Source organism: Nostoc sp., from assembly GCF_036917455.1.
Lineage (GTDB): Bacteria > Cyanobacteriota > Cyanobacteriia > Cyanobacteriales > Nostocaceae > Nostoc.
In genome coordinates this window covers 1-88,191 of record NZ_JBALDK010000170.1, presented here as the reverse complement: position 1 = coordinate 88,191, position 88,191 = coordinate 1, and the positions used below count along the sequence as shown (strand labels likewise).

The window sequence follows — 88,191 nt, the reverse complement described above, 5'->3', positions numbered from 1 at the left end:
CAAACTCTATGGCGCGGATGGTGTCGATTAATGGATATGTGCTGGGCTATTGATTTTTCAACCCAATCTTTGAAAAAATGTTGGTAATGACAAGGGTTAGAGGATGGGGAGTAGGGGGAGCAGGGGAAGCAGGGGGAGCAGAAAATTCTCTAGAGGAGAACATCTAATGGCGATTATTAGCATTACGAGTACATCAGTTGCAGTTAATCCCCTCAAGCAAAGTCAGACTGTGGGTGCAGTTTTAGCCTTTTTGGGGTTGAAGGGAATCATGCCTTTATTACACGGTTCTCAAGGCTGTACTGCTTTGACTAAGGCAGTATTAGTACAACATTTCCATCAGACGATTCCTCTTTCCAGTACAGCGATGACAGAAGTTGCAACCATTTTGGGTGGCGAGGAAAGAGTTGAACAACCAATCTTGACTTTGGTGCAGAGATCCAAACCAGAAATTATCGGTCTTTGTAGCACTGGATTGGTGGAAACTAGAGGCGATGATATGGGGCGCTTTGTTAAGGAAATTCGCCACCGTCACCCAGAACTCGATTATTTACCAATTGTGCTTGTCTCTACACCTGATTTCAAAGGTACATTACAGGATGGCTTTGCTGGTGCAGTTGAGAGTATGGTTAAGGAAATCCCTCAAAAAAGTGATAAGCAAGACGCTTGTCCCACACAAATCACTATTTTGGCGAGTTCTGCTTTCACACCGGGGGATGTACAGGAAATCAAAGAGATTGTTACCTCTTTTGGATTTGTACCTATTGTTGTACCTGACCTTTCTGGCGTACTAGATAGTCATATAGAAGATTCCTCTAGTGCTATTACAGCTAATGGCACAAATGCAGCCCAATTACGCTCAATTGGCAGTTCTGTATTCACTTTGGCATTAGGCGAAAGTATGCGAGGTGCAGCGCAAATTTTGGGGCAGAGATTCAATATACCCTATGAGGTATTTGGTGAACTGACAGGCTTAGTAGCAGTAGATAAATTCTTGCAAGCTTTGTCATATATTCAGTGGTGTAAGTGTACCACAGAAATACCGCCGTCAACGCCGTCAGTTACAACATGTGATGTTGGAAAATCACTTTTACTTTGGTTGTAAGCGAGTTTCTTTGGCGCTGGAACCAGATTTACTTTGGTCAACAGTTTCTTTTTTGCGATCGCTAGGAGTTGAAATTCACTCAGCAGTGACGACAACACGCTTTCCTCTGCTAGAAAAACTTCCGATTAAGAGCATCACTATCGGCGATTTGGAAGACTTTGAGCAACTGGCGGTTGGATCTGATTTGCTAATTACCAACTCTCATGGAGCTGCGATCGCTCAACGCTTAAAAATTCCTCTCTACCGTCAAGGGATTCCCATTTTTGACCGTTTAGATTGCAGTCAGTTTAGCAAAGTTGGCTACCGAGGTACTACACAGCTTTTATTTGATATTGGCAACCTGTTTTTAGAGCAAGAAACAAAGGTTAAACATTAGACCTCTTGCAAAATTATTTTCTGGTAAGATAGAGGGTTTTGTCGCTTGAGTCAATGGTGCAATGCAGTACGAGCAAACAAAAAAGTTATCTAACCGCGAATTCAAACGTCTAGTTGGAGTCCAAAGACGCACGTTTGATGAGATGGTGAAAATTATGCAAGATACTGTCATATCATGTCCGCATAATCGCTTATGATAAGAGTAGGGAGTAAAAATATGATTTATGCCGAAACGGATCATTCTAGTTGAGCATTCAAATATTTCTGAATTAGAGCAGCTCTACAAACAAGCTAAAGACGGAATAGAAAGTCGTCAGTATCAGATTATATGGTTCCTAGCACAAGGAAAGAAAACAGAGGAAGTAGAGGAAATAACGGGCTACAGCAGAACATGGATTTATGCATTAGTAAAAAAGTATAACGAGTTGGGCATCTGTGGGATTGGCGATCGCCGCAGCGAAAATCAAGGGGCAAAGGTGTTGGTAGACGATATTCACCAAGCATTGTTATGGCAGGCTTTGCAGTCAAACGCTCCCGATGGTGGATTGTGGAATGGGCGAAAAGTTGCAGATTGGTTGAGTGAAGTCACAGGGATAACGATTAGCCGACAGAGAGGATGGGAGATATTACGGCAGATGACTTTTAGGCTGCGAGTACCTCGCCCATCTCATACGGAAAGCGACCCAGTAGAGCAAGAGTCCTGGAAAAAAAACTAGCCACAGAAGTTGAAGAGCTTCAAACCGTCTACCCGGAAGCGGAAATTCAATTGTGGTGCGAAGATGAACATCGCTTAGGGCTTAAGCCAATTCTAAGACGAGTTTATGTACCTGAGGGAGAAACACCAATTGCCAATGTCAATTGGAGATTTAAGTGGTTATGGTTGTATGCATTTGTACATCCTAAAACAGGAGAAACAAAAGGCGTGGATTTTGCCATACGTCAATACCGAACTTTTTAATCAGGTTTTAGCAGACTTTGCGCGTGAATTTGAATTAGGTGCTAAAAAACACATTCTTCTAGCTGTTGACCGAGCTGGGTGGCATATCAGTCATGATTTAAAAATTCCATTCGGGTTACATTTAACACTTTTGCCCTCTCATTCACCCGAATTACAACTCTTCAGTTAGATTATGGACTTTGGTTGATGAGCCGATCGCCAATCAATCGTTTAAAACCCTAGATGATTTGGAGGTAGCTTTATTTCATCAATGCCAATCTCTGCTTCAACAGCAAGATTTGATTCAAGGGTTAACTGGTTTTCATTAGTGGAATAAAATCGGAGTTTAATCGTAAGTTATTTACCGGACATGATATTATTCCTCCGCGATCAGAAAAAAGTCTCACCATCATCCAGAAAGACATTCCCAGGATGCCAAACGAATAATTGTCAAATGTGAGCGAAATTTGTGTATTCATTGTGTTTCCTCAAGAGTAACTACTCTCCTTTGCATATTTGTTCACATATATTTCAAATTTTTCTAAGGCTTCAGGAAAATTTTTTCTTCCAAACCCAATCCGAAATGTATTGCCTTCTATATTAAAAATAGAACCTGGAATAATAAGAACACCTGTGTTATCTAGCAAGTCTTGAGCAAATATGTCTATTGGTGTTGCTATATTAAAAGTAACTAATCCTACACATCCACCAGAAGGACATACCCAAGAAAAGCGAGTATAATTGTCACTGAAAAAATTATCGAGAATAGATAGATTATTGTCAATAATTTCACAATTCCTTTTAAGGACTATATCTTTTGCACGAAGCGCTATTAGAGAAACCACTTCTGAAAGCCCACTATTACAAATGCTTGTATAGTGTTTTGTAAACTCAATTGACTTGAGTAGTTCGTTGTTCTGTGTTGCTATCCAGCCTATGCGAAGTCCAGCCATACCAAAGGCTTTACTCATAACACTTAAACTAATTGCTTTTGGATATAAAGAAGCAACAGGAGCACCCCAGGTCAAAGAAGACCTTCCCAACAATCGATATGCCTCATCAGAAAAAATATATATATCATGACTTGATGCAATATCGATCAAATTTTTGACTTCATCTTCATTAAGTATTGCTCCAGTAGGATTGTTTGGAAAGTTGAAAATTATTAGTGTTGTGTTTGGTCTAATTGCATCTTTGACTTTATCAAGGTCAAGCTTCCAGCCTTGAGCTTCGTCAAGTGCAATTGTCGTAACGCTTCCTGCAAATGATAGAGCTAATGTATGGAGGGATTGATAGCAAGGAGTAACAACTATAGCATGGCTTTCTTTGTTAAGTAGTGACAAAAAGGTACAAAATATCGCTTCTTCTCCACCTGCAAAGCACAATATATTATCTGCCTGTAACCCAGGGTAGAGGTGTGCAATCTCATTTCTTAGAAGAGGACTACCTTGAACTTCAGTATACCCTAATCGCAATGTTTCCCATATACTTCTTGTTTCATCATCAGCCAATGCTAAAATCTCTTGTAAAGAGAAACTTTCAGCATCGCTAGAACCCATAAGATAAGAAGCTTTAAACTCTGAGTGAGAAAAATATTCTTCAAGTTTAAATGTAGGAAATTTCATAATACTAAATAACGTAATTTTTGATAAATGTATAGAAAAAGCTTATTCAAGGAACACAATACATCGGTGGGGAAACAAGCATTTGCTCTGAGCGCAAACTCACTATAAGATAAGTATTAAAAATGATTTTCCACCACCGCTTAATGTGCTTTAACCCTACATTATCAAGACAAAATAGGTAAGTAAGTGGGTCAAATTAAATATAAAATCTCACCCTGCCTCCGGCTTCCCTCTCCTTAATAAGCAGAGGGATTGAGGGTAAGGTTTTATCTTATATTTAATTATGCCTACCTACTTACAGCGCTTCCGGCTATTATGCAATACAGTTTTCCTCTTGCCCCTCTCCTATCATAGCTTTCAGGTTTGAGGATGTACCTCATAGCCGCCGGAAGTGCTGTATTATCTGTCTTCCAATGCCTTTACTAATGAACAATCGCCTATTATTTTCTTTATTAGCGCTTATTTCTGCTCCCACCCTAACAATCCCAATCCAAATTTATAGGCACATTCTTCTAAAGCATTTAACAGATAGCCTCCCTCTTGCACTAAACAAAGTGGCATAGATGCCTGGGCAAGAATCTGACCAATTTCCTCAAAAATAGAAGGTGGCAGATGCCAACCTCCATGAGGATCGTTGATAATAATGTCATAGCCAACAGAAACAACCAGAGCCGCGCAACCAAAATTTATTGACTTTTTAACTAGCCGCTCAACTTCAGTTAAAAATTCTTCTGAACTAGGTGGATGGGAAAAAGAAGTGAAAGTTTGTCTATCGCTAGCAGGTTGAACTTCTTTGTAAGGATAACTAACGATTGTGGAACTATGAATAGAACCAAACCAAACATCTGGTCGTGATGCTAGTAAAGCAGCAGAACCATTGCCAAAATGAAAGTCAATATCGATCAGTCCCACGGGTCTGATCCCAGATTCCAGAAGAGTAACTACAGCTGCAACTGCATTGTTCAAAAAACAATATCCTCCTAACCAAGCAGAACCAGCATGGTGTCCGGGAGGTCTGCACAAAGCATAGGACAAGGAAGCGCCATTGACAACTTGCTGTGCTGCTGAAGTTGCAGTTCTAGCCCCTTCACGAGACAAGTCGTAGACTCCCTCAAATAGAGGAGTATCTGGCTGAATTCCCTGGTCAACATAAGGATACTCAAACAGTAGTTCCTCTCCTACTAACGCTCGATTCCAATGAGCTAAAAATGCAAGATAATCCTGATGATGAATTTGTTGGAGAATGCTATCAAGGTAGCGATCGCTAACCTCTGCTGTTGAAAAATGAGATTGAGGAAGTCGCTTTAGACCTTTCATAATACACTGGCTGCGTTCTTCAATTTCTCTGCCAGCTGTATTGCCCTCAGAAGTAACAATGATTGGAGATGCTCCTTGCATTTCTCTTTGCAAGCTCACCTCTAGGGACAAATGACTCATGCAATCACCTTTTACAGACGTATATTTGTAGTTGTCATGTCGTTACCTACTACTTTAATTAACCTTCACGGGTTAAATTATGATCGCAGATAGCCTATTCCAGCATCTTCCGCATCCGCGGGCCAAAATCATGAAAGTTGCTCTTTTGATAAAAATGGTAAGTGTTAGAAAAGCTAGGGAATTCATGGGTTGGTAAACAAACTTCTATCCGAGAAATTCCTTGTTGACGACTGTAGGTTTCAACAGCTTGAATGAGATTGTCACCGATATCTTGACTTCGATGGTCTGGATGAACCCATAATTCCTGAATTAGGACATAACTACTCGCCACATGAATCGTTTCTTGCACACTTAAAGTAATCAAACCGAGAATAGAATGATTATCCCCTTGGGGATTTGCCACAAAAATAGCACCAGGATATTTTCCTTCAATCAGACGCTGACAAACATCTGCTGCTTCGACAGCGTAAAAGCCACTAATTTTAGCCCTAGACAGGGTAGAACCGGCTGAGGGACGACGGATATGACTAATCCCTAAAGTCACTGGGGGTAAGAATCCTGAACTGTCAGAGCGCCAAGCCATAACCAGTGCTGCCGTTGGGAATGGAGAAGGATCTAAAGCTAAACAATTTCCGTTTGGATACACTAGCAAACGCACATATCCCTGTTGTAAATTGTTCTGATTTATGGTTCGCCACAATGCTTTAGTAACTTCTTCGGGTTCTATGGGGGATAGTCCCAAAGATAACATTGACAATCTTAATCGGTTGAGATGTAAATCCAATCCCAATATCTTTGAGCCATTGATCGAGGGTTCCATGCGTTGTGAGCATCATGGCATGAATTAATGCCTTTGCTTTCAACATTGTTTCTTCAAACTCCATCTCAGGATCAGAAAGCGCTACAATGCCGCCGCCAACGCCAATCGAGGTTTGCTCTGGAGTCAACACAGCAGTGCGAATGACAATATTCAAGTCAGCTGAACCATTCAATCCCAAAAAGCCGATCGCTCCTGAATAAACTCCCCGTGCTGACTGCTCTAATCGATCAATAATCTCAAGGGTTCTGAGCTTGGGAGCGCCTGTCATAGAACCGCCGGGGAAAGCGTTACGAATGCAATCTGTGGCGCTCATATCGGCGCGTAAATGACCGCGAATGGTCGTTACCAGTTGATGTACCGTAGCATAGGTTTCCACATCCATCAATTTGGGAACATGGACAGTACCGACTGCACAAACCCGTCCTAGATCGTTGCGAAGCAAATCTACAATCATCAAATTTTCAGCCCGATCTTTTTCGCTGTTTTGCAATCTTTCACGCAGGATAAAATCTTCTTTGGGCGTTTTTCCTCGTGGTAGCGTTCCTTTAATAGGCTTTGTTTCTACCCAACCTTGGCGATCGATGTGCAGAAATCGCTCTGGAGATGAGCAGGCGATCGCTACATCGCCAAAACGCAAAAATGCAGAGTATGGAGCAGGATTGATGCGGCGTAATGAACGATAAAACGCCAGTGGATCGGGTGTAGTGTCTGTGTGAATCTTATTTGTTAAACAAACTTGATAAGTTTCTCCTTCGTGAATTTCTTGCAAACATATCTCGATATCATCAAGATAAGTCTTTTTAGACCGACTTAATCGGAAGATAACAGGTGTCTCTTTCTTCTCAGGAACAATAGGGGATAAGGGAGCAAGATTGTCAATTTGGTGTCTTATCCATTCAAACCAGGCTTCAGAGGCGGCTGTTTGTCCCTGCTGAATTAGGCAGAGTAGGTAGAGGGTTTGCTCTTGGTGATCGATTACAATCATGCGATCGGCCAACAGAAACATGGCATCGGGTAAGGTAGAGGGGTAGTTTAATTTAGCTCCGCACTCTGCCTTTAGTTCATATCCAAAGTAACCCACAAACCCGCAGTTGAAATCGAAGGGTAAATCATCAGATGAGCAATGTCGCCGTTCAAGTTCATACTGGAGATAGTCAAAAATCCCCTCTGTTCTCCGGTTGATGGTATCAGATTTGGTAACGGTGAGTTCTTGCGATCGCGCTTGATAATGAATCAGGAGACTGTTTTCGCCACTGTTATCTCCCATAAAGGAAAAGCGAGAAAGACCGGCTTCAACACGACTGCTGTCTAACCAGAATGCATTTGGTGAGTTGCCAAACAAATGCACAAACATCTGCTCGGTATCGGGACACAGATTCAGCTTGCACGTACAAAGTTCAAATTCCTGTTGCTGTTTTTGGCGAGAAGAACTTGAAGGCATTGGAGCAGTCCCGCTATTTCCTATCCAATACTGTTTTTTCGGACTATTGCCGCGCTCTTGGGCTAATTTTAAGGTAATCTCTCTAAAATTCTCGAACAAGGTTTGTCCATACTCAGTACAGATTGACTCTGGATGAAACTGCACACCCCATAGCGGCAAAGTTCGATGGCGCATTCCCATCACCAGGTTGTCCTCTGTCCACGCTACTTTTTCTAAACAGTCCGGTAGATCGTTTGAAACCAGCAAGGAATGGTAGCGTACAACAGAGAAAGGAGAAGGAATTCCTGCAAACAAATCAGTACCAGTGTGATAAACTTCACTGAGCCGACCATGCCGAACTTCCGGCGCATGAATAACTTTTCCTCCATACCCATTACCAAGTCCTTGATGTCCAAGGCAAACGCCTAGAAGCGGCACTTGGGCATTTTGAATAGCTTGACGACAGATTCCAAAATCTTTGAGATTCTCAGGACGACCTGGCCCTGGTGAAATCACAATGTTGTCAAATTTCCACTGTTGCAGTTCATCCCATGCAAATTGGTCGTTGTAAATTACAGTAGGATACTCTCCATTAACTTCTGCAATTAATTGGTAAAGATTAAAGGTATAAGAATCATAATTGTCAATAAGTAGGGTTTTCATCTTGTGAGTCTCTATGTTGTAAATTTTGGGAAAGAATAAGGAATATAATTTTAAATTTTGAATCTCAGAGGATATTTGTCAAGTATTAAGTTATAAATCAATACAGTTCAATTAAGCATTTTTTTCTTCTCTCTGCGTCCTTGGCGGTTCGTAAAAAAATTGAGTTTGACAAAGAGTTTTAGCCTTAACTGAACCGTATTCAGTTATAAATAGAGCTTCTGTCACCCACCATTTATTGTATTTTTTAATATTTCAAGATAATTCTGAAGCATCGAGCGAATATCTTGACTACTAAAATACATCTGGTCATATTCCACATGTATGCTTGCATTTGCTGAAACTGATTCCATTGACACAGCATAATTTAAAGGAAAGTTGAACTTGTCATGTAACCTTATTCGGTGTACTTTTAAGCCAAGATGTTCAAAATTATTTTTATCATTATGGAAATTCACGAAATTAAATGTAGCGAAAAACAATTCTATTTCTTGTTGGTCTGACAAAATTTTTAGAAGTGGATATCTAACATAAGGTTCGATATTAATTAGGGATTCCTGTACATTTTTAATTTGTACATTTTTATCTCTTATGATTGGTTGACACAAGGGAACAATATTCCAGAACAAACCCAAAGCTGCAAATGGATCAGATAACTTTTCTGTCCTACCATTAGAAATAACTCCTACAGAAACTATATTTTCTTTTATTACAGTAGCAATTAGGTCAACGTAGGTACTTAAGAAAATTGCTTTTGGTGAAACTTTTAATTTTCGACATAATTCACGTAAGCCAGCAATTATTTCTGAATCAAAATGGTATTCTTCGGCAACAGTTTCTACTTGATTTACTGAAGCACTTATTGGCTTCAATGGTTTATACGTATAGTTTATTAAGTGAAGTTTCCAGAAATTTGATGCGTCTGGTGAGCTAATTATCTCTTTCTCCAAAGCGACAAATTCTTTGTACACATTGGCGGTAGGTAATACTGTTATTTCTTCTTGTTTCTTGAGAGCAGAATATAAGTCGTAAAGTTGGTTAAGGAATTCAATACTACTCCAGCCATCTGTAATTGCATGATGTATTGACATTAAGAATTCAAATCTATTCTTGGCTTTCTGAAAAAGCCATAATCGAAAAAGTGGCTCATAGGGATTTTCAACGTTAAACAAGTTTTGCCTGTCTTGTTTTACAACCTCATCAATGTAATTTTCCTGTTCATCCGATTTGATGTTGCTAATGTCTTGCTCGTTGATGGAAAATTTCAGATTCTTTTTAACCACCTGACATACTGGCTTTCCGTTAGAAGTGATAAATACGGTTCTCAAAGTCGGATGTTTATGCACTAGCATTTCTAATGCTTTTTTAAAGGCAGTTAACGAAAGATTGTCATCATATATATCGAATGATTCTTGTCCATGATAAACCCCCATTTTCTGATGGTCATTTGAGTAATGATGCAACATAAACTCTTGCATTCTGGCAAGAGGATATGCCAATTCTGTATCGTCAGGTAGTAAATCAACAATATCCTGTGGAAGTTCTAATAAATGTAGAGGCACTAGAACGTTATTTTCCTGACACTGGGGATTATTTATTGGTTTTTCAGATTCATCAGTATCAACAGATAAACAATGAGCAATTAGCGATCGCAAGCTTGCTGCAAAATCTTGGGCGAGATTTTCAATTGTGGCAGAGGAGTGAAAATTTTCGCTGTATGTCCAATCCAGTTTGAACTGACTCTCTACTACGAGTCCGTTAATATCTAGTAGACATCTCCGAAATAGTAATGTTGTGTGGTAAAAGAAGATAATAGAAGTTTTTTACACCCAAATCATGAGTGCTGTACTGGATCATATCGAAGCGAATCCTCAAGAAAGCCAACGATTAATTGGTCTGGGGTATGCCGAGCTACAAATATTACTTCAGAATGCTGAAAAATTGCATGATGAAAAACAAGCTTTACGAGAATCAAAGAAAATTAGAATTATCTCCGGTGGCGGTGGCCGTAAAACAAAACTATCTAGACGAGAACAAATAATTTTAACCTTGGTTTATCTTAGACATTTGACTACGTTTCAACTTCTTGGCATCCAATTTGGAGTAAGTGAATCGACAGCGAATGACACATTGAATTACTGGTTGCCGCTTCTCAGAGAATTGTTACCATCTAGCTTACTTGAGCAAGTAAAAAAAACCGATTTAGATTATGAACAAGTCATTGAGATACTCACAGAATATGAACTAACTGTTGACAGCTATGAACAGGTTAGGGAAAGACCTGGGGATAATGATGAGCAAGAAAAATATTATTCTGGCAAGAAGAGTAATCATACATTTAAAACTCAGATGATTATCTTACCAAATGGTAGAGATATCGTTGATGTTGTGGCTGGTGAACCTGGACCCAAAAGCGATATAAATTTATTTCGAGAAAATCGCGCTCGCTTTGATACAAAGCAAAAATTTAAAGGAGATTTAGCTTACAAAGGTGAAGATTTAATTGACACTCCAATTAAGAAACCAAAAAATAGAGAGTTAACAACTGAACAGAAAAAAGAAAATAAGGAGTTTTCCTCTAAACGAATATATGTTGAACACCGAATCCGTTCAGTGAAAATATTTCGAGTTGTCCAAGACAGATTTAGGTTGAATCCTAAAAACTATGAACAAGTAATTCTGACCATTTGTGGATTAGTAAGGTTACGAATTGGAGCGCTAATATTACCAGCATAATTACACCCTATCTTCTTATGCAAAAACTAAGGCACATCACTATACTTTTTTCTCGTGTTAGCAACAACAAATATCTCAAATCATTATTTTACCGTATAAATGAGCTAATCTGCGAGACTTGTATTTAAAGCTTATAAGCTAGTCACAAACAGGCTTTGATAGTTTTCGGAGATGTCTATTATGGACACGCGATCGCTCCTCCATACACGAGTGCCATAGCTTTAATTTTTCTGGTAGCCATGTTTCTCCCCCAATACACAACAGCCGGACTGAGGTCGGTAGAGTCTGATTTGTTGTTGCTAATTCAGACGTTAACTGGTTCCAGTATGCTGTTACCAAGGGCAATACTGTTAGCTTCCATTCCCAGCATTTCTGCAAAAATGTAGAGACAGAACTCAACATCTCGGCAGTACGTAACACTAGCGTTGCACCACAGATAAGACAAGGATAGATTTCTTCGGTTGCGCCATCAAAACTGATAGATACAAATTGGAGGACGCGATCGCGATCGTTTATCCCATACTCATCTCTTAGCGATTGAATGAAATTTACCAAAGACCGATGTTCAATCATCACCCCTTTCGGCTTTCCCGTAGACCCAGAGGTATAAATTACATAAGCCAAATTATTGACTTTAACCCCAGTATGCGGGTTTTTCTCGCTTTCAGCGCCGATCGACTCCCAGTCGGTATCTAAGCAGATCGCCTGTACCGCAGTACTTGGTATTGAGTCTACTAACTGCTGTTGAGTTAACAATACCTGCGCTTGAGAATCATTCAACATATAAGCCAAGCGATCGCTTGGATAGGCTGGATCTAAAGGCAGATATGCACCACCTGCTTTGAGAATTCCCCACAATCCGATTATCATTAATGGCGATCGCTCTACACAAATCCCCACCAAAACTTCTGGCCCCACACCTAGTTTTTGCAAGTAGTGTGCCAGTTGATTCGCCCTGGCGTTTAATTCTTGGTAGGTCAGTTGTTCATCTTCATACACTACTGCTACTGCATCAGGGTTGCGTTCTACCTGCTCTTCAAACAACTGATGGATACACTTATCGAGTGAATATTCTTTTGTAGTATTGTTCCACTCCACCAACAACTGGTATCGTTCTGCTTCAGTCAATAATGGTAAGGATGAAATACTTTGTTCTGGATTGGTTAAGATGCTTGAGAGCAAAGTTTGATAATTTCCTGCTATTCGTTCTACAGTGGCAGCATCAAACAGGTCAGTATTGTATTGCCAGCAAAAATCAAACTCACTACCAGCTTCAATAATCGCCAAATCTATATCAAATGCTGCTCCTCGTTGATGTCCTTCTATTAGATATGGCAACATCACTAGAGATGATTTCTCAGCATTATCGTACCAGCCATGTTTTTGCCAAGTTAAGGAAATTTGAAACAGAGGGGGACGGCTAAAATCTCTCTCAGGTGCAAGCTGTTTTACTAATAAGGGAAAAGGATAATCTTGATTCTCTTTAGCCTCGGAAACTGTACGACGGATTTGAGCAAGAAATTCTTTGAAGGTGGGATTTCCCGCCAGATTTGCACGGCATACAACAGGGTCTGTGAAGTAGCTTGAAAAAGCGATTGCAGGAGCCATCTGGGTTTCAAAGCTATGGTCAAATTCAAGAATGGCTCAAGAGCGAATTAGGACTTTCACTTGCCTACAAAACAGTGTATGAAATTGTTCGCAACCGTTTGGGTGCGAAGTTGAAAGTGCCTCGTCCTCAAAGCTCCAAGCAACAAGAGTGAAAGTCTATCTCACTTTAAAAAAACTTCCTCTAGCATTCAAATTCTTGCAGGAGGAGAATGGAAGTGGGGAAACGATTAAGGTACTTGTGCGGAGCCGGAGACGCTCCGCCTCCGGTCAGGATGAAACACGTTTAGGATTAAAGACAATTGCAGGACGTTTAATTACGGCGCTTAGGAGTCAAACCTGTAGGTTTAAGCCAATGGCAGCGTGAAAATTTTTATTTATACGGGGTTGTAGAATCCCTAAATGGATACAGCTTTTTCTATGAGTTCCCCTACCTGAATGGGGAAACAGTTTTCAAAACTTTTTAGAGTTGCTGTCTGTTGACCTTGGTGATGATATCGCGGTTATCCAGTTCGACCAAGGAGCTTTTCACAAAGCGAAAGCTCTCGATTATCCAGATAACATTATCCCGATTTTTCAACCTCCTCACTCTCCTGAACTCAACCCAATTGAGCGGTTTTGGGAATTCCTCAAATCTAAACTCCAATGGGAAAATTGTAAAAACCTCACACAACTACAGCACAAGTTAACTGATGTCCTTAAAGAAATTACACCTGAAATGATTGCCTCTCTCACTTCTTACGACTTTATCCTTGAAGCCTTATTTAGCGCAGCTTCATAAAGAATTGGTATCAGTCGCTAAAAAATCATGGTTAGAGCCAGTTTGTTAGTAATTAAACTTTTACAGTTTTGCACAAATGCAAAAACTCCACTAACTCAAAAGTAGTGGAGTAATTAATATTAAACTATCTGGAACAAATTATGGCTAATATTGCTATTTGTACCTATAAGCAAAATTAGTCTACAACTTTCTTCACTTCATCTTTAATGTTTTCTACAGTGTGAGTAACTTGAGCATCAGCTTGCTTTGCTTGTCCTTCAGCTTTATCTTGTGGATTACCAGTGATTTCACCAACAATCTCTTGAATTTTTCCTTCAATATTTTTCGCAGTAGCTTCTATTCTTTTTTCGATACTCATGGTTTTATTTGCCGCTTGTAGTTGACTCAGCTATTACATAAATTAACAATTGGGTATTCTTTTTGACTTCCATCAATCGATAGAATAATTTGATAGATTATGTATCTTAAGATAGATGTGGTTTGTTACAGATGTAAATTAAAAAGCCTTTAAAATTAAGGAATGAGTTCCGAACAATTTGATTTATCAAAGGCGATCGCTATATTTTACTCGCTTCAGAACATAGCTAACTTACTACTATAATTTGCTCAGATTTTGTAGGAAAAAACAAAAAATTAATATTGACTGAATATTAAAAACCCTGTCTGCAATAACCCGATAACAAAACCCAAAACACCACCTAAAGTGACAATCGCTTGCAATTCATTTTTGACAATTCCTTCAATAGCATCTTCCAATTCAGCCGGCGAAGTTGATTTCACGCGGTCAACTATCACTTGATCTATCGATAAAATTGGAATAGCCTGTGCCACAATTACTTCTAAATCTTTTTCCAAATACTTATCTAAAATTAGAGCCAACTCTTGACTCATAACTTCTAAAGAAGTACTGACAACAGGTGAAGTGCTAAGACGATTCAGCAGGACTACAGCAATATTTTCCCAATCAACAGAATCAGTTAATCCTTGTAAAAAATCGCTACCACTGTTTTGTAAGTAATGACGGACACTTTCACGAGTAGTCTTTCGCAGTTGGCGTACCGTACCCATTGGTAAGTTTTGTAATGATAAATTTTGCAGTAATTTCCTGATGCGATCGCGCATCTGCAAATCTTGGGTCAATTCCTGCAAACGACTATTTGTAGCCTCCTTTTCATCCAAGCAAAAAGTCCGCAACCGCGTCAGAGTATTACGTAAGCCAAACAAATTTGCTACTACCCAATAAGTTCCACTGGTTTTTTCGCGGAAGCCTTCATCAATAATTTGAATCGTGCGATCGGTTAAAAAATCAACTATCGTTTGGCGCAACAGATCCGGTGGTAAAACTACTTCAAATAACCAATCAGCAAGCCTTGTAGCCTGTTCTTCACTCAGTTGAAATTCCAGCAATATCTGGTCAAAAATTTGGTTGATCTGCGCTTCCAAAAAGTCTTCACGTCGCGCTAAAACCTTGAGTAGCCGTGGTAAGGATTCGCCTAGCAAATCTCGTAAAATTCCCGCGACAATTTTGGCACTTTTTTGGTTTTTATCTGTTTTGATTTGTTCAATCGCCAGTTGCAACAACCAGAGAATTGCTGCTTGCACGCGTTCTGTTTGCAACAAACGTCGGGCTAGATTTTGCAATTCTTGTGGTGTCAAGAGTGACCCCATGATTGTCTTGGAAATGTTCAAAGCTAGACGTTCCTGGTTGCGGGGAATCAAACCAGGGGTGAAGGGTACTCTTTGTCCAGCAATGTAAATTGCTCGGTAAGGACGGAACAACATTTTGATGGCTATATCATTTGTGAAATAGCCAATAATTCCACCCAGTACCGGGGGAGACACATAAAGCCAAAGATGAGACCAGTCCAAGGGAAGAATTAAAAAAGTTAGGAGTTTAGAGCTTAGAGTTAGGAGTTAGGAGTTAGAAGTTAGAAATTGGGAATGATAAATTTTCAATGAGAATTTATCACTACTCATAATTCATAACTTTTAACTTACTAAGCACTAGCACTCCCATCATATCGTTCGCAATGGGGTAGTGTGTGGCAACACCAAAACCAACTTGACGCGCTAACTCTATTTGCTCTCTCCCGATGGGAAATCGGTCTAAGCTGGGGCTAATGTAGGCATATTCTTCTTTTAACCCTAAATAATTCGCAACCGGCACCACAAAACCGTTCAGATAAAACTGCTGAAAGGTACGTAGCTGAGGATTGCTCGGTCGATGAAAGTCTAGAATTGCGGCTTTCGCACCCGGCTTCAAAACCCGGTATACCTCTTGGAGACTGCGGGAAATATCTTTAACATTTCTTAAGCCATAGCCCATTGTGGCGGCATCAAATTGGTTATCGTCAAAGGGTAAATTTAGCACATCGGCTTCTACCCAGGCGATTGCAGGTTGGGGGTACTGTCTTTGAGAACGTTCTCTAGCAGTTTCTAGCAGGTTGCAGGAAAAATCTACTCCATACACCTGTCCTGTTGCTCCAACACGCCGTGCCAAACGCAAGGCTAAATCACCACTACCGCAGCATAAATCTAATGCAGTATCACCTGATTTAGCTGCACTCCATTTCACTGCCATTTCTTTCCAGATGCGGTGCTGTCCCAAACTCAACCAATCGTTCAACTGGTCATAAACTGGAGCAATACGGTTAAAAATGGACTGAATTTCGTTAGTCATTGGTCAATAAGTCATTAATCATTGGTCATTTGCCTAGGATAAAGGACAAATGACTAATGACAACTACACAATGGTTTGATGGCAGCGACTACTAGTAAGAGCGATCGCTACCAGTTCGGCTGATAAATTAATTAGCATTAATTCATCTTCCCGCAAAGTGCATGGTTGTTTCCACTGTAGGGACAATACACCCAAAAGTTCATTATGGTAGCTAATTGGGATAACTAAATGTGCTTGCACACCCGTATTTTGGTAGTGAGTAGCATCAGCTAATTTAGTGTCTTTAAGTATATTTAAGGAAACTTGCATTTGCCCAGTGGCGATCGCTTCCGTTGTTAGTGGATCGAGAGATAGCCAGTTCTCTATTGTACCTGTATCGCTGTAAGTTCCTTGAGTCGCAACTAGATTCTTTCCATCTGTAAGCTGTAGGATACAGCCTTCTGCCCCAAAAGTCTCACTCACAGCCTTAGCGATTGGAGTGAGAGTTTCCTCTAAGCTAGAAGCCGCTTGAGTTACCTGTACCAAAACACTCAGTAGCGCCATTTGAGCATGAGCGCGACGTAATTCTTCTGTACGTTGCTTGAGCAAGTCGTAGGTTTCTGCTGCTCTTTGCACTACTGCCTTTAGTTCCCCTGGATCCCAAGGCTTAGTGATATATTTGTAGACTTGCCCTGCATTAATTGCCTCTACCAAGTCTTCAATATCAGTAAATCCGGTGAGAATTATCCTGACTGTATCGGGAAACTGAGGTACAGTCTTACTGAGAAACTCAGTTCCTTTCATTTCTGGCATCCGTTGATCGGAGATAATTACTGCTACTTCTCCTTCTGCTGCCAAAACTTGTAAGGCGTTCACCCCACTATCAGCTTTCAAAACATTAAAGTCGCGTCGAAATGTGCGATAAAGTAAATCGAGATTATCTGGCTCATCGTCAACTACCAAGATTTTGAGCTTTTTTGGTCGTTCTAGAGTCATCACTTGATATTGGAGTTTATCAATTTCGCCACTGGGCTTATCCATAAGATATTTCCTTTAAATATTCACTATCTTGTTATATTCCATACCAAGCTTAGTTGAGAATAGCTCAAATTTATCAAGGGTTTTTACGGAGTTAATCTGCATGTTTAAATACGTAAAATGTAAGTGATACAGAGGATGTTTGGCTGTCCAAACATTTTAAGTAGAAAAAATTGCCCTGGAAAAACCAACTAAATCAGCCTAATTATGGCGATTGGTACCCAGTAATGGCGGCATAGTTTAATAAAACTAACTTTAAATAGATGGTTTGAAAAATAGTGCTAAGAATCATGATTAACTAACAGCAATAGCAAACGGCTAACTACCCGATTATCTGGTAATTGATAGAAATTTAACTCTCCTCCCAGTTCCAGCATGAGGTTTTGGCAGATTAGCAGATGTAAAGCTGGAGGTTGATCGAGCTTGGAGTGAGCAAGCACATCTTTGAGTGTATTTTGATGTAGTTCAGTGAGTAGCTGTGATTCGATCGCACCGTTGTATGTAATCGACAGTTCCAGCGATGTCTGATGTTCAGTACCTACACTTGCAGAAGACTGCTTTGCCTCTGAGGGTTTTGACGCATCTAAACGGCGACACCAAATGTCAATTCTACCGCCGATTGGAGAACGGTTACAGGCAGTAACTAATAATTCATGGATAACTAATTCAATTTTGACAATATCACCAGCGATCGCCATTGCGGATTGAACGCTGGAACTAGGAACACCTCTGACTAACGAAGAATTCTTTGGCGATTCTTGCTCATCAATTGGTTGTCCCAAGCCATGTACACCAATCCATAGCTTTTGTTGTTTTAGTAAATTTTCGATGCGTTCGAGCGATCGCTTTAGTAAACTGGCTATGGGCATAGTTTCCCAACTAATATGTAGCTGCCAGTTCTCAAGTTTTAGCATTCCACTCATAGAAGTGGCTGTGTGGTCTAATTGCCGTAGCAATAGCTGGTAGCGCATTTGAGTCAGTTCATTGGCAGGAATGCCCAAATCATGTATTTGTTTCAGCGATAGCGCCGTTATTCTTTGGATTTCCTCTAGACGACGATGCTTGTACCAGTTGAGTTGTCGTAATTCCTCTGTTGTGGATTCTAGAAGTCGGTTAATTTGCTTTTGACGACGCCACCAAGCTAATTGAGAAATTAGAGTTGCGATCGCATTAAGATTTTGTTGTGACCAGCGACGCTCTTGATAGTCTGCTAACAATACTACACCCGTGATTTCATAATCAGCATTGGTCCGTAATGCCATTACCAAAATTTGACCTTTATCTGGAGTATTCAACCATTTTCGAGTTTCTGGGGGTAAATTATCCACCTTCAAAGTTAAGTAATTCTCCGTAACCAGTGCCCATTGAATTAAGGCTTCCGATTGGATAGAAATAAATGCATCAGAAAAAATCCCAAATTGACTATTGTCAATCACTCCAGGGATAATTTCTGCCAAATTTTCGCCAGGCGACCAGGATAGCAGTAACGCTAGGGGACAACCCAGAATCGATGCTATTTGTTCGAGTGCTGTATGTTCTAAATGCTTTTTTTCGACCTCGATTTTGCTGTTCTGGGTTTTTGTCAGGATGTTTAAGCATTGTTCAAACGCCTGGGAAGTTTTTTGCTGCTGGGTAGTGCGGTTGTGCAATTGCCACTGACGAACAATCACCCCAATCTGTTGACTAACAGCCCACAGTAAATCCTTTTCGAGAGTTGTCCAAGAACGATGGGTTTCGTGAGTGATGAGCAAAAGTGCTGCTGAGGTATGACTTTGAGTGCATTTACAAATAAGTAGCGATCGCACCCCACTTTCTAGTAAAAAGGACCGCCAGTTAAAAAAGCGTAAATCTTCATCTAAGTTCTCAATCTCCACCGCTTCAGTTGAACGTTGCAAAAGCTGTACATCTAATTCTTTGAGATTATTCAGGGTAAATGTCAACGGTCGGCGATTATGAGGCTGACTTTGGTAAATAAATTGATAATTATTCTGTTCAGGATCGTACTGCAACAGCAAAAAACGGGTGGCTGTTAGTCGAGCTAAAACTCTTTTAGCACAGCTTTGTAATGTTTCCTGAAGATCGTGTTCGCTATAGATCCCCTGGGCAACTTGACCAGTCAGTTGGGCATCATCCTGAATCTGTTTGATAGTGCTTTCCATACTTTCAGTTGGTGTAACTAGGGAAATTAAATTAGCTACACTCTGAACAAAATTTTTGTCTGTCTCCGTCCAGATTCGAGGTTCATTGCTTTCCACCGCCAGAAAACCGAGCAAGTTCTTTTGCCAGATAATCGGAGCTGCCAAAAGCGATCGCACCTTCAGCCGTTGCAGCAATTTTGCCGTAAAATGGCTTTTTAAAGAACTGCGTGCATCACCAATTGAGACAATCTGGTTCACTGCCAAAGCATAATAAAAGTCGCTCAAGTCCTGTACAGTCATTCCTGGAGCTTGCTGATTGCTGGAATTGCGATCGCTTTTGACAAGCTGATTGCTCATCCGACACCAAAAGTAGCGCCCTTCTCGATCGAACCAGTAAACATTTGTCCGATTAGGGGAGATAAATTTATGAGTTGCTTGTACCCCTGCTTCAAGTCTTTGATTAAGGTTTGTGAGGGTGCGTAAATTTTCGAGCAATTCTAATAATGGCTCATCGCTTCGCTTCGTTTGCTTTTGCTGCTTATGCATCTCATGTTGATAAAGCAATGCCCCCAATTCACCTAAAACCATCATCAAACGTGCTTTTGCTTCCCCTGTCAGTAGATAGCCCCAGCGATCTGAACCGAGTAACAGCAAACCCAAGCAACGGTCTTTATAGCGAATTGGTAAAATAATTGTTCCTTGGATCTGCAATTTTTCAGCAATTTTGCGCCATTCGGCGGCGCGGATTTCAGTTTGCAAATCAGCTATCCCCAAGGGATGCTGTTCAATCACCACTTGTTCTAATAAATCCCCCGGACTGAGAACAACCCTTTGGTGTAAAAAGCTCGTGTCCCGATCGGGTGTAATGCCGCCTTTGCCGAATAATATGTGATTCAGGCGATCGTAAAGAGCAATCCAAATCAGTCTGTAATCAAACTCTTCCTTAAGATAAGAAATAGTAGTTTCAATCAGAACGTCAACATCATCTTCTTCTCTGAGGCTCTGGAGGACGCGCCCCAAAGAGAGGATCTGCTGTTCGGCGGCTATAGGTTTTTGCGGCTGCCCCATCTGATTTATTGGTTAACATAACTTGTAATATATAAGATGCCCAGAAAACTACCCTGAGTAATATTGCTACAAGTGTTTAATGTTGAACTGGGGACTGGTGATTGGGGAACTCGGGGCCCCCTCTGGGGATTAGGGGCGATGGGGACTGGGGAAGGAGCAGGGAGTAGAGTGAAAATTTCTCTCCTCAGCACCGCGCACTCCCCCTTATAACTCTTTTCAATACCCAATCCCCAATCCCCAGTCCCCAGTCCCCAGTCCCCAGTCCCAAAGCCAATGGATATTTATAAATTTGCAATTAGTCCGCTTCTGTTCAATTTGGTAAAAACAGACCCAGAGTGGCTACACCAGCAGACGATTCGCAGTTTTAACTGGCTATCACAAACCCCTGCTAGTTGGGCAAACCAACGTTTACAAAAATCTTTATCTCTGTACGATTCACGCCTAGAACAAAATTTATTTGGGTTAAAATTCCCAAATCCTGTAGGATTAGCAGCTGGCTTCGATAAGGATGGAGTCGCTGCTGGTATTTGGTCTAATTTGGGTTTTGGCTTTGCAGAACTAGGAACTGTAACTTTTCACGCCCAGCCAGGAAATCCGCGTCCCCGTTTGTTTCGCTTGCCGTTGGATAAAGCCGCTCTCAATCGCATGGGCTTTAATAACCTCGGTGCAGCAGCAATGGCGACACGTTTGACACATGAAAAACACGAGTCAACTCACTTAATACCCATAGGCATAAATTTGGGGAAATCTAAGGTAACTCCCCTAGAAGAAGCCGCACAAGATTATCTTGATAGTTTTCGCTTACTCAAGGATTTGGGAGATTATTTTGTTGTTAATGTCTCTTCGCCTAATACACCGGGGTTGCGATCGCTCCAAGATGCCTCTATGCTCAGTGCCATCTTAAATTTATTACAAAAAGAAAATAATATACATAAACCTATTTTTGTCAAGATAGCGCCAGATTTGGATTGGGTTGCGATCGCTGACATTATTTCTTTAGCTAAAACCTACAATCTGGCGGGAATTATCGCCACCAATACCACCATCCGCCGTGATGAACTGAAAACCCAGGTAATTGACCAAACTGGCAAATCACCCCAGGATGAAGCTGGCGGAATTAGTGGTAAACCATTGCGCGATCGCTCCACTGAGGTAATTCGTTTTATTTGGCAGCAAACCCAAGGACAAATCCCGATTATTGGCGTTGGTGGAATTTTTTCCCCAGAGGATGCTTGGGAAAAAATTACTGCTGGTGCTAGCCTGATCCAGGTTTATACAGGCTGGATTTATGAAGGCCCACTGATGGTACGCCAGATTCTTTCAGGTTTACTCTCCAAGTTAGAACAAAGCGGATTAAATTCCATCAACGAAGCTGTGGGCTTAGAATTCAAAAATCAAAAGTAATTAATATTTTTTAATTTTGAATTACGATCCTTCTTCCTCCAGTGGGAAAAACTCCTTAGTTTTTTCCAAGTATGACCAGGCAATACCATCAGGGTCTTTACTGCGACTCCATTCAGGAAACTCTGGATCGTTTCGTCGTTTATAAACCGTGCTGGAATAGACATTTAGCCGTTTGGCAAGTTCAGATTGAATGAGAGAGCCAAAAATTAATTGTTTTTCCAGCGATCGTTTAGCTTCCTCATGGGTTTGAGTTACCTGTGGTATTGATTCAGTTTCTGCTTCTTCCTCCTCAAGTGTTGTTGGTGGTGGTGCTAGAAGCGATCGCGCAGTTTTAGTAACTGGTTGAGCCGGAAGCTCTTTGACAGGCTCACTACTGTCAAGAATATTGCCGAGAATACTGGCAGTTATAAAGTAATAAGACTGCCCCGCTTCTTCGGAGTTGACTATACTGGCACCAAATTCCGAGGCTTTACCATCCAAGTAGCGTTTTGCCGTTGTTCCAGGAAAATTGCCCTTGATTGCCAAGTCCATTGGCGTAAGTCTGCCTTGATTTTCTCGAACCAACTGATGAAAAATTGGGTTAACTCGCACAGTCCACTGTTGCCATTGATATTCCTGCCAAATCTTGAAGCCAATTACCAGCACAATTAGCGCTAATAAAATTCTCCAGGTAGCAACCAGGAAAATAATCAAAAACGAGATGGGCAAAAGTAGAACGAGAAAAGCCTTGCCGTTGTCTTCTATGGGTTTTTCACTCATGCCGATTTTTGCCAAGTGAATTTTGGGAAATAGTATTATATATCTTGGCAAAAATTGTGACACTTTTTTGTATCTTTTGGCAAAGTTGCGGCAAATTTGTCGGCAAAATCTTTCCTGGGTAGGTGTTATCCGCTTATCTAAGATTGGTGTGCGATGCCTACGGCGGTAAACTACGCCCAAAAGTTTTTCCCAGCGAAAAAAAGAAGATTTTTAACTCAACCAACAACTCCATAAATTAAATCGTCAGCCCCTTGACAACAAATAATACATATACTACATTAATAATACAAGTTAACTTTCATTTGAGAGTTAACTTGCACCAGTAGCGGATAGCTCAAAATTCACTTCTTGCCTGAAAAGGCCGACGAATTGAGGGTTATCGCCTGCCAAGCGGGAGATCGCGGGTTCAAATCCCGCTCCACTACACCAATTAATTTTAGATTTTAGATTGAATTTAAAATCCTAAATCTTCATGTGGCGGGTAGCTCAGAGGTAGAGCGCTAAACATCCTTTTTCACCCCTTGCCTGCAAAGGCCGACGAATTAGGGTTATCGAATCAGGTTCGAGAGGTCGCGGGTTCGATTCCTGCTCCGCTACACCAATTAATTTTAGATTTTGGATTTTAGATTTTAAATTCCATCCCAAATCCCAACTTTTCATGTGGCGGGTAGCTCAGTTTGGTAGAGCGCCGAAAAACATCCTTGTTCACACCTTGCCTGAAAAGGCCGAAGAATTAGGGTTATCGCCTTTTAAGCCGGATGTCGCAGGTTCGATTCCTGCTCCGCCACCTTTCATTTTTGCCCGTAAGGGCCGGGAGATGAAGCGATGAACTACAATTTTTTCACCAAAAAGAAAACAACTACACCACAAAATCAACCTATCCCCGGACGAGAAGCAGAAATGATTCAGGGACGTTCCGGTGGCTGGATGTTTGATGCTGGCATTTGGAAGATGCTGCGTCGCTGTCTTTTGGTTGGCACAGCAAAAAGTACTTACTACGCTGGTAAACAGGAATTAACTGAGGATTTTGTGACAGTTGTAAGACTTGCTGTTGCCGAAAATCCCAGCCGTGTAGCAGAAGAAATTTTGTATGCTAGCGATGGACGCGCCATCAACAACAGTGCGCCTATATTAGCTTTGGTACTGCTGTCGATGGGTGAAGCACCACAGGCAAAACAAGCTTTTGGTGAAATCTTCCCGCAAGTTGTTCGTACTGGTAGCCACTTCTACGAATGGCTGAACTACACAAAATCTCTGCGGGGATTTGGCAAAGTCGTGCGGGAAGCTGGTAAAACTTGGCTCTCAAGGGAAGATGTCAAGGGTTTAGCTTATCAACTGTTGAAATATCAACAGCGTCAAGGCTTTTCCCACCGAGATGCATTGCGGTTGTTCCATGTCAAACCGCCGACTGAAAATCACCGTCAACTATTTGAGTGGGTAGTTAGAGGCTGGGAAGAATTGCCAGCAGACATCCCCTCAGAAGCATTGGCACAAATTTGGTGGTATGAATGGCTGAAGCGGAATCCTACCCAAACCCATGAAGCTATTTTGCAAGGACGCTTAACCCACGAAATGGCTGCACCGGTGGGCAAAATGGATCGGCAAGCTTGGCAGCTGCTATTTCAGGAAATGCCAATAGGCGCAATGCTGCGTAACTTGGGTTCTTTAACTGAACTAGGTGTATTGCGAGCCGATGAAAATGCTAATTTGCTGCGAGTGGAAGAAGTTCTTAATCGCAGAGAACATCTGCGTAAAGGTCGTATTCATCCGATTGATGTTTTGAAAGCACTCAAAACTTATGAATCTGGTGGAAGATTAGGACGCAGTAAGAAAACTTGGAATCCAGTTCCTCGGATTGTGGACATTTTAGAAAAGGCGGTTGAACTGTCTTTTGATGTTGTGCAACCCACAGGTAAAGTGTTCATGCACGCCGTAGACATTTCTGCTTCTATGGGTAGCTTGGTTGCAGATATGGGACTGAGTTGTTGTGAAATTGCCACGACAATGGCACTGGTGACAGCAAAAGCCGAGAAAAACTACATGATTCGCGGCTTTTCTACGGAATTCCGTGATTTAAAGATCAGTGCCAAAGATAGTTTTAGTTCTGCGGTTCGCAAAGCTAGCAACCAAAACTTCGGCGGAACGAATGCATCTGTAGCCTACGACTGGATGATTAAGAATAAGTTCAAGGCAGATGTAGTCTGCTTTTGGACTGACTCGGAAAGCTGGGCTGGAAATAAGCATCCAAGTCAAGCGCTGAAGGAGTACCGCAAAAAAGTAAATCCCAACGTTAAGGCGGTGTATGTCACCTTGACACCTTACCAGATTACTTTGGTAGATCCCGAAGATTCGCTGTCTTGGGATTTGGCAGGGTTCGATTCGGCAACGCCTCGCATCATCCAGATGCTAGCTACGGGTGAGTTTTAGATATTGTTGAAGGATAAAACACTTTATCCTTCATATTTCACGGCGGGTTATCCTTGTTCGCAACTTGCCTTTCGGGGACGGAGAATTTAGGATTATCGGTTACGTCTCCACCATTGTGGGGATTAGCGGGTTCAATCCCCGCACCCGCCTTTGTTTGATTCAGAAGTTAAACAAAGAAGAAAGCGATTTAATTTTTGAATGGTCGTTTTTTTAAAGCATAACCCAAAAATTTGACACAAGCGATCGCTCATCATTTATTCAACTATCGAATGGTTAATTAAACAATGTCCCCAAGAAATTGATAATTGGTTTCCAAAAAATACCAGTTAGGACATAAGGAGCGTATCGTAAAAGCGGTAAGCTTGACTCTTTTGACGGTTTATATTGGTAAACACTCCAAGAGAAAAGGCACTATACAGGTAAGCCCATAAGCAGTTGCTAAGGCCGTACTCAATTTAGGTTCATTTTCTGGTATCGGGCTGTAATAAATACCCAGCATAATGAAAGAGATCATTAAAAACTGCTCCCATAAAAACCAAGATTGGGGCGATAGAAAATAAACTAACTGGAGAAAGCTTTTATCTTCTATTTTTTGTCGCATCCCCAAAAGTACAGCCCAAGTTGCTGCTCCAACTATACCATCATCTTTCAGTCCATAAGTTCTTTGAAAGCGTTGCAATTCCGAGCGATCGCTATTCCTTTTAAATCTAATTGCACCACGTCTTTCTCAAGGAGTTTCTGAAGATGATTCTGAGCAAGATTTTGTGGGAGCGTTTACTTGCTCTAAGGTATTGGTTAATGAGTCATCCCGTAGTATGGGGTATCTGCTTTGGGAATTTATAACATCGTCAAAAGCTTCCAGATCCTCTAGAGCTTCTGATGCAGACTGATATCGTTGTTTGAAGTCATCCAGCACCATTTTACTGAGAATTGTAGCTAGGCAATTGCTCACTTTAGAGCGTAGTTTACCGCCGTAGGCATCGCTCCATTTGATCTCTCCATAACCATCTCTACCTAGCTCACGGGGTGCTACACCAGTCAAGGCTTTAATCCCAACCATACCCACTGCATAGATATCACTACTGTAGTGGGGACGGCCAAAACATTGTTCGCTTGGTGCGTAACCCTGAGTCCCAATGCCAATGGTAAAGGGGGTTTGCTCTTGTGCATCAAGCTGTTTGATGCTGACTTCTTTGACGGCTCCAAAGTCAATCAATACAAGTTTTCCGTCTGAGTGTCGCCGGATGATATTACTGGGCTTAATATCCCGGTGAATCACGTTGTTTTTATGAACAAATGTTAATGTTTGCAATAAGTCCCTGACAATTTTGATCGTGGCAATTTCATCAATTGCTCTACCTGGTGGTAATTCCTGATTTAAAGGATGACCAATTATCTGTTCTTGCACTAGATAAAATTCCTCATCTTCTTCAAAATAAGCCAAAAGTTGAGGGATTTGATCGTGTGTTCCCAATTTTTCTAGAGTTTGCGCCTCTGAGTGAAATAAACGTCTGGCAAGTTGCAAGGCTTCTGGTTTTGTGCTGGCTGGTTTTAGTTGCTTAAGAACACATTGCGGATTTCCAGGACGTTGAGTATCTTCAGCAATGTATGTTTCGCTGAATCCACCGGAACCGAGAACTTTGACAATTTTATAGCGTTGAGCCAGAACTTTCCCTGATAAGGCTAAATCTCGTTGCTGGATTAGGTCTTGCAAGTCATCTTGTTGACTGATAATCTCTTGGACAACGGGGGAAGTTTTATACTTTTGAAAAATATCTACTAATTGGCGTTTCCTGATATTTTCTCTCACTAATGAGGTTCCCAGGTAGGAAAATCCGGTCATTGCGATCGCAATCATTGGTACAGTAGTAGGGAAAATTAACTGACCATAGATAAATAACCCATAACTAATCCCTACCCAAGTGCCAGAAAGGGCGAGGCCATAGAGAAATCTATTGATACTCCGCTTGCGTCTGCTAATCATCAAGGCTGTACTGCCAACTAGAATTAGCACAAACAAACCCCGCAATGGTGGAGTGTTAATTCCTGGAGCGATCGCTTTTCCTGACATTAAAGTTGCGATCGCATTGGCGTGAATTTCCACGCCTGACATGGGTTTGGCACTGTTGCTAGCAGCTACTGGATAATAATCATTATTTAATTTATCTGTTGCACCTATTAGCACTATTTTGTCTTTGAACACCTTTCCCTGCTGCAAATAGGTGTTCCAGTTTTCCGGGTCGAGTACGTGCCAAAAGGGTATTTGCTCAAATGTACCCGCAGGGCCCCAAAAATAAATGCGATCGCCCTTTGGTCGTGGATAATTTACTTCTGCTATCCTGAGTGCTGCTTCATCAAAAGAGGGTAGCTTCTCGAGCAAATTATCTTCAGCCAACGACTTAGAAAACTCACTTGCCAATCGATGAACTTTACCATCCGCTTCTAAGGGGAAATTAACTGAGCCAATGGACACTGACCCTGTACGAAACATCTGTTGTGGGTCTATCAATTGTGTAAAAGACCCTTGGCGCGTCTGGGAATTTTCGTAGACGGCTGCTAAAGTAATTTTATTACCATATTTTTGCAATACTGTATGAAGTTGGCGATCGTCAGTAGCTCCATAGCTGCTGGGAGTGTCAAATATTACGTCTACTGCTACAGAGCGGACACCTGCTTTGATTAATTTTGTAATTATCTGGGCATAAGCAGCACGTTTATAAGGATAAGATTTCAGTGTTTCTAGGTAGGCATACTGTTTTGGATTTGTTTTATAGTACTGTTCGGGAACTGATATTGACTGATCGTCTATTGCTAAAATTACAATGTCTTCTGGAGGTACAATCGGCCCGCGCAGTTGAAAAAAGCCAGAAAGCGCCTTACTTTCCATGAATTGAACCAATTCTCCACCAGAAGCACTCAGCAATGCTGCACCCATTACCCAAGCCCCAGCGAGGAGATGGCCTAAGCGAATCATCCACCTAGACTGGCGAGCCGATGCTGTCGAGGTAACTTTTGTCGGTTTACTTGAGTGTCTATTGGCAGCAGAGACAGAGTTTTTAGTTAAGGTAGATGTGGGTTCTTCTGCCATATTGTGTTACTGATTGATTTAAGTCCAACACTTTTATTTATTCAGACCACGTTTTAGCGCAAGCACATTGAAATAAGACTTAAATGACAATCTTATACATTTGTAAAGTATCTTCTATCAATCGACAAACTTTTATTAGCAGAGCTAGCCCCTAAGAGATTCCGACTCAGGTACTGCTTAACTTATTATTTTTCTGTTAGGTGAGTTACAACTAGTGATTGTCTCACAGATCGGAGTCGAAGGAGATCCGACTCTGCAATTGGTTGCAGCAAGATTTTACCGTAACCTAACCAACAGGTATGCTCCTAACTGGTTGTTTTACCATAAGCTGTCCCAAGGCCGTCTTCTGTCTTTGGGACAATATTGGTACTCCCCACAAAGCTTGTCCTGATACTGACAGCTTCACTTTATAGATGGGCATCAACTTATATCCTACTCTAAGCTTATGCTATACCTCTTTAGGAGTAAAATTTAGTGTTATACAGCAATAAATGCTGTTATTGGTTCAATTTTATTGGTAGATTTCGATCGCAGGGTATACTCTTGCAGTGCTGGAGGTGAATAAGGTTTAGCACCCAGGATCTCAACTCCAATATTGCATCCGTTTTTATGGTTTGAAAGAGGTAGGATAAAAGCTATAGATGAAGACTTACTTTATAGATATTAGCAAACAAGGCATTTGAAAATTGCTATAATCTATTGTTCCATCTAAATTCATTTATATTATTAGGTGTAAATTTGTATGGGTTCTCCAATGAATCGTCTGTCTATTTTTGTAGACGGAAACAATATGTTCTATGCACAACAAAAAAATGGGTGGTTTTTTGACCCGCGACGAGTCTTAGAATACTTTAAACATGAGCAATCAGAAACAACATTAATTAATGCATTCTGGTACACTGGCTTAAAAGACCCACAGGATCAACGAGGTTTTAGAGATGCTCTAATTAGTCTAGGATATACAGTCCGAACTAAAATTCTTAAAGAATATTATGATGATACGTCCGGTCGTTACTCGCAAAAAGCGAATTTAGATATTGAAATTGTTGTAGATATGTTTAACACAGTAGACCAATATGACCGAGTAGTATTATTCAGTGGTGATGGCGATTTTGAAAGAGCAATCGAACTATTACGCTCAAAAAATACACATATTACGGTAGTATCTACAGAAGGAATGATTGCTAGAGAACTACGGAACGCTACTGATAGATATATAGATTTAAATGATATCAGAGATCAAATAGAAAAAACCGAAGGTTAGTAGCCTTAGCAATTATTTACAAAGATAAGAGTAAAAGAAAAACTAAGGTTGAAGATATATTGAGCCACAAGTAAAAATTAAACAACATACCGCAAATGACAAATAAAACCGATCGAATCATCATTTTTGATACTACACTGCGAGATGGAGAGCAGTGTCCAGGAGCGACTCTGAATATAGACGAAAAGCTAGTTATTGCCAAGCAACTGGCGCGTCTAGGTGTGGATATAATTGAGGCAGGATTTGCCTTTGCTAGTCCAGGAGATTTTGAAGCAGTCAGTAAGATTGCCCAAATTGTCGGGACAGAAAATGGTCCAGTAATTTGCAGTTTGGCAAGAGCCATTAAAGCAGATATTGAAGCAGCCGCAGAAGCATTAAAACCAGCTGTAAAGGGCAGAATTCACACATTTATTTCGACTTCTGATATTCATTTAGAGTATCAGTTGCGGAAGTCACGGGCAGAAGTGCTAGCGATCGCCGAAGAAATGGTAGCTTATGCCAAGTCCTTCATGACAGATGTCGAATTTTCGCCGATGGATGCGGCTCGTTCCGATCCAGAATTTCTTTACCAAGTGTTAGAACGAACGATCGCAGCGGGTGCAACAACAGTTAACATTCCCGATACTGTGGGTTACACCACCCCTAGCGAATTTGGAGCAATGATTAAGGGCATTATTGAAAATGTCCCCAACATCGACCAAGCGATTATTTCCGTTCACGGTCACAATGATTTAGGTTTGGCAGTTGCTAACTTCTTAGAAGCCGTAAAAAATGGCGCACGGCAACTAGAATGTACAATCAATGGCATTGGGGAACGCGCCGGAAATGCCTCCCTAGAAGAATTGGTAATGGCGTTGCACGTGCGTCGGCAATATTTTAACCCTTATCTTGGCAGACCAGAAGAATCTCAAGACTCCCTGACAAATATCGACACCCGACAAATTTACAAAACCTCACGCTTAGTTTCCAATTTGACGGGTATGTTGGTACAACCAAATAAAGCGATCGTTGGGGCCAATGCCTTTGCCCATGAGTCGGGAATTCACCAAGATGGTGTGTTAAAAAACAGACTCACTTATGAAATTATGGATGCCCAATTGATTGGCTTGACAGACAATCAAATCGTTTTGGGCAAACATTCAGGGAGAAATGCTTTCCGCACCCGCTTAAAAGAATTGGGCTTTGAACTGTCGGATACTGAGTTGAATAAAGCCTTCGTTAGGTTCAAAGAAGTAGCAGATAAAAAGAAAGATATTTCTGATTGGGATTTGGAAGCGATCGTTAACGATGAAATCCAACAAGCACCCGATTTGTTCCGAGTAGAGTTGGTGCAAGTTTCCTGTGGTAGCAACGCCCGTCCCACTGCTACAGTCACCCTGCGTACCCCAGAAGGGGAAGAATTAACCGATGCTGCGATCGGTACTGGGCCAGTGGATGCAGTTTACAAAGCCATCAACCGGGTAGTGAATGTACCCAACGAGTTGATTGAGTTTTCTGTGCAGTCAGTAACAGGTGGTATTGATGCCATTGGCGAAGTAACGATTCGTTTACGTTATGAATCTAAAGTGTTTTCTGGTCATGCAGCGAACACAGATATCATCGTGGCATCAGCGCAAGCTTATGTAAATGCGCTGAATAGGTTGTATGCTGCATTGCAAACTCAAGAAAAGCCAGAGAAAGCAACTGCACAAAAAGTCTGAGATCGGAGCTGTCAACCTGCTCATCATCAAAGCACCGCACCTAATTTTTAGCTAAGGATCGAGGCAAAAACGGATTCTATCTTTAGCAGAACCGATAGTTTGAATTAGGTGCAGGCGCTTTTCCAGATAATCGAGGTGTGCTTCCGGGTCATCAATACCTAAACCTAATGCAACAATAGCATCTGCACGCTTGGTAGTACCTGGTTGATAACTTTACTGCAAACATCCCCAAGCGATCGCTTTGGCATCTTGATGAACAGTGCGATCGTCAAATTGGTCGTCTGTGACATCACGATTGAGTTCATTGATATAACCCAGCATCAAATTAGGAATATTCTCTGGTAACGCAGAAATATTAGATGCAACCTCTCTACTGGCAATTAACTGTTCAGCATAAAGTTTCGCCAGCAAAACAGTGATATTATTTTGACCTACCATCAGAGAAAGACGATTACAAGCGTCAAAAAATTTTTGATCGGTGTTAATGCGTCGGCTTGCATTAAAAACGCTACGCTTTTACGCAAAGCTGTACTAAGAGGTTGTTTGAAAAGTAGTTTGCTGTAATTTTAATCATATTCTTACCCCCCTTAATCCCCCCGATGTATTGGGGGGAAACAAGAACAATTTGGTTCCCTCCCCAATATATCGGGGAGGGTTAGGGTGGGGTAAAAAATATTTGATACATCAATCATGACTTTTCAAAGAACCTCTAAGCAACTCTCACACTCGATCGCAATTATGATTTAAACGCATCATAATTTTTTCCGGCTCGGTCAAATTTTTAAATCCATAACGGCGATAAAGTCCATGAGCATCTTTTGTCCCTAACATCCACCTTTGAACGTCTTGCAGCTCTGGATATTCCAAAATATATTCTATAAACCATTTTCCTAAACCCTGTCCTCGATAAGGCTCCAGAATAAAAACATCTTTTAACAACGCAGAAGTTGCATAGTCAGTGATGACTCTTGCAAAGCCAACTTGCTGATTATCTTCATAAAGTCCAAAAGATAAAGAATTGTTTATTGATTTTTCCACAGTCGCTAATGGGATGTTTTCAGCCCAGTAAGAAATTTGTAAAAAAGCATGAATCATTTGAATATCTAATTTAGATTTATCGGTGCTAATGTAAAATTTATGTTTTAATTCTTCGTTCATATAGCTGGATCTTCTATTTGATATATAGTAATTAATTATAATTCATTTTTATAGTCAGTGCGTTGCAGCCTGAGATGATGAAATTACTGAACCATTAGTTGGATAACAGAGGCTATATTCAGTGTTCAAGGATATGGGTACATCTACCATTGATTATGAATCAGCCTCCAACAAAATCTTGGCAAGAAGTTCGCGCAGCATTTCAAAAAATTTGGGGTTATGAAGATTTCCGTCCACCACAGGGAGAAATTGTCAGCAGTTTATTGGCACAGAAAGATGCGCTGATTATTATGCCCACAGGTGGTGGGAAGTCGATTTGTTTTCAACTTCCCGCACTGCTACAAACAGGATTAACTTTGGTAGTTTCACCTTTGGTGGCGTTGATGGAAAATCAAGTTCAGGAATTACTACAAAGCAAGCAAAAAGCAGCACTTTTACATAGTGAATTATCTTCATCTCAACGCCGTGCAACTCTGCAAGCTTTGGAACGTCAACAGCTAAGATTACTTTATTTATCGCCAGAAACTTTGCTCAGTGCGCCAGTGTGGGAAAAATTATGTCAGCCGCAATTGCAAATTAACGGTTTGATTTTAGATGAAGCTCATTGTTTAGTGCAGTGGGGTGATACTTTTCGCCCAGCTTATCGCAGATTAGGGGCGGTGCGTCCGGCATTGCTCAAATCAAAACCACCAGGAACAAAAATTAGTATCGCCGCTTTTACTGCTACTGCTGACCCCTCAACCCAAAAAATTATTCAAACAGTTTTACAATTACACCAACCAGAGATTTTCCGCTTGAATCCTTACCGTCCGAATTTGCATCCCAGCGTTCGCATTGCTTGGACACCACGAGGTAGGAAACAACAATTATTAAAGTTTATTCAAAATAGACCGCAACAATCGGGGTTAGTTTATGTTCGCACTCGGAGAGATAGCGAAGATTTAGCCCAATGGTTAGCAGAGATGGGTTACGCTACAGCTAGTTATCATGCAGGATTGGGGGCAACCGAACGCCGTGCAGTAGAAGCAAGCTGGTTAAGTGGCAAAATACCCTTTGTGGTGTGTACCTGTGCGTTTGGTATGGGGATTAATAAAAGTGACGTTCGCTGGGTAGCCCATTTTCACGCACCACATCTGCTTTCTGAATATGTGCAAGAAATAGGCCGGGCTGGAAGGGATGGGAAACCAGCAGAGGCGTTGACATTGGTGAGTGAACCTACTGGGTGGTTAGATTCAGGGGATAAGCAAAGACAGGAGTTTTTTCACGAACAAATGCGATCGCAACAACAAATAGCGCAACAACTTGTGAAAAAATTACCAAAGCAGGGAGAAGTGAATGCAGTAACCCGACAATTTCCTGACGGTGCTACGGCGTTGGCTTTACTCCACAGCAGTGGTCAGTTAAACTGGCTTGATCCTTTCCATTACACCATTGCTCAAAAAGCGGGAAATCAGCCACCGACGCAATTACATGCTGCTAAACAAATGCATCAATACCTAACTACAAAGCAGTGTCGTTGGCAATTTTTGTTAAATGCTTTTGGTTTTGACAAAGACGCAGCTAATTGGCGTTGCGGACATTGCGATAATTGCCGTCAATAAGTCATGTTAGGGACTGTTTGTAGTTGGCACTTTAGCGCTAAAGCACCAACTGTTCTAAGAACTAGCTTGATTTAGAAGGTCGATCGCATCTGGGTCAAGTTTGAGATCTATAGCTTTAATGATATCGTTTAGTTGCTCAATATTAGTTGCACTCACAATCGGAGCAGTAATAGTGGGACGTGCAATCAGCCATGCCAGGGAAACTTGGGTGGGAGTAGAATTATAAGTCTTTGCTACTTCATCAACCGCCTTTAGAATTTGGAAACCACGAGCATTTAAATATTGCTTGACAGAATTACCACGGGCACTAATAGACAAATCTTGTTCTGAGCGATATTTACCAGAGAGAAAGCCACTAGCAAGAGAGGAATAGTTAATCACACCAATTCCCTGTTCTTGGCTGAGAAGTTGTAAATCCTGCTCATAGTCGGATCGAGAATACAAATTATAACGAGGCTGAAGGCTCTCGTAGCGAGGATATCCATGCTGCTGGCTGATTTGCAATGCCTGTGCTAGACGAGATGCACTATAATTTGAAGCGCCAATTACACGCACTTTTCCTTGACTAATTAATTCCCCATAGGTTTCAAGAGTTTCTTCAAGGGGAGTGCTTTCATCATCGATATGTGATTGATACAGATCGATATAATCGGTTTGTAACCTTTGTAATGAGTCTTCAACAGCTTGTTGAATATACTTGCGAGAAAGCCCTTTACCTTTAATACCTAAATCATTACCAACTTTAGTTGCAATCACTACTTGTTCGCGGTTCCCACGCTGCTTAAGCCATTTGCCTAAAATTGTCTCAGACTCTCCACCCTGATTCCCAGGAACCCACTTGGAATAGACATCAGCAGTGTCAATAAAATTACCTCCAGCCGCAATAAAGTGGTCTAAAATCTTAAATGAAGTATCTTCATTAATTGTCCAGCCAAATACGTTGCCACCAAAACATAGGGGTGATACTTCTAACTCTGAACGTCCAAGTTTACGTCTTACCATAGATATTTAGACTCCTTTTTATCTATTAAACCTCTTGCATAAGTCGAATAGACCCCCCTTAATCCCCCCGATATATTGGGGGGAAACTTGAAATCTTGCGCCCTCCCTAACACATCGGGGAGGGGTGATTCAAGGATTTTTGCAAGAGGTCTATTGACTGCAAAGTAATAAATACAATCAACATCAAAGTACGGCAATAAAATAGATTAGCCGTAGATTACAAAAGATAAATGCAGACTATCATAGAAAATCATCCAAAATCAAGGGCGAATTTTTCGACCATAAAACAGTTAAAAACTCTCTGCCTTTATTGCCATGATTGAAATTCATCAACGGCGCTACGAATTAAGGTAGTTATTTGAGTGCGACGGGTTTCAAAGTTGGCGGCGATGTAAATCAGTAAAATGCCGACTAGTAAGCCAACAATCCATTTTAAAAAGGAATACTGCAAGCTGAAAATTACCGATTGATAGATTGTAGTGATTAGAAAAGTGGCTGTACCAATGTAGAGAAAAGCCCGCACTCGCAAAGCTAATCCGGCAAAAATGGCGATGAGACTGAAAATTTCAGGTATCCAGGCAGTATTTTGATGAAATAAAATTGCCCACCCACAAATTAAACCACTACCTAGTACTCTCAGAAAATGGCGGGCTGTTTTGTACTCTGGTAGTCTGAGTTGAGTATCGACTTGAGCAATATAAAGCAGTGATAACCCAATTGGCGCTACATACCATAAAAAATCAGTCAGGCGTAAGGAATCAAACCAACGGAAAAGTGCCCAATCAATCAATGCCACACTGATATAGCTAAAACGGATGTTTTCACCCACCTTTGCTAAGAAAATGTAAAATCCAGCTGCGAGTACTAAGGTAATGGGGTAAGTTTGCAGTCTGGTTTCCCATAAAATTATCAGTGGAATGATGTAAGCGGCTTGCTGCCAAGGTTTTTTAGACCAACCCCAATTTTTCCAAGGTAGGATGTACAGAAAATAGGCTACCACACAAGCGATCGCACCATTCCAAGGAACTAACGGCCCAGCCCAAAATTTTCCAACTGCTGTCTCGCGCCAATAAATCCTCATGCCGGCTACCTCTAATAAGCCAAGGTAAACCCACATCTCGCCGATTGTGATTCCTCCCAAGATATTGGGGGAAGTGCGCGAATTTCGTCCCTGAAAGATGGCATAACGAATCAAAAATACCCCAGTTCCCAATCCCACCAAACGGTTAACTCCAATGGGAAGAGGAATCGCAGCCATTAATAAGCAGCTACTCCAAACCCAATGAATATGGGCGATTCCTTTTAGTTCTTGGGGAGTTAGGCGTAAGTAGCTGACTAGCCTTGGCGACAGAATGCGGTAAGCATACATGATACTGGCACCAAGGGCAGACATGGCAATTAATCCATCACCTAACGCTCCTCCTGAAGCTTGTGACATTTGATAGAACAAAAGTTCATAGGCAGAAATGGATACGCCAATAATTCCTAAGTACAGCAGGGGTTTAAAGTTCTCGCGCCGTCGCCCCACGCCAATGATAATAAAAGCTACACCCAAGGAATACAAACCAGTCCACTCGGTGAAGGCGTTCAAACGCAGCAATACGCTGAATGCACCATAAATTAAGGGCAAAATGTGGAGGCTACTAGGAAGTTTTTCTAATTGATGTCGTCGTCGCCACCACTCACCGACAAGTTGAGCGATTAAACCCAAGGCGATGTTTGCGATTGCAATTTTAACAGTTGAGCGTTCCCCAAATCCCAACACCTGGGCAGTCAACAATTCCAATGACCAACCGATGCCATAAAATGCCCAATTTGTCGGTTGTAGCCAACTGCGATAAACAATAGCTGTCAATACGATCGCAGTGGCCGCTATGTACAAAAATCCCGAAGTAATAAACCCTGAGTAAATTAGTATTGAGTGTAGCGTCAAAATAAACAACTCAAAACCACACAATGCGATCGCCCATTTATCGCTAGCGGCTGCATAGAGAAGGGCTAATTCGTTACCGCGTCGGCTCAAAGCTGTCCGTGCTAACCATAAACTTAGAGTTGCGATCGCTCCGACAACAAACCAACCTGCTAGCGCGAGGCGAGGTAAACCAGGTACACCCGTCCACAGCAGCGCCACTATGAAACTCAGAGCAAATCCTTCTGTAATTACCGCAGATATTTGGTTCCGCAAAGAGCGGGTATTTGCGAACATCAGTCCCGCACCTACTGCCAAACCGATTAATCTGCTTCCTGGTACCTGTAAAGTTAGTAGCTGGGCAACTCCTACAGCCAAGATACTCAAGTAACGAGTAGTAGTCCGCCGCTCGATTATTGTACAATTGGCAACACCCGTGAGAGCTATAGGCGTAACTAGCCATAAGGCTCCCAAATAAGCGTGGCTATCAGCTACACCAGACCAAGATGATTCTGCATTTATCCACAATAGTAAAAAACTAGCGGCGGCTAGCCCTAAACCGATATCCCATGCACTACGTTGCCATAGTCCTTCTTCTACGCTAAATCGCCATTCTGCAACCATCAGAGCTAATAAAATACTTGCCCAGACTTGTTGACTCAAGGTTGGTGCCAGCCAATTAATGGTAGAGCAAAATGTCAGCACTCCCATGATGTGAGTTAGATATACCAGGGGAAGAGATGAGGGGGAACGGCGTTGAGTAACGAATGCCAGAGTGATGGTGGAAAATAGCAGATTTAGCGATCGCAATACCGGATTTACAATAGCGATCGTTGTTAAAAAAGCTCCAAGTAAAAGGGTGAGCAGTTCGCCAAATTTAGCTAATTCTCGCTTTTGGCTGCGATGTAGGCTATCTGTAAGCGCTACCATCAAAATTATGTAGGGAAATAAAGCTACACCCAGCAAAGCCGAGGGTTCATTTTGAGAATTTGTGAGTTGAGTGCCAGTTGCGATCGCTAATTTCTGTAAGCTATCAGGTACTAATCGCCAACCTAGCCAAACTGTCTGTAAGCCAATAACGAAAACCGCAGCGAAGTCTAGCTTTAAACTGTATCGCCGCAAGCGACTTCCCAGAAACCATAAACCCAAACCACTGACAGCTATGGCTTGCCAAGGATAATTTATTACCGAAACCAGCCAACCCAAGAAGAGTAGAATACCACCAAGTTTTTCCCAGAGGAAGAGAGATGAGGGAAATGGGGGAGATGGGGAGAATATTACAGTTACATCCTCTGCTCCCCCTGCCGCTTCCTCTCTGCTCTCTCCCCTCTCCTTTGCTAACCAAGTGACTAGCCAGCCACAAATACCGATGGCTAAACCTAATTGCGTTATATCTACCCTAGCAACAAAAATCGCCCGCACTAGCAGCACTATTAGAGCATAAATAATCACAGATGCAGGTAAGTTAATACTTAACCATCGGCGATCGCTTCTATCTCCTTGACGTTGGTAGAGATTGTGATAAATGCTAATGATGGTTGTAGCGATCGTTGCTACATAAACGGCAATTAAAGGAAATCCTCTTAATTGCCAACCCCAATGCAGATAACTCAGCCCCAGAATATTTGCTAAAGGTAATTTGCCAGGATATAAATTGGGAAAAATAGTCCGATTTTTGGAGAGTAAAACAGTTATAGCTGTGAGAGTAGGCCAGGCGATCGCAACTACAATCCAATCCACAGGATTTTGCCACAACTTAAAGCTATCTATTGCCCAAAAGTTCACTGGAACTAACAAAAGAGTGGCAATCAGTAAAGTTTGAGCCGTCAATCTCAGGTTGTTTTGCCTAGTTGCCCAGAAGCTTAACCCCCAAAAACTCAAAGTATAAGCAAATAAAACTCCATACTGTCCAGAAGCAGGAAACTTTTCCCACTGACTTGCAGCCAGTACCCCAGAGGATATTACTACCAGGAATACACCTAGAAAAAGCAGCCACCGGACACTCAATTCTGCCCCCAAGGACTGTAATATTCTACTGAGAAAATTGGGTTCAGATGCTTTTTGTTGCGTTCGTCTGCGGCTACTAGATTGTAAAGCTGCTACAGGCAACTGCTGCACGGGATCGGGAGTTATAAAAACTACCTTTGTTTTAGCTTCAGACTGGGGTTGCGACACCACCATACACACCAGAAACTCTCGACATAGCTCCTTGACTTGGGTATCGGATATCAAACCTAAACGCAGCCATATATCTAGTCCTTCTAGTAACTGAGGATGAGAGTCTGGCAGTCTAATTTCAAATTTTAGCGGGCGCTCAAGGGGCGGGCCAGTATTTTCCATAAAAAACGTTGCAAAATAAGGATCTGCCTTTTAACTTGGTCAATCTGGGATATCTTGAATGTCCCAGAATATCCTAAAATGTCCTAGATTGTCCCAGATAGTTAGGGCAAATTTAGGTGAAATATTCAATAGAAGCAATAAATAAACGTCTTAAAGCCGGTATTACAGGTGTGGCTTTAAGGCTTAGGGGAGATACCTTGAGCCTTAGAGCAACCTTGCCGCCGCGTCCAAGTAGCAAAAAAAATCAGGCATATCAACAAGACATAGCACTAGGAATGTACGCCAATCCTGCCGGTCTCAAAGCAGCAGAAGGTAAGGCAATAGAATTAGCATCTGATATTATCAAGTGGAAATCTGGGCAGATATTTCCTTGGGAGAATTGGGTTGGTGGAAATTTAAAGCAAGGATTTACTTGTGAATATTGGATAGAAGCTTTCAAGGAAGAGTTTTTAGTGAAGCGGCAAAATTTTACCCTTACCACTTGGGAGAAGCATTATTTATTTCAATTTAATAGACTTCCACTAAAAGCTCAGTTGACCGGGGAATTGTTTTTAAAAACTATATCAACTCTTCCTATCAATACTTGGACTAGACACCGCACTACCCAAAGTTACATCAAATTGGCTAAGTTTGCAGGGATTGATGTTGATTTGAGTCCCTATAAGGGAAAATACAGTTCCATCGGTACAATTAAAAATTTGCCGACTGATGAGGCGATCGCCTCTATTAGGGAACAGATTACTAGCCGCCGTTGGCAATGGGTTTATGGGGTGCTGGCAAACTATGGGTTGAGGCCGCATGAAGTCTTCTTTGCCAAAATTGATCCTTTTCCTCCCTACAAATGTCATATTTCGGAGGGTAAAACAGGCGATCGTATCGTCTTGCCTTTTTACCCTGAGTGGGCCCTTCGGTGGAAACTTTGGGAGCAAGAAAAACTTGTAACCCAAAAATCAGAATACCAAGAACTGGGGAGGTTAGTTTACCAATCCCTGAAATATCACTTCAAAAAAATAGGAGCAACACTTGCTCCTTACGATCTCCGTCATGCTTATGCTATTAGAGTTAGTGTGGTTTTTGAACTTCCTCCCACTACATCTGCCAAACTTATGGGACACTCGGTGGTAGAACACTTAAAAACTTACCAGAGGCATATTGACGAAAAAACTAATTCCTTGGCAGTGGAAAGAGCGATCGCCCGGTTTGATGGTGAAGCACCTTAAAGCTATCAGCCACCTCCAAATTGTTTACGCCATTGTTCAGCCCATAGAAAATTGCACCCCATAGCAGAGGCACATTCTAAATCTTCAGGGCGATCGCCTACCATTGCCATTTCAATTACATCTGAGCTGCCATCTTCTACAAACAGTTTTGCCAGCTTTAGCATCCCTGCGTCTGGTTTGCGAAATTCCCCTATCAGTTGTGTTTCTCTGTCGCTAATTTCATAAGCGTCAAGTGATGACACTCGCCAGCAATTGTCACCTTCAAAATCAGGACAAAAATAAATTGCTGATAGTTGTGGTAGCAGTTCAAGGGTGAATTGCATTTCAGCAATAGTATCCTCAATTGTTTTTCGAGGTTTACCTGTTTTTGGGTTAATGGCAGCGCATCCACCTTGATTAGAAACTCCCACGATTAGCCAATCTAAATCAGCAAAGTGAGCGATCGCCTTATCCGCCCCTTCAATGATTTTTACGTCAGTGGGCGACTGTTTGAAAGCGTGTCCACCGATCGTTTCGGTTAGGGTTCCGTCGATATCAACAAAAAGTATTTTCATTATTACTCCACTTCTTTTTAAATATTTGGGAATTGTCTAATTTGTAAATCTGGGGGAAATTCTGAAATATCTCCACCCTTCTTGTCAATGAGTTTCACTTAGGCTTCTTCCATGACAAAGGTTTGAGTAGCGCTGATTCTACAAATTCAACAGTTCCATCCCAATCTTTCACTTTTTGATACTGGGGAAATTGCTGGAGCCTTGCGGATGCTGCTGCTGTAAATGCATAACAATTCTTACATCCCGATGAAGTACGGGAGCAGCCAACTATCGGATTCCAGGTTTCATCAGTCCAAGAAATATTAGTACTCATATTGCTTTAACTCCTTACTTAATTTCCTTTCGTTTTCGCTTTTTTTGGTTGTGAATAGTATTTGTCGTAACTAGCCTTAAAAAAATCTGATAAGCCTGGAGTCACACTAGAATCGGAAACAGGAGTTTCTACATCATCTTCGTCTGGTGGCATATCAATAATTGCTGCTGCGATCATGAATCCCAAAGGCTCTTCAGGTGTTACTATTTCTCGTTGAAACCATCCTAAAAAATACTCATCATCCATCACTGCAAACGCTGTAATCCCATGATTGCAAGCAACGGAAATACATTTGTAAATAATGTATTCCTTGTCTGCAATTTTATTTTTTGGTAAAGCATATTCTTTATCGAATACGCCTCGAAAAACCCAATCACCACTTAAATCTTCATCCTCAAGTCCTTGATATTTTGCTACCCAAGTCGGGTTGTTTAAAACTGTATTTTTCTGAAAATTGAAGTTTTGTGGTATGTAAATTAGCCACTCAAATTTATTCGTCATTCTACTACTCACTGTTAAATATTTCTAATTGCATCTAAATCACTTTTCAAAGCTTTTCCAAATTCCGCGATCGCCTGTTCAGTCATCGCATCCAAATCGGGCAGGTTGTACGCAACGCCCGTCAATTCCTCATATTGAGCAACCAACTCGTTGATGCGATCGCGCATTCTATCTGCACGAGACGGCAGTATTCGTGAATCTTTGTGAGGCAGTATTTTTGTCTCCACAACCTCAACATCAATCGCATCATCAACGTAGTTAATGACTGAGGCATCCCCCCGCAGTAAACCCCTAATCACCGATTCAGATACAGGAAGCTGCCTTCTGGTTCGTTCCTCAAGCTCTAACCAAGCACGGCGTAGTTCCATGTACGCTGGATCAACCTGCAACGAAATTGCCCAAAATGGTCTATCTGCCTTTTTTCCAGTCCTCAATCCTTTGTCCATCAAGGGAGATTTGATCTTTACCTGAGTGCGACTCAAAATGAATGGAACTTTATGCCTGTACTGGAAACAGGGAAACGGAGAATTAGTAATTGTCCCCAATTCCTCAATAAATTCCCGCAACTTTCCATCAACGTAACTAACGTCTTCTAGTGAATGCAGGGAGATACGCCCCGCAATCATCAAGTCCCTATCTAGTAGCTCTTTTACGTAAAAAACTAAATTTCCCTCAGCGTTGCACCCGTATTGGCACTTCATTGATAGCGACTTATCACGCATGGGGCATGGGGTATTTTCACAATCAACAATATTTCTGTACTGTCCTTTGCTATCGGTCAACATCTCACACTTCTGCAAAATGTTAACGCGGTTACACTTTACTTCCAATCCCGACCCCTTGTAAGCAGACATGGAAGTTGCAAAAGTTTGCTCAACTTCATCAAAGGGGAGGTAAATCCGCAGCGACTCAGTGAAGAAATCTCCATTATTGTCTGGTGCGCCGTAAGCCGTTTTTAATACACTTTGGACAGTTTTGTTTTCAGTTGTTATCCGCAATTTTGAGCCTAAATCTTCCCCATACCCCTCATATTCTTTATTATCTTTGGTAACTTTTACCTGTTTACGAGTGCCTTTGAATACTTTGACTTCAACTCTACCCAAAGAGTTAAATTCCTGCTTATTTGTTAAACCTGCGATCGCCATTGTCATTATGCCCCTTGATAATTCCTACTTTTTAAATCTAGTCCCACAACAAAGCAAGGATCGCAATCCAGGTGTCCAGTATTTGGTGGGGTATATTCTTGATTTTCCCTCCGATCGCCACCTCTATGAATTGGATGAACATCAGATTTTAGAGATTTGGCCGCAAGAAATTGGCTTTCTAAACTGGTACTAGGTATTGCCAGCAACGCAAATGCTAAGATAAGCTTCATTGTATTCACTTGGTATGAGTGGATAGGGCGATCGCCAATAAGTTTTCCAGACAGAGGCGATCGCTTTTGATTTAAGGCGATCGCCTGCATTGAACAGGTGTCTAACTTAATATTTTTATTAAGCTGCAACCAATTCTCTTTCAGACGCTCCAATCCGCTCCCAGTCTTGGGAGGTAAGTTCATCAAAAGGCTTGTCTAGGAGCATTGCAACAGGCTTGAATTCTTGAAGCGATTGGTGTAAATCAACAACCGCTTCTTGCGGAGTCGCAAAGGTGTTGAGACTCATGGTGTGAAACCAAGAACAATTCCAATCCATTTTGATTTCACCCATCATCAGATTATTTTCATCATGCACGTCCCACACAACGGCGTATTCTCCCCCTATTTGGGCGCAACGCAGAAGGAAGCTACCAATAAAATGAGTATTGCCAATTACGGGTAAATTGGCGGGCTGCTCGTGGAAGAGGTAATCGTCAATCTGCTCTTCGACTGGTTCGGATTGTGCTGCCGATTGCTTTAATTGCTCGTATCTGAAAATCGCCTCTTTATACTGGGGCAAAACTTTAACCACTTCATTCAGTTTCTTGGCTAAACCTAGCACCTGTCCATTGCAAGAAATCTCATAACCAACAAAAGCGGGTTGAACTAAAAAGTCCATTTGTTGCGCTATTTCCTCTACTTGATGCCCTGATGCTTGTGCTTGCTCTTGAACTGATTTAAATGTTAGTCTCATTGTTGTAGTGCCTCTTAATGGGGACGAAAGGCGATCGCCGCTTTTGCGGGTGGGCGATCGCCTTTTTGGTGAATAGCGCAAACCTCGCGCGTCTGGGTTTCCCGGCGTGAGAGTTTGTAAGATGACAACTGTTGTGGTTGTCGATTGAGTGAGCGGCTCCCACTCAAAAAACCTCCGCAACTACTCAATAATCTGAATCTTTTTCCAAGCTGCGTGGCGATGACACTTAATATTTGTGTTTGCCCTAAATATCTCTTCACCACTTTGAATCAACACCCAAGGCTGGGTTAAGTCGTTATCTTGAATCAGGATCGCTGTTATCATGGTTGTGCCTTTTACGAGGTAAAGGCGATCGCTAACTTTCCAGGGAGGCGATCGCCTTTTTGGTGTCTGTATAACTATGTTATCCCGTTGTCATCCCTATTGTCAACCCATATGGGATGACAAAATTAGCTCTTAGTGAGTACACTTGTTAATACAGAGATTCCGTTAATAGCGTTGAATAACAACGAAAAGGAGAAAGTAATATGGCTGAAACAAGAATAAATATAAGAATTTCACCTGAAAGAAAAGATGCTCTTCTCCAGAAGGTCAAAGACGAAGGCAAAAATGTTACTGACGTACTAGTAGACTTAATCGACCGATACGTTGGAAACAAAGTAGAGACAGGCGAAATTTTAGAACTAAGGCAACGAGTTCAAAAACTGGAGGAAGTAGTGCTGGGGGAAATAGCCGCCTGAGAGAAGAGAATAACTCTCTCAGGCAATTGATAGAAAATCTGAAAAATATGCTCAAAGAAAAACCCGCCAACCATTAGGCGGGTTTACTACTTTTAATGTGTTTGTCTATTGTGATGATAGTGTGTTAATTTTGGGATAACAAGTTAATCCTTGTGAATGTGAATGGCGATCGCAACCAGCCCACCATTTATGGTGAAACCCTTACCCGGTTGCGTAGCTTACATACGTTAGCATCGCCTCGCTCAGTAGGCAGAGGTAAAGATACAACCTTTATCCTTGTCTGATGATTTTACAAAGCGATCGCATTTGAGATTACCACTTGCCTCCGCCCATTATCATCCGTCCATAGGCGATCGCACCTGTCTGGTGGATAAGAGCGATCGCCCCAAAAACAAAAACCTGTGGTATTTACCACAGGCCATTTCTTGCTGAACTTTGACAATTGAATATTAAAAGTCGGTCTAAAAAAATCCTTAGTCACAACTTTCTACTCAGCACTCAATCTAAATCAATTAACATCTTTGTCAGTTTTTTGCGATCTTCTTTGGGCAAATTTTTGGCAAGTAACAAGATTTGCTCGATAGATGCTACTTTTTTCTCCCCTTGTATGCCTCGAAGGTGTTCCAATAAATCGTCGATCCCTTCAAATCCAGTTGCTTTAGCGATTTTTTCTAAATTCTCTGGTGAAGGAGATCCCTGCCCGTCAATCCAGTTTTTGAGCGTCGCAGGATTTACACCCAAAGCAATTGCAAACTTTCTTTGCGATTGATGTCCTTGGGCTTCAATGATTAATTCCGCTAGACGCTGCTTGGCTTGACTGTCCATCGATAGAAGATATTCAAACGTTTCTAGCCACATCATAATGCACCTTCGATGGTGTTTTTAAAGTACGTGTCACACTTTACGGAGTCTTGTAGTAATATTATTTATAAACACACTAATAAACATATTGATTAGAACAATCGGCATGAAACAGACAGCTTTTGACTCCACCACAAAAGTGGATGATTCCAGAACCCTCAAAAAATCGTTCGGCATTATGCCAGACTTAGTGCTTGAGGGAGACCCTCAAGACCATCCTGTCAATGCAGTTGTAGGGACTGAACTGGTAGAAATACCAAATTTGAAAACTGCCAAAAAATCGTTTGACGCTGCACCAGAAGTAGCGTTTGATCTGGTAGAGATAGCGCGTGAGATGGGGGTTCCACAATCAGCTGTGATTGTTTTTGCCCTCAAGGATTTCTTTCTCAAATACTACAAGGAAAAGCATGAAAGAACACAACTGAGGGCAGCATAACTATGGAGCGATGCCTACGGCGGACTACGCCTACGCCACCATACAAAACCCAGGAACGGCTCATCCCCGAATCTCAACTTCGCGATGCCATCAAAGAAATCTTGGCAGAAATGTTAGGTGTCAGTGTCGCAATGGCGCAACCTCAGCGCGATTGGTACGATACAAACCCCGCCTACTCAATGCTTGGGCTTAAATCAGCCAAGCAGCTGCGAAAGCTGATAACAAACGGCACTCTCAAGGTGGGTCGGGATGATGAAGTGCGGGACTTGCGAAGTCCTGATGCAAAACTACCTCGCTATCAATTCCACATTGCAAAATGCCAATCTCGGCTATCTTTGCCGCCGTCCAAGCGAAAAGGCGGAAAAGCAGCATGAGCAATTCAGAGGTGCTATACCAAAATGCGATTGGAAGTTTGCTTAAATTCTGGCATCTCAATGGGCAATGCAAATACTGTCCATTGCGAACAGACATTAAGCAAATAGTTGACCAACAAATAGTAATTCAGGGAGTGAAAGTTTTGACAAAAAAATAAGTTGCGAGCGCCAACTTGCAACTTATTAGATATTTTTTTATTGCTTTCAAAAAAAACCGAATAACAAATTTTATTCAGATTGCTGAACAACGGATATTTGCTATTCAATCGCATGTCAGACCTTTTTTGGTCTTCATTAGGTTTTTATTATGACACAGAAACCTTTGCAAATACAGGATTTCAGCTACAACAAATCTCAGTTTATTCATGTGTGATTTTATTGAAATCATACGTTTAAATATACGCCTACGTATACACGTACATATTCCCAAAGGAGGGTATATCAGTGTCTAAAATTACGATTTTATCTAATTTGGAATTAGATAAAAAGCACCAACTAGAACAATCAGTAGCAGAAGGGATTGAATCAGGTAAACGCGGTTTTCAGCAAGCGTGTGAAGCTTTGTTGAAAATTGATGAACTGGCGCTTTGGCGAGATGAGGCAGCTTCTTTTAATGCCTATCGCCAAAAATTTAAGGCGGTACTGAAAGACTTAGATATTACAGATAGGCACTTAAATAGAATGATCGCTGCCGAGAAATGTGTACAAATGTTAAGACCCACGGGTCTTAACATTCCGCAACAATACAAAGAGCGGAAAATAAGACCCCTGACTCAACTAAAACAACCAGAACTTGTGCAGCAGGCTTATAGGCGGGCGTTGGATATAGCCGAGACAGAGGGTGAAGAATTAAATTGCGCCCACGTGCAGAAGGCCGTGGAAGAGATAAAACCGCCTAAAGTGAGGTTTCCTAAACCCCCGATTGGTGCAAAAGTAACAATCCTTGCTCACTACCCAGATGAAGAGCTTCACGGGGCGGAGGGAGTAGTTGCACAGCATCCATCACGCGATCGCTGCATTGTTAGGCTTAGCGACGAGAACAGTTTACTGATTCCCGACAACATGCTGAAACTGGTTCAGGAGACAAAGCTCATAACCTCAGCTAAGCAGGAAGTCAAGGAACAAGGGCGATCGCTTGGAGTGAGAACGGGATTACAAGCACTTCCGGATATTGAGCGGAATGATGGCATTCCGACAGAGATGCAGCAGCAAGAGATTGAGATGGCGATCGCGTCTTTCTTGCGGATACTGCCAAAGTTTTCGGATCAGCAGAAGGGATTGATTTATGAGCAGTTGGTCAAGAGTGGGTTTGTACCTAGGAGAGTGGCGGCATGAATGCCTCAAGCTTGTTTCAGATACGAGATAATAGTATAAGTAATGCCCCCGCATCGTTAGTAGCGATCAGGAGCTTGGCAACACCTAAAATCCGTAGGAGTTACATAATGATTTTAACTGAAGATGTTCTTCAGCGATATCGTGCTAATCAAGGATATGTTTACTTGATTCACGCTGTAGGGACAGATAGATATAAGGTTGGGCGCAGTGTTAACCCAGTAGCTAGATTTGAGATGCTCAAGAAGCAAGCGCCTTACCCTCTGCAAATAATTGAGTGTTTTTGGACACCAGACGCAGTTGAAGACGAAAAGATGTTACATGGCTACCTTCATCAAGACCGTGTATATGGAGAATGGTTTGAGTTAAAAGAAGAGTTAAATCTTAATGGCTGCAAAGGATACGCGGCCATTGCTGCTTGCTCTTTTGTTGGAGTTATAGAATCATTGTTTGAGCGAATGCCCGCAGAAAAATTCGTAAATGACATCTACAGAATATTTTCTGTAGCTAGAACAGTAGAGGATGTTATTGGCTGTAATGACTTTATTGCTGATTTAATATGTGCATTAGAAACAATGCCGTCTACTTTTCCAGGCTATCACTCTTGTATAATGTCTGGTTTTGTCGTAGGCTTTGATGCTTTTTGGGGTTACATGGCAAAGAAAAATAACCCATCTTTTCGTAATACAGAATCAAACGAAGGAAGGAAGTAAATAATGATTCAAACGCATGGTTATGCAGATGATCGTGACGACCTTCCTGTTTTTATCCATTCAGAGCTTGACGACTACGGGCTAGACCCTTATCAGTTTCGCGTATATGCACGGATAGCTAGAAGGGCAGGAAGACTTGGAGCTTATGAGTCTATCAAGAATATGGCTGAGGGTTGTTGTATCAGTGAAGGCAAAGCTAAATCTTCGCTACGCTTTTTGATTGAGCAAGGTTTAGTGTCGAGAGAATCCAGAGAAGGCTATACGTCTATTTATAGGTTGAATCCTAAAAATAAATGGCTGCCTAAAAAGCGGTTGACAGGCGTGGACGTAGAACAACCTGGGTCGCCTGGTGTCCACCCCCCTGGGTCGCCTGGTGTCCACCCCCCTGGGTCGCCTGGTGTCCACCCCCCTGGGTCGCCTGGTGTCCACCCCCCTGGGTCGCCTGGTGTCCACGAAGGTAATCCAATTAAAGGTTCTCCAATTGAAATTAATCCAGTTGAAGGTTCTCCAGCAAAAGACCCCCCTGCCCCCCATGTGATTGCCGTTATTGAGGGTGGGACGAAAAGATCCCAAATTAAAAGTGCTTTAGAGCAAATCTTGATTGACACTGATATGGACTTTACATCAGGTCTGTTAAAGGGAAATAATTTTTTAGAGCTAAACATTCCGGCGTATGAGAATAATAATCAAACTCAATTAGCTTTTTCAGTTTTATCTCAAGAAGAGTATGGAATCTTAAAGCAAGCCCAAGCGGTTGCGTACAATCCGACGATAGCTCCGTGGCGGATAAATTCTACAGAATTTCGTGGCGATGTTTGCAAGGCAGTCTTTGCAGCAAATCCGAAGTGGTATTCGCTTGCTGATGGGACAACAAACCTCAAGAAAATAAACAGCCAGTTAAAAACACTAGAAAGGAAGATTAGAGGCAGTGATGGGGTTTCTGCGCTGGAAGCCTACAAAGAGCTTTTGAATTACGTTTGTATGGCTGATATGGCAGCCAATGGAATAAGTGGCGAGCAGATTTTAGAAAAAACTGAGCGAGAGCAGCAATTACAGCGCATCCACAACGCATCCAAAAAGAAATTCACCCTATGATAAACGATCACAAGTTTGAAGCGGGACTAGACCTTTTACAGAGGCATTTCAAGAAAGCTTTGGACGAGGATGCGATCGCCATCTGGCGGGAGTACCTTGATGACGAGTTGGACGACGAGCAATTCACGACAGCTGTTAAAGAGTCAATTCTGAAGTGTGAGTTTTTCCCACCAGCTGTAAAACTGGTTGAGTTTGCCACAGCCAGTATGGAAGTTAAAGCAGGTATGCAATGGCGGATCGTTCTCAATGCTGCCGCGACTACGAGCGAGGATTGGCAAAAAGAAATATTGAGTGCTTTGAGTGTGCGATCGCGCATTGCCTTGCAAATCATTGGCGGGATTCACGCTGTAGGACTAGCTGATGATTGGGCGTTGAGAAATTTAGCGAAGGATTTCGTAGCTGCTCATTGTCAGTGCTCTGGAGACATCAAATTCCTCCCTCCCTCCCTTTTTCCCCCCAAGACTTTTGAGGTTGTGGAAACTCCAAGGGTAGATTGGTGTGACCTGGAAATAAAATCACGTCCGATTCGCCAAGTGCTTGAGATGCTTGCCAAACGAACCAGTGGAATTGAGGCATCAGATAGGGAAAAGGCGTTCAATATGTTCTCTCTTAAGCACAAGTGGGAGATTGATGAGTCTAGACTTGACCACTATTTGGCGATGGATATGCCAACGAAGCAACACTTTCTAGCTAAATTTAGTTACGCGATAAGACACAGTCCTTCTTGGAAATCTGCATCTGTGCATTTTGACGCGATCAGTGGATACATTGCAAAACCTTTCTCTGTAGATTCAAAAGCGATCGCGGCATCTTGGTTGGAGGGATCCGATGATGACTAAATGTATCCGTTATTCAGTTGACCCTGTCTCACTCAATACAGGCGTTCCCATTGACTGCCTAGAAAAACGCAACATCCAAGAGTTTCAATCCAGCGAAACCATTCAGCACCTAAACCGATATGCCCAAGGCACGCAAAAACTTTGCACATCAGCATCAAGCAATGGCATTAATTAAAGCAATTTCACTATGGCAGCCGTGGGCATCTTATATTCCCGAAGGGATTAAGTATCATGAAACCCGTTCTTGGTACACAAGCTACATAGGCGATCTGTTAATCTGCTCTGCCAAGAAAAAATCCAGGGATTTAGCAGACTATCACGATCGCATCCGTTCAGAATACCGTCTCAATATGCAAGGCTTTTACGATCTCCCGTTTGGGGAAGTTGTGGCATTGGTAACAATGACTGATTGCATCAAGATGACAACCCCGTTCATTGTGCAGCAACCTCCCGAAGAGATAGCCACTGGTGATTGGCTGGTAGGGCGATTTGCTTGGAAGCTTGAAAATATTCGCAAACCTAAAAGGGCGATCGCGGTCATAGGCAGACAAGGTTTTTTTGATGTTGACGTGAGCTTGAATGATTTTGAAGGTAATTAGTTATGTGCAACTGTGATTGCGAAACACCCGATTACGATGACGAATCAGGGGAGGAATTGTACGACGATGGCGTTGTGGTTGCTAAAAAGGCAATCAAGTGTTGTGAATGCCGTCACCTTGTAAACGCAGGTGAAAAATATCGGCACATCAAAGGACGTTGGGGTGGTGACTGGTCTACCTACCGGATGTGCTTAAGTTGTTCGGCAGTAAGCGATCGCCTATCTAAGGAACTTGATATCTGCCATTGCCTCAGCGGACTTTACGAAGAGTTAATCGATTCTGAAATTCTCTTTACCCTCAAGGATGATGACGGACGAGCAATCGAGGACGAACAGGGTAAGCGTACTTGGTTGTGCGAAGAGCATTGGCTGCGTGTTGTAAGTCAAAACCCTTTCAAATGTGAAGTCACGGAGAAGTGTTTTTGATGAAAATTATCAACGATCGATGGTATACGGTTGATCAACCTTGGGGTGACGGGGATTTTATTCGCGCCAACAATCCTGATTGCGCTGGGCAATTTGTCTGTGATTGCGCTTTTCCTTGCGATGAAGATGCCGATCGCGATGAATCCGCATCAGAAATCGCAGCCCATATTGTGCAAGCACATAACTGGGTACTTGATTTAGCTTACAAACAGATACCGCTTGATTTTCTGATTGAGTCTTGCAATCGCGCCATCCAAAATAAAGCACTCCTTACCGTCACCCTTGGCGTAACTGGGGATAGTAATGCAATGGAGATTGCCGAGAAACAGCTGAAGCTGATTCAACAGGCAGTTCAGTTGTTAAAACTTGCAAAGGATTGTGAGGTGGTAGCTTGAAAACCTTCACCATCGGCTCCATTGCCTCCGGTATGGGAATGCACCTTCACGAACTGAAGCAGATTGGTGGCGTACCAGTTTGGGCAATTGAAAGCGATGCTCAGATCGCCCATTGCTACTACCAAAATCACGAAGGTCAAGTCTTGGTTCAAAAAGTTCAAGATGTAGACCCCACAGCCTTAACAGACGTTGATTTGCTCATAGCAACCCTCAGTTGTAAAAACGCTTCCATCTCCAATACCAAAAGAGGCGAATCACCAGAGGATACAGCGGCCGGTGTTGCAGTCGCCAACATCATCCGCGCCAAATTGCCCCAATATTTTATGCTGGAAAATGTGTGGGGATACCGCAACTTTGAGTCTTTCAAGCAGATTGAATCGGCGTTAAACGAATGTGACTACTACTTTCGTTACTACAAATTCAATTGTCGTCACTGGGGTGTAGCTCAGTCACGCGATCGCCTTTACGGTTTAGCTGTGCGTGGTGGCTCTTTTCTCGATCCCGTGCGGCCGCAAGTTGAGGAGATCGGGTGGTACGAGGCGATCGCCGATTTGATTGATGAGTTGCCCGAAACCACGCTTGCGCCTTGGCAACAGAGGAAGTTTCCAGAGTTGACGAAGGAAGGAGGAAGGAGGAAGGGGGAAGGAGGCACGGAATTAACTCATCCCTCTTCCTTCTTCCCTCTTCCTTCTTCCCTCTTCCCTCATCCTTCTTCCCTCTTCCCTCTTCCCTCTTCCTTCTTGATCAAACGTGCCGGTGGGGGAAGAGATAGCGATCGCCTTTACCAAAGTGATGAACCCAGCTTTGCTATTCGGGCGATGGGGAGAAAAGCCGATAATCACTCACGAGTGGCTGATGCGGTCGTTGGAGGTAAAATCGTTGCTGTTACTCCTCGCGCTTGTTTGCGGTTTTTTGGAGATAAGGAAACCGCAGATAAAATTTGGCTCCCTCCTACCAAATCTCTAGCCAATGAAGTGGTAGGTAATGGTGCAAGCTGGGTGATGTTCCGTAGTTTGTTTGAGCATTTGAGTGTGCAGCGATCGCCCACAGAATCAAATTCCTTTATGAGTGGTGGCGAGATGTTAAAGGTAGGCGATCGCGTTCACATTCTCAAAGGCAAACACAAGGATAAATCCGCAGTAGTTTATGAAATCAAAAAAGCCTATATTTGTTGTAGGGTGAACGATGAGTTCTATTTCAACTTTCCGCCTGAATATTTAGAGGCAATTGAAAATTCGGTAACTGGACATCATCTTGACTTCTACGAGTCTCCCTCATGGTTTGTTACTGAATTGTTGCGCCACGTAAAATTAGAAGGCGTGATTGGCGAACCTTGCGTGGGGATGGGCGCGATCGCCTCTCTCCTCCAAGCATGGACTCATACACAAAGTATTTGGACGAACGACATCGATCCAGAAAAAGCAGCCGATTATCACCTTGACGCGACTAATTCCGAATCATGGAATTTATTTCCAGAGTGCGACTGGATTTGCACCAATCCGCCCTACGCCCAAAATGCTGCACCGATTGTTGAAAATGCTTTTGAAAAAGCGCGTGTTGGTGTTGTTGCGTTCCTGCTTACAAACTTCTTGGAGCCTTGCGAAGATCGCAGTGATTTTTTAAGCCAGCATCCACCGTCGCTTATTTTGGTATTACCTCGTTACTGTTTCCGAAAGAATAAAAAAGGCGATCGTTGGGCAACAGACAACACCACTATCTCATGTTTTGTTTGGGATAAACGGGCAACACAGCAACAGTTAATTGTCCGCCCTAAGTCTGAAATTACTGGCTTTTACAAAAACCCTGATTGTGCGATTGGTTTTCTAGAAGCTCAAAAAATCGTAAAAGCGATCGCCTCTGGAGAAATAAACACAAATTATCAACCTATGAAAAACGTGGACTCCCCTCTACAAGACGCTACGCGATGGAATCCTGACCATTTTGGCGATGTGCCACACAAGGCAGATGGCGACCAATTGACGATTTTTTGTGATTACACCCACGAGCCACCAGATCCTGATGATTATCCAAATATTCCAGCCTACCTTGAAGCATGGCAGGAATGGGAGGAAATACCGACCCGATTCAATACAAAAGCAGGAATTTACATCGTTGACCAACTTGGGACGTTGGGAATTATCAAAGAGGATTTGGGGTTTGGATTTGTTGTTGATTGGTTAGGAACTGTAGCCAATCCCAACCCTAATGACAAAAAAGACATAACTTACAACTGGGAACGAGATGAGGAGCGCATCAATACTTTCAAAATTGCAAACACTCCATTAGGCGATCGCCCCACAAACGTACCAAAAGTAGTTTTTAAAAACAAGGAGCAAGATGTTATGGCATTCCAATTTTCTGGAACTGGGGCGATCGCCTCTCAAATTGCTCAACTACAAGAGCAATTAAATCAACTCACCGCATCTCTAAAACCCTACCAAGAGTGTGAGCAAAAAGCCGAGGAATTGCGGTCAACCGTTGCTGAATATGGGCGGGTGATGATGTCCAAGGGGATTTCCCAGAGTGACATTTCAATCTGGGGTAAATCGCTTTATAGCTCTGCTAGTGGATTGGAATTTATAGATGGTGATAGTGGGGCGATCGCTGCTCAGAATGAAGTTATTGCCCAACTGAAAGCTGATTTGGAGCGCTCACAGAAATTACGCCATCAAGCTCTATCCGAGCGAACTGAGGTAATAGCACTGCTGGAAAATGCGGTAGCGGAACGAAATGAAGCGCTGGATAAAATAGTGGATATCACTGACGGAAGTTGGCGTGTTGTAGAAAAACTCAAAACCCTTCAAGAGAGACACGCACAAACATTGGAAGAATTGGAAGAATTGAAAAACCTCAAAGAACAGACAGACCCCACCACGATTGAAGTTTTACAGAAAGAGAATATGGCTCTAATCGCCAAAATTGAAGCGTTGGATTTGCTGACAGAAGATATGGACACGCAGTTAGCGGAAAGTGCGGTCTTGGGGTCTCCCCAAGAGGAGCAACTTTCCAAGAGAGCAGAACAGCAGTTGATGCCAGAGGTTGAGGTATTGAAGCAGCAAGTTTATGAACTGCGCCAAGAGCGTGACGGGCTTGTATTACAGCAACCTCATACGAAAACTGAAGCGATCGCCAATGAATCTGATGTTTTGAATATTCATCAAGCTTCTACAGCTACAAACGAAATTCATAATTTCCAAGAGGGCGATCGCGTAAAACTTGCAAGCACAGATGATGAATCAGAAGATTTACTCAATAGATTTGGTACGGTAGTTGGGGTAAAAGATGACTCTGTTGCCGTGCTTTTTAGTGCGACAGATAGTGAAGGGCAGTGTGAGACAATTATTCCTAAATGCCATCTAGTATTAGTAAATCAAGCCACACCAGAAAGTCAAGCACAAATCAAAGCGTCTAATTTTATAAGTGGTGTAAGAAGCAAGGCGGGGATGAATAATGTTACCTGGACTAATATCAGCGAGGTGTGTCAAGGCAATCTTCTCACTTTAAGAGAGATGATATTAAAAGCTACTACGAAATATCAAAAGGAATTGGTTAATATTGACAACCTTTCCAAATTAATGGCTGATTATGTTGATGAGACAGGTGATATTACGGATTTTGGCTGGATTGATGACACATTGAAAAGCAAGGTTGAGGCGTTGATGGAAGCAAAAAAGTCTTTTCCGTACCACAAAAATGACTGGGTGCGGGTGACAGAATCGGGCGAAATCTGGCAGGTACAGAGTTTTGATGGCGAATGGTTATTGGTAAAGCAAGACAATAAGCGTGCTTCACTACATAAGTCGGAAGTTGGGTTATATCCTCATCAGCTAGCACTTTCTGCTTGACTGAATACATCCCTTGAGGAAAGGGAGAAACTTTTGGAGATGTCACCACGTAAAATTGCGGTTTTATACCGCGAATTAAAGCAAGAGCAACTTAGGCAGCCAATTGAGAGGCAATGGCACTATGGTGCGCGGCTCAAGATAATTAAAGCTGCATATCAAGTTGCATCTGAACCCCAACCTACCAATTAGAAAATTTGCGTTAGTCATGTCATGGTAGTAGCATTTACATCAAATCCTGATGCTTACAATTGATTCTTCGTTAGCCACATCTGCCACAGGCAACTACACCGCAGCACATCTGCTCGTTGTAGCACGCGTGGAAAATAACTTTGCGCCCTTGGCGGTTATTGACTATGGGGAAATTGAAATATTAATTGTTGAACCAAATTCAGAGGCGATCGCTATCCCTGAAAACTGGATAGATGTAAGGGCGATCGCCTCAAATGGCCAAACTTTTGCCCCAGCAGTGGATCTCGAATCGCCTCAAGCAGGGGAATTTGTTTACAATCCCTACATTAATACAGCGCAAGTTTATGGGGCAGTAGGGCGCAGTCTGCAAATTTACGGTATTACTCAAGCAATCAAATTCTTCCCTCCCTTACTTCCCCCTCCCTACCCTCAACTCTTTACTAATTTGCCCCTAGAGGGAGTTATTCAATTTACCCGTCAATTTCAACAGCAACCTAGCGCCCAATTTGAATTAGAGTTGAGGTTGCCCAAAGCACAGATACAGTCAATTTTTACACCAGGGGCAGAATTGGATTTGTATGGAATTCCTCTAAGAATTAATAGTTTAAGTATCAAGGAATTGCCTTACTCAATTTACCCAGATAGGCGTTGTAATGTAAGTGTGTCGCTCGGTTCGCGCTGGGATAATTATTTAGATGAGCCTTGTTTCTTGCGAGCGGATGGGGGGAATAGCTTACCTAGTAATGAGCCATTCCAAGACCCCGAATGCACAACGCCCACGCCTAAAAAAGACGACCCCAACTTTAACACCACTGTGCAGCAACTGCTTGCCAAGCTTGGTATTGCTTACACTGGACTCAATATGCCGCCTGTGCCCATACCCAAAGGCACGCTAAAAGACACGACAGTGAATCCAGTCCAGTTGCTCGGCGATCGCCTATTGGTTGCAAATTCCTTTGTTCGTTGGAGTAATGCATCTGCAATTGAAGTCGTGCCGATTGGTAGCACAAGAGTTTGGAATTATCAAGAAGCAGATATTGAAGGTGAGATTGATACGAGTTTTGAGGCGATCGCCCATACCAGCAAACGCCGATTAACCTCAATCGCTAACTACAATCCCCCGCCCCCAGATTTAGTAAATTTTCCCAGTGCGGCACAGTCGCTACCGATGCCACAATTGCGAGGCGAGTTGCCGACGGCGTTGGCGTTTGAATACCCAAATAGCGAATTGACTGGGGAATTTAGCGAGATTCAAGAGTTGCCCCAAGAATTTACACAAGGGCAAAAGCCAAGATACATCAGAAAGCCGGCCATTCGTGAAGAACGAATTGATGGGGATAAAAACGCTCACACTTCGTTAGAGGGTGTAGAGTCGATTCGGAATATGTCGTTGATTTTTGATATTGGCGGCCAAACTAAAACTCGAAGTACAACCATTACTGAGGGCGGCGCGACTATCAAAGTAGTTGATGAAATTTGGGGTTTTGTTTGCTACGCTGCTCAAATTTACGACAATAGCCGCGATCGCCTTAACGGCAACCCCAATAATTACTGGGTGTGTCTGAAACGAACTACCACTGACTACATCTACGACGAAGGCACTGGCTACCTACTCTCTACCTCAACTTGCGGCTACAACACCGTCCGTTATCGTCAAGAATCGGCAGACAATCCTGAAACGCTAGAATTAGATCCGAGCGATGTAGAATACGATTTATACAAATTTATTCAAATCCCCGTAATTGGGCGGACTAGCTACTATCTCAAGTTGATGCCTGAGCATAGTAGTGAGGGGTTATTTGAGGTAACAAAGGTTTGTAATCGAGATGGGACTAGTACCCAAGAAGTGCTAATTAACCCAGACTACGCACCACCTTATTATGTAGAGTATGAGCGCACTGAATCAGTAGCATTTGCTAATCGCCCAAATCCAGACAATGAAGGACTAACGGCGGATTCCGTGGGAGAAGAATCGCGGTTTGAATCTTTTACCCAAGTTGTTGTTGCAACCTATCAAGAAAAATTAGTAGGGTTTGATGGCAGATATCCAATCTACGAGCGCGGTACGGAGATTACACCCCAAAAGTTTGTCAGATATATCAAGCAATTCAAAGCCCAAGGCCCGGCGATAGCCACTGCCTTAGAAGAAATTTCCATTGAGGAAGGTACTGGTGAATTACCTGTTGCAACAAGGCGACCGCCACAGTTTACCGCATTGCAGCCGGCTGAAAAACCTACCAAGACCCAAGAAGAGAAACAGCAATATCGGTACTTTCTGCAAACTGCGGGGTATACTGCCAAAAGCCCAATTAATGGTAGCGAAAGTTTTCCTTTAGCTAAAACTTTTGAAGAAGCCCTAACTGCTGCTCGGTGTAAATTGGCAATTGAAAATTGGCGAAATGGGTTTACCGAAACGTTGCAAATCGGCGGGAATTTAGAGATTAAGGAGGGCGATCGCTTTAACTACATTTGCAACGGTGAGTTTCGCCAAAGGGTAGTTTTAGGGGCGCAGACTACACTCAATATCTTGGGTGCGATTGACAGTCAACCTAAAGTCACTTACGTTACCTCTCTTACCTTGGGACGATGGATGTTGCCAGAACTGACTTATAGTAAAATACCCGTACCTAAAGAAGCACTTGCACCAAGAGCAAATATTACTGTGACAAATGTGATTGATGCAGAACTGGGAAGTATCATAGATTGGGCACGAGTTAAAAGTCGAAGGAATCCTTGAGTGGCAAAATGAAATTTTGTATTTTATGTATTATGATGACTATTTTTCTGATATCAACAATTTTCTTAATCCAAAAATCAAAGCACATTGCTACTGCTGCGGAGGTGCAGTGCCAAATTGGTGCTTAGAACAAGGGGAAAGAGAATGGTACTGTCCTTGGTGTGGCGATATTGGTGACTCGTCTTTCTGGTCTGCTACCACGGACCGATCTCCAATGCCCAATCTCCAATGTTTAACTGAACTAAAAAGACAAAATGGAGATTATGTACACAATAGCTAAAGTATCTGAGCCTTGGCGATCGCTATTTCCCAAAATTACAGAAACTGCTACCAGCGTTGAATTCACCGTCAGGGGGCAGACTTTTATAGTTGAGATCCCCAAGAGGCGCTCGTCTGTGCAATTAACTCGTCAGTTAAGTTACAAAAGTTAAAAAACAATCGCATTGATATCAGAAGTCTGGGATAAATTGTAAATTTCTTGGTTTGCTGGTATGGATACTCTACTCTTTTTTCTGGCGTGGGGCAGCAAATTGTAATTTTCATCCAGATTTCCAGATAAATTGATTGAAATCGCTTTTTTCGTTAAGAAAAGCGATTCATCCTGTAAGTAAGAAAAAAATTGCCCTCCTTTAAAAACATAAGGATCGGTCAGAATGCTGAGTTTTTTATCTGCAATAGATGTATTGATGCTTTCAGGTATTAATTCAATATTTGGTAAAGAATCGTGAGTTATAGCAGATTGAATAAACCGAGCAAATATTTTCTTATCTTTAGTGAAAAGAAAATTTAATGGCAAACCTCCGCCGCTTGACTGTCTTATCGTTGAAGAGTTAGTAAAATAAGTATATTCAGTTTCAATATTAAATATTTTTGTTTTTTTGATGCCATCGGTGATAAAACTTGGCATCAAAATCTGAAAAATTACCGCCGTGGCTATATAGCTTCTAGCGGGAAAATTAACACTTCCGTTTGTAAAAGTAAAGTCATATCGAATATCGATAGTTTTGATATTGTTTGAGTTGCTGCAATAAAGGATAGGTGTTTGATAATACCCTCCATATCCATCTTCTCTGTCACCACCGTAGACTATCTCACGAAATTCTCCTGAATAGCTTCCATCAGGATAATCAATAGTAAATTTACTATTGATGTCACCAGATTCTGGAAAACCATAGCTAAATTGGACAAATTTGATTCTAATATTTTCCGAATAAGCTCCTAAAGAAAACGCTACGTGAAAATGATTAAAGCTGGGCGATTCGTCTACTGTTTTCTTGGGTGGGTCGCGGTCTGTTAGCAAAAACACTGCTTTGGGTTTTTGCATAATTTTTTTATCTGTTTTGCGGTACTCAATATTTCTTTGGGGAAATTGGTTGTTTTGCTGTATTTCAACCCCTAATAAATACCAATTACCCTTATCAGTGAGGATAGCGATCGCCTTCCCGGCTTTTAAGTCAGTTAGGTAAGTTACTGTCTCTGTAGTGCCATTAATTTCTATCGCTGCACTTTGTCCTTGATTACCTTTAGAGATAGTAACAGGGAGCATGTTGCTGATTCTAAAACGATTCTTAATTTGTTGGTTAGTTATTTCCATTTAATAGTTAAGAAAATGGCAGCGAAGGATAATTTGATTTGATACTATTTTTTACTGCTACATCTTTACTCGTTCCTGGCTGAATATATTCTGAATAAACTAACATTAAAGCGATATCTCCAGAGAATACTCTGTTGTTAACCCCTATCCTGAATCTATCCCCTGGCAAAAATGAGCTGGGCTGAACGCCTTTTGAGATTCGATCCACAACTACTTCATAAGTAGTATCAGAAGCATGAATAGAAATTAAATGATTTCCAATGTTAGGCATACTTGAAGGATACCCTTCAAATCTACTACTCTTAAAAGTTCCAAAGTACCCAATACTCCCATCTACAAACTTCCAATAATCGTCTAAATTAGCAGTTCTTGCCAAATTGTAATTAGAGTCACCATTTAAGCTACAAACACAATATAAAGTTGCGCCAATCGCAGTTTGTAGAAAAGGTGAAACTTGCAATTCTTGCGTTCCCGTTCCATTCCACCTCAATACCTGTTTGCCATCAAGCCCGATTGCGGTAGCAGGCGAATTAGTGTTTAAGGGAGTTGCGTTTCTGTCGTTACCTGATTTATCGAGTAAGGATCCATTATCTAAATACAATGCCATTCCAGAAGGGTAATCTGTTGAATAAACTTCTTGAACGCTTTCAAGTCCAGATACAATGGGCGATCGCATCCTATTGGGATATCCATTGATGGGTAATCTGTAATTGCTCATGTTTCAATTTGATAGCTAATAATAATTTCAGCGTTAGATGCGGCTGTGTACCCTCCTCGGATTTCATCGTTTGGCTCAAGAAATAAATCAAAGACCTCCAAATTATTATTAGCTGTAATCGGTTTAGCATTAAATATTCTGCTTGTTGTCCCTGTGGAGCTATCGTATAAAGACAACGATATTGTTCCCGCAGTAGTACCACAAGAACAAATAACATGAGTAATTCTAATTGTTTCTGATGTCCCAGCTATTAACAATGAAGTAGTTAATACGGTGGTCAAAATCAAAGGTTTGACTTTATTGGAGATTGACATATTATCCGTAAAATAAATTGTATTTCCAAGTATTACTATCTAACAACGCGATCGCATCTGTTGTGCCATTGTTTTGTTTTCTTACTTTTAAGAACCCCGTAACGTTATCTGCATACAATCCCAACTCATTGCTTGCTGTGGTCGGAATGGTGGTATACGTAAGAATGATTGAACTAGCGCTGCTAACACTACCCGCATCCCCAATGTCTCCTTTGTCTCCTTTGTCTCCCGGATCACCCTTACTCCCTTTGACTCCACTAGCGGCAACCGATTGAGGTGAGGCGATGGTACTGCTAACTGCTGTGTTAGTCGAGTATAAGTTGGTAATTGTAATTGAAGTGGGATTGGGGATAGAGGCGATCGCATACGTTCCAGCGTTGGAAATAAATATTGTTTGTCCTGTAGATAACCAACTGCTGTTAGCAACTGCAACAGTTACGTTGCTCCCTACTGCGGGTTGTACAAAAGATGCCGTGGTTATGGTGTAGGCATTTTGCCCAGGTTGTCCATCAGATGCAAAGCTGCTAAAACTAAACCAATCGCCAACTCCGTCACTTGAAGCTACGATGTTGGGTAAATCTTCAGCAGCGGTTGATGAGGCGTTATATCTGTACCATCCTGGGAACCCCTCGCCGCTATCCTTGACACCCAAAAAAAGCCCGTCAACTCTTTTGAGCTCAGAGGAGTTGTTCAAAACTTTCAATGCATCAATATCTTCGACAAATAAAGCATCATAAATAAATCCCATAGGTTTTACGCGTATAAAATGTTTCCGTTTGAATCGACCAAAATTAAACCACTGCTGTCAACTAAAACAGCATCAAAATTACTCGTGCCGCCGCTACCACCACCCCCCGTAGTTGGCGGGAAGCTAAAAGTTAGGTACGCTTGATTGCTTGACCCCGTGTTGACTACCGATGGCGTTTCCCCAGGGTCGAGGATAGCTATCACTGGGTTAACTTCAATGCTTGCGGGCTGAAAATCGCCCTTGAATTCCTTCACACAAGGCGGGGATGCGTGAGAGATTGAGGTGATTTGATTACCGTCGTAGGTAAAGCTATAAGCTACGCGGTAAGAAGTGGACGGAAAGTTACCAGTACTTGATGGGGCGATCGCCCCATCAAGAGGTGCAAATAGCGAAAAGTCTTCATTACTTATAGGTAAAGTATCAATTACTCCTTGCGTCCAATCGGCGATTGTAAATTGCTGGGATGATGAAGCGACAACAAGGAATCCAGAGAAACGGCGGATTTCTAAAGTATCTTGACGTTGCAAATAGATGTTCACGCCGTAAGGATTGAATACTCCTTTGTTGTTACTAGCTAACACGTCTGGATAGTCGGCGCGGATTGTTCCCATGCCATTGACGGTGCTTGGGTAATTGAGAGTTGCGCTAATTCCAGTGGCGATCGCAGTGTAGTTGCTCCACGCCCCTGCAACGCTTTCCCCCGAAGCAGTAGAAACGATGGCCCTTATTCCTTCGCTGGCTGATGGGATGTAACCTGGGGACTCTGTAAACACATCAGCATTGCCGTTGATGATTATTTTTTGCCCTGCGGTATTGGGTTGCAGTCCCCCAAAGCTACGCCTTGGCTTTTCGGGAAAGTCGTAACCACCAATTAGGACACTGCCAGACAGTACATCATAGCTAAGTCCAGTACCGGGAACTACTCGATAGCGATCGCCTATATCAAATACTGTGCCAGTAGGTAACAGTTTTCCTAGTGGATTGTAATCTCCTGATTGCACACGGGTTACAGGGAATACACCAATTACATCTTTTACAGCAAATTCAGCAGCTGCAAAAAATGGTTTTACTGCAAGGGCGATCGCCTCACCTGGTTGCAAGTCATCAATGGTGATAAATGGAGTGGTTAACTTGGGAGTCCACAGGAAATATGCTCCACAATTGGGAAAGTCGCGCCCATCGCTGTCAGTCAAACGGACAGTGCCATCAGATTGAATGAATCCGATGAACTTCACCATGAATAGTCCGCTAAGTAAATCGGGCGATCGCTTGTTGTTGTATTCCAGTTCAATGCCGAATTCTGTCCCAGAGGGTATCGCGTTTGAATTATCGTTGTAAATCCAGTACTTCGCCTCCCACCCTGGAAGGTATTTACTCAATGTTTCGCCAGGATACGGGGGGGTGGGGATTGTAGTAATTGGGTTGATTGAGTTGATTGGGCGATCGCTCCCAACGCCTGCGCGAGTATCTGATACGTAAGCACTTGCTCTCCCAATTCTTACCCATTGCCCAATATCACTCGCAATTACATCGTTGCTCAAAGGCAATTTAGAGTCAGCGCGATACTCTACAAAAATCGATAAATTGGTAATAAATCGCACTTGCCCATCCAGCCTATCCACGCCTTGAGGAAGATTCCCCACGCTGGTTACGGAGGGAGCTAAGTCTATGTGAATACTACGGGTTAATTCTAGCGTTGTTGACAATAATGCTTTCACTGACTGCGGTTCAATTCCTGCTCCGTATTGAAACCCTGGGACACGAGCAATTTGGACGTGGGTTGAGGGGTCATTTGTTATACCAGCAGAGATAATGAAATAATGCACATCCCATCCCTCTGGCATTTGAGGAATCGTAATGATGATCTTTTGATTGGTGGTGTAGGCGATCGCGCTACTGATGGATGGCATATTAAATCCGGCACGGTTTTGCAATTGGAAGGAAAAGTACAAGCTACCAGCACTCAAGCTGCCCCCGCCTGCGATTGCGATTTCAAATTCTGGACAAATTTCGCCGACTCCTGCATATTGTGCAAGCATAAAAATTATATATAAGTATTTAGTGCCACAGCTAAAGTATTTGCCATTTCCGCAGCGCCAATTAAAGTAGGGTGCGTACCATCACTGTAATAGGTGGTATTAGTAGAATCCAAAAGATGAGAATTAGTGTCAAAATCAATTATGGCAGTTGCGCCATCATTAACAGCACTATTTCTAATTAGATTGTTGCAATCTGTTCTTGCAGTATTTTGAGTACTATTAAAGCCTGCTCTGGGCAATACTGTAGCTACAAAAACTCTATCGACCCCTGCTGTTTTTCTTAATTGCCAATAAGATTTTAAATTATTGTAGGCTTGAGTTCCACTAAGGTTATTCAAAAAGATATCGTTTGTACCTTCGTGTAAAATCAGGCTTATTTTTGCATTGCCTGATTTTTCGACCAAGAAAGGATCTAAATGAGTTGGCGCGTCTATAGCCATCTGAGTAGTAGACATGCCGCCCAAAGACAAGTTATACCATCTAGCGATATTCTTATTATAAGTAACAGCTAAAGCTTTAACCATTTGTGCAGAAGGTGTATTGGCATTCCCGTAGGAATAACCTTGCCCTATTGAATTGGAGTTGTAGATCCACAAATCAGTAGATAATAAAGAACTTGGCTTGTAATCGGCAGGCAATAATGCTTGAAAATATGCGTCTATCTGAGAAACTTCTGATGCGTTGACACCCCTAGAATAGAATCCAGCTTTCATCAAAGCCATATTACCCGCAACGGCGCTAACACCGTTATATTGGTACATATTGTATAAAATACCTGTGCCAGATAAAGCATTGGGAAATGTACCAGCGCCTGCAATTACGCCATCAACATAAATAGTAAGAATGCTATCATTGCGAGTAATAATAGCCAAATGCACGTTTTTATCTTCCCATTCATGCCTGGAAGAAAGAATGGAGCTATCTGCTGATATTTGAACACCACTATTAACAGCCCAACTATTCTCAAATATCAACGGCATATTACCAGTGGTGTCGTATAATCCTCCGAAGAGATTCAAATTCTGTAAAGTGTTTCCAGAATAGGTATGGTAGCCTAGAAATATTTGAGTAAAATCACTGCAATTACTCAAATTTATATTACCTGAAGAACTAAGTCCCCCGCCAACAATCGCAGTTTTACCAGATGCTCTTATATCTTTGGTCGCAGGATAATTTGAACTTGAGCCAGATGATGCCTGGTTTACTGAAAATGCATTAGTTCCAACACCAGAGACAGAAGCAACTGTATTAGATCCTGTGACAGTCAATTGGCTGCTATCAAAAAAGTTATGCCCAAAAATTTCAGTAAAGTTACTTGGTAAAACTGCGATCGCTCCAGGTATGGTGTCCCCTCTAATTACCTGCCAGACAGCAGAGGACTCATCTGAATTAGAAATAACCAAAAGTTGTAGTGTCGCATTGATTCCTGCCAACTTTTTATGTCCAGAGAATGAAATTAAATTAGCTCCATCTCCTTCTTGAAATTGTAAAGTCCCTGTCCCGCCTTGAATTAAAATACACTGAAATCCTGCAAATATATCGCTAGGCAAAATTACTAAGCTTGGAGTATTCGTGGTGACTTTAATTATGCTATTGTTGTCGCTTGCGACAATAGTATAATCTGCTGTTTGCTCTTTGATTTTCATTAATAAATCAAACTGCATCTTCCCATCAGGACTAACAGCGATCGCCTTGGTTTTACCATCTGGGCCAAGCCCACCGATTAATTGTATGAAGTTTGGGTTAGTCATGTCCTGCTAAACCTATACTGAATTGATGCGATCGGCGCTCTTATGTTTGGGGCAGATCCATTTTTGGTAAAGACTATATTAAATCCTGTGTTTAATTTGGTATATTTTGTATTAATCGCATTACTGCTTTTGCAAATATAATCGGTTGCTTCACCTCCATTTCCTGTTGTAATATTGATTGATTGCAAATTAGATGTAGTATTTCTGAACTGCAATGCCCAATAATTAGTAGCGCTTAAATTTCCAGATAAAACGCGGAACGTTCCATGAATTTTATATAAGTAGATATCATAATCATTACCTTGACTAAAAGGGATATTGTCGGTGGTACTTGAGACATCACCAATTACGCCACCAATCAATACCCCTTGTCCTGACCAAGCATGAATAGATTGTTGATGTAGGGATCTGGATAGCCATAAAGACCCATTCCAAAACCACTCCATAATTAAATCATTATTTGCGTCAACTTCATTATGGCGATCGCCCCGATTGGGTGAAACGGGAACGCCGACAAAAGTAGTTTCCTTTATACCACCTGTTTGAGATACAACGCTGATATTGGTAGGCATTAATTAAGTAAGCGAGGTTATCCAAAAAGTTGTGCCAGTTGCAGCGGCTCCAGCATCTTTGGTCGGATCGTAGGCGATCGCCCCTATCGTGTCATTTCCTATCGCTTCCCAAGAAAGCCCTTCCCCAGGCAATATATTAGCTCCTAAAACAACCCCAGTTTTAGTCCCCGCGTTGTAAATGAAGACTGATTTTGCTCCGGCAGCAATACTACCTGCTGTCGTTGTGTTTAAATATCCTGGGGTTCTTTGAATGCTGATGCTGGATGAAGATTGAGCTTGATATGTAATTGCCATTTTAATTACTCTTAAGTCAGTGTAACAATCATAAAAATCGTGTTTGTAGCATTATAGGAAATTTCAGCTATGGTGTCGTTCCCTGTCGCCTCTAAAGATATTGAGTCGCCTGGTAAAAATTCAGTACCAAGTAACAATCCGTCAGCCGCTCCAATATTGGCAATGAAAACCATTTTTTTTCCACCAGAAATTACATTTTGATCGCTGACCTTTTTGATCTCGGGTACTCTTTCAATGCTAGAGATATTGGGATCTGTACTATCTTCACTCTTCTCTGATAGAATCTTGCCCTCTTCACTAACTAATAAGGCCTTAGTCCTTCCGCTTGAATCAACACCTCCCATTAATTGGATAAAACCAGGATTCGTCATAAACTAAAACCCGCTTTTTTGAGTTGTTCAACTCCTTGTTGCTGCTCAAAAAGTTGTAAATCTCGCTCTCTTTGCAACTCATCAATTGCAACTTGACCCCTTAAGCGATCGCCCACTTGTTTGGTTAACGCAGCAAGTTGAGCAGGCGATCGCTCCTGAGCTAACCATTGGATTGGCGCGGAATTTGGCAGCATCAATAATTCAGCTAAGACATCAAGATTGAAATCACCTGTAGAAGGAAGAAGTAAGGAGGAAGAAGGAAGGAGGCTAGAACCTTTACTTTTTCCCTCTTCCCTCTTCCCTCTTCCTTCCTCGTAATCAAAACCCATCAATAGCTCAAGCCCAGATATCCAAAAATTTCCTCTTGGTTCGGCCGCAATAAAAAAGCTGTGTCTTGACTCGCGTTGAATTTTAGAGGTGTCAAAATTTGGGGACAGGCGATCGCCTAACTTCTGGTAGTATTGGGCAAAATTTGGGAACAACACAGCATCAGATTCTATTAAGTGGTGGTGAGAGAGACTCCGAACTCTAGATAGTAATTCTAGGTGGTAGGCGCGGATTGTTGTCGCTGTGGCAAGAGTTGGGGCCGCGACAAGGAAGAAATCATCAACCGCATCAAGCCGCCAAAAATCTAGCACACTACATCTAAGTTGGCGTAGAACATTTGAAAACCTAATCCAGTCCCATCATTAGCGTCTGGGGTGATATTAAAGTTAGCTTGTCTTTCTGGCTTTTCATTAATATCGCCGCCAGGGATTCTAGAGCAGTATCTTGCTCTAAAACCTGCAACTTTGTTGTTAAAATCAACACCCATTGCTTTGATTTCAACAAGTCCCAATAGTTTAGCTGTAATCAACGTTGCAACCGGAATGGGGCAGGGAACCCATCCTTCTATTTTGGCTCCAGTTGTGGCTAATTCAGCACTTAAAGTAATAGCAAGATGTTGTCCAATCATCATTTCGTCGTCTGCTGGATCTGCTGCAACAATTGAAATTACTTTAGAAAGCTTAGTTACAGGGTCTATATAATAAATTTCTGTATTCGGTTCTGCTGTTTGTGCTGTTACCGAATAGCCATACTCTCCCGCAACTCTAGCTGGAAACGTCGTTTTAGTTGCGTCTAGCTCAAAATATGTAAATCCATCTACGTAGCTAGTCGCAGACTCTAATAATCGCCCATGAATAAATGTGTCAAATTCTGGAGCGGCTTCGGCACAAACAATACTTATTTCTGGATCTAGTCCATCAATATAGGCTAACTCCGTCACCGTTTGACCTTGACAATTCTTGCCTTTAAGTTTTTGCAAATTTTCATTTAACTTAATCCCTAAAGTACCAGGAGTGGTAATGATTGGCATAGGAATTTTAACTGTTTCAGTATCTATAGTGGCATACCTTGAAACGCCAAACCGGGAAAAAGTTCTTAACCCATATTGAACATTACCCATAAGTTACCTTTTTACAATTATGCAAGGGACACTAACATTAACAATGTAAAAATAAATTCCTTGATCGCTTTTCATGAAGCGATCGCTTTCCAAATAAATTTCACCGATTACACCTTTGACGCATGGGTGAAACCCCATTAATAAGTTTTCTACGTCCTCCAACAATTGAACGGTTTTATCCTCATTACGAAAATCCTTGACTTCAATTGATATCTGGAAAGTGCGATCGCCTTGCTGTAATCCAACTGTTTCGGTCGTAGATGGCGGGGTAAAGGTTGTACTACCGTAGCCAATGCGAATCGTGTAATCAGCCCGAACTTGGGATTTGGAGCCTGCCTCACCATCTGTATCATCAGCGATTATTTTGGCTCTGTCGGATAGGGGTTGAAGGTGTAAGGCGATCGCGCTTTTGATTTGAGTCAGCATCAGTTATTAATTTCCAGCACCACCCTCGTTTATTGCAGTATGAATAGTTTTTCTAATTTGCTCAAGAATTGAAGCTGAAAGCTCTTGATTAGGCGAATAACTGTGTCCTATATAGCCAGATATAAGTTGGGGCGAATCGTTATAGGAACGATTGATCGTTTCTAATGCTTGAACAACACTTGATAGGGTTTGTAGAGTAGCATTTAACGCCAACAATCTTTTTAACAATTTCCTTAAGTATTGTTCAGCACCAGCAATCTCTTTGATAATCTCTTCATTATTTGGTTGCATATTTCAATGAGTACGAAAGTTTACAAAGTACCCGCAAGAGACAATTGCAATCGATACCCTTCTAACACCCAAAGTTGATTTGCCGCATCTTCTCTAGCAACTCTTCTACCAATTTCTAAATCAAAATTAGCAGGATCTACACATGCGCCACGTCCTGTCACGGTAAAGCCAGATTCTAGCCTGTAGCTAACTAATAATTCCTTATCCCAAAAAACATGTTCTTGAGTTTGAGCATTATCCAAAAGAGTGTCAATTTGCTCTTGGGTTATCTTGTTTTCAGTAGGCATAATTTTAGCTCAGGTTTTTAACGCTTTTTCTAACCACAGAATAGCTGTTTGAATATGGGTCAATGCGATTGCACTAGCTCTATTAGGATTTGCTTCCTGTTCTCTTTGAAGTTTAAATTCTGATTCTCTTAAATGAGTAAGAGAAAGTGGCTCTTCATTCTCTGACATCAATACAACCTCAATCTATCTTCAGTAAACACCGCCTCACCGCCTGGAATATAAGAAGCAGTCCAATCGTTTAGCAACTGGCCGCGATCGTCAATCAATTGATTTGTGACTGGTCTTTGTAAAAACAAAGTACCGTCATCTAAAACCAGCTGCATCACCCCCTTTTCAATATCTTTCAACCGGGCGATCGCGTTATCATATCGTTTAGCGAACGCCTCTGGTGCATTATTTTGAGCCAATCTATACCAAGCAATATCAATGCAATAGCTTTTCAAAATACTTGGGACTGGATCGACGGGAATCTGATAGCGAGTAGCAAGATAAGAGTTTATTTCGCCACTTGCTGCAAGTAAAGCCTTGTTTAAGCGATCGCTATTTACCGTAGTAGCAGATGGGTCATCAAGATTAGTCAATTCAACCGTTTCTTGAAGACCGACCTCTTCTTCAAATTCCTCAACAGTTGCATAAGGCATTATTTTAATTTCTTCAGTGTTTCAGCCTTCTCATCTATTAAAGATTGAGGTAAGGTCTCTTGCTCGTTCTGTAATTCAGTTGGAGATGGTGGCGCGTCCTGTCCTCCTGAATCAAGCGATAGCGGTTCTTGCGAACTACTGGCTACGACGACCACAGCCGCTTCAATTAAAGGGGCGATCGCCTTGGCATCTCCCTCAAAGGTTTCTCCATCCTCAAATGTTTCCCCATTGAATTGAACAGGGCCTAAAATGACCTTGACAAGAGTTAATTTTTTGACTTGTGATTTTGCCACTTTGACCCCTACGCAACTGCATTTTTAATTAAATATCCTGAAATAATTAGCCCAGAGTCATCAACTCCGGTATTCACTATCTCACGGTCAAAATCCAGTTTGTAAAAGGTGTAACCTTTTTCCTCATTTCGCCCTGGATCGTACATTAACGGGTGATTGCGAAATACATAAGTATAGCCAAAGCCGGGCTGCATGATGTTGATTACGCCATCTGGACGGTAGGGAAGGCGATCGCCATTTAGTGCCGCAGGATTGGTATAGCCAAGAATAATATCTTTATCCATAATCCGAGTCCGCACCCCTGCAACTCTTCGCAAAGCTTTTACAACTCGCACGCGAGACAATCCCAAGATATTTGCCAAAGCATCTTCAGTTAGTTGGGGGATTACTCCGTTCGGGGCGGTTGATGTAAAGTTACGGGCAAATTTGGTAGCAAAAGCATCAAATGCCGTTTGCCCAAAAAGCCCAACATTAGGATCGACTCCAATTTGCCCACTTACGGCACTTTTAGCCGCGCGAATTACGGGGTCTGGATCTACAGATGCTTCATTTAATTGGGAACCGGAGGATAGAGTAACGCGGTTAGTTGTGGCGTAGTTAGCAACCGTAGTTGCTCGTACTGCTGCTTGAATTTCATGCATCAAACCAGCACGACTCATTACCGCCTTGGCTGCCATATCACCCCAATTAATTCTGAGGTTTGCCATCTCATCACGCTTTTTATCAGGAAGTTTATATTTGATGCCTTTGGTTTTTAATTGGAATGGCCTACCGAAGAAGGTATCTTCAATCTCTGGGTAGTCCGTACCATCAGCGCGGTTGTCGTCAATTTCTTCGTAAGCAGAATCATCAAACGAAACAATTTGACCGCCGTAAGTGTTAACTTCTGCTAGCGGGTATAAAAGTTTCATCACATATTCGGGTTGAATATAGCCTTGCGCTAATTGCGTCAAGGGCATATTTATACCTAATCGGGCTTCGTATAACGAGGTAGGCATATTCTATTGATTAAGAAAGAGGGAAGTAGGAAGAGGGAAGAAGGATAATAAAATTAGAAATAACTTCTAACTTCTTCCTTCAAACATCATGAGTCATAGAGAACAGTTCATCTGGAAACGTGGAGTTCAACTTTCTGTTTCTTGTTATCAATTAACCAAACATTTTCCTCACTCCGAATTGTATGGTTTAACTAGCCAGATCAGGCGATCTGCGGTTTCTGTGCCATCAAATATTGCAGAAGGATACGGACGGGTAAGTAAAGCAGAATATATCAGGTTTTTACAAATTGCTTTGGGTAGTTTAAGAGAATTAGATACACAGCTAATCATCGCCAAAGAAGTAGGGTTAACTGGGCTAAATAGCTCTGAATTATTTACTTCTGTCATGAAAGACGTGGACGATTTACAGCGCATTCTGGTATCTACCCTCCAAAAACTACAAAACAATTAACTCATCCTTCTTCCTACTTCCCTCTTCCTCCTTCCTTAGCTCTTGGCAAATATATAAATTTCTACAAATTGTCCGGCGGCGGTTGCTAACTGCCCTTTTTTAAGTCGGGCGGCAACATTCATTCCTGTTGTCCACGGAATAACCCGTCCCTGAGAGTCGGTCATAAGGCGGGTTTCTGTACCATCGATTGCCGCACCTGCTTCGGCGATCGCGCTCTCGCCAAGGACAACACGTCCAGCGTAATTAGCTTTAATATTTTCGTCTGCCACGCCCATAATTATGGCGTTTGCCCCAGCTTGAGCTTCATCAAAAGTCACCCCCCGCTTGGCTGTAATATCAGCTGCGGGGACTACGGTAGCGACACGAGTTGAGATTTGTTGTTTAGTCATTGGTCATTGATCATTGGTCATCAGATAACTAATACAGAATCCTTAATGCCAGCATTGCTTCTGAGTAGTTGGCCACAATAGTTGGATCTTTGCTATTTTTCACGCACCATCCCACCACTGCTTGATGCTGCTGCACTGATTCGCTTGTTGCACCGGGAAGACTTCGCACTCCTTCACTAAATTCAGGGTTTACAGGATCGGACTCATCGCGGACAATTGTGCCATTGAAATTCCATACAGGGCGATCGCTAAATTCAGCCATCAACGCTTGGCGCGGGGTTTTCTTCCCAGTTGATTGACTAAATTCAACTTCGGTGGTGTTTGGAGTATTCAGTAGTAGGGTGATGGTATCTTCACGTTTTACAGCTTTTACTTTCCCTTCACCTACCAATCCTTCTACGAAGCTTTGCACTTCACGGTATTCTAGAGCGCGTTCGCGGTTGGCGATCGCCTCTTCACGAGCCGTCAAGTCAGCAGCTTTTTGCTCTAATTCCTCACTCATATCTGTTGAAGCTCCCTCCATCAGCACGCTATCAAGTGCTTTTTTCTGTTTGGGGGTTGGCTTATTCCCGCCAATAATCCCATTGATTTCGATTTCACTTAGCCCTGAAGCCGTGGCAACATCACCCACTGACATCTTCATTTTCTTCATCAACGATTTGTAGTCCATACCTTCTGCCCAATCAGAACTGTTGCCCTCCTCATCCTCATCTTCATCCGTTGCATCTGATTGCAATTGCGCTACCTGCATCTGCAACTGCATTATTTGATTGTTTTTCAAGACATCGGATGCCGCCATATCCCGCAGAGCATTAATCTGCTCAGTAGGAAGAACGCGATCGGCTGTTTCCACATCTTCTTTTTCGATCAAATACTCGCGGTATCGCTGGAACAAATCAGCAGCGATCGCCCAAGGGGAACTTACACCTACGTACATACCAAAGTTGATTACTCCTTCTTCTCTTTCGTCAAAGCTGATTGCATAAGGGTCGAACTCCTCCCAATCGGATGGCGGTTCTGGTGGTGGGGCTAATCCTTTGCAAGCCGGTGGGGTTGCGCCCAATCCTGCAATATGGCGCAAGCTCCACTTACCTGGGTAAGGGTTATTTGGGCTATTGGGAAGGTAAAAACTGGAGCTTACAGAGTGGATTTGTTTATCACGCACCCATTGGGCAAAATCACGCGATACTTTTTCAAATCCCGCGTAGAGGCGATCGCCTGCTCGTCTCAAGTTGACAGGAATGCCGTGGCACAACTCTTTAGCTTTAGATACTGTCTTGTCCGTATAACTCCCTATGTCGTGCCCAATTTCTTGACTAACTATTAGTGGGGCGCGGAAGGATTGGGGATTGTAAGTGTCAACAACTTCTTGTAAATTGGCAGGGGTAATTGTGGTCATCACGCCGTTTGATGCTGGGCGCGATCCTGCGAGGAATATTTCTACTTCATACAAGTTAGGGGTTGCCAATTTTACCAAATTTTAGTTTAGAGTTTTGCTTAAAATAAGATAAAACACGCTATCTTGGTAAGGCTTGCCTTCCTACCATCATCCTATGCTTGCAGTGTCTAAATTGACTGAGTACCCGCCTTCTGCGACTCTTAAGCGTATAAGAATGCAAAAAAACTTAACTCAGTCTGAACTTGCGGTGATGCTAATTCAGTCTGGGCATAATATTAGTAGTATTTTTATTAGTAAATTTGAATCAGGACATTCCAAGCCGTGGCCTGCTGCACGGAAGGCGATCGCTTGTGTGTTAGAAATGAGCGAAGATGAGTTATTTCCTGAAATTTAATGCCCTGCCTTCATGAACAAGATTTAGCGGAATTAGCGGGACTTCACATTACTGCTCAAAAAGCTAATATTCAAAATCAACGTACTCGACTTGGCGAGATTACCGAAGATTTAAGACAGTTAAAATCAAGCTCTGATTCTAACCTTTTAAGGCTGCAAGAAGCCCAGAACGCAGTTAACGATTTAGAGTATCACCTCAATGGCAGAGTTAGGCGAAGTCTTCTTGAAGATGAAGCGACAGAATTACAGAAAAATGGACTAAATCCAAATCGACTCAAACGTGTTAGAGAGTCTTTGAAAGATGACGGAGAGTTGGTCAAAGACCCAGATTTAGATGTAGCGGAAGTTCGCACCAAGGTAATGGAGGCGCTGTACAAGGAACGACAGCAATTTGTATTTGAAGATACTGCTCACGATAAAGATAAAGAAGGCAACTCAATACCTCGTTATGCCTCGGTGTTTGGCGCTCCTACCGTAAAGAAATTGAAAGAGGCAGGAGAGGAGGTGATATCTCTTGATTTGATGCTGCGTTCAATCTCTATGGTCACAGGTGGGGAATCTACCAAAAACCCAAATGATTATCTTGATACTGCTGGAACTGAGGTTAAAAAATCTCTGAGTGATGGAATTGAGCACCATCATATTTACAACAATGTATACGTAGACGAGAATGGCAAGGTCAAACCTAACTCGGTAAGATTTTTTCGCAATCCCAGCACTGGCGATATTGAAATGCAGGTGATTCCAGAATACTGGAATAGCGAAAAACATGGGCGTAATACTCAATTTATTGAATTGATGGATGGAGCGCACTCAGGCGATGACACGGCAACGCACCTGCATTATTACAAGCTAGATGGAGATGATGATGCGTTTGTTAGGCAAAAGATCAGGGACAAAGTCAGCGAAATCGTTAGCGCCAACACCGCTAAAGTTCCTAAATTAGAAACTGAATTGAAAGAACTTTCCTCGCGCCGCGCCGATCCTAAAGCTTATGAAGATAAATTGTTGGGTGAAATCAATCTCCACAATTCTCAAATAGAACAATTAAATCAAGGTGAGGCTAAGTACGCTACCCCTAACAAGTCGGGGTCAATGGTGAAAAATAAAGGATTGAGCCCCGTTCAAGAGGCAGAATTAGCTAAAATTAGAGGCGATCGCGCTACCATCAAAAAAACACAAGACAAAGTACAAAAAGCCTTAGATGAACATCGTAGCTTTGTTAATATTGAGTCTGATATTAAAGAGTGGGAGCATGTTGCAGGCGACACCGAGTCCAAGGCTAAAGCTATTAAATTAAATGTCAAATTCCCAACTGTTGATTTTGATACCAAAGAGGCGGCTAAAAATGCTAAATTCCAATTGGAAAGTGATGCTAAAGAGTTAAGAATTAAAGCTAAAAATAGTAAACAGGTATTGCGCGACAAGGGTTCTGTTGACCAACAGATTAAAGACAAATTCGCCAAATTACAAGAAGCCAAGGATTTAGCGTCTTTAACAGAGCAGCAAGCAATATCGATTTACGAAAAAAGTAATGGCTACCTTCACTTCGACAAAGGCAGCCAAGAAAGCCAAGATTATTCAAAATCACGCCCGAAGATGAATGCTGAAATTCATAAACTCAATGCTAGGCAGGCTGTTGAAGAGCTGGAGTCCCAGCATGGCGACAACTCGATAAAAGCTTTGCAAGATATTGCACGGAGCAATTATAGGCGCAATCTATTTTACAATTTAAAACCGCTAGTAGATAAAGTGGCGGGAACGTTATGAGTAGGATAGATTGAATTCTGGTGCATCCATTTTCAAGGTTTGAAACAACATGGATCTCACTTCTTCGTCCATGTCCTCAAGGTCGTCCATGCCGATCCTGATTTCATCATCATTTTCAGGATTAGGATAGTCAAACTCCACCCCTAACTTTTGACCAGAATTATGGTGATACCACCATCTACCATTCTGAATTAAGGAAAAAACAACTTCAATGCGATCGCCCAAATAATTGCAGTAAAAGCTTCTCATAAATCTACTCCTAAATCTACATTTAAAACTTGCTCAATCTTCCGCAGCGTCTCAAGAGCGATCGCCTCTTCTTTATTGTTGACGACCTTATACCAGTAAGTGCGGCTGATACCTACTGCATCGCACACCTGCGTTACAGATAACCCAGATTTTTTGATGGCAGTCGCGATCGCCTCCGAGAGCAAGGGAAGCTCAATTTCTTTGCGTTCGATTTTCCGAACCTTCACTGATTTTCGCCTCTTGCTACTTCTTCAATATAACTGCAAAGTAGCCAGTTGACAAGTATAAAATAAACGTTTATATTAAGAGATATAGAGAAGCGCTTCCGTCTGGACAACTAAAGCGCTTCTCTACCCACAATATTCATGAGGATCTTTATTATGTCTCAATCACTGTTTGAAGTTCAACTAGTCAACTCTACCGCGATTCGTTTGGTTGCATTCTCTGAAAATACCCTGCGGGTTATTTTTCGTAGCGGTTCAGCCTATGATTACTCTGGTGTCAGTCGAGAAGTGTTTGAGCAGCTTGCAAGCGCTGAGTCTGTAGGCACTCAGTTCCAATCAATCCGCAATGCATATCAGTTTACACGAATAGAATCGTCGCGAGTACAGAATTTCTTGATGGCAGTCTTAGAAGCCTCCCTTGGCGATCGCCTGATAGTTGCAGATAACTAGCAAGGGGTAGCTTTTGCCTTCTCTTTGATTTGGTCAATAGTAGAAGGCAAGACAATTTTATAACCACCTGGAGACTCGCGGGAAACTTTACGCATAGTTTCCATATATTCATCAAGTATTGGCTCAGATAGGTAATCATTTTTTAAATCGTGCGTTGCATCAAGGGAATCTTTCATTGCCTTCCAAGTCTTCTCTTTTTGTTCGTAGAGGCGATCGTAGTCAGCATCAGTTATGTTGCCAATGCCAGCTTCCTCAATGATTGAATTTAATTCACCGACTGATTCACGGTATTTTAAAACAGCATCTAACGCTGCTTTGTCAGTGGGCGCAAGCGTTCTGTTCTTGAGCTTTTCTAGCTCATCATCTGGCGAAACTTTAATTGGGGATAGTTCTGTATCATTAAGTTTATATTTCAATGTTGGTGATTTGGCAGTTTGAGTATTAGCTATTAATAGTTTTTCTAATTCTTGCAGCTTTTGTGATGCATTTAGTTTATTCGACACCCCTCTATCAAGTTGCAATGCAGAGACTAGGGAGAGGGCAAAGGGCTTATTTTTGTATTTTCTTTTTAATTGTTCAACAGTCGCATTGTAGGCGTTAGAGGTTGATAAATTCAGTAGCTTTAGCTTGCTGACATCTTCTAGTAATCTTTGCGCCTCTGTTGATTTTCCCCCCTGTATTTGGTTTGCAACGTATTGCTGAATGTCGGAGTTTTTGATGTCGGGCATGGGAATAAATTTCCCAGTATGAGGATCTCGCCAACGTCCTTGTTTGTCGATTATGTATTCAGCAAATTCTACAAAAGTTTCAAATTCTGAATTTTCAACAACATCTGCCAGTCTTACATAAACAAGATTACACAAACATCCTGTACGACAATCACACCTCTGTGTAGGATAAATTACCTCATCAATTGGGAGAACACCCATAGCAGCGTACTGAGGGCACTGCTTGCAGTGATAATCGCTTTCACCCAACACCCTATACGCCCCATCCAAGCCCGATCGCTTTGCCGCTTGTTTCTCCCCACGAAAATATGATACTTTGGCGGCTTTGGCGTACATTCTGGCACGTATTTTAAATTGAGCGGGTGTCATCACACCGTTTGTTAGGTCAACGGCAAAGTTCCGCAGATATTTGTATTGATTTTTAAGCTCACGGGCGATCGCCAAGTAATCTTCTTTTTGTACTTGCGCTTGTCCCCCGACACCTAATAAATATTGCTGAGTGTGGAGAATTTTGATACTTTGGGCAAATTGCTCTTGCCAACCTCTTAAAGTGATTTTACCGTTGAGAAGTAAATCACCTAATTGCTGTAAATCTTGGTTTACTTGGATGATCCTGAGTTGGGTGAGAGAGGCGATCGCTTGTTTTGATAAAAATTTACCGGAGAGGCGATCGCGGTAACGGCGCGATTGCGGTTCCCATTGATATTGGGGATTTTGGGTGGCAGTAGCAAAGTCAAATATCAAAGCTTTTTCAAGTAATGTTTTGTACCAAATTGAGTTTTATAACCGTTTTTTTCTTCCGATGGTGTTGGGTTAGTTGCCTCCATTGGTTGGTATTTATCATTTTCAACCAATTTAGCAACGTATTTATCGAAATCTGTAGCAGAAACGCGATCGCCTAGTGCTTCCCGAATTTTTTCTATAGGTACTAAGTTGTCATATTTGAATTCGTCGTTCAACCTTTTGTAAGCAATATCAGCATTCTTGGTAAAGTCTGATTCATCTTTAATTTTTGCTCCTTTTTGCAAAACTCTTGCAGTCCCCATTCGATCTAATGAAGGGGGGTTATCTAAAAGTTTAGAAATTTTTTCAGTTTTGCCAGCAAGTTTTTTTTCTAGGTCATCTTTACTAATTTCTAGAGTTGCATAAGTTCTTAATCCACTGCCTGGTGTTTGCAAGCTATCTTGTAGTTTTTCTCTATTACCCGATGCTAGGCTACCACCCTTGAATTGCAGTAAATCATTAGCTTGCATATCTTTCATGTATTCATCAAATTTATCTCTAGATACAGTCTCACCTAACGATTCGCGAATTTCGTGTATTGGCACAAGATTGTCATGCTTATCTGCTAATTTGCTGTAAGCGTAAAGTGCGGCATCTTCAAAATCTTTGGTAGTTCTAATTGAATGTATGCGTTTATCGGAGTTTGGAGCATCGCCTGAATCTTGTGTTTGATCAGCTTTTAACGCTATTTTTTCCTTTTCCGTGTCAGGAATATCACTAACCGAAAGAGCGGTGATTTTGTCTGAAAATATTTTCTGCGCTGTTTTGTAAGCTATTCGTACTCCTTTCTCGCCAGTCTCTCTGGACGTATCAGCACCTATCCTGATATCCACATATCCAGAATGATCATCATTAGCTGGGCGGATTTTTGCTTGGATATACCTCTCTCCTTCTTTGCTATAAAATTTATCTATTGAGGTATCTCTCCCTACTTCTGCTGTATATTTAATTCCCTCCGCGACTTTTGATATATATTCTTTGTCAAGAGTCGCAGCTATATCACCATTTGCTTTCTTGAAAACCATTCCACCATTTTCAGTATTAGTAACCGATATCTTTTCGCCTTGTCGATCTCTATAATTCTTCGTCACTGATACACCAATAGGCGTTTTCGCTTTTTCTGTATCAGAGACATCATTTTTTGAAGTAGTTGTTTTTTTGGTATTAGATTTAGGTGTAGTGGCCTTTGTTTTATTACTACTTTTAGCAATTAAAGAAGCAATAGCTTGTTTCTGATCTAGAGTTGGTTCTTTCCTGCATTGCAGTCCTTTCTTGATACATGAGAACCCGCAAGAAGTACTATTAACACAATTCTTTTTCTTCTTACTACCACCAAACATTTTAGATGCGGCAAACTCTAATTCTGTAAAATCAGCATCATCTAAATCACTGGGATTTTTTAGTTTATAGCTGATGTTATCTGGGGTAATTGTAAATTGATAGCGCTTGGTAATAGTGGGTGAAACTTGGTCAAGAAATACTCCAGTTATTGAAGATCCATCATTTTCAACATCTTCCAATCCCGTAATCCCATCGGTGTAGGTAGATTCGAGGATTTCTTTAATCTGGTTTCCCGCCTCATCAAAATTGAGAGGGAATAGAGAAGCGATCGCCCCCAACTCCCAGTCATTGGTTTCCGAAAACTCTAGCTTTTGAATATGGTTGTATAAACCTAGGAATAATTCAGCGATCGCCATCTTCAGCACCAATTAAATTTTTAACATTATCACTAACTTTATCTTCCCAGTCGTCTACTGCTACTTGGATGTCTTTAGGATCGGTAGAGGCGATTTGAGCAAATTCCTCATCCTCCAATATTTCACCTTCAATTTGGATTGGTTCACCAAATTCTAGTTTGGCAAGGAGTGAGTCAAGCCTTTGAATGTGAGGGGCGATCGCCTCTTCTACTACTTTGGTAATTGCTTCTTCCGAAAAATTGGGACTAGGGGGTATTAATGTAAAAAATTCTGATAATGTTTCTTTAATATCTGACAGTTGCTCACTGAAATCTTGGGGCGAAGATTTACGATATTGACTCAACTCATTTAAATCGACTTCTTTGATACCACCAAAGTAATCCGGGGGCATCTCACGCAAGTAAGCGGATTTTGCCTCTTCTTCTAAATCAAAACCAGCCATGTACTTTGGTTCATCGTAGTCCCCATCTTCTGGAGATAGTTGGTCTACTTTGAATAGGCGATCGCTTGGTCTGCCACCATCGAAAAAAGCGGGCGCAAGATAGACATCAGGGGCTTCTCCTGTATTATCTCGATAACCCCTTATATGTCCGTAACCCGATCGCAACTTCCGAGAATTGCGACGACCAGGAAAGCGAACCTCACCAGGGCGATATTCTAGTCCAATGTCAAAATTGTTCCACTTGATGACTTGATGGATGATTGAGCCAAAGTCTAGGGATCGGGTGCTGGAGATCGGGTGTTGGCGCTCCATTAAAAGTTGATATACAGTCGCTTCAAACGCCCCATCTATCTCAGCTTCATCAAACTGGGAGTAGTCGGTATCAGGGTCGAACTGTTGGGCGATCGCCCTTTTGAAATCAAGACTGTTGGCTAGCATTTTGTTCTTTTAGTTGTCGCAATCGGTTTTCTACTTCTTGTCGATTGCATCCCGGGAAATAGTCTTTGGTGGGATTGGAAACCCCTTTTTCCTGATCGTAGAGAAATTCTATTAGCCCCCTCTCGAAAGGATCTTGCAAACCAGTTATAATTGGAAGATTGTCATAAATGTTTGAATATCTTTGTCTAACCCATCCTAAAATTTCCTCCAATTGTTTTAGGGTAGGATATCCATATATTTTAATTCCAGTAGTATCTAAAACAAATTTAGGTAATGGCATATTAAGCTATATTTCTCCCATTAATTTCAGTTCGCTGTAACCGCTTCTGAAAGGCGATCGCCGATAGGCGCACCACAGGTATCGCTCTTTTAAAATCAATGTTGTTTGTTATCATTGCTGTCTAAAGTCAGGGAAGACATACCTTGTCTGCGTAGCTCATCGTCACAAAAATCAATAGCTTTTCTAAAAAATTGAGATTCATCATCAAGTTTTATAGGTTCAACTTCTAAATTCTGTGATTCAGAATTGCCAACAAAGATTGGCAAAGCGGACCTCTCAAGTACTTTTAAATAAGCTTCAGAGGTACTAACATTAGCCTTAGCAAGAGCGATAATTATGGCGTAGGTTGCTTGCTCCCAAGTAATATTTCCATGCCGCCAATGTTCAATTGCTTGAAAAAATTGAGGGTGATTTTGCCCTAACTGCAAAATATATTTTTGTGTTAAGTCGTTGTAATTTAATGACTCTGCCTTGTTATCTTGCCTTTGCATAGCTTCTAGTAATATTTCTGACAAATCCATGATTAATACCTGCCTTTTCTAAACGTTTCTTGAATGCGATCGCTTTCCTTTCTTCATAAGAAGGAAGAAGTTCGGGGGAAGAGGGAAGAAGGCTAGAATCATCCCTTCTTCCCCCGAACTTCTTCCTTCTTCCTTCATCAAATCCTACATCAAAAGCCCCGCTATCCGCTCGCTGTTTCTCTTGTTCTGCTGCTGTCGATGCAGCATCCTCGTAAATATCACCATAAACTTCCTTGACAGCATCAGGCTTAATTTTATACCCGATAGTATTAAGGGTATTGTCCCGGTTAACTCTGGCGTTGAGGTCTTCTGATTCTTCCAATTCTGGGAAATTGCGCCAAATCATCGGCGGTTTAGCATCAGGTTCATTTAAAAAAGTTATCCACCGCGATAATTGCCTTAATGGTCCAGTGGAGATGCGATCGCTATCAAATTTCGCCAAATATATTGTGCTGCCGTCTTGGTGCGTTTGAGCGGCAGCACGAGAACCAGTATTGGCAGGAAGTTCAAGCGATAGGGTTTCACCAAGGACTAGTTTACTCATTTCAGAATTGCACCAGTCTATGGCCATCTGGTAAACATCGGTGGTGCTACTGCGTTGGGCTTCTAAAAATGCAGCCTCCCATCCTTGGGGAAGTGTGCCGTATCCGCCTCTGAGTATTTTCGCCAGTAAATTCGTAAATTCTTGACGCTGTGCTTCTGTTGCTTTCTCGCCAGCTTTGCCAAGTAGTGTAGGTTGGGCGTATTTATCCAGGTAGATGAGGCGCTGTTTGATAAGTTCTTTTTTGAATACTACTGCTAGCCAGTACAATACCCGCCCTAAGCCAATACCCCACGGATTATCATTACGTCTTCCGTAGCTGTGGCAAAGTATACGCCTAGGGGGGACTGTATCACCAGTAAACATATCCCCTTGAGAAAGTATCCTGATTTCGTAACCTCGGTAATAGCCAATTGAATTGGATTTTTTATCTTGGGGCAACGCAAATCTAAACCGATGATTGGGTTTTGGAGTAACATCTTCTATATAGGTTGTCTTGCCGTCAATATTCCACTTCAATTCGAGGAATCCATTTCCCCGAAGTAGTGGGTAAGAATTTAAGTCTGAGCAGAACTGATCAAAATCAAAGCCTAAGTCATCACTTCCCGCCAAGGATGGGTTATAAGTCATGCCTTCCAAAACGTCAGTGACTATATCAGCTGCTTTTTTATCAATCTTGCTCTCTGACGCGGGCTTTACTTTCCATTCACGGCAAACCACATTGCGATCGCGTGCCTCAAGTACAGCTTTTGCATGGGCATCTTTGAGTATCAAGTCGTACTGGTCAGCATCGCCCGCAAGTTGGTAAAGTAACGTATCATCAGGCGTAGTGATATTGCCAAACCCGTTAAATAGATAATATCTGGGGTCAGATTGGGCTGATGCGATTTCGTCGGTGAGTTTTGCAGATAAGGGCATTGGCGATTGCTGGAAGCTTGATAGAAATTATACTCGTTACAACAGAGATATTATCGAATACCTTTATCTATGCTTGCAAGGCTATTTCAGAATTTACGGGAATACCAGATTGGGCAAGAGAGCCTGAAAAGTGCTAGTTTGATTTTTCCGCGAAAGGCGATCGCCCCAGATGTTGCTAAGGTGCGATTGATGTTAAGTTTAGTACAAAAGGCGATTAATGGCGATCGCGGTGCGGTGACTGATGCGGATCTGGGTATTGGCACGCCTGATTATGAAGTGTTGATTTAGTAATTAGCGATCGCAACCTTGCTTAATCGTCAATTAAATTATTCTGATAATTGTCAAACCATTCACCCTGCAATCTTTCTTCCTCTTCTACCTGTTTGGCAAAATAAACCTCCAGTTTGCGATCAATATATTTCCGCGCAGCAATAAAAAATACTACCAAAAAGCAAAATACAAGCAACTTAGTCATAGCGATCGCCGATATCCTTTCGACTTAAGCCAACCCATCGCGGATCAGTTGAGCTATCACCGCGTCCCTTACGTACTCACTACGATTAGGAAGCGATCGCAACACTCGATCAATTTCTACAGGAAATTTTGTGCAGATAGGGGAATCTGCTAAAGAGTTCGGCTTATCAATAAATCTACCTTTTTCGTCTCTGTTTGGCGACATAAAATATTTTTCTATTTTCCTTAGTATACTATGGACAATCCGTGGTATACCAAATATAATAGAGATATCACCCACCAAGGAGCCGCCGATTATGACCGCTACAACCGTTGACAACTACCAAGACTTGAGCCTCGCTGAATTGGCTGAATTGTTTGCTGAAGCTGACCGGATTGGCAGCAAGTATCAAGATGATACCCATGTGCCTGATTGGGAAAAGGAGGCGATCGCCAACGCGGTTGCTGACGATTATGTGCCCGATTGGATGAAGGAGTCAGTCGCCAATGCGGTTGTTGAATAGTCGGTTTGAGAATCAATTGAGCCGTGGCTTTGATAAGTCACGGCTTTTTTGTTTTTGATAGTTGACGATCGCCCTGCGTTGCCGAGTCGAACGGCATACCACGTTCCTTGGCAAACGTTCAATCGAATACGTTTACTAAGGCGAGAATGACTGCCCGTCAATATCCTCCCACTGGATACAGGGGCGATCGCTTCAATCCATATTATCAATTTAGAAGCAAACCGATAATATAAAAAGTCTTATTATCAAAACCATAAATACAATTAGCCGTATTGTCCAAACTTAATTTGTTTGTGTGCAATCGTTTTACGGTTTTATCCCCTATCCAAGCCATTTTTCTGTTTTCAATATTTTAGGATAGTGTTTGAAGTAATTGAAATAATTCAATAATTCGTCATCAGTAATCCAATACAATCCTGTTGCACCAAATCTACCAACTTCAATTTGATGCCATATACCTGCACGCCAATAGCGAAACCATTGATACCTTGCAAACAAATTACTAATACCCCGATATTGCCCCATAAATCTCTCTTTCCCCGCCAACGCTAAACCCAAAATCTCCAACCTCGTATTCTTCCATTGTCAAGGATAAGCTATCAGCGTAGTCTGGACTGTCTACCCCACGCCGTCGCATATCTTCCTTGCTCTCAATCAAGATTTTCCCTGTGCTGGTGCGCTTACCAAGTGGTTGTGACAGTTGAGCTATTAGCGTGGAGTTATTAGGAATTGAGATGAGTTCTTCTAGGGGGTGTTGGGTAATGTTATTTACATGGTCATAAGTTTTGCGGAAGCGATCGCGCATTAATCCCCAGAGTTCAGCACGTTTATTTGCAAACTTTTCAGCACTAGTGCGCGATTCACCATCCCACTCGCGATCGCTAGGGCGAGATGCACCATGTACCGCAGTAAAGGTAAATTCCAAATCTTCAATCAAGCTAAGAGTTGCGTCTACACCTTCGCCCAAGCCATCACTATCAAAGTTAAGGTGAGGTAGATTAAGGGATATCATCAAATCTCGAACCTTGTAGGCTGACTCGGCTGTGTTTAAATTGCGCCAAGCGATCGGACTTGCGACGACTGGCCCATGACGCACAGTGAATACGCTTTGATTTTTACCAGTGGTGGCAACATCTAAACCAGCTGTGGGTATTTTGGATTGGGGGAGGTCAATGGCGATCGCTGCTTGTACCCATTTGGCGGGGATGAACACACCCTCTACAGATGCGCCAAAATCAATGTCTATCTCGCTAGCAACAATCACGGGGTCAAACCTTGCCTTCATTTCGTTGTACCAGCGATCGCTCTTGCGCGGGTCTGATTTCCAATGAAAGTAAAATTTACACTGTTCAGGGTAAGTCATCCACTTTTTATAGAATGGGTTCCCAATGCCGTTAGCCGAGGAAGTATAGAAAATGACATTGGTGTTGTTAGACAAAGCGGCCTCAACTTTTGCCGGACGCATTATGAAGCCGGCTTCGTCAAGATCGTATACACTACTGCGCCCTCCGCGTCCGATCGAATCTCCCGCTTCTGTTGTTATAGTCGAGCCGTTACTAGGGTTGATTAATTTCATAAAGTTGTCGTGTTTACCCCAGTCAAAATCTTGGGGTAGCATCCATTTTGGTAAATTACGCAGCAAAAAACGCGCTTTCTCCATAATTGAATCTAAATCACCGATTCTGTCTACTAGATCCTGCTTCCTGCTACCAAATGACCCTTTATAACCATTTTCAAACATCCACCACCATACCTGAGAAACCACATTAAGCCAAGTAATTCCCATGTCTCGACTCTTAGCTGTAATACCATTTTCATTAAGCGATCGCCTTTGTTGTCGCCATTGCAAATATTCAACTTGGCGAGGAAACAGCCCAAAAGGTACGATTGAGGGTTTGATGCGCGGATCATACGTCCATACCCAATCATTTACCCAAGTGATAATATCTTTAGAACAGTACTCAATGGCGATCGCTTGCTTCCTTGTGTCGTTACCAATGGATTTAACTAGGTTGATACGCCTAATAATTTCCTGTCTTAGTTCTATCGATTCCATAGTTTAAACATGAATCAATCCATAGAATTATTAATAAAAGCATCTTTAATTTGCAAAAGTAGATTTATTGATGACTGCGTTAGAGCGGTAACGCCAGGTGTTTTTCTAGATGCACTGATGTACTGCCTATAAGTTTCATCTTTCAACCTTGCTGTTTTAACAAAAGTCCGATTTTGTTTTTCAGATACCTGTATCTTAATCCATTAACTTGATGTACGTATCCATTATTTTCTAAAGCGTAAGCAATTTCTTTGAGTTGCGCTTGAGTAATACCAAGGCGATCGCCTGTTGCTATTATTTCGTCTACTAAATCTAGAAGTTCTTCAATGGTATCTATATCTTTATTTTTTAAAGCAAAATAGGTACTATAAGAAATTTGATTTAACCTCTCCAGTGGAATACCTGACTTAGTTGAAGCCCTTTGATTCCATAAATTGCGCCTCCATTGTTCAACAATCGGCATAGCTTAACCACTCACCGCATCTTTGTACTGTTGTTGCAATTCTTCTAGTGAAATTTCTTTGAGGCGATCGCGTTCTTCTTCTACACCCGTCATCTCTGTTTCATCAACAATGTGACGTGGAAGTTCAGCGCGAAGTTGAGTTAACCTCATTAACCCAAATGATGCTTGTATTTTAATAGCTGCCCCTGGCTTAGTGGGATTCTTGACAGCATCTCTAAGAGCATTTCTAGCTAATGCCATATCTGATAAACGCTCACCACCATCAAGAGCTATCAGCTTGCTTGGTGACTCCGGGGAGATAATTTGAACGTCTTCTGGTGCAATAGTTTTGATGTCAGGGGAATCTTGGGGGGATTTGGGGGGATTGCGGGGGGAAAACGAGTCGCACCAATCACGGATGGTTCTTGGGGGGACATTAGGATACATTGGGTAAAGTTCTCGCGGCGTTTTACCTTCCTTGTAAAAATTGATGACTTCATTTTTTAGGTGTTCCCAGCGCGATCGCCTTGCCACAAAATTCCTCTGCTAGTTTCCCTCTAGTTTACCCTTCCACCGTAGGTATCGCACCTAATCAACTCTAGAACCAGTACAGCACCTTGGTTTCGTATTCATCTAAAAACTCCCAAGCAGTTTTATTCCATTTTGCATCAGCGAGAGCGTTGTGTTCGCCCTCGCCTTGAATTGGTAGCTCTGGATTCCCTAGATAATTACTCCATTGCTTGATATCTCGACAGTACATCGGGAATCCTTTCGGCAAGTCCATCATGGTTCCAAAAAGTTGGCAGAAGCAAACCCAATCATAGTCTGCGTAGTATGCCCAGATTTCTGGTTTTCCTTCAATTTTTAGGTTTTTTAAGGATTCAAAGGTATGGCGATGAAGCGCCTCTTCCTTTTCGTTCTTCAAAAATCCCATTACATCAAAAGCGATCGCGTCTTTCGTTTTCCATGCAGGATCATTGCGCGGCGGCAACTGAGAAATAACATTTTCTTTTACCCAACCACTAGCTTTTTCTAATTCACAGTTCCAATTAACCGCATAATATTCACGCCCATCTTGAGCAACAATACCAATAGAGATGAGATCTATTGTGCGTCCATCTTCAATAAACTCTGTGTCAAACCAGTAACGCATACTTCACCTGCTAAATATATCTTCTGAATTAAGCAATTTGTTTTCTACGTCAGTTGATAGCTTTCAAAAAATAAACATCATATTCTACAGTTTTCCCGCCAAAATTTGCATATCGGAAAGCGATCGCCTCAGGACGCAAAACCTTAAAATTATTGCAGTCTGATGGTAGGGCAATAATCATGTCAGGTATTTTCTCAAGCAAGAATTTGCGATCCGATGCCGGAAGGTTGCAAAAAAACTCAATCAAATTACTTTTTGTATATTTTGAATTGACGACACGAAAATACCCCTTCATTTGATGCAACTCAACAGCACGCGATCGCGCATCAATAAAATCCCTGAGAGTAAATCGTTCTGACTCAGGGCGATCGTTTGTTAATCCTGTTATGAATTGGAAGCTTTTGAGGGAGAAATTAATGCGCTCTTGAGATTTAATCACAGGCGATCGCCCCTATTCTTCAGAATCCAAGTCTGGAGGTATCGGTAAATTACACCAAGCAATGACCGCATAGTTAGAATATTTGTCTTCTAAAAAGCACCATTCTTTGTTTGAAAAGTCGTAATATCCAAGGGTAACTTCTCGATGAATATACCCGTTTTCGCCTACCCATACAAGAACAATAACTGAATGCTTCTGCTTGCGCGTACCCAATCCATTAGATTGAAGCGCTGGAAGACCATGCTTGAATCTCTTAGAGAGGTTTTCTTCGATTCGTCAGAATCGCAGAAAACCTCTTCAGGTATGGCTTAGAGTAAGTTTGACAATGTAGAAAGCCC

General features: G+C 41.9%; 95 protein-coding genes, 3 tRNA genes and 3 pseudogenes. 37 read left to right on the top strand and 64 right to left on the bottom strand.

Going from position 1 to position 88,191, the window contains the following annotated elements; all coding sequences use genetic code 11:
- Positions 1-166 precede the first annotated feature (166 nt).
- A pseudogene (nifN, locus tag V7K42_RS18325) lies at positions 167-1,478 on the top strand (nitrogenase iron-molybdenum cofactor biosynthesis protein NifN).
- A 223-nt stretch (positions 1,479-1,701) separates the two neighbouring features.
- Positions 1,702-2,743: pseudogene (locus V7K42_RS18320) on the top strand (IS630 family transposase).
- A gap of 159 nt (positions 2,744-2,902) precedes the next feature.
- On the opposite strand, the gene V7K42_RS18315 reads toward V7K42_RS18320, so the two are convergent.
- The 5 genes from V7K42_RS18315 to V7K42_RS18295 all read right to left on the bottom strand — a co-directional run bounded on the left by V7K42_RS18315 (position 2,903) and on the right by V7K42_RS18295 (position 9,875).
- Positions 2,903-4,039, bottom strand: a complete 1,137-nt coding sequence (locus V7K42_RS18315; protein ID WP_334918507.1) for an aminotransferase class I/II-fold pyridoxal phosphate-dependent enzyme — start codon at positions 4,037-4,039, stop codon at positions 2,903-2,905.
- A gap of 459 nt (positions 4,040-4,498) precedes the next feature.
- A complete protein-coding gene (locus V7K42_RS18310) occupies positions 4,499-5,476 on the bottom strand; it encodes a hypothetical protein (protein ID WP_334918505.1) in 978 nt (325 codons plus the stop codon).
- 94 nt (positions 5,477-5,570) lie between these two features.
- Positions 5,571-6,227, bottom strand: coding sequence for a GNAT family N-acetyltransferase (locus tag V7K42_RS18305; RefSeq protein WP_334918503.1), 657 nt, complete (start codon positions 6,225-6,227; stop codon positions 5,571-5,573).
- Positions 6,181-8,379 carry an aminodeoxychorismate synthase component I gene (pabB, locus tag V7K42_RS18300; protein ID WP_334918501.1) on the bottom strand — a complete coding sequence of 733 codons (2,199 nt, stop codon included), beginning with the start codon at positions 8,377-8,379 and terminating at the stop codon, positions 6,181-6,183. Before pabB ends, V7K42_RS18305 begins: the two co-directional genes overlap by 47 nt.
- A gap of 221 nt (positions 8,380-8,600) precedes the next feature.
- Positions 8,601-9,875 carry a condensation domain-containing protein gene (locus V7K42_RS18295; RefSeq protein WP_334918499.1) on the bottom strand — a complete coding sequence of 425 codons (1,275 nt, stop codon included), beginning with the start codon at positions 9,873-9,875 and terminating at the stop codon, positions 8,601-8,603.
- On the opposite strand from V7K42_RS18295, the gene V7K42_RS18290 reads away from it, so the two are divergent.
- The gene (locus V7K42_RS18290) at positions 9,869-10,111 is read left to right on the top strand and encodes a hypothetical protein (RefSeq protein ID WP_334918497.1); all 243 of its coding nucleotides are present in this window, start codon (positions 9,869-9,871) and stop codon (positions 10,109-10,111) included. The two genes, V7K42_RS18295 and V7K42_RS18290, sit on opposite strands and share 7 nt — an antisense overlap.
- Positions 10,112-10,212: 101 nt before the next feature.
- Positions 10,213-11,112 carry a transposase family protein gene (locus tag V7K42_RS18285; RefSeq protein WP_334918495.1) on the top strand — a complete coding sequence of 300 codons (900 nt, stop codon included), beginning with the start codon at positions 10,213-10,215 and terminating at the stop codon, positions 11,110-11,112.
- A 138-nt stretch (positions 11,113-11,250) separates the two neighbouring features.
- On the opposite strand, the gene V7K42_RS18280 is transcribed toward V7K42_RS18285, so the two are convergent.
- On the bottom strand, positions 11,251-12,720 hold the full coding sequence (locus V7K42_RS18280; RefSeq protein ID WP_334918493.1) for a non-ribosomal peptide synthetase: 1,470 nt from the start codon (positions 12,718-12,720) through the stop codon (positions 11,251-11,253).
- Between V7K42_RS18280 and V7K42_RS18275 the strand changes: the two genes are divergently transcribed.
- The gene (locus V7K42_RS18275; RefSeq protein WP_334918491.1) at positions 12,708-12,872 is read left to right on the top strand and encodes a hypothetical protein; all 165 of its coding nucleotides are present in this window, start codon (positions 12,708-12,710) and stop codon (positions 12,870-12,872) included. The two genes, V7K42_RS18280 and V7K42_RS18275, sit on opposite strands and share 13 nt — an antisense overlap.
- 302 nt (positions 12,873-13,174) lie before the next feature.
- Positions 13,175-13,498 (top strand): annotated as a pseudogene (locus tag V7K42_RS18270) (transposase); the annotation flags it as partial.
- Positions 13,499-13,673: 175 nt separating this feature from the next.
- Here V7K42_RS18270 and V7K42_RS18265 read toward each other — a convergent pair.
- The 5 genes from V7K42_RS18265 to V7K42_RS18245 all read right to left on the bottom strand — a co-directional run bounded on the left by V7K42_RS18265 (position 13,674) and on the right by V7K42_RS18245 (position 20,401).
- A complete protein-coding gene (locus V7K42_RS18265) occupies positions 13,674-13,856 on the bottom strand; it encodes a CsbD family protein (protein WP_334918487.1) in 183 nt (60 codons plus the stop codon).
- Positions 13,857-14,131: 275 nt separating this feature from the next.
- On the bottom strand, positions 14,132-15,367 hold the full coding sequence (locus V7K42_RS18260; RefSeq protein ID WP_334918485.1) for a DUF445 domain-containing protein: 1,236 nt from the start codon (positions 15,365-15,367) through the stop codon (positions 14,132-14,134).
- Between the two features lie 100 nt (positions 15,368-15,467).
- Positions 15,468-16,178: a bifunctional demethylmenaquinone methyltransferase/2-methoxy-6-polyprenyl-1,4-benzoquinol methylase UbiE gene (gene ubiE, locus V7K42_RS18255; RefSeq protein WP_334918483.1), complete on the bottom strand. Its 711-nt coding sequence runs from the start codon at positions 16,176-16,178 to the stop codon at positions 15,468-15,470.
- A 63-nt stretch (positions 16,179-16,241) separates the two neighbouring features.
- Complete coding sequence (locus tag V7K42_RS18250; protein WP_334918481.1) at positions 16,242-17,198, bottom strand: response regulator; 957 nt, start codon at positions 17,196-17,198, stop codon at positions 16,242-16,244.
- Between the two features lie 278 nt (positions 17,199-17,476).
- Positions 17,477-20,401: a GAF domain-containing protein gene (locus V7K42_RS18245; RefSeq protein ID WP_334918479.1), complete on the bottom strand. Its 2,925-nt coding sequence runs from the start codon at positions 20,399-20,401 to the stop codon at positions 17,477-17,479.
- Positions 20,402-20,674: 273 nt separating this feature from the next.
- On the opposite strand from V7K42_RS18245, the gene V7K42_RS18240 reads away from it, so the two are divergent.
- Entirely contained in the window at positions 20,675-21,805 is a 1,131-nt protein-coding gene (locus V7K42_RS18240) for a quinone-dependent dihydroorotate dehydrogenase (protein WP_334918477.1), read from the top strand.
- A gap of 21 nt (positions 21,806-21,826) precedes the next feature.
- On the opposite strand, the gene V7K42_RS18235 is transcribed toward V7K42_RS18240, so the two are convergent.
- The gene (locus V7K42_RS18235; protein WP_334918509.1) at positions 21,827-22,564 is read right to left on the bottom strand and encodes a hypothetical protein; all 738 of its coding nucleotides are present in this window, start codon (positions 22,562-22,564) and stop codon (positions 21,827-21,829) included.
- Between the two features lie 322 nt (positions 22,565-22,886).
- Here V7K42_RS18235 and V7K42_RS18230 point away from each other — a divergent pair.
- From V7K42_RS18230 to V7K42_RS18215, 4 genes are all read left to right on the top strand, one after another.
- Positions 22,887-22,993 (top strand) — tRNA-Gly (locus V7K42_RS18230).
- Positions 22,994-23,038: 45 nt separating this feature from the next.
- Positions 23,039-23,165: transfer RNA gene (locus V7K42_RS18225), tRNA-OTHER, on the top strand.
- A gap of 60 nt (positions 23,166-23,225) precedes the next feature.
- Positions 23,226-23,352 (top strand) — tRNA-OTHER (locus tag V7K42_RS18220).
- A 37-nt stretch (positions 23,353-23,389) separates the two neighbouring features.
- Positions 23,390-24,991 (top strand): TROVE domain-containing protein, encoded by a 1,602-nt coding sequence (locus V7K42_RS18215; RefSeq protein WP_334918475.1) that lies wholly within the window; start codon positions 23,390-23,392, stop codon positions 24,989-24,991.
- Positions 24,992-25,370: 379 nt separating this feature from the next.
- Here V7K42_RS18215 and V7K42_RS18210 read toward each other — a convergent pair whose 3' ends face one another.
- Together V7K42_RS18210 and V7K42_RS18205 are read right to left on the bottom strand one after the other, a co-directional pair.
- The gene (locus tag V7K42_RS18210; RefSeq protein ID WP_334918473.1) at positions 25,371-25,670 is read right to left on the bottom strand and encodes a peptidoglycan-binding domain-containing protein; all 300 of its coding nucleotides are present in this window, start codon (positions 25,668-25,670) and stop codon (positions 25,371-25,373) included.
- A gap of 48 nt (positions 25,671-25,718) precedes the next feature.
- Positions 25,719-28,079, bottom strand: coding sequence for a CHASE2 domain-containing serine/threonine-protein kinase (locus V7K42_RS18205; RefSeq protein WP_334918471.1), 2,361 nt, complete (start codon positions 28,077-28,079; stop codon positions 25,719-25,721).
- A gap of 742 nt (positions 28,080-28,821) precedes the next feature.
- Here V7K42_RS18205 and V7K42_RS18200 point away from each other — a divergent pair.
- On the top strand, positions 28,822-29,343 hold the full coding sequence (locus V7K42_RS18200; RefSeq protein WP_041565194.1) for a LabA-like NYN domain-containing protein: 522 nt from the start codon (positions 28,822-28,824) through the stop codon (positions 29,341-29,343).
- Positions 29,344-29,438: 95 nt separating this feature from the next.
- On the top strand, positions 29,439-31,043 hold the full coding sequence (locus V7K42_RS18195) for a 2-isopropylmalate synthase (RefSeq protein ID WP_334918469.1): 1,605 nt from the start codon (positions 29,439-29,441) through the stop codon (positions 31,041-31,043).
- 213 nt (positions 31,044-31,256) lie between these two features.
- On the opposite strand, the gene V7K42_RS18190 is transcribed toward V7K42_RS18195, so the two are convergent.
- A complete protein-coding gene (locus V7K42_RS18190; protein WP_334918468.1) occupies positions 31,257-31,481 on the bottom strand; it encodes a hypothetical protein in 225 nt (74 codons plus the stop codon).
- A gap of 282 nt (positions 31,482-31,763) precedes the next feature.
- On the bottom strand, positions 31,764-32,201 hold the full coding sequence (locus V7K42_RS18185; protein ID WP_334918466.1) for a GNAT family N-acetyltransferase: 438 nt from the start codon (positions 32,199-32,201) through the stop codon (positions 31,764-31,766).
- Between the two features lie 155 nt (positions 32,202-32,356).
- On the opposite strand from V7K42_RS18185, the gene V7K42_RS18180 reads away from it, so the two are divergent.
- Positions 32,357-33,802, top strand: coding sequence for a RecQ family ATP-dependent DNA helicase (locus tag V7K42_RS18180; RefSeq protein WP_334918464.1), 1,446 nt, complete (start codon positions 32,357-32,359; stop codon positions 33,800-33,802).
- 54 nt (positions 33,803-33,856) lie between these two features.
- Here V7K42_RS18180 and V7K42_RS18175 read toward each other — a convergent pair whose 3' ends face one another.
- Positions 33,857-34,804 carry an aldo/keto reductase gene (locus tag V7K42_RS18175; protein WP_334918462.1) on the bottom strand — a complete coding sequence of 316 codons (948 nt, stop codon included), beginning with the start codon at positions 34,802-34,804 and terminating at the stop codon, positions 33,857-33,859.
- 307 nt (positions 34,805-35,111) lie between these two features.
- Positions 35,112-39,053 (bottom strand): DUF2157 domain-containing protein, encoded by a 3,942-nt coding sequence (locus tag V7K42_RS18170; protein ID WP_334918460.1) that lies wholly within the window; start codon positions 39,051-39,053, stop codon positions 35,112-35,114.
- A 116-nt stretch (positions 39,054-39,169) separates the two neighbouring features.
- On the opposite strand from V7K42_RS18170, the gene V7K42_RS18165 reads away from it, so the two are divergent.
- Positions 39,170-40,273, top strand: a complete 1,104-nt coding sequence (locus tag V7K42_RS18165; protein WP_334918458.1) for a hypothetical protein — start codon at positions 39,170-39,172, stop codon at positions 40,271-40,273.
- Between the two features lie 5 nt (positions 40,274-40,278).
- Here the strand turns inward: V7K42_RS18165 and V7K42_RS18160 are convergent, their stop codons facing one another.
- The 8 genes from V7K42_RS18160 to V7K42_RS18125 form a co-directional block, all read right to left on the bottom strand.
- A complete protein-coding gene (locus tag V7K42_RS18160) occupies positions 40,279-40,827 on the bottom strand; it encodes a polynucleotide kinase (protein WP_334918457.1) in 549 nt (182 codons plus the stop codon).
- Between the two features lie 94 nt (positions 40,828-40,921).
- Entirely contained in the window at positions 40,922-41,140 is a 219-nt protein-coding gene (locus V7K42_RS18155) for a DUF5131 family protein (RefSeq protein WP_334918455.1), read from the bottom strand.
- 18 nt (positions 41,141-41,158) lie between these two features.
- Positions 41,159-41,641 (bottom strand): hypothetical protein, encoded by a 483-nt coding sequence (locus V7K42_RS18150; RefSeq protein WP_334918453.1) that lies wholly within the window; start codon positions 41,639-41,641, stop codon positions 41,159-41,161.
- Positions 41,642-41,655: 14 nt separating this feature from the next.
- Entirely contained in the window at positions 41,656-42,792 is a 1,137-nt protein-coding gene (locus V7K42_RS18145; protein WP_334918451.1) for a hypothetical protein, read from the bottom strand.
- A complete protein-coding gene (locus tag V7K42_RS18140) occupies positions 42,792-43,145 on the bottom strand; it encodes a hypothetical protein (protein ID WP_334918449.1) in 354 nt (117 codons plus the stop codon). Before V7K42_RS18140 ends, V7K42_RS18145 begins: the two co-directional genes overlap by 1 nt.
- Entirely contained in the window at positions 43,135-43,749 is a 615-nt protein-coding gene (locus V7K42_RS18135; RefSeq protein WP_334918447.1) for a hypothetical protein, read from the bottom strand. Before V7K42_RS18135 ends, V7K42_RS18140 begins: the two co-directional genes overlap by 11 nt.
- 14 nt (positions 43,750-43,763) lie before the next feature.
- The gene (locus V7K42_RS18130) at positions 43,764-43,916 is read right to left on the bottom strand and encodes a hypothetical protein (protein WP_334918445.1); all 153 of its coding nucleotides are present in this window, start codon (positions 43,914-43,916) and stop codon (positions 43,764-43,766) included.
- Positions 43,917-43,929: 13 nt separating this feature from the next.
- A complete protein-coding gene (locus tag V7K42_RS18125) occupies positions 43,930-44,073 on the bottom strand; it encodes a hypothetical protein (protein ID WP_334918443.1) in 144 nt (47 codons plus the stop codon).
- Positions 44,074-44,276: 203 nt separating this feature from the next.
- Here V7K42_RS18125 and V7K42_RS18120 point away from each other — a divergent pair, with 203 nt between their 5' ends.
- Both V7K42_RS18120 and V7K42_RS18115 read left to right on the top strand, forming a co-directional pair.
- The gene (locus V7K42_RS18120; RefSeq protein WP_334918441.1) at positions 44,277-44,489 is read left to right on the top strand and encodes a type II toxin -antitoxin system TacA 1-like antitoxin; all 213 of its coding nucleotides are present in this window, start codon (positions 44,277-44,279) and stop codon (positions 44,487-44,489) included.
- Positions 44,490-44,641: 152 nt separating this feature from the next.
- Positions 44,642-44,773 (top strand): hypothetical protein, encoded by a 132-nt coding sequence (locus V7K42_RS18115; RefSeq protein ID WP_334918439.1) that lies wholly within the window; start codon positions 44,642-44,644, stop codon positions 44,771-44,773.
- A 5-nt stretch (positions 44,774-44,778) separates the two neighbouring features.
- Here V7K42_RS18115 and V7K42_RS18110 read toward each other — a convergent pair whose 3' ends face one another.
- The gene (locus V7K42_RS18110; RefSeq protein WP_334918437.1) at positions 44,779-44,970 is read right to left on the bottom strand and encodes a hypothetical protein; all 192 of its coding nucleotides are present in this window, start codon (positions 44,968-44,970) and stop codon (positions 44,779-44,781) included.
- Positions 44,971-44,987: 17 nt separating this feature from the next.
- Complete coding sequence (locus V7K42_RS18105) at positions 44,988-45,350, bottom strand: helix-turn-helix transcriptional regulator (protein ID WP_334918436.1); 363 nt, start codon at positions 45,348-45,350, stop codon at positions 44,988-44,990.
- A gap of 106 nt (positions 45,351-45,456) precedes the next feature.
- Here V7K42_RS18105 and V7K42_RS18100 point away from each other — a divergent pair, with 106 nt between their 5' ends.
- From V7K42_RS18100 to V7K42_RS18035, 14 genes are all read left to right on the top strand, one after another.
- Complete coding sequence (locus tag V7K42_RS18100; protein WP_334918435.1) at positions 45,457-45,786, top strand: hypothetical protein; 330 nt, start codon at positions 45,457-45,459, stop codon at positions 45,784-45,786.
- A gap of 2 nt (positions 45,787-45,788) precedes the next feature.
- Positions 45,789-46,160, top strand: coding sequence for a hypothetical protein (locus tag V7K42_RS18095; RefSeq protein ID WP_334918434.1), 372 nt, complete (start codon positions 45,789-45,791; stop codon positions 46,158-46,160).
- Between the two features lie 444 nt (positions 46,161-46,604).
- Positions 46,605-47,495: a hypothetical protein gene (locus V7K42_RS18090; protein ID WP_334918432.1), complete on the top strand. Its 891-nt coding sequence runs from the start codon at positions 46,605-46,607 to the stop codon at positions 47,493-47,495.
- Positions 47,492-48,205 (top strand): GIY-YIG nuclease family protein, encoded by a 714-nt coding sequence (locus V7K42_RS18085; RefSeq protein WP_334918430.1) that lies wholly within the window; start codon positions 47,492-47,494, stop codon positions 48,203-48,205. The genes V7K42_RS18090 and V7K42_RS18085 overlap by 4 nt, the downstream gene beginning before the upstream one ends.
- Positions 48,206-48,208: 3 nt before the next feature.
- Complete coding sequence (locus tag V7K42_RS18080; RefSeq protein ID WP_334918428.1) at positions 48,209-49,300, top strand: hypothetical protein; 1,092 nt, start codon at positions 48,209-48,211, stop codon at positions 49,298-49,300.
- Positions 49,297-50,139: a hypothetical protein gene (locus tag V7K42_RS18075; protein ID WP_334918426.1), complete on the top strand. Its 843-nt coding sequence runs from the start codon at positions 49,297-49,299 to the stop codon at positions 50,137-50,139. Before V7K42_RS18080 ends, V7K42_RS18075 begins: the two co-directional genes overlap by 4 nt.
- Complete coding sequence (locus V7K42_RS18070) at positions 50,129-50,314, top strand: hypothetical protein (protein ID WP_334918424.1); 186 nt, start codon at positions 50,129-50,131, stop codon at positions 50,312-50,314. The genes V7K42_RS18075 and V7K42_RS18070 overlap by 11 nt, the downstream gene beginning before the upstream one ends.
- A complete protein-coding gene (locus V7K42_RS18065; RefSeq protein WP_334918422.1) occupies positions 50,301-50,738 on the top strand; it encodes an ASCH domain-containing protein in 438 nt (145 codons plus the stop codon). Before V7K42_RS18070 ends, V7K42_RS18065 begins: the two co-directional genes overlap by 14 nt.
- 2 nt (positions 50,739-50,740) lie before the next feature.
- Positions 50,741-51,163, top strand: a complete 423-nt coding sequence (locus V7K42_RS18060; RefSeq protein ID WP_334918420.1) for a hypothetical protein — start codon at positions 50,741-50,743, stop codon at positions 51,161-51,163.
- Positions 51,163-51,558, top strand: coding sequence for a hypothetical protein (locus V7K42_RS18055; RefSeq protein ID WP_334918418.1), 396 nt, complete (start codon positions 51,163-51,165; stop codon positions 51,556-51,558). Before V7K42_RS18060 ends, V7K42_RS18055 begins: the two co-directional genes overlap by 1 nt.
- Positions 51,555-55,403: a DNA cytosine methyltransferase gene (locus V7K42_RS18050; RefSeq protein ID WP_334918416.1), complete on the top strand. Its 3,849-nt coding sequence runs from the start codon at positions 51,555-51,557 to the stop codon at positions 55,401-55,403. The genes V7K42_RS18055 and V7K42_RS18050 overlap by 4 nt, the downstream gene beginning before the upstream one ends.
- A gap of 39 nt (positions 55,404-55,442) precedes the next feature.
- Positions 55,443-55,592 carry a hypothetical protein gene (locus V7K42_RS18045; protein ID WP_334918414.1) on the top strand — a complete coding sequence of 50 codons (150 nt, stop codon included), beginning with the start codon at positions 55,443-55,445 and terminating at the stop codon, positions 55,590-55,592.
- 49 nt (positions 55,593-55,641) lie between these two features.
- The gene (locus tag V7K42_RS18040) at positions 55,642-58,329 is read left to right on the top strand and encodes a hypothetical protein (RefSeq protein ID WP_334918412.1); all 2,688 of its coding nucleotides are present in this window, start codon (positions 55,642-55,644) and stop codon (positions 58,327-58,329) included.
- 254 nt (positions 58,330-58,583) lie between these two features.
- Positions 58,584-58,760 (top strand): hypothetical protein, encoded by a 177-nt coding sequence (locus V7K42_RS18035; protein WP_334918410.1) that lies wholly within the window; start codon positions 58,584-58,586, stop codon positions 58,758-58,760.
- Here V7K42_RS18035 and V7K42_RS18030 read toward each other — a convergent pair.
- The 18 genes from V7K42_RS18030 to V7K42_RS17945 are packed head-to-tail and all read right to left on the bottom strand — an operon-like array spanning position 58,757 to position 71,113.
- The gene (locus V7K42_RS18030; protein ID WP_334918408.1) at positions 58,757-59,923 is read right to left on the bottom strand and encodes a hypothetical protein; all 1,167 of its coding nucleotides are present in this window, start codon (positions 59,921-59,923) and stop codon (positions 58,757-58,759) included. The two genes, V7K42_RS18035 and V7K42_RS18030, sit on opposite strands and share 4 nt — an antisense overlap.
- Before the next feature lie 7 nt (positions 59,924-59,930).
- Entirely contained in the window at positions 59,931-60,599 is a 669-nt protein-coding gene (locus V7K42_RS18025) for a hypothetical protein (RefSeq protein WP_334918406.1), read from the bottom strand.
- A gap of 38 nt (positions 60,600-60,637) precedes the next feature.
- Complete coding sequence (locus tag V7K42_RS18020) at positions 60,638-60,955, bottom strand: hypothetical protein (protein WP_334918405.1); 318 nt, start codon at positions 60,953-60,955, stop codon at positions 60,638-60,640.
- Between the two features lies 1 nt (position 60,956).
- Positions 60,957-61,703 (bottom strand): hypothetical protein, encoded by a 747-nt coding sequence (locus V7K42_RS18015; RefSeq protein ID WP_334918403.1) that lies wholly within the window; start codon positions 61,701-61,703, stop codon positions 60,957-60,959.
- Positions 61,704-61,708: 5 nt separating this feature from the next.
- Entirely contained in the window at positions 61,709-63,742 is a 2,034-nt protein-coding gene (locus tag V7K42_RS18010; RefSeq protein ID WP_334918401.1) for a hypothetical protein, read from the bottom strand.
- Positions 63,743-63,747: 5 nt separating this feature from the next.
- Complete coding sequence (locus V7K42_RS18005; RefSeq protein ID WP_334918399.1) at positions 63,748-65,493, bottom strand: SGNH/GDSL hydrolase family protein; 1,746 nt, start codon at positions 65,491-65,493, stop codon at positions 63,748-63,750.
- Entirely contained in the window at positions 65,490-66,065 is a 576-nt protein-coding gene (locus V7K42_RS18000) for a hypothetical protein (protein ID WP_334918397.1), read from the bottom strand. The genes V7K42_RS18005 and V7K42_RS18000 overlap by 4 nt, the downstream gene beginning before the upstream one ends.
- A gap of 3 nt (positions 66,066-66,068) precedes the next feature.
- The gene (locus tag V7K42_RS17995; protein WP_334918395.1) at positions 66,069-66,359 is read right to left on the bottom strand and encodes a hypothetical protein; all 291 of its coding nucleotides are present in this window, start codon (positions 66,357-66,359) and stop codon (positions 66,069-66,071) included.
- Between the two features lie 11 nt (positions 66,360-66,370).
- Positions 66,371-66,730 carry a hypothetical protein gene (locus tag V7K42_RS17990; RefSeq protein ID WP_334918393.1) on the bottom strand — a complete coding sequence of 120 codons (360 nt, stop codon included), beginning with the start codon at positions 66,728-66,730 and terminating at the stop codon, positions 66,371-66,373.
- Complete coding sequence (locus V7K42_RS17985; RefSeq protein WP_334918392.1) at positions 66,727-67,368, bottom strand: hypothetical protein; 642 nt, start codon at positions 67,366-67,368, stop codon at positions 66,727-66,729. The genes V7K42_RS17990 and V7K42_RS17985 overlap by 4 nt, the downstream gene beginning before the upstream one ends.
- A complete protein-coding gene (locus V7K42_RS17980; protein WP_334918390.1) occupies positions 67,362-68,177 on the bottom strand; it encodes a hypothetical protein in 816 nt (271 codons plus the stop codon). The genes V7K42_RS17985 and V7K42_RS17980 overlap by 7 nt, the downstream gene beginning before the upstream one ends.
- Before the next feature lie 3 nt (positions 68,178-68,180).
- A complete protein-coding gene (locus V7K42_RS17975) occupies positions 68,181-68,603 on the bottom strand; it encodes a Gp37 family protein (protein ID WP_334918388.1) in 423 nt (140 codons plus the stop codon).
- Positions 68,604-68,609: 6 nt separating this feature from the next.
- Positions 68,610-68,894 (bottom strand): hypothetical protein, encoded by a 285-nt coding sequence (locus tag V7K42_RS17970; RefSeq protein ID WP_334918386.1) that lies wholly within the window; start codon positions 68,892-68,894, stop codon positions 68,610-68,612.
- A 20-nt stretch (positions 68,895-68,914) separates the two neighbouring features.
- Positions 68,915-69,181 carry a Gp49 family protein gene (locus V7K42_RS17965; protein ID WP_334918384.1) on the bottom strand — a complete coding sequence of 89 codons (267 nt, stop codon included), beginning with the start codon at positions 69,179-69,181 and terminating at the stop codon, positions 68,915-68,917.
- Positions 69,182-69,190: 9 nt separating this feature from the next.
- The gene (locus V7K42_RS17960; protein ID WP_334918382.1) at positions 69,191-69,349 is read right to left on the bottom strand and encodes a hypothetical protein; all 159 of its coding nucleotides are present in this window, start codon (positions 69,347-69,349) and stop codon (positions 69,191-69,193) included.
- Positions 69,349-69,822: a gp436 family protein gene (locus tag V7K42_RS17955; protein WP_334918380.1), complete on the bottom strand. Its 474-nt coding sequence runs from the start codon at positions 69,820-69,822 to the stop codon at positions 69,349-69,351. The genes V7K42_RS17960 and V7K42_RS17955 overlap by 1 nt, the downstream gene beginning before the upstream one ends.
- Positions 69,822-70,115, bottom strand: a complete 294-nt coding sequence (locus V7K42_RS17950) for a hypothetical protein (RefSeq protein ID WP_334918378.1) — start codon at positions 70,113-70,115, stop codon at positions 69,822-69,824. The genes V7K42_RS17955 and V7K42_RS17950 overlap by 1 nt, the downstream gene beginning before the upstream one ends.
- An 8-nt stretch (positions 70,116-70,123) precedes the next feature.
- Positions 70,124-71,113, bottom strand: coding sequence for a hypothetical protein (locus tag V7K42_RS17945; protein WP_334918376.1), 990 nt, complete (start codon positions 71,111-71,113; stop codon positions 70,124-70,126).
- A gap of 88 nt (positions 71,114-71,201) precedes the next feature.
- Here V7K42_RS17945 and V7K42_RS17940 point away from each other — a divergent pair, with 88 nt between their 5' ends.
- Positions 71,202-71,564, top strand: coding sequence for a four helix bundle protein (locus V7K42_RS17940; RefSeq protein WP_334918374.1), 363 nt, complete (start codon positions 71,202-71,204; stop codon positions 71,562-71,564).
- 35 nt (positions 71,565-71,599) lie between these two features.
- Here V7K42_RS17940 and V7K42_RS17935 read toward each other — a convergent pair whose 3' ends face one another.
- Positions 71,600-71,953 carry a hypothetical protein gene (locus V7K42_RS17935; RefSeq protein ID WP_334918372.1) on the bottom strand — a complete coding sequence of 118 codons (354 nt, stop codon included), beginning with the start codon at positions 71,951-71,953 and terminating at the stop codon, positions 71,600-71,602.
- A 28-nt stretch (positions 71,954-71,981) separates the two neighbouring features.
- On the bottom strand, positions 71,982-73,421 hold the full coding sequence (locus V7K42_RS17930) for a hypothetical protein (RefSeq protein ID WP_334918370.1): 1,440 nt from the start codon (positions 73,419-73,421) through the stop codon (positions 71,982-71,984).
- Between the two features lie 85 nt (positions 73,422-73,506).
- Here V7K42_RS17930 and V7K42_RS17925 point away from each other — a divergent pair, with 85 nt between their 5' ends.
- Together V7K42_RS17925 and V7K42_RS17920 are read left to right on the top strand one after the other, a co-directional pair.
- A complete protein-coding gene (locus tag V7K42_RS17925; protein ID WP_334918368.1) occupies positions 73,507-73,746 on the top strand; it encodes a helix-turn-helix domain-containing protein in 240 nt (79 codons plus the stop codon).
- Complete coding sequence (locus V7K42_RS17920; RefSeq protein WP_334918366.1) at positions 73,746-75,515, top strand: hypothetical protein; 1,770 nt, start codon at positions 73,746-73,748, stop codon at positions 75,513-75,515. Before V7K42_RS17925 ends, V7K42_RS17920 begins: the two co-directional genes overlap by 1 nt.
- On the opposite strand, the gene V7K42_RS17915 is transcribed toward V7K42_RS17920, so the two are convergent.
- A complete protein-coding gene (locus V7K42_RS17915; protein ID WP_334918364.1) occupies positions 75,510-75,764 on the bottom strand; it encodes a hypothetical protein in 255 nt (84 codons plus the stop codon). The two genes, V7K42_RS17920 and V7K42_RS17915, sit on opposite strands and share 6 nt — an antisense overlap.
- The gene (locus V7K42_RS17910; RefSeq protein WP_334918362.1) at positions 75,761-75,991 is read right to left on the bottom strand and encodes a helix-turn-helix domain-containing protein; all 231 of its coding nucleotides are present in this window, start codon (positions 75,989-75,991) and stop codon (positions 75,761-75,763) included. Before V7K42_RS17910 ends, V7K42_RS17915 begins: the two co-directional genes overlap by 4 nt.
- Positions 75,992-76,144: 153 nt before the next feature.
- Here V7K42_RS17910 and V7K42_RS17905 point away from each other — a divergent pair, with 153 nt between their 5' ends.
- The gene (locus tag V7K42_RS17905) at positions 76,145-76,438 is read left to right on the top strand and encodes a KTSC domain-containing protein (RefSeq protein ID WP_334918360.1); all 294 of its coding nucleotides are present in this window, start codon (positions 76,145-76,147) and stop codon (positions 76,436-76,438) included.
- On the opposite strand, the gene V7K42_RS17900 is transcribed toward V7K42_RS17905, so the two are convergent.
- The 6 genes from V7K42_RS17900 to V7K42_RS17875 form a co-directional block, all read right to left on the bottom strand.
- The gene (locus V7K42_RS17900; protein WP_334918358.1) at positions 76,435-77,910 is read right to left on the bottom strand and encodes a hypothetical protein; all 1,476 of its coding nucleotides are present in this window, start codon (positions 77,908-77,910) and stop codon (positions 76,435-76,437) included. The genes V7K42_RS17905 and V7K42_RS17900 overlap by 4 nt on opposite strands.
- Positions 77,907-79,646 (bottom strand): hypothetical protein, encoded by a 1,740-nt coding sequence (locus tag V7K42_RS17895; protein ID WP_334918356.1) that lies wholly within the window; start codon positions 79,644-79,646, stop codon positions 77,907-77,909. The genes V7K42_RS17900 and V7K42_RS17895 overlap by 4 nt, the downstream gene beginning before the upstream one ends.
- The gene (locus V7K42_RS17890) at positions 79,633-80,526 is read right to left on the bottom strand and encodes a hypothetical protein (protein WP_334918354.1); all 894 of its coding nucleotides are present in this window, start codon (positions 80,524-80,526) and stop codon (positions 79,633-79,635) included. Before V7K42_RS17890 ends, V7K42_RS17895 begins: the two co-directional genes overlap by 14 nt.
- A complete protein-coding gene (locus V7K42_RS17885) occupies positions 80,507-80,806 on the bottom strand; it encodes a hypothetical protein (protein ID WP_334918352.1) in 300 nt (99 codons plus the stop codon). The genes V7K42_RS17890 and V7K42_RS17885 overlap by 20 nt, the downstream gene beginning before the upstream one ends.
- A 95-nt stretch (positions 80,807-80,901) precedes the next feature.
- Positions 80,902-81,327, bottom strand: a complete 426-nt coding sequence (locus V7K42_RS17880; RefSeq protein WP_334918350.1) for a hypothetical protein — start codon at positions 81,325-81,327, stop codon at positions 80,902-80,904.
- Positions 81,281-82,786, bottom strand: coding sequence for a phage portal protein family protein (locus tag V7K42_RS17875; RefSeq protein WP_334918348.1), 1,506 nt, complete (start codon positions 82,784-82,786; stop codon positions 81,281-81,283). The genes V7K42_RS17880 and V7K42_RS17875 overlap by 47 nt, the downstream gene beginning before the upstream one ends.
- Before the next feature lie 69 nt (positions 82,787-82,855).
- Here V7K42_RS17875 and V7K42_RS17870 point away from each other — a divergent pair, with 69 nt between their 5' ends.
- Complete coding sequence (locus V7K42_RS17870) at positions 82,856-83,074, top strand: hypothetical protein (protein ID WP_334918346.1); 219 nt, start codon at positions 82,856-82,858, stop codon at positions 83,072-83,074.
- Between the two features lie 22 nt (positions 83,075-83,096).
- On the opposite strand, the gene V7K42_RS17865 is transcribed toward V7K42_RS17870, so the two are convergent.
- Both V7K42_RS17865 and V7K42_RS17860 read right to left on the bottom strand, forming a co-directional pair.
- Entirely contained in the window at positions 83,097-83,261 is a 165-nt protein-coding gene (locus V7K42_RS17865; RefSeq protein ID WP_334918344.1) for a hypothetical protein, read from the bottom strand.
- Positions 83,262-83,285: 24 nt separating this feature from the next.
- Entirely contained in the window at positions 83,286-83,465 is a 180-nt protein-coding gene (locus tag V7K42_RS17860; protein WP_334918343.1) for a hypothetical protein, read from the bottom strand.
- A 91-nt stretch (positions 83,466-83,556) separates the two neighbouring features.
- Here V7K42_RS17860 and V7K42_RS17855 point away from each other — a divergent pair, with 91 nt between their 5' ends.
- Positions 83,557-83,763 carry a hypothetical protein gene (locus tag V7K42_RS17855; RefSeq protein WP_334918341.1) on the top strand — a complete coding sequence of 69 codons (207 nt, stop codon included), beginning with the start codon at positions 83,557-83,559 and terminating at the stop codon, positions 83,761-83,763.
- Between the two features lie 321 nt (positions 83,764-84,084).
- Here the strand turns inward: V7K42_RS17855 and V7K42_RS17850 are convergent, their stop codons facing one another.
- The 6 genes from V7K42_RS17850 to V7K42_RS17825 form a co-directional block, all read right to left on the bottom strand.
- Positions 84,085-84,288 carry a hypothetical protein gene (locus V7K42_RS17850; RefSeq protein WP_334918339.1) on the bottom strand — a complete coding sequence of 68 codons (204 nt, stop codon included), beginning with the start codon at positions 84,286-84,288 and terminating at the stop codon, positions 84,085-84,087.
- Complete coding sequence (locus V7K42_RS17845; protein WP_334918337.1) at positions 84,266-85,819, bottom strand: hypothetical protein; 1,554 nt, start codon at positions 85,817-85,819, stop codon at positions 84,266-84,268. Before V7K42_RS17845 ends, V7K42_RS17850 begins: the two co-directional genes overlap by 23 nt.
- Positions 85,820-85,961: 142 nt before the next feature.
- Positions 85,962-86,282, bottom strand: a complete 321-nt coding sequence (locus V7K42_RS17840; protein WP_334918335.1) for a hypothetical protein — start codon at positions 86,280-86,282, stop codon at positions 85,962-85,964.
- Positions 86,283-86,285: 3 nt separating this feature from the next.
- Positions 86,286-86,795, bottom strand: a complete 510-nt coding sequence (locus V7K42_RS17835; protein ID WP_334918333.1) for a hypothetical protein — start codon at positions 86,793-86,795, stop codon at positions 86,286-86,288.
- A gap of 64 nt (positions 86,796-86,859) precedes the next feature.
- The gene (locus V7K42_RS17830; RefSeq protein WP_334918331.1) at positions 86,860-87,414 is read right to left on the bottom strand and encodes a 3'-5' exoribonuclease domain-containing protein; all 555 of its coding nucleotides are present in this window, start codon (positions 87,412-87,414) and stop codon (positions 86,860-86,862) included.
- A 49-nt stretch (positions 87,415-87,463) separates the two neighbouring features.
- Positions 87,464-87,853, bottom strand: coding sequence for a hypothetical protein (locus V7K42_RS17825; protein ID WP_334918329.1), 390 nt, complete (start codon positions 87,851-87,853; stop codon positions 87,464-87,466).
- Between the last annotated feature and the right edge of the window lie 338 nt (positions 87,854-88,191).

Excerpts from the sequence above, each read along its gene's own strand:
- V7K42_RS18315 (WP_334918507.1), bottom strand. The coding sequence starts at position 4,039 with ATGAAATTTCCTACATTTAAACTTGAAGAATATTTTTCTCACTCAGAG.
- V7K42_RS18310 (WP_334918505.1), bottom strand. The coding sequence starts at position 5,476 with ATGAGTCATTTGTCCCTAGAGGTGAGCTTGCAAAGAGAAATGCAAGGA.
- V7K42_RS18305 (WP_334918503.1), bottom strand. The coding sequence starts at position 6,227 with ATGTTATCTTTGGGACTATCCCCCATAGAACCCGAAGAAGTTACTAAA.
- pabB (WP_334918501.1), bottom strand. The coding sequence starts at position 8,379 with ATGAAAACCCTACTTATTGACAATTATGATTCTTATACCTTTAATCTT.
- V7K42_RS18290 (WP_334918497.1), top strand. The coding sequence starts at position 9,869 with ATGCCAATTCTGTATCGTCAGGTAGTAAATCAACAATATCCTGTGGAA.
- V7K42_RS18285 (WP_334918495.1), top strand. The coding sequence starts at position 10,213 with ATGAGTGCTGTACTGGATCATATCGAAGCGAATCCTCAAGAAAGCCAA.
- V7K42_RS18280 (WP_334918493.1), bottom strand. The coding sequence starts at position 12,720 with ATGGCTCCTGCAATCGCTTTTTCAAGCTACTTCACAGACCCTGTTGTA.
- V7K42_RS18265 (WP_334918487.1), bottom strand. The coding sequence starts at position 13,856 with ATGAGTATCGAAAAAAGAATAGAAGCTACTGCGAAAAATATTGAAGGA.
- ubiE (WP_334918483.1), bottom strand. The coding sequence starts at position 16,178 with ATGACTAACGAAATTCAGTCCATTTTTAACCGTATTGCTCCAGTTTAT.
- V7K42_RS18250 (WP_334918481.1), bottom strand. The coding sequence starts at position 17,198 with ATGGATAAGCCCAGTGGCGAAATTGATAAACTCCAATATCAAGTGATG.
- V7K42_RS18245 (WP_334918479.1), bottom strand. The coding sequence starts at position 20,401 with ATGGGGCAGCCGCAAAAACCTATAGCCGCCGAACAGCAGATCCTCTCT.
- V7K42_RS18240 (WP_334918477.1), top strand. The coding sequence starts at position 20,675 with ATGGATATTTATAAATTTGCAATTAGTCCGCTTCTGTTCAATTTGGTA.
- V7K42_RS18235 (WP_334918509.1), bottom strand. The coding sequence starts at position 22,564 with ATGAGTGAAAAACCCATAGAAGACAACGGCAAGGCTTTTCTCGTTCTA.
- V7K42_RS18215 (WP_334918475.1), top strand. The coding sequence starts at position 23,390 with ATGAACTACAATTTTTTCACCAAAAAGAAAACAACTACACCACAAAAT.
- V7K42_RS18205 (WP_334918471.1), bottom strand. The coding sequence starts at position 28,079 with ATGGCAGAAGAACCCACATCTACCTTAACTAAAAACTCTGTCTCTGCT.
- V7K42_RS18200 (WP_041565194.1), top strand. The coding sequence starts at position 28,822 with ATGGGTTCTCCAATGAATCGTCTGTCTATTTTTGTAGACGGAAACAAT.
- V7K42_RS18195 (WP_334918469.1), top strand. The coding sequence starts at position 29,439 with ATGACAAATAAAACCGATCGAATCATCATTTTTGATACTACACTGCGA.
- V7K42_RS18190 (WP_334918468.1), bottom strand. The coding sequence starts at position 31,481 with ATGGTAGGTCAAAATAATATCACTGTTTTGCTGGCGAAACTTTATGCT.
- V7K42_RS18185 (WP_334918466.1), bottom strand. The coding sequence starts at position 32,201 with ATGAACGAAGAATTAAAACATAAATTTTACATTAGCACCGATAAATCT.
- V7K42_RS18180 (WP_334918464.1), top strand. The coding sequence starts at position 32,357 with ATGAATCAGCCTCCAACAAAATCTTGGCAAGAAGTTCGCGCAGCATTT.
- V7K42_RS18175 (WP_334918462.1), bottom strand. The coding sequence starts at position 34,804 with ATGGTAAGACGTAAACTTGGACGTTCAGAGTTAGAAGTATCACCCCTA.
- V7K42_RS18170 (WP_334918460.1), bottom strand. The coding sequence starts at position 39,053 with ATGGAAAATACTGGCCCGCCCCTTGAGCGCCCGCTAAAATTTGAAATT.
- V7K42_RS18160 (WP_334918457.1), bottom strand. The coding sequence starts at position 40,827 with ATGAAAATACTTTTTGTTGATATCGACGGAACCCTAACCGAAACGATC.
- V7K42_RS18155 (WP_334918455.1), bottom strand. The coding sequence starts at position 41,140 with ATGAGTACTAATATTTCTTGGACTGATGAAACCTGGAATCCGATAGTT.
- V7K42_RS18150 (WP_334918453.1), bottom strand. The coding sequence starts at position 41,641 with ATGACGAATAAATTTGAGTGGCTAATTTACATACCACAAAACTTCAAT.
- V7K42_RS18145 (WP_334918451.1), bottom strand. The coding sequence starts at position 42,792 with ATGACAATGGCGATCGCAGGTTTAACAAATAAGCAGGAATTTAACTCT.
- V7K42_RS18135 (WP_334918447.1), bottom strand. The coding sequence starts at position 43,749 with ATGAGACTAACATTTAAATCAGTTCAAGAGCAAGCACAAGCATCAGGG.
- V7K42_RS18125 (WP_334918443.1), bottom strand. The coding sequence starts at position 44,073 with ATGATAACAGCGATCCTGATTCAAGATAACGACTTAACCCAGCCTTGG.
- V7K42_RS18120 (WP_334918441.1), top strand. The coding sequence starts at position 44,277 with ATGGCTGAAACAAGAATAAATATAAGAATTTCACCTGAAAGAAAAGAT.
- V7K42_RS18105 (WP_334918436.1), bottom strand. The coding sequence starts at position 45,350 with ATGATGTGGCTAGAAACGTTTGAATATCTTCTATCGATGGACAGTCAA.
- V7K42_RS18100 (WP_334918435.1), top strand. The coding sequence starts at position 45,457 with ATGAAACAGACAGCTTTTGACTCCACCACAAAAGTGGATGATTCCAGA.
- V7K42_RS18095 (WP_334918434.1), top strand. The coding sequence starts at position 45,789 with ATGGAGCGATGCCTACGGCGGACTACGCCTACGCCACCATACAAAACC.
- V7K42_RS18085 (WP_334918430.1), top strand. The coding sequence starts at position 47,492 with ATGAATGCCTCAAGCTTGTTTCAGATACGAGATAATAGTATAAGTAAT.
- V7K42_RS18080 (WP_334918428.1), top strand. The coding sequence starts at position 48,209 with ATGATTCAAACGCATGGTTATGCAGATGATCGTGACGACCTTCCTGTT.
- V7K42_RS18075 (WP_334918426.1), top strand. The coding sequence starts at position 49,297 with ATGATAAACGATCACAAGTTTGAAGCGGGACTAGACCTTTTACAGAGG.
- V7K42_RS18070 (WP_334918424.1), top strand. The coding sequence starts at position 50,129 with ATGATGACTAAATGTATCCGTTATTCAGTTGACCCTGTCTCACTCAAT.
- V7K42_RS18065 (WP_334918422.1), top strand. The coding sequence starts at position 50,301 with ATGGCATTAATTAAAGCAATTTCACTATGGCAGCCGTGGGCATCTTAT.
- V7K42_RS18060 (WP_334918420.1), top strand. The coding sequence starts at position 50,741 with ATGTGCAACTGTGATTGCGAAACACCCGATTACGATGACGAATCAGGG.
- V7K42_RS18055 (WP_334918418.1), top strand. The coding sequence starts at position 51,163 with ATGAAAATTATCAACGATCGATGGTATACGGTTGATCAACCTTGGGGT.
- V7K42_RS18045 (WP_334918414.1), top strand. The coding sequence starts at position 55,443 with ATGTCACCACGTAAAATTGCGGTTTTATACCGCGAATTAAAGCAAGAG.
- V7K42_RS18040 (WP_334918412.1), top strand. The coding sequence starts at position 55,642 with ATGCTTACAATTGATTCTTCGTTAGCCACATCTGCCACAGGCAACTAC.
- V7K42_RS18035 (WP_334918410.1), top strand. The coding sequence starts at position 58,584 with ATGGAGATTATGTACACAATAGCTAAAGTATCTGAGCCTTGGCGATCG.
- V7K42_RS18030 (WP_334918408.1), bottom strand. The coding sequence starts at position 59,923 with ATGGAAATAACTAACCAACAAATTAAGAATCGTTTTAGAATCAGCAAC.
- V7K42_RS18025 (WP_334918406.1), bottom strand. The coding sequence starts at position 60,599 with ATGCGATCGCCCATTGTATCTGGACTTGAAAGCGTTCAAGAAGTTTAT.
- V7K42_RS18020 (WP_334918405.1), bottom strand. The coding sequence starts at position 60,955 with ATGTCAATCTCCAATAAAGTCAAACCTTTGATTTTGACCACCGTATTA.
- V7K42_RS18015 (WP_334918403.1), bottom strand. The coding sequence starts at position 61,703 with ATGGGATTTATTTATGATGCTTTATTTGTCGAAGATATTGATGCATTG.
- V7K42_RS18010 (WP_334918401.1), bottom strand. The coding sequence starts at position 63,742 with ATGCTTGCACAATATGCAGGAGTCGGCGAAATTTGTCCAGAATTTGAA.
- V7K42_RS18005 (WP_334918399.1), bottom strand. The coding sequence starts at position 65,493 with ATGACTAACCCAAACTTCATACAATTAATCGGTGGGCTTGGCCCAGAT.
- V7K42_RS18000 (WP_334918397.1), bottom strand. The coding sequence starts at position 66,065 with ATGCCTACCAATATCAGCGTTGTATCTCAAACAGGTGGTATAAAGGAA.
- V7K42_RS17995 (WP_334918395.1), bottom strand. The coding sequence starts at position 66,359 with ATGGCAATTACATATCAAGCTCAATCTTCATCCAGCATCAGCATTCAA.
- V7K42_RS17990 (WP_334918393.1), bottom strand. The coding sequence starts at position 66,730 with ATGACGAATCCTGGTTTTATCCAATTAATGGGAGGTGTTGATTCAAGC.
- V7K42_RS17980 (WP_334918390.1), bottom strand. The coding sequence starts at position 68,177 with ATGGGTAATGTTCAATATGGGTTAAGAACTTTTTCCCGGTTTGGCGTT.
- V7K42_RS17975 (WP_334918388.1), bottom strand. The coding sequence starts at position 68,603 with ATGCTGACTCAAATCAAAAGCGCGATCGCCTTACACCTTCAACCCCTA.
- V7K42_RS17970 (WP_334918386.1), bottom strand. The coding sequence starts at position 68,894 with ATGCAACCAAATAATGAAGAGATTATCAAAGAGATTGCTGGTGCTGAA.
- V7K42_RS17965 (WP_334918384.1), bottom strand. The coding sequence starts at position 69,181 with ATGCCTACTGAAAACAAGATAACCCAAGAGCAAATTGACACTCTTTTG.
- V7K42_RS17960 (WP_334918382.1), bottom strand. The coding sequence starts at position 69,349 with ATGTCAGAGAATGAAGAGCCACTTTCTCTTACTCATTTAAGAGAATCA.
- V7K42_RS17955 (WP_334918380.1), bottom strand. The coding sequence starts at position 69,822 with ATGCCTTATGCAACTGTTGAGGAATTTGAAGAAGAGGTCGGTCTTCAA.
- V7K42_RS17945 (WP_334918376.1), bottom strand. The coding sequence starts at position 71,113 with ATGCCTACCTCGTTATACGAAGCCCGATTAGGTATAAATATGCCCTTG.
- V7K42_RS17940 (WP_334918374.1), top strand. The coding sequence starts at position 71,202 with ATGAGTCATAGAGAACAGTTCATCTGGAAACGTGGAGTTCAACTTTCT.
- V7K42_RS17935 (WP_334918372.1), bottom strand. The coding sequence starts at position 71,953 with ATGACTAAACAACAAATCTCAACTCGTGTCGCTACCGTAGTCCCCGCA.
- V7K42_RS17925 (WP_334918368.1), top strand. The coding sequence starts at position 73,507 with ATGCTTGCAGTGTCTAAATTGACTGAGTACCCGCCTTCTGCGACTCTT.
- V7K42_RS17920 (WP_334918366.1), top strand. The coding sequence starts at position 73,746 with ATGCCCTGCCTTCATGAACAAGATTTAGCGGAATTAGCGGGACTTCAC.
- V7K42_RS17915 (WP_334918364.1), bottom strand. The coding sequence starts at position 75,764 with ATGAGAAGCTTTTACTGCAATTATTTGGGCGATCGCATTGAAGTTGTT.
- V7K42_RS17905 (WP_334918360.1), top strand. The coding sequence starts at position 76,145 with ATGTCTCAATCACTGTTTGAAGTTCAACTAGTCAACTCTACCGCGATT.
- V7K42_RS17895 (WP_334918356.1), bottom strand. The coding sequence starts at position 79,646 with ATGGCGATCGCTGAATTATTCCTAGGTTTATACAACCATATTCAAAAG.
- V7K42_RS17890 (WP_334918354.1), bottom strand. The coding sequence starts at position 80,526 with ATGCTAGCCAACAGTCTTGATTTCAAAAGGGCGATCGCCCAACAGTTC.
- V7K42_RS17885 (WP_334918352.1), bottom strand. The coding sequence starts at position 80,806 with ATGCCATTACCTAAATTTGTTTTAGATACTACTGGAATTAAAATATAT.
- V7K42_RS17880 (WP_334918350.1), bottom strand. The coding sequence starts at position 81,327 with ATGGATTTGTCAGAAATATTACTAGAAGCTATGCAAAGGCAAGATAAC.
- V7K42_RS17875 (WP_334918348.1), bottom strand. The coding sequence starts at position 82,786 with ATGCCCTTATCTGCAAAACTCACCGACGAAATCGCATCAGCCCAATCT.
- V7K42_RS17870 (WP_334918346.1), top strand. The coding sequence starts at position 82,856 with ATGCTTGCAAGGCTATTTCAGAATTTACGGGAATACCAGATTGGGCAA.
- V7K42_RS17865 (WP_334918344.1), bottom strand. The coding sequence starts at position 83,261 with ATGACTAAGTTGCTTGTATTTTGCTTTTTGGTAGTATTTTTTATTGCT.
- V7K42_RS17860 (WP_334918343.1), bottom strand. The coding sequence starts at position 83,465 with ATGTCGCCAAACAGAGACGAAAAAGGTAGATTTATTGATAAGCCGAAC.
- V7K42_RS17855 (WP_334918341.1), top strand. The coding sequence starts at position 83,557 with ATGACCGCTACAACCGTTGACAACTACCAAGACTTGAGCCTCGCTGAA.
- V7K42_RS17850 (WP_334918339.1), bottom strand. The coding sequence starts at position 84,288 with ATGGGGCAATATCGGGGTATTAGTAATTTGTTTGCAAGGTATCAATGG.
- V7K42_RS17845 (WP_334918337.1), bottom strand. The coding sequence starts at position 85,819 with ATGGAATCGATAGAACTAAGACAGGAAATTATTAGGCGTATCAACCTA.
- V7K42_RS17840 (WP_334918335.1), bottom strand. The coding sequence starts at position 86,282 with ATGCCGATTGTTGAACAATGGAGGCGCAATTTATGGAATCAAAGGGCT.
- V7K42_RS17830 (WP_334918331.1), bottom strand. The coding sequence starts at position 87,414 with ATGCGTTACTGGTTTGACACAGAGTTTATTGAAGATGGACGCACAATA.